The sequence below is a fragment of the Rahnella ecdela genome (assembly GCF_019049625.1).
GTDB lineage: Bacteria > Pseudomonadota > Gammaproteobacteria > Enterobacterales > Enterobacteriaceae > Rahnella > Rahnella ecdela.
This window is the reverse complement of sequence record NZ_JAFMOY010000133.1, coordinates 517,414-632,756: the sequence shown is the minus strand read 5'-3', so window position 1 is coordinate 632,756 and position 115,343 is coordinate 517,414. Positions and strand designations below refer to the sequence as shown.

Genomic DNA, 115,343 nt, shown 5'->3' with positions numbered 1-115,343 from the left:
TTCAGACATAAAAAAGCCCTGCAATGCAGGGCTTTTTCGTCTCAGGCATGACAGTTATGCAACGACTGCATCAACCTGCGGAGCCTGTTTTTTCGGCTCGCCGACAGGCAAAACAGTACGGCCATACTGTTCGTTCAGCACTTCAGCCATCGCCAGATAAATCGCACTGGTGCCACAGAAGATCCCTTCAAAACCAGCAAAATGAAGTACAGCGGCATTGCCGGTCATATTTCCATAGCACAGCAGGGCGAACAAAATCGTCAGGCTGCCGAAAACAACCTGAAGGCCGCGGTTTGCTTTCAGTGTGCCAAAGAACATGAATAACGTGAAAACACCCCACAGACCAAGGTATGCGCCCAGGAAACTTTCGCTGCTGGCGTCAGCCATGCCCATGCGTGGCAGCATCAGAATGCCAACCAGGCTCAGCCAGAAGGCTCCGAAAGAAGTGAACGCGGTCGTGCCGAACGTGTTCCCTTTTTTAAATTCCATCATCCCGGCGAGGATCTGAATCAGGCCACCATAAAAAATGCCCATACTCACAATCACTGCGGTGAGCGGGAAAAAGCCTGCGTTGTGTAAATTCAATAAGATTGTGGTCATACCAAATCCCATCAGCCCGAGCGGGCCTGGATTTGCCAAGGGTTTGCTGTGCATAGATCCTCTGTATCGGAATTATTATTAATTGATAATCGGGGGAATAAACGCTTGGAAATGGGTAAAAAAACCACATATCTCTGGAAGCGCGCGGCATCATAAGGAGGGTTGCGTCAGCAAACATTGATCTGGCGTAACAGCAATTGAAGATTTTTTTTCACTTTGCCCCTTGATGCTGAGCAGCATGGCCCCATCTTATTCCCAACCGCAGTTGTTACCGTCGGGAAATCCGTTAAATGGGGCTGTTGAAATCGAAAAGATCGGCCACATATACAGTAGCAACCTGAACGAATATGAATTTAAGTGGAGACGTTTTAGATGGGTAAAATTATTGGGATCGACCTGGGCACCACCAACTCTTGTGTAGCTATCATGGATGGCACGACTGCTCGTGTACTGGAGAATGCTGAAGGCGACCGCACCACTCCTTCCATCATCGCTTATGCGGCAGATGGCGAGACTCTGGTAGGTTCTCCGGCTAAACGTCAGGCTGTGACTAACCCGCAGAACACCTTGTTTGCGATCAAGCGCCTGATTGGCCGTCGCTTCCAGGATGAAGAAGTTCAACGCGATAAAGGCATCATGCCTTACCAGATCGTAGGCGCTGACAATGGCGACGCCTGGATCGACATTAAAGGTCAGAAAATCGCACCTCCGCAGATCTCTGCTGAAGTGTTGAAGAAAATGAAGAAAACCGCTGAAGATTATCTGGGTGAACCGGTAACTGAAGCTGTTATCACCGTACCTGCATACTTCAACGATGCTCAGCGTCAGGCAACGAAAGACGCTGGCCGTATCGCAGGTCTGGAAGTCAAACGTATCATCAACGAACCTACCGCAGCGGCACTGGCTTACGGTCTGGATCGCGAAGTCGGTAACCGCACTATCGCGGTATACGACCTCGGTGGTGGTACTTTCGATATTTCAATCATCGAAATTGATGAAGTTGATGGCGAAAAAACTTTCGAAGTTCTGGCAACCAACGGTGATACACACCTCGGTGGTGAAGACTTCGACAGCCGTCTGATCAACTACCTGGTTGAAGAGTTTAAGAAAGAACAAGGTATGGATCTGCGTAACGATCCACTGGCGATGCAACGTCTGAAAGAAGCTGCTGAAAAAGCGAAGATTGAACTGTCTTCTGCTCAGCAAACAGACGTGAATCTGCCATACATTACTGCGGATGCAACCGGTCCTAAACACATGAACATCAAAGTGACCCGTGCAAAACTGGAATCTTTGGTTGAAGACCTGGTTAACCGTTGTATCGATCCGCTGAAAGTGGCTCTGAAAGACGCAGGTCTGTCAGTGTCTGATATTCAGGACGTGATCCTGGTCGGTGGTCAGACTCGTATGCCAATGGTTCAGAAGAAAGTGGCTGAATTCTTTGGTAAAGAACCACGTAAAGACGTGAACCCGGACGAAGCTGTGGCAATCGGTGCAGCAGTTCAGGGTGGTGTGTTGGCAGGTGACGTTAAAGACGTTCTGCTGCTGGACGTTACTCCGTTGTCTCTGGGTATCGAAACCATGGGCAGCGTGATGACTCCGCTTATCACTAAAAACACCACTATCCCGACTAAACACAGCCAGGTGTTCTCTACTGCGGAAGACAACCAGTCTGCAGTAACCATCCATGTGTTGCAGGGTGAACGTAAGCGTGCAAGTGATAACAAATCTCTGGGTCAGTTCAACCTGGATGGTATTCAGGCAGCGCCGCGCGGTCAGGCACAGATCGAAGTCACCTTCGACCTTGACGCCGATGGTATTCTGCATGTGTCTGCAAAAGACAAGATTACCAACCGCGAACAGAAGATCACCATCAAGGCATCTTCTGGTCTGAGCGAAGAAGAAATCCAGAAAATGGTCAACGATGCTGAAGCCAACGCTGAATCTGACCGTAAGTTTGAAGAGCTGGTTCAGACCCGCAACCAGGCGGACCACCTGATCCACGGTACCCGTAAGCAACTGGAAGAAGCCGGCGACAAACTGCCAGCTGAAGACAAAACCGCAGTAGAAGAAGCCCTGAAAGCACTGGAAGTTTCCGCTAAAGGTGAAGACAAGGCTGACATCGAAGCAAAAATCCAGGCGCTGGTACAGGTTTCCGGCAAACTGATGGAAATGGCTCAGCAGCAAGGTCAGGCAGAAGGCGGCGATAACAGCGCGCAGAAAGACGACGACGTTGTTGACGCTGAATTCGAAGAAGTTAAAGACAAAAAATAATCGCCCTTAAGCGGGCACAGTAAGAAGTTTTACTGATAACCAGCACGGGCGTCGAGGAAACTCTACGCCCGTGCACGCATGTTGAGGGTAGGTTAAAGCATGGCGAAGCAAGATTATTACGAGATTTTAGGCGTATCCAAAACAGCGGATGAGCGTGAAATCAAAAAGGCTTATAAGCGCCTGGCAATGAAACATCACCCTGACCGCAATCAGGGCGATAAAGATTCCGAAGCAAAATTTAAAGAAATTAAAGAAGCTTATGAAATTCTGACCGATGCGCAAAAGCGTGCGGCCTACGACCAGTACGGTCATGCGGCTTTTGAACAAGGTGGCATGGGCGGCGGTGGCGGTTACGGCGGCGGCGGTGCAGATTTCAGCGACATCTTTGGTGACGTCTTTGGCGACATCTTTGGCGGCGGTCGCCGTCAGCGTGCCAGCCGGGGTTCTGATCTGCGTTACAACATGGATCTGACTCTGGAAGAGGCCGTTCGTGGTGTCACCAAAGAAATCCGCATCCCGACACTGGATGAATGTGACGTCTGCCATGGCAGCGGCGCGAAAGCGGGTAGCTCACCGACCACCTGTCCGACCTGTCATGGTGCAGGCCAGGTTCAGATGCGTCAGGGCTTCTTCACTGTCCAGCAGGCGTGTCCGACATGTCAGGGGCGCGGTAAAGTCATTAAAGATCCGTGCAACAAATGTCACGGTCATGGTCGCGTAGAACGTTCTAAAACCCTGTCAGTGAAAATTCCTGCGGGTGTGGATACCGGCGACCGTATTCGTCTGGAAGGTGAAGGCGAAGCGGGTGAGCACGGAGCTCCGTCCGGTGATCTGTACGTTCAGGTTCAGGTCAAAGCGCACAAAATCTTTGAGCGTGAAGGCAATAACCTGTACTGCGAAGTGCCGATCAATTTTGCCATGGCTGCACTGGGTGGCGAAATTGAAGTGCCAACGCTGGATGGCCGCGTGAGTTTGAAGATCCCTGCCGAAACGCAAACGGGCAAGATGTTCCGTATGCGCGGACGCGGTGTGAAATCTGTCCGTGGTGGTGCTCAGGGTGACCTGATGTGCCGCGTGGTAGTGGAAACGCCGGTCAGCCTGAGCGAAAAGCAGAAGCAATTGCTGCGTGACCTGGAAGAAAGCTTTGGTGGCGTTTCAGGCGAGAAAAACAGCCCGCGTTCTAAAAGCTTCCTGGATGGCGTGAAAAAGTTCTTTGATGATCTGACCCGCTAATCTGTCGCTGAATTCAGCGGCGGAAAGCCAGATAAAATCCCCGGCAGCGGTTCACGCTCCGGGGATTTTTTTATGGTTTTTAAGACGCTCTGTGAAAAAACAGTGAAATTCAATAACTCGTAAAAACCGAGTTATACTCCAGAAATAATCGACTTTTTACGAAGTGATTCTGTGCGTACAATTCGTGCATTCATTGTGGCAATACCTTTCGCGCCACGGTTTTTCTACAGGAGAGTCAGAATGTCGAACATCATTCGTCAGTTTTTACGCTTAGAAGCCGCAGGCGGTATCGTACTGATCCTTGCCGCTATCGTGGCGCTTATTATGGCGAATACCCCATTGCAGGGGGCGTATCAGGCTTTTTTGGATATTCCGGTTACGCTACGTTTTTCTGAATTGCTGATCGACAAACCACTTTTGCTGTGGATTAACGATGGTCTGATGGCGGTGTTTTTCCTGATGATTGGTCTGGAAGTGAAGCGTGAGTTATGCGAAGGCGCGCTGGCGAATCGCGAACAGGCTTTGTTCCCGGCGATTGCCGCACTTGGTGGCATGATTGTTCCGGCGCTGATCTATTTGCTGTTTAACGGCGGTGACGAAATTGCGCGTCAGGGATGGGCCATTCCGGCAGCCACGGATATTGCTTTTGCGCTGGGCGTGATGGCGCTGCTGGGTTCACGCGTGCCGACCGGACTGAAAGTGTTCCTGCTGGCGCTGGCCATCATTGATGATTTGGGTGCAATCATTATCATCGCGTTGTTCTACAGCCACGATGTTTCAATGGTTGCACTGGGATTATCTGCGGCGTGTATCGCGGTATTGGCCTGGCTGAACTGGCGCGGTGTAACCAAACTGACACCTTATGTACTGATTGGCGCCGTGTTCTGGGTGTGCGTACTGAAATCCGGTATTCATGCCACGCTGGCGGGCGTGATCCTCGGATTCCTTATTCCGCTGAGAACCAAAGAAAATAAAAAGTCTCCGGCGCGCCGTCTCGAGCATGGAATTCATCCGTATGTGGCCTGGTTTATTCTGCCTGTTTTCGCTTTCGCCAATGCCGGTATCTCGTTGCATGGCGTGACAGCTGCCGGCGCGTTCTCAATGTTACCGATGGGTATCATGGCGGGGCTGCTGCTGGGTAAACCGTTAGGCATCATTCTTTTTGGCGGTCTGGCGCTGAAACTGGGTCTTACCCGCATGCCATCCGGCATTACGTTTAGCCAGATTGCAGCGGTGTCAGTGCTGTGCGGAATTGGTTTCACCATGTCCATTTTTATCGGTTCACTGGCATTTGCCTCACTGGATCCGGCGCTGCTGACTTACGCAAAAATGGGCATTCTGATGGGCTCCGTGGCTTCAGCTGTTGTAGGTTTCCTGATGCTGAGCCGCGCTTTGCCGAAAAAAGCGCATCATTAATACACATGCTGCGCGGGAAACCGCGCAGCATGATGCTGACTTCTTACTGCAGGAAAGGTTGAAACCATGCCTCATATTAACTACAACCATTTGTATTATTTCTGGCACGTGTGTAAATCAGGTTCTGTCGTGGGAGCAGCAGAAGCTTTGTATCTGACGCCGCAGACTATCACCGGTCAGATTAAATCGCTGGAAGAAAGACTCGGCGGCAAGCTTTTTAAGCGCCAGGGGCGTGGTCTGGTGCCTTCTGAACTGGGGCAACTGGTTTATCGTTATGCCGATAAGATGTTCACGCTCAGCCAGGAAATGCTGGATATTGTGAATTACCGCAAAGAATCGAGCCTGCTATTTGATGTTGGCGTGGCGGATGCGTTATCCAAACGGCTGGTCAGCCGGGTGCTGGAAGCCGCGGTGCCGGACAATGCGCAAATTCACCTGCGCTGCTTTGAATCGACCCATGAAATGCTGCTCGAGCAACTGAGTCTGCACAAGCTGGATATGATTTTGTCCGATTGCCCGGTGGATTCCACGCAGCAGGAAGGACTGTTTTCCGTCAAACTGGGCGAAAGCCCGATCAGCTTCTTTTGCTGCCAGCCGATGTCAGGTATGAGTTTTCCTGCTTGTCTCGAGCAACGGCCTTTGCTGATCCCTGGGCGTCGATCCATGCTGGGGCGCAAGCTGCTTAACTGGTTTAATACGCAGGGACTGAACGTCAATATTCTCGGTGAGTTTGATGATGCGGCGCTGATGAAAGCTTTCGGAATGAACAATAATGCGATTTTCGTCGCACCGGCTATCTATTCATCGACAGAATTTCAGGATGAAAAAATCGAAGAAGTCGGGCGTCTGGACGGGATAATGGAGGAGTACTACGTGATTTTTGCGGAGCGTATGATCCAGCATCCTTCGGTACAGCGAATTTGTCACACTGATTTTACGGCGCTCTTTGAGTAGCTTTTAGCTTTGATACTTAAATTTCAGATATAAAAAAACCGGCGTGAGCCGGTTTTTTTATCAAGCATTTCAGCGTAATGCGATTATTGCATTGCGTTGATTTGCGCAGTCAGATTTGACTTATGACGCGCTGCTTTGTTTTTGTGGATCAGGCCTTTGCAAGACTGACGGTCCACGATTGGTTGCATTTCGTTAAATGCGTTTTGTGCAGCAGCTTTGTCGCCTGCTGCAATAGCCGCGTATACCTTCTTGATAAAGGTACGCATCATAGAACGACGGCTCGCGTTGTGCTTACGGCGTTTTTCTGACTGTACGGCGCGTTTCTTAGCTGATTTGATATTAGCCAAGGCCAACTCCCAAATATTTTTCTATTGATGAACAATTCAAAGGCCGAGGAATATGCCTTTTCGGTCTTCTTTTGTCAACGGATTTGTGCAAATAAGCGGCGTTTTAAAGAGTGAACTTCGATCGTCGCTTGTTACGTTGTGATGGCGCAGGATTTTAACAGCTTCCGGCATCGGAATACAGTCTTTCGCGAGAAAAATCGACAGGAGAGTATACAAACTGCCCACTACGGCCATTAACGCTTTGTTTATGCGAAAAGTCACGCATTCCCTGTATGCCACGAAAGATTTTCATCGCCACGTCGCCATTTGAACCGCAATATCTGCCGTATGCAAGAGAGAATGGTGAGATCCTGCTAATCGCTGGTTAACCTTGGAGGCTGTACAAGGTATAATCCGCCGATTTCCATCTTTATGAGTCAGCATTGGATTTGAGCCAGCTATGGAGCTAATTCGCGGAATACACAATATTCGAGCACGTCATCATGGATGTGTGCTGACTATTGGCAATTTTGATGGTGTGCACCGTGGCCACCAGGCCCTGATTGAACAGCTTAAGCTGGAAGGTCAACGTCTGGGGTTACCGGTGATGGTAATGATTTTTGAGCCGCAGCCACTGGAGCTGTTTGCCGGTGATAAAGCACCTGCACGACTGACCAGCTTGCGCGACAAAGCCAAGTATCTGGCAGAGTGCGGCGTTGATTATCTTTTATGTGTGCGTTTCGAACCCCGGTTCGCCGCCCATATGGCGCAGGCCTTTATCTCGCAACTGCTGGTTGAGAAGCTGGGCGTTAAATTCCTGACTGTCGGGGATGACTTCCGTTTTGGTGCCAGCCGTCTGGGGGATTTTGAGCTATTGCAGAAAGCCGGTGAAGAATACGGCTTTGAAGTGATCAGCACGCAAACTTTCCGCGAAGGGGAGAACCGCATCAGCAGCACGGCTATCCGTAATGCGCTGCGGGATGATGATTTAGCCCTCGCCGAAAATTTACTGGGCCATCCGTTCAGTATCTCAGGGCGAGTGGTGCACGGCGATAAACTGGGACGCACCATTGGTTTCCCGACGGCGAACGTCCCGCTCAAGCGAGTCGTTTCTCCGGTACGCGGTGTTTACGCTGTGGAAGTCCTGGGCCTCGGGCCTGAACCTTTACCTGGCGTAGCGAATATCGGAATACGTCCGACCGTCGGTGGCGTGCGCAAGCAGTTGGAAGTGCACCTTCTCGACACCACATTAGATTTATACGGGCGCCATATTGATGTGGTGCTCCGCGCTAAATTGCGCAACGAACAGCGTTTCTCCTCGCTTGATGCTTTAAAGCAACAGATTGCGAACGATGAAGTGACGGCCCGGGAGTTCTTTGGGTTAAAGACACTGCGCTAAACATGTACTGACAGGCGTGTAACAAAGCCTGGAATCCAGCCGAAAACGGAACCGAGAATCTATGAGTGACTACAAGAACACCCTGAATTTGCCGGAAACAGGGTTCCCGATGCGTGGCGATCTGGCCAAGCGTGAACCTGACATGCTGAAAAATTGGTATGACCAGGATCTGTACGGGATTATTCGTGCTGCCAAGAAAGGCAAAAAAACCTTTATTTTGCATGACGGCCCTCCGTATGCGAACGGCAGCATTCATATTGGTCACTCAGTAAACAAAATTCTTAAAGACATGATCGTTAAGTCCAAAGGACTGGCGGGCTTTGATGCGCCGTATGTTCCGGGCTGGGACTGTCATGGTCTGCCAATCGAGCTGAAAGTCGAGCAACTGATCGGCAAGCCGGGCGAGAAAGTCACTGCGGCAGAATTCCGTGAAGCTTGCCGTAAATATGCAGCAGAGCAGGTTGAAGGTCAGAAGAAAGACTTCATCCGTCTGGGCGTATTGGGCGACTGGGATCATCCGTATCTGACCATGGACTTCAAAACTGAAGCCAACATCATTCGTGCGCTGGGTAAAATCATCGGTAACGGCCACTTGCACAAAGGGGCTAAGCCGGTTCACTGGTGTACAGATTGCGGTTCATCATTGGCAGAAGCCGAAGTTGAGTATTACGACAAAGCGTCTCCTTCTATTGATGTTGCGTTCAACGCGACTGACGCTGCCGCCGTGGCTGCGAAGTTTGGCGTATCTGCTTTCAATGGCCCGATCTCTCTGGTTATCTGGACCACCACACCGTGGACCATGCCTGCTAACCGCGCCATTTCACTCAATCCTGAGTTCTCTTATCAGCTGGTTCAGGTTGAAGGTCAGTGTCTGATCCTCGCAACCGATCTGGTTGAAAGCGTCATGAAACGTGCCGGTATCGCAGAATGGACCGTGCTGGGCGAGTGTAAAGGTGCGGACCTCGAGTTGCTGCGCTTCAAACACCCCTTCCTTGGTTTTGACGTTCCGGCGATCATGGGCGACCACGTAACGCTCGATGCCGGTACCGGTGCCGTGCATACCGCACCAGGCCACGGTCCTGATGACTTTGTTATCGGCCAGAAATACGGTCTGGAAGTGGCGAACCCGGTAGGGCCGAACGGCTGCTACCTGCCAGGCACTTACCCGACGCTGGATGGCAAATTCGTCTTTAAAGCCAACGACCTGATTGTTGAGCTGCTGCGCGAGAAAGGCGCATTGCTGCACGTTGAGAAAATCACGCACAGCTACCCGTGCTGTTGGCGTCACAAAACGCCGATCATCTTCCGCGCGACGCCACAATGGTTCATCAGCATGGATCAGAAAGGCCTGCGTCAGCAGTCTCTGGAAGAGATCAAAGGCGTGCAGTGGATCCCAGACTGGGGTCAGGCGCGTATCGAAAACATGGTCGCTAACCGCCCTGACTGGTGTATCTCCCGTCAGCGTACGTGGGGCGTCCCGATGTCTCTGTTCGTCCACAAAGACACCGAACAACTGCATCCGCGCAGCCTTGAGCTGATGGAAGAAGTCGCTAAGCGTGTTGAAGTGGATGGCATTCAGGCGTGGTGGGATCTGAATCCGGAAGACATCCTGGGTGCAGAAGCTGCTGATTACGTCAAAGTGCCGGATACGCTGGACGTGTGGTTTGACTCCGGTTCAACGCATTCTTCCGTTGTGGATGTGCGCCCTGAGTTCAACGGCCATTCGCCGGATTTGTATCTGGAAGGTTCTGACCAGCATCGCGGCTGGTTCATGTCTTCCCTGATGATTTCGACGGCAATGAAAGGCAAAGCGCCTTACAAACAAGTTCTGACTCACGGTTTCACCGTGGATGGTCAGGGCCGCAAAATGTCTAAATCCATCGGTAACACCATCGCGCCGCAAGACGTGATGAACAAGCTGGGTGGAGACATCCTGCGTCTGTGGGTGGCGTCTACGGATTACACCGGTGAAATCGCGGTGTCCGACGAAATCCTCAAACGTGCTGCTGATTCTTATCGCCGCATCCGTAATACCGCGCGCTTCCTGCTGGCGAACCTTAACGGTTTCGATCCGGCGCTGCACAGCGTGGCTCCGGAAGATATGGTCGTTCTGGATCGCTGGGCTGTGGGTCGTGCGAAAGCCGCACAGGAAGAAATCATTGCCGCCTATGAAGCCTATGACTTCCACGGTGTGGTTCAGCGCCTGATGCAGTTCTGTTCGATCGAAATGGGCTCCTTCTATCTGGATATCATTAAAGATCGCCAGTACACCGCGAAAAGCGACAGCGTCGCTCGCCGCAGCTGCCAGACTGCGCTGTACTACATCAGCGAAGCACTGGTTCGCTGGATGGCGCCAATCATGTCGTTCACCGCAGATGAAATCTGGGCTGAGCTGCCGGGCAGCCGTGAGAAATTCGTCTTTACCGAAGAATGGTATGACGGTTTGTTTGGTCTTGCAGGCAACGAATCCATGAACGATGCGTTCTGGGATGAACTGCTTAAAGTCCGTGGCGAAGTGAACAAAGTGATCGAACAGGCGCGTGCTGATAAACGTCTGGGCGGTTCTCTTGAAGCGGCGGTTACGCTTTTTGCTGATGATGCACTGGCAACTGACCTGCGTTCTCTGGGCAACGAACTGCGCTTCGTGCTGCTGACTTCAGGTGCGAAAGTTGCCGCTCTGTCTGAAGCGGATGATGCAGCTGTGCCAAGCGAATTGCTCAAAGGCCTGAAAATCGGTCTGGCGAAAGCGGAAGGCGACAAATGTCCGCGCTGCTGGCATTACACTACTGACGTCGGCCAGAACGCGGAACACAGCGAGATCTGCGGCCGTTGTGTCACTAACATCACCGGCGACGGCGAAGAGCGTAAGTTTGCATAATGAGTAAATCGATTTGTTCCACCGGACTCCGCTGGCTCTGGCTGGCGGTCGTGGTCATTATCGTGGATCTGGGCAGTAAGTTTCTCATTATGGGAAACTTCCAGCTCGGTGAATCCATGCCGTTGATCCCGTATTTAAATCTGTTCTACGCCCAGAACCACGGGGCTGCGTTCAGTTTCCTGGCAGATAAAGGCGGCTGGCAGCGCTGGTTCTTCGCGTTAATCGCACTGGTTATCGTCGTGGCGCTGGTCGTGCTGATGTACCGCGGCAACGCGAAGCAAAAGCTGAACAATATTGCCTTCGCCATGATTATTGGTGGCGCATTGGGCAACTTGTTTGACCGCCTGTATCACGGTTTCGTGGTCGACTTTATTGATTTCTATGTCGGTAGCTGGCACTTCGCGACCTTCAATCTGGCCGACAGTTTTATCTGCGTCGGTGCGGCAATGGTGGTGCTGGAAGGTTTCCTGGCTAAACCGAATGAAGCCACGAAGAGCAAAGGATAAGAATTATGTCTCAACAGGTGAAACACGACAGCGCCGTGCTGGTGCATTTTACGTTGAAGCTGGAAGACGGCTCGACGGCCGAATCGACCCGCGCCAATGGGAAACCTGCGCTGTTTCGCCTTGGCGACAGCAGCTTGTCTGACGCACTGGAGAATCAGCTGTTAGGGCTGAACGTCGGGGATAAACGTGCATTCACGTTAGCCCCTGAATCCGCATTCGGTACCAAAAGCCCGGATCTGGTTCAGTTCTTCTCCCGTCGTGAGTTTCAGGAAACAGGGGTGCCGGATGTCGGCACCATCATGTTGTTCAGCGGTCGCGATGGCAGCGAAATGCCGGGTGTAGTCCGTGAAGTGACAGAAGATTCAATCACTGTAGATTTCAACCATCCGCTGGCAGGGCAACATATCGATTTCGATATTGAAGTGCTGGAAATTGACCCGGAGCTTGAGGGGAAACATGCAGATATTGCTGGCTAATCCGCGAGGATTTTGTGCGGGCGTTGACCGCGCAATCAGTATTGTAGAACGTGCGCTGGAAATTTACGGCGCACCTATCTATGTTCGTCATGAAGTGGTGCACAACCGCTATGTGGTCGACAGTCTGCGTCAGCGCGGCGCTATTTTCATCGAGCAGATAAGCGAAGTGCCGGATGGCTCAATCCTGATTTTCTCCGCCCACGGTGTTTCTCAGGCTGTGCGCGCAGAAGCGAAAGCACGCGACCTGACCATGCTGTTTGATGCGACCTGTCCGCTGGTAACCAAAGTGCATATGGAAGTGGCGCGTGCCAGTCGTAAAGGCACCGAAGCCATTTTGATTGGTCATGCCGGACATCCGGAAGTGGAAGGTACTATGGGCCAGTACAGCAACCCGAACGGGGGAATGTATCTGGTTGAAGCGCCCGAAGATGTGTATAAATTGCAGGTGAAAGATGAAAATAACCTGTGCTTTATGACGCAAACCACATTGTCGGTTGACGATACTTCAGCGGTCATTGATGCATTGCGCCAACGCTTTCCGAAAATCATCGGGCCGCGCAAAGATGACATCTGTTACGCCACAACCAACCGTCAGGAAGCCGTGCGCACGCTGGCGGATGGCGCTGACGTTGTGCTGGTGGTCGGCTCGAAGAATTCGTCGAATTCTAACCGTCTGGCGGAACTTGCTCAGCGTGTCGGTGTGCCTTCTTATCTCATCGACTCGGCGGCAGATATTCAGGAAAGCTGGCTGAAAGATGCGAAAAGCATTGGCGTAACGGCAGGCGCATCCGCACCCGATATTCTGGTGCAGGACGTGATCAGCAAGCTGAAAACGTTCGGTGGGCTTGATGTTATCAATATCGAAGGACGCGAAGAAAATATCGTGTTCGAAGTGCCGAAAGAGCTGCGCGTTGATGTAAAACAGATCGACTGATCCCTGGCTTTAAATGAAAACCGGCACAATGTGGCCGGTTTTTTTATGGCTGAAGTCAGGCGGAATTAATGTTTTTCGAGTTTAAACAAATTCTGCGGTGCGCCGACGGTGGTGGTTTCCACATGTAGCAAAGCGCCCTCCAGCGCATGCGGTGCGTCGAGATTTTTGCGGGCTGATGTGATAAACAGCTCTGTCATATCCGGACCACCAAACGTGCAGCAACTCGGCTGTGTGACCGGCACCGGTTGTGTATCCAGCTTCAGTAATTCGCCCTGATTAATCTGTTGGCGCAGCAAACATTTTGAACCCCAGCAGGCAGTGATCAGCCAGCCATTCTGTGTCAGTGCTGAGCCGTCCGGAATTTTATCGCCCGAAGAAAAACAGGATATTTTCAGCGGATTGATCCGGCGAGCGTTGGCGGAAAAGAAGCGTTTTTTCTTACTGTCGGCGAACCAGACCTTGCCTTCATACCAGACCAGCGTGTTGGTACAACCGACACCATCGAGCATCATTTCAGGTTTTTCATCGCCCGTTTCATAGCGGAACCATTCGCCATTGTCCTTCTCTTCTTTTATATCGAGCGTGCCAAACCACAGCGAACCGTCGGGTGCGACAGCGGCTTCATTAGGACGCGTACCTTCTGCTCCAGGGTAATCGCAAAGCTTCTGGCGGGATTTCTGTTCGTAATCGTAGAGATGGATCCCATCGACGGAAACCAGCAAAAACTGATTTCTCTTTTCAGTCAGCAATACGGCGCTGGTGATGGCGGGAAGTTCATGAATTTCGGTTTGCCCGGTATCAGGCCAGTAGCGCAGAACGCGCTGAGCCAGAATATCGACCCAAAGCAAAGATTGTGTGCGCTGGCACCAGACGGGAGTTTCACCCAATTCGGCTCGATAGTCGCCAATGGCAGTTACGTCGGACCGGAAAAATGCTGACATCGCAAAGCTCTCCTGCAGGTTACAAAGTGAATATAGCGACAGCTGTCTCTATGAGTCTAGTCTGGCTTTGCGTTCGCGGGATAGATGAAATGATGTAAAAAAAAAGGGCCAACCCGTCAATAAGACGTAAAGCCGGCCCTTAAACTTCAGTCGTTAAGGCTTAGAAGTCGTAACGCAGACGGATCAGGTTCATATCACCGAGGTTATCGGTAGAGGATGTGAACACGTGTTCGTAATCAACACGGAAGCCGTAGTCGAGCTGGAAAGACACACCCAGACCATTATCAATACGCTGGTAATTACGGCCAGTCACATAGGTCAGACGGTCACCCATGAAGTATGGCTGGATGGTTTTGACGGCCAGCTGATTGATTGGGAAGGCGTAGCCCAGGAAGTATTCCAGACCGTATGCATCACCTGCGAAGAACTGGTCTTCATTTTTCAGGCCAGTGGTCAGGAAGTCATGGTAGTAACCGCCACCGAAGGATGCTGTCCAGTTGCCTGGTTTCCAGCTCAGTGCGGTACCGATAATGCTCTGGTTGTAGTCTTTAGACGTGTTGTCGCCCGGATTTCTCATTTCTGCGTCGGTGTAGTTGTACGCAGTACCCCATGTCAGATCTTTGGTGATGTGGTAATCCACACCGACGGAACCGCCGCCGTTACGTTTGTAACGCAGGCCATTTTTGCCGGTAAGCAGTTCGCTGTCTTCGAACAGGTAGGATGCATAAACGTCCGCGTCACCGAAGGTGTTTTTATATTTCAGCATTTTACGGGAACGGTATGAACCATCGTAATCGCCGTTAACACCATTACCCGGTGCCTGGGCGAGCATATCGTAGTCCCAGATATCGGTTTTCGCACCGACCACATCATAGTAAACGCTGTTTTGCTGACCGAAGGTCAGCTGACCGTAGGTTTTGCTTTTCAGACCGGTGTAAAGCATACGACGGCTGGTATTATGCGCGCCATCTGCGTGGTGATTATCCCAGCCGGTCAGGGCAGGAATGTTCACGCCCAGCTCGTAGTAGTTAATCCAGCTGATGTCATCAAACAGATAATAATCAGCAGAAAAACGGAAACGTGTGCCGCCATCAAAACCGTTGGTTTTGTAGTTTTTCACGCCGTTCTGGAACTGGAATTGTGGACGAATACTGCCGCCAACCTGGAAATTCAGGCGGCTGAGCGGATCGTTAGGCTGGGGATCTTGTTTGATCAGTGTGATTTCTGCGTGTGAAGCAAAAGAAGCTAAGCCGAATAACAGGCCAGCAGTGGTCGCTTGCGCGACTTTGTTTAGTTTGAATTTCATCTTAAGTCCCTGTGCCAACATGCTGATACAAAAAATCAGCAATAATATTGGCCCTGTATTTTTATTTTTCCCCTCACTGATGACTGTCTGGTGAGGGTGAAGACGCGCCTTATGAAGCCAGGCTGCCTATTTCGACTGCGTTCAAATCAAATTTCGGCAGTTAAAATTAGGTTGCTATTTATTACCATAATCATTGGTTTTATCAATGTTATTTATCAACATATAATAAAAAATTAATGTTTTAGATCTAAGAAAAGCCGTGATTGGTGTTTTATTTGCCATTCCAGGAGCAGGAATCAACACTTGCAGATATCGCCGTCATCTTCGCTTTTATCCTGAATAACATATTGTCAGACGGTGCCATCAAGGACGGTGGTAAAATCAGGAATACGGGTAATAAGGTGACTGAGGTGTTTGAATCGTAAAGTTTATGCACGATATTGCATGATTATGCGAATGGGGCGTTTACGGGCTTTGCAGTGGATTTAGCCAGACAAGTTCCAGTTCAGCCTGCGGGTTAACACAAAATTCTACGTTTAGTAACCTGAAACCAGATGGCTTTTACTGATATTAACCGGCCTGTATCATAATTTTCTAATTATGAAGCAATTTCGCTGGCTCCCTCATGGCGGGGCCGATAACCTGATTCTGTTTTACGGCAGAACCCCTATAAGAAGAGAGTAATTATGAGTAACGCAGATATTCGCATGGCCATTGTTGGCGCTGGAGGCCGTATGGGCCGCCAGCTGATTCAGGCTGTGTCTGATACCGATGGCGTGGTGTTAGGCGCAGCGCTGGAACGTCCCGGCTCTTCCTTAGTCGGTGCCGATGCAGGCGAACTGGCCGGTGTGGGTAATGCGGGCATTAAAGTGCATGACAACCTGGATGCTGTGGTGAATGACTTCGATATCCTTATCGACTTCACCCGTCCGGAAGGCACCCTGAACCACCTTGAATTCTGCCAGAAACACCATAAAGGTATGATTATCGGGACTACAGGCTTTGATGATGCCGGTAAGGCTGCAATTAAGCAGGCTTCAGAGGTTATTCCGGTGGTTTTTGCGGCCAACTTCAGCGTGGGCGTGAATGTTGTCCTCAAGCTGTTGGAAAAAGCGGCCAAAGTCATGGGCGATTATACCGATATTGAAATCGTGGAAGCGCACCACCGTCATAAAGTTGATGCACCATCAGGTACAGCACTGGCGATGGGGGAAGCGATTGCGGGTGCATTAGGACGTGATCTTAAAGATTGCGCGGTGTATGCCCGTGAAGGTCATACCGGTGAGCGTGATCCACAAAGTATTGGTTTTGCCACTATTCGTGCTGGCGATATCGTCGGTGAACATACCGCGATGTTTGCGGATATCGGTGAGCGTGTAGAGATTACCCACAAGGCTTCCAGCCGCATGACATTCGCTAATGGTGCTGTTCGTGCCGGTAAATGGATTTCTTCGCATAAAACCGGTCTTTATGATATGCGGGATGTGCTTGGATTAGATGATTTGTAATAAATGATTTAGATGTGATGTGGTTGTTTTGGTCATAATCTTTTGATAAAAGGGCAGTTCCTTGATTGCCCTTCTCTTTTTAATTGAAAAATAGCGCATTGGAGTAGTTTTCATTAACTGATGGTTTTTTTGTGATGTTTTCTCGAAGTTTTCATGACTGGTTGTTCGTTTTTTGGACATGGCAACTCTTTCGTTCTGCAATAATCCCGCTTTCCTCGTCATTTTTCAGACATCCTCCCCCGCAAACGGTTACTATGCTCACTTAGGCGCTATTTTTATGGCAGTCATATAGCCTTTTCTCTGAGTTGTGCGAAAAGGATAGAAATATTGGTGCTTTTGGTAGACAAATGGAACTGCCATCATTAGAATGCGCGCAATTTGCCAAAAATTGGCTTTGGGAGCGATTTTTGCATTGATTTAGATCTGGTTATCTGAATTAATATGCAGATATTGTGATTTATTATTCTTGGAGGATGCTTTGATAAAGTCAGCGCTATTGGTTCTGGAAGACGGAACCCAATTCCACGGTCGGGCCATCGGGGCAGAAGGGTCGGCAGTGGGGGAAGTGGTCTTCAATACGTCGATGACCGGTTATCAAGAAATCCTCACTGATCCTTCCTATTCCCGCCAGATTGTCACTCTCACTTATCCCCATATCGGTAATGTCGGCACCAACGCCGCTGATGCAGAATCCTCCGCAGTACACGCTCAAGGCCTGGTCATTCGCGATTTACCTCTGATTGCCAGCAACTACCGTAGTGAAGAAAACCTCTCTGATTACCTCAAGCGCAACAACATCGTTGCCATCGCCGATATTGATACCCGCAAGCTGACCCGTCTGTTACGTGAAAAAGGCGCGCAGAACGGGTGCATCATCGCGGGCGATTCACCGGATGCGGAACTGGCACTGCAAAAAGCCAAAGCCTTCCCGGGGCTGAAAGGGATGGATCTGGCAAAAGAAGTCACGACCACAGAGTCCTATAGCTGGCAGCAAGGTAGCTGGACGCTCGAAGGCGAGCTACCGGAAGCCAAGAAATCTGAAGAGTTGCCATTTCACGTGGTGGCTTACGACTACGGCGCGAAACGCAATATCCTGCGCATGCTGGTAGATCGCGGCTGCCGTCTGACGGTAGTTCCGGCTCAAACGCCGGCAGAAGAAGTCCTGAAAATGAATCCGGACGGCATCTTCCTCTCCAACGGCCCGGGTGACCCGGAGCCTTGCGATTATGCTATCGCGGCCATTAAAACTTTCCTCGAAACCGATATTCCGGTGTTCGGCATTTGTCTCGGCCATCAGTTACTGGCTCTGGCCAGCGGCGCGAAGACAGTCAAAATGAAGCTCGGCCACCACGGTGGTAACCACCCGGTAAAAGATATCGATAAAGATATCGTAATGATCACCGCGCAGAACCATGGTTTTGCGGTTGATGAAACCGGTCTGCCGGCTAACCTGCGTGTGACTCACAAATCACTGTTCGACCACACGGTGCAGGGGATTCATCGCACAGATAAAGCGGCGTTCAGCTTCCAGGGCCATCCGGAAGCGAGCCCTGGCCCGCACGATGCGGCTCCGCTGTTCGACCACTTCATTGAACTGATTGAAGCTTTTCGCGCAACAAATAAAAACGACGCCACTCTTATAGGCAAATAAATCAGGAGCAAGAAAAAATGCCAAAACGTACAGACATAAAAAGCATCCTGATCCTGGGCGCGGGCCCGATTGTCATCGGCCAGGCTTGTGAATTTGACTACTCGGGGGCGCAGGCGTGTAAGGCGCTGCGTGAAGAGGGTTACCGCGTCATTCTGGTGAACTCCAACCCGGCGACCATCATGACCGACCCGGAAATGGCTGATGCAACTTATATCGAGCCAATCCATTGGGAAGTGGTACGCAAGATTATCGAAAAAGAGCGTCCGGACGCCGTGCTGCCAACGATGGGCGGCCAGACCGCACTGAACTGTGCGCTGGAACTGGAACGTCAGGGCGTGCTGGAAGAATTCGGCGTGACCATGATTGGCGCGACCGCTGATGCGATTGATAAAGCCGAAGACCGTCGCCGTTTCGACGTAGCGATGAAGAAAATCGGCCTGGACACCGCACGTTCCGGTATCGCGCACACTATGGAAGAAGCGCTGGCGGTTGCCGCTGACGTCGGTTTCCCGTGCATCATTCGTCCATCATTCACCATGGGCGGCACCGGTGGCGGTATCGCGTATAACCGTGAAGAGTTCGAAGAGATTTGCGAACGCGGTCTGGATCTTTCCCCAACCAAAGAGCTGCTGATTGATGAGTCGCTGATTGGCTGGAAAGAGTACGAGATGGAAGTAGTGCGTGATAAAAACGACAACTGCATCATCGTCTGCTCTATCGAAAACTTCGATGCGATGGGCATTCACACCGGTGACTCCATCACCGTAGCGCCTGCTCAGACGCTGACCGACAAAGAATACCAAATCATGCGTAACGCCTCGATGGCGGTACTGCGTGAAATCGGCGTAGAAACCGGTGGTTCAAACGTCCAGTTCTCGGTAAACCCGAAAAATGGCCGTCTGATTGTTATCGAAATGAACCCGCGTGTATCACGATCTTCCGCTCTGGCCTCTAAAGCGACCGGTTTCCCGATTGCTAAAGTCGCGGCGAAACTGGCGGTGGGTTACACCCTCGATGAGCTGATGAACGATATCACCGGAGGTAAAACTCCGGCGTCATTCGAACCTTCTATCGACTACGTTGTGACCAAGATCCCCCGCTTTAACTTCGAGAAATTTGCCGGTGCCAACGACCGTCTGACGACACAGATGAAATCTGTCGGTGAAGTGATGGCGATTGGCCGCACTCAGCAGGAATCTCTGCAAAAAGCATTACGCGGTCTGGAAGTTGGCGCCAGCGGCTTTGACCCTAAAGTGAGCCTGGACGACCCGGAAGCGCTGACCAAAATCCGTCGCGAACTGAAAGAAGCCGGTGCCGAGCGAATCTGGTACATCGCCGATGCTTTCCGTGCCGGCATGTCCGTTGACGGCATCTTCAACCTGACCAACGTGGACCGCTGGTTCCTGGTGCAGATTGAAGAGCTGGTCAAACTGGAAAATGAAGTGGCTGAAGGCGGCTTCAATATTCTGACCCACGACTACCTGCGCATGCTCAAGCGCAAAGGTTTTGCGGACCTGCGCCTGGCGAAACTGGTTGGCGTTTCAGAAAGCGAAGTGCGCAAACTGCGTCACAAATACAATCTGCATCCGGTCTACAAACGTGTCGATACCTGTGCGGCGGAATTCTCTACCGATACCGCGTACATGTACTCCACGTATGAAGAAGAGTGCGAATCTAACCCGACCAATGACAAGCCGAAAATCATGGTGCTGGGTGGCGGTCCAAACCGTATTGGGCAGGGTATCGAGTTCGACTATTGCTGCGTACACGCCTCACTGGCGCTGCGCGAAGACGGTTACGAAACCATCATGGTTAACTGTAACCCGGAAACCGTATCTACCGATTACGATACTTCCGACCGTCTGTACTTCGAATCCGTCACACTGGAAGACGTGCTGGAAATCGTGCGTATCGAACAGCCGAAAGGCGTGATTGTTCAGTACGGCGGCCAGACTCCGCTGAAATTAGCGCGTGAACTGGAAGCCGCTGGCGTGCCAATTATCGGCACCAGCCCGGACGCCATTGACCGTGCCGAAGACCGCGAACGTTTCCAGCAGGCGGTTCACCGTCTGGGCCTGAAACAACCGGCTAACGCCACGGTAGCGACTATTGAACAGGCTGTCGAAAAAGCGGCCGGTATCGGTTATCCGCTGGTGGTGCGCCCGTCGTATGTACTGGGCGGCCGTGCTATGGAAATCGTCTACGACGAAATCGACCTGCGCCGTTACTTCCAGAATGCCGTCAGCGTTTCCAACGATGCGCCGGTGCTGCTGGATCGCTTCCTGGATGATGCGGTGGAAGTTGACGTCGATGCCATCTGCGACGGCGAGCGCGTGCTGATTGGCGGCATTATGGAGCATATCGAACAGGCGGGCGTTCACTCTGGTGATTCTGCATGTTCACTGCCGTGCTACACGCTGAGCCAGGAAATTCAGGATGTTATGCGCCAGCAGGTTGAGAAACTGGCTTTCGAGCTGAGCGTTCGCGGTCTGATGAACGTCCAGTTCGCGGTGAAGAACAACGAAGTTTACCTGATTGAAGTTAACCCGCGTGCTGCACGTACCGTACCGTTTGTGTCCAAAGCGACCGGTGTACCGCTGGCGAAAGTCGCCGCGCGTGTGATGGCAGGTCAGACTCTGGCAGAGCAGGGCGTGACCGAAGAAGTTATCCCACCTTACTACTCCGTAAAAGAAGTGGTGCTGCCGTTTAACAAATTCCCTGGTGTTGACCCGATTTTGGGGCCGGAAATGCGTTCTACCGGTGAAGTCATGGGTGTTGGCCGCACCTTCGCTGAAGCCTTTGCCAAAGCACAGCTGGGCAGTAACTCAGGCATGAAGAAAGCCGGTCGCGCACTGTTGTCTGTCCGCGAAGGCGACAAAGGCCGCGTGGTGGATTTAGCCGCGAAACTGCTCAAACGTGGTTTCGAGCTGGATGCAACTCACGGTACGGCAGTGGTACTTGGCGAAGCCGGGATTAACCCGCGTCTGGTCAACAAGGTGCATGAAGGCCGTCCGCATATTCAGGACCGTATCAAGAACGGCGAATATGTGTATATCGTGAATACCACGGCGGGCCGTCAGGCGATTGAAGACTCCAAGCTTATCCGTCGCAGCGCACTGCAATACAAAGTGCATTACGACACCACGCTGAACGGTGGTTTCGCCACCGCGATGGCGCTGTCTTCAGACCCGACTGAGCAGGTGATTTCAGTGCAGGAAATGCACGCGGAAATCAAAGGCTAATGGCATAATTGACGGGTTATATACAGTCGGCGAAAGGCGTGGCGAAAGCTGCGCCTTTTCTTTTTATACGCCCGGCTTTTACCAGAAAGCCCAAAATTGCGTATGCTGAAGTAAAGCTAATAAGACAAGAGACCTGCATGATTTTAATAATTTACGCCCATCCTTATCCGCGCCATTCGCGGGCCAACCAGGGATTGCTCTCGGCGGTCAGCGATTTGCCCAACGTGGAAGTGCGTTCGCTGTATGACCTTTACCCTGATTTTAATATTGATATTGCCGCTGAACAGAAAGCGGTTGAACGTGCGGATCTGGTGGTATTTCAGCATCCTATCCAATGGTACAGCCTGCCGCCGTTGATGAAACTGTGGATCGACAAAGTGCTCGAACACGGTTGGGCTTACGGTCACGAAGGTAATGCGCTGAATGGCAAGCATTGCCTGTGGGCAGTGACGACCGGCGGCAACGAACATCACTTTGAACTGGGCGATCATCCTGATTTTGATGTGCTGGCGCAGCCGTTGCAGGCGACTGCTATCTATTGTGGTATGCACTGGCTGCCGTATTTTGCCGTTCATAATACCTTCATTTGTGACGAAGTGGCGCTGAAAGCGGCGGGCGAAGAATATCGTCGTCGTCTGACTGCCTGTCTGAGCCTGAAAGAAGGCTGCCCGCCGGAGGTGGATTTTGGATAACCATAACCTGATGATTGAAGGGCTGATTTATCTCGGCTCGGCGGCATTGTTCGTGCCAATTGCGGTAAGACTGGGGCTGGGATCGGTGCTCGGTTATCTGATTGCCGGCTGCATTATCGGTCCGTGGGGGCTGAAACTGGTTTCTGATGCGGAGTCTATTCTGACCTTTGCAGAAATCGGTGTGGTACTGATGCTGTTTGTCATCGGGCTGGAGCTGGATCCAAAACGGCTGTGGACGATGCGTGCCTCGGTGTTTGGCGGTGGCAGCATTCAGATGGTCGGCTGCGGCGTTGTGCTCAGCGCCTTTTGTTATTTCCTCGGCCTCGACTGGAAAATCGCTTTGCTGATCGGCCTGACGCTGGCGTTGTCCTCAACGGCGATTGCCATGCAGGCGATGAGTGAACGCAGCCTGACAGCCTCACCGATCGGGCGCAGTTCATTTGCCGTATTGCTGTTCCAGGATATCGCGGCGATCCCGCTGGTGGCGATGATCCCGTTGCTGGCGAGCACCGGTGAAGCGACCACGCTGATGAGTTTTGGCCTGTCGGCGGCAAAAGTAGCGGGTGCGCTGGTGCTGGTTATTCTGCTCGGACGCTATGTCACCCGGCCTTTGCTGCACTTTGTGGCGCGTTCCGGGATGCGTGAAGTATTCAGTGCCGTTGCGCTCTTTCTGGTATTCGGTTTCGGTATTTTGCTGGAAATGGCCGGGATGTCGATGGCGATGGGCGCGTTTCTGGCTGGCGTATTGCTGGCGAGTTCTGAATACCGTCACGCGCTGGAAAGTGATATTCAGCCGTTCAAAGGGCTGCTCCTCGGCCTGTTCTTTATCGGCGTTGGCATGTCTATCGACTTCGGTACGCTGGTCCATCAGCCGCTTTTGATCGCCACTTTACTGGTCGGATTTATGGCGCTGAAAGCTGCGTTACTGTGGCTGATTTCCCCCTGGTTGGGTGTGCCGAAAAAACAGCGTGGTCTGTTTGCTATTTTAGTCGGGCAGGGCAGTGAATTTGCCTTCGTAATTTTCAGTACGGCGCAAATGGCGGGTGTGTTACCGGTGGAATGGTCGAAGGCGCTAACGCTGGCGGTAGCACTTTCCATGGCGGTGACGCCGTTGCTGCTGGTGCTGTCCGCGAGGCTTGAACGCAATGCGCCAAAAGATGACCGTCCGCAGGACACCATCGATGAAGAAAATGCGCAGGTCATTATTGCCGGTTTCGGTCGTTTTGGTCAGATTGCCGGTCGTCTGTTACTGGCCAACAACGTTCATACCGTGGTTTTAGATCACGATCCGGATCATATCGAAACGCTGCGCAAGTTCGGTACCAAAGTGTTTTACGGCGATGCCACTCGCGTTGATTTGCTGGAATCGGCCGGCGCAGCGCAGGCCAAAGTGCTGATTAACGCCATTGATGATGTGGAAGCTAACCTTCAGCTGACGGCGCTGGCGAAAGAGCATTTCCCTAACCTGAAAGTGATCGCCCGTGCCCGTGACGTTGACCACTGGTATCAGCTGCGTCAGTTAGGTGTGGAAGCGCCGGAACGTGAACTGTTTGAGGGATCTTTACGTGTCGGTCGTGATGTGCTGGAAGCGCTGGGGCTGGATGCCTATGAAGCCCGCGAGAAAGCCGATTTGTTCCGGCGCTATAACCTGAAAATGCTGGAAGCGACTATCGAGAATTACGAAGATACCGAATTCCGCATCGCCAGTATGCAGCGTGCGAAAGATATGCTGACGGCAGCGATTGAGCAGGATCAGGTGCGTCTGGCTTCCGGTCAGCAGCAGGGCTGGCGAGGCAGTATTGACGGAAAAGCCCCGGAGAACGAGGTGATTGAAGCGAAGGGGTAAACAGACTCAAAACTGAAAACCGGTGCCTGATGCACCGGTTTTTTCTTTCTGAACTTCGCTCAACTTAGCTCAGCGCGACTTTAATACCCAGACCAATCAGCACACCACCCAGCAGCTTATCGATAATTTTCTGCGCTTTTGCCAGACCACGACGCACCGGCGGGCTTTGGATCAGTAACGCCAGTGACGGCCACCAAATTGCAGACAGGCCGACAATTATCGAGGCATACCACAGCTTTTCACCGACAGTGGAATTGATCTGTAAGACCTGCGTGAACATCGCCAGGAAGAACAGCGTCGCCTTAGGATTAAGCAGATTACACAGATAGCCCTGCACAAAAGCCGTGCGCAATTTCACCTGTTGCGGTTCCAGACCATCGAGATTCATCTTGCTGTTGCTGCGTGAGAACAGTGCCTGAATGCCCACCCAGATCAGATAAGCTGCACCGACGTATTTCAGCAAATCGAATAACCACGGCGTCGTGGTGATGACTACCGCCAGACCGGCTACGCAATAAGACATATGCGTGATCACACCGCAAATGACACCCAGTGACGTCATGAGTGCTGCAATGCGCGGATAGCGGGCTGCATTTTTGATGACCAGAAAGAAATCAGGGCCGGGAGAAAGCATGCCGAGGAAGGCGATACTGGCAACAAAAAGGGTGGTTTCAAGCATGAAGATAACCGTCGTCAATGATCAGAACAAAAGAAGGCGGCATGATACGCCAATCCCCGGTAAGTTAAATCACTCTTATTGCTTTTTTTGCAGGCGGCTATAATGATCTTTCCCGTGCTGTACCGTAAACGCCCCGGTGTGTAAGGGTTGTTGTACAACGCGGATGAACAACGCAAACCGCAGATGCAGGGCTCAGCATTTTCGACTGAATTGCCCCGAAACCTGCCTGTTTTTGACCGCCCTTTACCGTCTGAGCTGGCACTTTTAACGGGGAATATCCCGGCAGAGTTAAAGCTTCCTTATATCTTTGTAAAGCGCTGGTCTTCCTATCGACGGCTGATAGGGCTTTCCGTATAGTGGCAGCTCTTTTTTCGGGTCACGCTCCAATTCTTTTTTACACAGGGCTTCACAATGATTATTAGCCTGATCGCCGCACTGGCGACCGATCGCGTTATTGGCATGGAAAACGCTATGCCTTGGCATTTACCCGGTGATCTGGCCTGGTTCAAGCGTAATACGCTTAACAAACCTGTCATCATGGGACGCAAGACGTTTGAGTCAATCGGACGCCCTTTGCCTGGCCGGCTGAATATTGTCATCAGCTCTAAACCAGGTGAACACGAAGGCGTGACCTGGGTAACGTCCGTTGACGCTGCTCTGGCTGCGGCCGGTGATGTGGAAGAAGTAATGGTGATGGGCGGAGGCCGCGTTTACGAGCAACTTCTGCCAAAAGCTAACCGTTTATATCTCACTCACATTGATGCAGAAGTGGAAGGCGACACGCATTTCCCTGATTACGAGCCGGATGACTGGGAAAGCACGTTCAGCGAATTCCATGATGCGGATGAGCAGAACTCCCACGGTTATTGCTTCGAAATTCTCGATCGCCGCGCCTGATCCGCAGGTAGCATGACAGCGGGTAGTCAGCAGTAAAAGTAAAAGGCACCCTTCGCAGGTGCCTTTTTGCTATCTGATTGCCTGCGATTGAGTTAAATCGCTTTGGGGATCTCAGAATGTTCTTTTTCACTGTGACGGTTTGACGGCTGCGTGAAGTAAGTTTTATCTTCCCAGCGCAACATTGTCAGATCCCCTCCCCAGCAACAGCCGGTATCGAGTGCGTAAATACCTTCCGGTGCGCCTTTTCCTTCCAGCGATGCCCAGTGACCAAACGCAATGCTGTAACCTGCTTCCTGTACCGGACCCGGAATATCAAACCAGGGTTTGAGCGGTTTTGGTGCGCTTTCCGGCACATCTTTGCAGATCATATCCAGCTGGCCGTTAGGGAAACAGTAGCGCATGCGTGTAAAGGCGTTGGTGCTGAAACGCAGGCGTGCCAGGCCGGAAAGCTCCGGATGCCAGTTGTTTGGCATATCGCCATACATCGCATCCAGAAACAGCGGATAGGTATCACTGCTCAGCACGGATTCCACTTCACGTGCACACATCTGCGCCGTTTCGAGATCCCACTGCGGCGTGATCCCGGCGTGCGCCATGACCAGCTTCAGCTCTTCATCTACCTGCAACACCGGCTGGCGTCGCAGCCAGTTAATCAGCTCATCCGCGTCTTCGGCTTCAAGCAAAGGCGTAATACGATCTTTCGGTTTGTTAAAACTGATCCCCGCGTACACCGCCAGCAGATGCAAATCATGATTACCCAGCACCATGCGAACCGAATCGCCCAAACCACTGACAAAACGCAGCACTTCAAGTGAGGACGGACCGCGTGCGACCAGATCACCGGTCAACCACAGGACATCATTTTGCGGATTAAAATCCACCTGCGCCAATAGCGCCTTGAGTTCATCGATGCAGCCGTGAACATCACCAATAAGATATGTCGACATGAGGATTAATTTATCAGCGTAGGGATGGCGAGGCGGAAGACCGGAACTGGCACACGGAAGGCTTCACCGTCTTGTGCGACCATTTCATAATGGCCTTCCATCGTGCCCAGCGGCGTTTCTAAAATCGCGCCGCTGGTATAGTGAAATTCGTTGCCCGGCAGGATTAGCGGCTGTTCACCGATAACCCCTTCGCCCTGGACTTCTGTCTGGCGGCCGTTACTGTTGGTAATCAGCCAGTAACGGCGAAGCAGTTGCACATTAAAACGCCCCAGATTGCGGATGGTGATGGTGTAAGCGAAGACAAAACGTTCTTCTTCCGGTATCGACTGCGACTCAACGTAGATACTTTGCACCTGAACACAAACGCGGGGCGAATTAAGCATAACGCTACTCCTGAGGTTCCGGGGTTTTAGGTCGTGTGGACAACCAGTTAGCCAGTTTACAGAATTGCTCTACAGAAATATTTTCAGCACGCATGCTGAGATCTAAGCCCAGTTCGGTCATTTGCTCTGGTGTGAACAGGTGGCCGAGGCTGTTACGCACTGTTTTGCGACGCTGATTGAATGCGTCGGTGGTCAGGCGGCTCAGGATGCGAATATCCGGTACCGGATACGGGATCACTTCATGCGGCACTAAACGTACCACAGCGGATTCGACTTTAGGTGCCGGCGTGAAGGATTCAGGTGGCACTTCCAGAACCGGGATCACGTTGCAATAATATTGCGCCATCACCGTTAAACGACCATACGCCTTGCTGTTCGGGCCTGCAACCAGACGGTTTACCACTTCCTTCTGCAACATAAAATGCATGTCTTTGATGGCATTGGTATAGGTGAACAAATGGAACATCAGCGGCGTAGAAATGTTGTACGGCAGATTACCAAAAACGCGCAGTGGCTGACCGAGTTCTTCAGACAGTTCGCCGAAATTGATTTTCATCGCGTCAGACTGAATGACACGTAATTTGCCCTGATACTTAGGGTTATTTTCCAGACGCGTTGCCAGATCACGGTCGAGTTCGATAACCGTCATGCTGTCCAGGCGTGAAGCGACAGGCTCAGTTAATGCCGCCAGACCCGGACCGATTTCAACGACAGCCTCGCCCGGCATAGGGTGAATGGCCGATACGATGCTATCGATAACAAACTGATCGGTTAAGAAGTTTTGCCCAAAACGTTTACGGGCAAAGTGACCTTGGTGGACTCTACTATTCATTGTTGTTATTTATCGTTGCTGTTATTTGCCATGTGAATGGCGAGATTTATTGCTGTCTTGAAACTGCCCGCATCGGCGGTGCCGGTGGCGGCGAGTTCAAGGGCGGTACCGTGATCAACGGAAGTCCGGATAAAAGGCAGGCCGAGTGTGATATTCACTGCGCGACCGAATCCCTGATATTTTAGCACCGGAAGGCCCTGATCGTGATACATCGATAAAACAGCATCGGCATGTTGCAGATATTTAGGCTGGAATAACGTATCAGCGGGCAGCGGGCCGATGAGATTCATCCCTTGCTGGCGCAGTTCGTCCAGTGCTGGAATGATTATGTCGATCTCTTCGTGCCCCATGTGGCCACCTTCGCCGGCATGTGGATTCAGACCACACACATAAATTTGCGGCTCGGTAATACCAAATTTGGTTTTCAGATCATGATGCAAAATGGTGATGACTTCATGCAGGCATTCGCGGGTAATCGCACCCGGCACTGCCAGTAAAGGCAGGTGCGTGGTCGCCAGTGCCACGCGCAATTCTTCCGTCGCCAGCATCATCACAACGCGGTTGCAATGGCTGCGGTCGGCGAAGAATTCGGTATGACCGATGAAGGGGATACCAGCGTCGTTGATAATACTTTTCTGAACCGGGCCGGTGATCAGTGCTGAGAATTCACCGTTGATGGCACCGTCGCAGGCTCGCGCCAGCGTTTCTACCACGTAGGGCGCATTGGCGACATCCAGTTTACCGGCGGTTACAGGCACGGCGAGTTTAACCGGTAAAATGGTCAGTGTGCCTGCCGCCTGAGGCTCCGGAGGACGACCTTGCTGATAATCGCGCAACTGAATGCTCAGACCCAGTTTCTCTGCTCGTTCAAGCAGCAGGGCCGGATCGGCGCATACCACTAACTCAACAGGCCATGCCTGCTGAGCCAGAGCGAGTACCAGATCCGGCCCAACCCCGGCTGGCTCGCCGGGGGTGATGACCACAGACTTTGTCACGGAAGTATTATTTTCCATTACCATCCATAATTTTCACATACGCTTCAGCACGTTGTTCCTGCATCCACGTCTGAGCTTCTTCCGCAAATTTGCGGTTGAACAGCATGCGGTAAGCACGTTCTTTTTGCGCCGCATCTGTTTTATCGACCTGGCGGGTGTCGATCAATTGGATCAGGTGCCAGCCGAACGAAGAGTGAACCGGTGCGCTCATTTCGCCTTTTTTCAGGTTCATCAGTGCATCACGGAACGCCGGATCGTACATGTCTGGTGAAGCCCAGCCTAAATCGCCGCCCTGATTGGCAGAGCCCGGATCCTGAGAAAGCTGTTTCGCCTCATCAGCGAAGGTCGCTTTGCCGCTCTTAATATCCGCAGCCACTTGTTCCAGTTTTGCACGCGCCTGCGCATCGGTCATTACCACTGAAGGTTTCAGCAGGATGTGACGGGCGTGAACTTCGGTAACGGAAACGGTTTTGTTATCGCCACGGATATCGTTCACTTTCAGGATATGGAAGCCAACGCCTGAACGGATCGGGCCGATAACCTGACCTTTCTGAGCGGTACTTAACGCCTGTGCAAACAGAGAAGGCAGTTCCTGCAATTTGCCCCAGCCCATGTTGCCGCCTTTCAGCGCCTGGGAGTCAGCAGAATAGGTGATTGCCAGTTTGCCGAAATCCGCACCATTATTCAGGTCAGAAACGATTTTCTTCGCCAGCTGCTCAGCAGAATCCACCTGATCCTGAGACGGGTTTTCCGGCAATGGTAACAGGATATGGCTGAGGTTGAATTCAGCACCGCTGCCGTTTTGCGCAGCTACCTGTTTGGACAGCTGATCCACTTCCTGAGGCAGGATAGTGACGCGACGACGTACTTCGCTGTTACGCACTTCGCTGATGATCATTTCTTTGCGGATCTGGGCACGGTAGGTGTTGTAGTTCATACCGTCATACGCCAGGCGGCTGCGAAGCTGATCAACTGAAATGTTGTTCTGCTGAGCGATACTGGCGATAGCTTTATCCACATCCTGATCGTTTGGCGTGATCCCCATACGGGTCGCCATCTGTAATTGGATCTGATCCATGATCAGGCGATCGAGGATCTGGTGACGCAACGTTGCATCATCTGGCAACTGTTGTTTCGCCTGCTGGGCCTGCTGTTTGACGGAGTTAAACAGACTATCTACGTCACTTTGCAATACGACGCCGTTGTTCACGACGGCAGCAACTTTATCAACTTCCTGAGGGGCAGCAAACGCAGTGCTGGCACAAAGCGTCACGCCGAGGAGAAGTGTTCTCCAGTTCTTCATACTTTTTCCATTTGTCTAATCCGCAAGCGCGGGTTTCAATTTCACTGAGTTCGTAGTGTCTTCACTAAATCAGCCCCGTCCGAACGAAACTGGCTGCGGACGGGAACTCAAAAGTGTCGTCGGGCTTAGAAAGCTCGCTGATATGGCAGTATGCCGCTGGCCAACATTTCTTTTGTTCCGAGGGTTTGATTGTTACCGAGGCCCCTAAGTTCAATATTGAAACCAATCTTATTATCATACTTACTTTCGGACTTGGTCGTGTCGTAGTTGGTGATCTTACGTTCGTAGCCAACATTGACTGCCCAGCAGCAGGTATTGTATTGCAGGCCGATTAATTGGTCAGCGCTCTGCTGTGCTTTGGTATCGTAATAATACGCACCAACGATGGACCAGCGGTCGGCAATCGGCCAGCTGGCGATACCGCCGACCTGCGAAATACCGTCCTGATACCCCGGGTTAGTCACCTGAGGTAACGTAGCCTGAATATATTCCGGGCTGGCATAACGGTAGCTCAACTGAATCATTCTTTCCGAGTCAGCGCGATACTCAAGCACCGCATCGCCAAGGGCCAGCGCATCCAGACGGGTGTCATATTGCACACCGCCGCGAACGCCCCAGAAGTTATTGATTTTGTAATAAGTGTCACCCGCCCAAACCAGGCTACCGGTGTCATCACTTTTATCCAGCACGCTGTTCTGATCGCCCGTACGTGGTGGCTGGAAGTAATAAATCTGTCCGGCAGAAGCGTTGAAGCGTTCTTCCAGATTTTCGTCGTAAATACGGGTGGTTAAACCGCTCGCTACCTGATTCGCCGAGGCAATGCGGTCAAGGCCACTGTAGCTCTTATCACGGAACAGACCAGTGTAGTCGGACTGCAGCAACGTGGAGTCATAGGTATTGATCGAGCTTTGGTTACGGTACGGAATGTACAGGTATTGCACTCGCGGCTCGAGGGTCTGGGTGTAATCACTGTCCCAGTCCATCGTGCGGTCAAACACCATTTTGCCGTCGGTCTTAAACTCAGGCATCACGCGGTTCACGGAAGAACGCAGCTTGGTGTCCGGGTTCGCATCATAATACGCATCCGGAATATCCTGCTGATAGTGGGTTGCCATCAGCTTGATTTCGTTATCCAGACTGCCCCAGCCATTACTGAGCGGCAGGCTGAGCGTCGGTTCGAAGTGCGTACGTACTGCTTCCGGGTTATCCGGGTTCACGCTGGTGAACTTCACCGCCTGACCGTACAGGTGCAGGTCGAACGGGCCAAAATCGTTTTTATAGTAGTTAATATCCAGCTGTGGCTGGGCACGGTAAGCATTCTGGTTACCGTAATCAGTAAAGACCTGGAACTGTTTACTGGCCAGCGTCACGTCCCAGTTTTCGTTGGCGTAACCTACGCTGAATTTCTGCGTGGAATAACCATCGGTACTGGAACCGTATTTTGAATCGAAATCGGTGAAGTAGTAAGGGTCACTGACCTTGGTGTAATCGACGTTGAAACGCCACACCTGATCGTAAACACCAGAATGACGCCAGTAGTACATCCAGCGTTTGGTGGTGTTATCGCTGGTACGGCCTTCATCTTTCAGGAACTGATCGTCGATTTTCTTATCATTGCCCAGATAATCGAACTCCATCAGGCCAGCACCGGCGACGGTCAGGTAACGGAATTCGTTCTGCAGCTGCAGACCACGCGTACTCATGTAGTTTGGTGTGATCGTGGCATCGTAGTTTGGCGCAATGTTCCAGTAATAAGGAACCGTCAGGCCTAAACCATTGTTGGTGCTGTATTTGGCGTTAGGGATAAGGAAACCGGAACGGCGCTTATTCCCAATCGGTAATTGCATGTACGGGCTGTAGAACACCGGAACAGGACCGATATGGAAACGTGCATTCCAGATTTCAGCCACTTCTTCCTGGCGGTCCTGAATCACTTCTGAACCGACGACGCTCCAGCTGTTATCACCTGGCAGACAGGTCGTAAACGTGCCGTTATCCATGATGGTGTAGCGGTTGTTGTCACGCTGCTTCATCTTATCAGCCTGGCCACGACCCTGACGGCCCACCATCTGATAATCACCATCCTGAACATCAGTGTCTTTCGTGGTCAGGTTTGCAAAGCCTTTCGGGCCATTCAGCTTGATTTGGTTATCGTTATAACGCACGTTCCCGGTCGCAGTGGCGGTGCGGGTTGGCGCTGGCTGATTAGGATTCGCGATTTGATTGAGCTGAACCTGATCAGCGTCCAGCGTGCTGTTACCCTGAACAACGTTAACGTTGCCGCTAAACAACGCGCTGTCGGGATAATTACCTGTCGCCTTATCGGCATTAATGGTCACAGGCAGTGAATTAGGATCACCCTGCACCAAAGGTTTGTCATAGGTCGGAACGCCGAGCATACATTGTTCTGCGAGATCGGCCATTGCGCCGTGACTGTACAATACTGACCAGATTGTGGCGGCCAGCATTGTCGGTAAGCGTGTTTTCAGACGTCTGTTTTTCATACGTAAAATGGTGTTCCGTCATCAGAGGCATCATGCCGGCAAACGGTCAGAGACTATCTCACTCATCATGGTTGCGCTAGTGTTAAATCCCACCTGTTACGTTGCCGCCGTTAGGCACAACGATAAATGCCGGTTATGATAAAGCAATTTTTAAGCGACGGCATGGCGAATTGAGGAGTATATGCAGTATTGGGGAAAACTGCTCGGACTTATCCTTGGCTTATGGTCAGGTTTAGGCTTCTGGGGAATTGTTGCAGGGTTGCTGATCGGGCATATGTTTGATACCGCGCGTTCCGCGAAACGTCGGGGTTATTTTGCCGATCAGCAGACACGTCAAACCATCTTTTTCCGCACCACGTTTGAAGTGATGGGGAATCTGACTAAATCAAAAGGCAGAGTTACCGAAGCAGATATTCAAATCGCCAGTCTTTACATGGAACGTATGCAACTGCATGGCGAGCAACGCGAAGCCGCGCAGCGCGCCTTTCGTGACGGCAAAGAAGCCAATTATCCTTTGCGGGAAAAAATGCGCGAACTGCGCAGTGCATGTTTTGGTCGTTTTGACCTGATACGGACTTTTCTGGAAATTCAGATCCAGGCCGCGTACGCCGACGGTTCATTGCATCCTAATGAACGCGAAGTGCTGTACGTGATTGCCGAAGAACTCGGGATTTCACGGATGCAGTTCGATCAGTTCCTGCGCATGATGGAAGGCGGCCAGCAGTTTGGCGGCCATCAGCAGGGCGGGCGTTCCTATGGCGGCGGTTATCACCAGACCCAGCAAGGCCCGACGCTGGCGGATGCCTGCAAAGTGCTGGGCGTTAACGCCACTGACGACGCGACGACCATCAAGCGTGCGTACCGTAAACTGATGGGCGAGCACCATCCGGATAAACTTGTCGCCAAAGGTTTGCCGCCGGAAATGATGGAAATGGCCAAGGAGAAAGCGCAGGCAATTCAGGCTGCGTATGATCTGATTAAGCGAGAGAAAGGCTTCAAGTAAGCCGCTGCGGTCTGAAGAAACAATTTTAATAAACGAAAGGCGCTGAATTCAGCGCCTTTTTTCTTGTTCATTTATACCCTGACATCCGTCAGAAATCCGGTTCGCAGTTAAACACCAGCGGCGCATCGGTTATCGGATGGTAAAACGACAGCTCCTGCGCATGCAGTTGCAGACGTTCCGCAGCGGCGAGCGCCTGTGGATGGGCATAAAACTTATCACCCAGAATCGGATGACCCAGCGCCAGAAGATGTACGCGCAGCTGGTGTGAACGTCCGGTGATAGGGCGCAGTTTCACCCGCGTGGTGCCGTCTTCATCCCAGGACATCACTTCATACTGCGTCAGCGCTTTCTTGCCGGTCTCATGGCAGACTTTCTGTTTCGGCCGGTTGGGATAATCGCAAATCAGCGGCAAATCGATAATGCCGTAATCTTCTTCAACCCGTCCCCAGACCCGCGCGATGTACACTTTCTTGGTTTCGCGCTCGCGGAACTGACGTTTCAGTTCGCGCTCTGCGTCCTTAGTCAGCGCCACCACGATCACGCCGCTGGTCGACATATCCAGACGATGGACCGATTCGGCTTCCGGGAATTCCTGCTGAATACGTGTCATCAGGCTGTCCTGATGCTCGGCTAATTTACCTGGCACTGAAAGCAGTCCGCTCGGCTTATTCACCACCATGATGTGTTCATCCTGAAAAATCACCTGTAACCAGGGATCGGTCGGCGGATTGTAATTCTCCAGCGGCCGGGTTTTGGAAGGCTCAGGGATGTTCGGTTGATGTTCGCTCATAGCGGTTTCAGTCTGTGTCCGGTTTTAAAAGAAGAAGGGATGCAGACTGTCTGCATCCCGTCGGGCTTACTGGTGGCTGACCACCACAAGGCGAATAGCATCCAGACGCCAGCTGGCATCGTTCAGATTCGCCAGCACCTGCTTGCGGTTAGAGTCTACCGATTCCAGTTCGTCATCACGAATGTTCGGGTTCACTTCCTTCAGCGCTTTCAGGCGATCCAGTTCCTGGGTCAGTTGCTCGTCGGCTTCAACCTTCGCCGCTTCAATCAGCGCACGTGCCTGTTCAGCGATTTTCGCTTCTGCCTGTTGCAGCATGGCGTGAACATCCTGCTGAACCGCATTTACCAGCTTGCTGGAGTTATGACGGTTGATGGCGTTCAGCTGGCGGTTAAAGCTTTCGAATTCTACCTGAGCAGCCAGGTTGGTGCCTTTGCGATCCATCAACATACGCACCGGTGTCGGTGGCAGGAAACGGGTCAGCTGCAGGTGTTTCGGCGCCTGACATTCCACCACGTAAACCAGTTCAGCCAGCAGGGTACCGACCGGCAGCGCTTTGTTTTTCAGGATCGAAACCGCACAACTGCCGGTATCGCCGGAAAGGATCAAGTCCAGACCATTACGCACGATCGGGTGTTCCCAGCTGATGAACTGCGCATCTTCACGAGACAGCGCCTGTTCACGGTCGAACGTCACGGTACAGCCGTCTTCCGGCAGCCCCGGGAAATCCGGCACCAGCATATGATCTGAAGGCGTCAGCACGATCAGATTATCGCTGCGATCGTCCTGATTGATGCCGACGATGTCGAACAGGTTCAGCGCAAAATTCACCAGATTAACGTCGTTATCCTGTTCGCCAATCTCTTTCGCCAGTTGCTGCGCACGTTCGCCGCCGTTGGAATGCATCTCCAGCAGACGGTCGCGGCCATTTTCCAGCTTTTCTTTCAGCGCGTCATGTTCTGAGCGGCATTCGAGAATGAATTCGTCCAGACCGGCCTGCTCGGCAGGAGTGGCCAGGAAGGCAATCAATTGTCCGTAAGCGCTGTCATAAATGGTACGGCCGGTCGGACAGGTATGTTCGAACGCGTCCAGACCTTCATGAAACCAGCGCACGAGCACCGACTGCGCGGTCTGCTCGAGGTAAGGCACCATGATGTCGATATTATTTTGCTGACCGATACGATCCAGACGCCCGATACGCTGTTCCAGCAGATCCGGGTTAAACGGCAGATCGAACATCACCATTTTGCTGGCGAACTGGAAGTTACGGCCTTCGGAGCCGATTTCAGAACACAGCAGAACCTGCGCGCCTTCTTCCTGTGATGCAAAGTAAGCGGCAGCGCGGTCACGTTCAATGATCGACAAACCTTCGTGGAACACGGCGGCACGGATCGCTTCGCGCTCACGCAGAACCTGCTCCAGCTGTAAGGCGGTGGCGGCTTTGGCGCAGATCACCAGCACTTTCTCGTCGCGGTTGGCGGTCAGATAACCGAGCAGCCATTCGACGCGCGGATCAAAGTTCCACCAGGTGGCGTTCTCGCCTTCGAATTCCTGATAAATTTGCTCCGGATACAGCATGTCGTGCGCACGGGCTTCAGCGGTTTTCTTCGCGCCCATAATGCCCGAAACTTTAATCGCAGTCTGATACTGCGTCGGCAGCGGCAGTTTCACCGCATGCAGATGACGCTCAGGGAAACCTTTCACACCGTTACGGGTGTTACGGAACAACACGCGGCTGGTGCCGTGGCGGTCCATCAGCATGGAAACCAGCTGTTTCGCCGCCGCTTCATCACCTTTATTGGCGGCGGTCAGCAGAGCATCGGTATCGGCGTTGCCAACACTTTCACCCAGCAGAGCCAGTGCTTCAGGCGTCAGCGGCTCTTTGTTCAGTAACAGCGTGACGGCATCAGCCACTGGCTGATATTGCTGCTGTTCTTCGATAAATTCTTCGTAATCGTGGAAACGATCCGGATCCAGCAGGCGCAGCCTCGCAAAGTGGCTTTCCTGACCGAGTTGTTCCGGCGTTGCCGTCAGTAACAGGACGCTTGGGATCTGCTGGGAAAGCTGCTCGATAACCTGATATTCACGGCTCGGCGCATCTTCGCTCCACACCAGATGGTGGGCTTCATCGACCACCAGCATGTCCCATGCCGCATCAGACAGTTGCTCAAGACGGGATTTATTGCGGCGCACGAAGTCCAGAGAACAGATCACCAGCTGTTCAGTTTCAAACGGATTGGTCGCTTCATGTACGGATTCGGCGTAGCGGTCATCATCAAACAGAGAGAAGCGCAGGTTGAAACGGCGCAGCATTTCCACCAGCCACTGGTGTTGCAGGGTTTCAGGCACCACGATCAGCACACGCTCGGCACGGCCAGACAGAAGTTGCTGATGAATAATCATCCCCGCTTCGATGGTTTTACCCAGACCGACTTCATCGGCCAGTAAAACGCGCGGAGCATGACGCTGACCGACTTCGTAAGCGATGTGCAACTGGTGCGGGATCAGGCTGGCGCGCATACCGCGCAGGCCACCGAATTCCAGACGGAACTGTTCGCGCTGATATTTACGGGCACGGAAACGCAGTGCGAAGCGATCCATACGATCAATCTGACCGGCAAACAGACGGTCCTGCGGCTTACTGAATGTCAGCTTGCTGTCGAGGAGCACTTCACGCATCGCAACGCCGGTTTCTTCTGTGTCCAGACGGGTGCCGATGTAGGTTAACAGGCCTTTGTCTTCAACGACTTCTTCAACCTGCAACTGCCAGCCTTCGTGACAGCTGATGGTGTCACCGGGATTGAACATCACGCGGGTGATCGGGGAATCATTTCGGGCATACAAACGGTTTTCACCGGTGGCGGGGAAAAGCAGAGTAACCATGCGCACGTCCAGTGCAACTACGGTCCCTAATCCTAATTCGCTTTCCGTATCGCTTATCCAGCGTTGACCCAATGTAAACGGCATAATCTCTCTCTGTGTTGTTTGCTCTGTATACGACGACTGCGCAATGCGTGTTCAGCCCGCGAACTTTCTCGGGCAATAGTTTTCTTTCCCCGCCAGATGGCGCGGAATAGTTCGCTGTGTGAGGATGTTTCAGAAATGGGAAAGGGCGCTATGGTAAAGGAAGGTAAGCCTTTCGTCACCTGCGAATCAAAGAGCAATCCTTTTTTTGCTCAGAATAATCCCATCTGACCTGTAATCAGTGTAGCAAAGTCGTCGTGCAGGAAAGGCAAAATACCGTCAGCAACCGGCTCCAGCTGACGTTCGATGTAATGATCGTAATCAACAGGAGACTGGCGGTTTTCCAGCGGTTCAGGCCCGGAAGTGGTCATAACGTAACTTATCCAGCCACCGTTCTGATACTGTTTTGCGCGACCGTGCAGAACATTATACTCATCTGCCAGCCTCGCAGCGCGAACATGTGGCGGGACGTTTTTTTCGTAATCACTCAGTTTGCGACGAAGGCGTTTTCGGTACACCAGCTTGTCATCAAATTCGCCATCGAGCGTGCGCGCCACGTAATCGCGAACGTAATCCTGATACGGCTGGCGGTGGAAAATGCGCTGATACAGCTCCTGCTGAAACTCCTGCGCCAGTTTCGTCCAGTCGGTGCGCACGGTTTCCAGCCCTTTATAAACGATGTGCTCGCCATCGGCGTCGTTCACCAGACCGGCATACCGTTTTTTGCTGCCGGTTTCCGAGCCACGAATGGTCGGCATCAGAAAGCGCTGATAGTGCGTTTCAAATTCCAGCTCCAGCGCGCTTTCCAGCCCGTATTCCTGATGCAGATGCGCTTTCCACCAGGCATTCACCTTTTCCACCAGATGACGGCCAATGACATTCGCATCTTCCTGTGAATGGGCTTTATTGAGCCAGACGAACGTGGAATCGGTATCGCCGTAAATCACCTGATAGCCTTCTGCTTCAATCAGCTCGCGGGTCTGGCGCATGATGTCGTGTCCGCGAAGCGTAATAGAAGACGCCAGACGCGGATCAAAGAACCGGCAGCCGCTGGAGCCGAGCACGCCATAAAAGGCGTTCATGATGATTTTCAGCGCCTGCGAGAGCGGTTTATTTTTTTGTTTTTTAGCTTCCTCGCGGCCCATCCAGATCTGGCGGACAATTTCCGGTAAGCAATGTTTATCCCGCGAGAAGCGGGCGTTGCGGTAACCCGGCACTGAATGTTCGTCGTCCGGTTGTTGCAGTCCGGCGACCAGCCCGACCGGGTCAATCAGAAAGGTGCGGATAATCGACGGGTACAGACTTTTGTAATCGAGTACCAGTACGGAATCATACAAACCGGGGCGCGAATCCATCACAAAACCGCCGGGACTCATTTCGCCCTCTAATTCGCCCAGATTCGGCGCGACGTAACCGGCGCGGTGCATGCGGGGTAGATAAAGGTGGGTGAATGCCGCCACGGAACCGCCGCTGCGATCAACCGCCAGACCGGTCACCGAGGCGCGTTCCAGCAAAAAGGGCATCAGCTCGGTTTTGGCAAAAATCCGCGTCACCAGCTCGCAGTCTTTCAGGTTATAGCGCGCCAGCATCGGTTTATCTTCACGAAAACGCTGCTCGATTTCGGCCAGCCGCTGATAAGGATTGTCGCTGGCTTTGCCTTCGCCTAATAAACTTTGCGAGACGAATTCCAGACTGAACGAGTTGAAGTTCCAGAATGCGGATTTCAGTGCTTCAATTCCGTCAATGATCAGGCGACCGGCGGCAGCTGCGAAAAAGTGTCCCTGTTTAAACCCATGCTCACGCCATTCAAGCTCGCCGCCGCCGCGTCCGAATTTCAGCGGGATTTTGTAGCGGTCTGCGTGTTTTTGTAAAACCCGCAGGTCAAACTGCACCACGCTCCAGCCGATGATGGCGTCGGGATCGTAAGTCTCCAGCCACTCATTGAGTTTTTCCAGTAACTGCGGGCGGCTGTCGACGTAAACCAGATTGAAATCGAACTGTGCATCAGGCGCACCGTTTGGCGGTCCAAGCATATAAACGTGGCGCTGCCCGCAGCCTTCCAGCCCGATGCAGTACAACTCGCCATTTCCGCTGGTTTCGATATCCAGTGAACACAGTTTCAACGGCGGACGATAGTCTTCAGCTGGTTTCATTTTGGTGTCGAGCAGCAACTTGTCTGAAGCGGGTTTACCGCTAAACCACACCGGCGCGGTGATATAGCGCTCCATCAGAAAACGCTCCGGCGGGCGGATATCCGCTTCGAAAACATTAACGCCGTTTTCTTTCAGCAGTTTTTCTATCCGCATCAACTGCAGGTGTTGAGGGCAGTACAGCCCAAGAACAGCGCGGGAATGGAAATCCTGCAACGGCAGCGGGCGCAGGCTGACATTTTTTTCATCGGCGAGAATTCGCTCCGCCATTGCACGCTGTTCGGCGGGAATAAACGCCACCGATTCCTGCAAGGGCAGACGCACTTTTTGCGGGCCGTCGTCCGTTGCCAGCCATAAATCCACCTCCGTACCCCGTGGCGTGTCGCGCCAGTGGCGGGTCAGCACAAATCCCTGACGCGGCGCGGTGTCAGTGGTTCGGGCAGGTGAGGGTACGGAATTTGCGTTAATAAGCGCCTCGGAACAGGTGAAATAAAAGATCAAAAGCAAAGACAGAGTATGGTTATTTATACAGTCTTTGTCTACGTCTCAGGTTTCTGCCAAATACGCATACAATTACACGGTTGACTGCAATAGTTCATGCGCTGACAATTCAGCAGCTTGATGTATTTACTACAATGAGAATGCAGAAAACTCACACTTGTCTCATTTTTCTACGCAATTGGCGTAGGCGTAACTGAATTCTGGGAATTTATGGAAGCCTATCTACAACATCTGGTCGCTCAGTCGGTGGGCTTCGCATTAATTATTGTCGCTGTGGTGGCTTTCTTCGAGTCGCTGGCGCTGGTTGGTCTGATCCTGCCCGGCACCGTGATGATGGCAACGCTCGGCACGCTGATCGGCAGCGGTCAGGTGGGTTTATATGAAGCGTGGCTGGCGGCGGGTATCGGCTGTTTCCTGGGTGACTGGGCCTCATATTTCATTGGTCGCGGTTTCAAGGAACCGCTGCACCGGTGGCGTTTCCTCAGGCGTTATCAGTCATTGCTGGATAAAACCGGTTACGCGCTGGACAGACACAGTTTTGCCACCGTGATCATCGGGCGTTTTATTGGCCCGACGCGTCCCCTGGTGCCGATGGTCGCGGGGATGCTGAATCTGCCGCCTTACAAATTCGCCCCACCGAACATTATCGGCTGTATTTGTTGGCCGCCGGTGTATTTCCTGCCCGGTATTCTGGCAGGCGTGGCCATTGATATTCCGGCAGGGCACAACAGCGCAGTCTTTAAATGGCTGTTACTGCTGGCTGTGGCGCTTATCTGGCTGACGGCGTGGCTGGCGTGGCGCTGGTTCCGTGCCGGAAAAGGTTCGCCCGACGCCCTGACCAAATGGCTGCCTTTACCGCGTTTACGCGTGGTGTGTATTCTGAGTCTGCTGGCGACGTTTGCCAGTTTTGTGATGCTGAGCCAGCAGCCGATGCTGCCGGTTTATGGTCATTTGCTTTGGAAAGTCATCACCCGCTGACCGGCGGAAGTATCCCCAATACTCCGGCCTCCGGCGCACTGCCGTCGGCCAGCGCCTGCGTCGGCCCGTCGTAGAAAATCCTGCCATCTACAATCAGCAGTGTGCGCGGTGCAATCCGCGCCGCGTCGTCCAGATTATGCGATACCATCAGCAGTGTGAGATTTCTTTGCCCGCACACCTTATCCAGCAAACTCAGCATTTCACTGCGCAGCGCCGGATCGAGCGCCGAAAAGGGTTCGTCGAGCAGTAAAACCGGCTGGCTGCGTAACAGGCAGCGCGCCAGAGCGACGCGCTGACGCTGGCCGCCAGAAAGCTGCGATGGCAAACGATCCAAGCATTCACTCAGTCCGACCTGTTGCGCGATATCTTCCAGCGCGTGCTTCTGCTGAATGGAAAGTTTCAGCCCCGGATGCAGCCCCAGCCCCATGTTCTGACGCACCGTCAGATGCGAGAACAGATTGTTTTCCTGAAACAGCATCGATACCGGACGCTTTGCCGGAGGCGTTGCGCTGTGATCGGCACCATTTAGCCAGATCTGCCCGCTGACCGGTGCCAGAAAACCCGCCACCAGACTGAGCAGGGTACTTTTTCCCGCGCCGCTCGGGCCGAGAATGGCCACACGTTCACCGGCTTCAATCTGTAAATCGAAGCGCATCGGCAGATGTTCGTACAAATACGTCAGTTTATTCAGCGTCAGCATGGCGGCCCGGCAATTTCTCAATCAGGGTGAATAACAGGAAACATAACAGCAGTAATAACAGTGCCGTCACCGCACCGTCCTGGCTGCGATAGGAACCGATCTGCTGATACAGATAAAACGGCAGGGTGCGGAAGTTCTCGTTGCCAAACAGGGCAATCACACCGAAATCCCCCAATGACAGCACGCAGGCAAACGCCAGTGCCTGTGCAATCGGGCGTTTCAGCGCGCTCAGTTCTACCCAGCGTAGTCGCTGCCAGCCGCGCATATCGAGTGAAATACACAGCGGGTTGTAGCGTTCGGCGACGTCGCGCATCGGATTATCCAGCACCTTTAATGCATAAGGCACCGCCATCAGCGCATTGGTCATGATAACCAGCGGCCACGGTGATTGCGGCAAACCTGTGGTATCGCTGAGCAGCAGGAAAAAGCCGGTTGCCAGCACGATGCCGGGCATGGCGAGGATCAGCATACCGCTGAGATCCATTGCCTGCGCCCAGCCGTTTCGGTGACGTAAACGCAGCTCTCGGCTGCTCCACAGCAGCATCATTGTCAGCAGCACACACAATATCCCGCTGCCGAGTGCGATACGCACGGATGTCCATAATGCCTGCCAGAGTGCGGGTTGCTGCAAAACACTGACTGCAGCCCGGTTGATGCCGTCGGTGATCACGGCGAGCAGCGGCGGCAGGATAAGTAGCAGCGCCAGACCAATCAGCACGCCATCGGTAATGCGCCGCAGCAGAGAATCATCCGGATTTCGCCAGCGCTGGGCATGCGTTTGCCCGACCGGCAGCGCCTGACTGAGTTTCTGGCTGAGCAGCACCAGCGTCAGACAACAAAACAGCTGGATCAGCGCCAGCGTTGCCGCGCGGTTTAAATCGTAGTCGTAACTCAGCGCCTGATAGATGGCGAGTTCAATAGTGGTCGCCTGCGGCCCGCCACCCAGCGAAAGCACCGTGGCGAAACTGGCGAAGCAGAGCATAAAAATTAACGCCGCGGCGGGGAAAATCTGACGGCGGATGGCAGGCCATTCTACAAAGCGGAATTGCTGCCAGGTGTTCATTCCTAGCTGCGCAGCCAGCTGGCGCTGCTCGACGGCGATATTTTCCAGCGCCTGCAATAAGAGCCGCGCTGCCAGCGGCAGATTGAAAAACACGTGCGCCAGCAAAATGCCCTGCAATCCGTAAGGCGAGAAACGATAATCCACGCCCAGCCAGCCGCAAATCTGCGCAAGCCAGCCTTGTCTGCCGTAGACGCTGAGAATGCCGAATACCGCCACCAGAACCGGTAGCACCAGTGTCATCGCGCACAAGCGTAATAACAGCTGACGGCCGGGAAAGCGGCGACGAAACAGCGCGCGTGCAAGCCAGATAGCAGGCAGCACTGAGCAGAGCGCTGAAAGCAGCGCCTGCCAGAAGGTAAAACGGATCACATGCCAGAGATAAGGATCCTGCCACAGGGCGGCACCGCTCATCTGTGGCGCATGACGCCACAGTGAGCCCAGTGCCAGCGCCGCCACCAGCAGCATCAGCAGCGAGGCGATGGCGCCCGGCCACAGCCAGCGCGGGATCAACGGCTGACGGCGTTCTGCCATGCCTGGATCCACTGGCTACGGTGAGTGGCGACATCCTGAGCGCTGTATTGCAGGGACCTGGCCGGAACCGTCAGCTGTTTAAAGGCATCAGGCAGCGGCGTGTTAATCACCGGATACATCCAGTTGCCGGCCGGGATCACTTTCTGGAAATTTTCCGTGGTGACGAATTTCATGAATTCTTCGGCCAGTTTAGGTTGCTTGCTGTTCGCAAGCTGACCCGCAACTTCGACCTGCATGTAATGACCTTCGGTGAAATCCGCTGCGGCGTAGTTATCTTTCTTCTCTTCCACGATGTGGTACGCCGGAGACGTGGTGTAGCTCAGCACCAGATCACTCTCACCTTTGAGGAATAACCCGTAAGCCTCGCTCCAGCCTTTAGTGACAGTGACGGTTTTCTTCGCCAGTTTTTCCCACGCCTGCGGCGCTTTATCGCCATAGACTTTTTGAATCCACAGCATCAGTCCCAGACCCGGTGTGCTGGTGCGTGGATCTTCGTAAATGACTTTCCATTTCTGGTCGCTGTTGATCAGCTCATCAAGGCTTTTTGGCGGGTTCTTCAGTTTGTTTTTGTCATAGACGAACGCGAAATAGCCGTAATCGTAAGGCACAAACGTGGTGTTATCCCAGCCGCCAGGTACAGTAAGTTTGGCGTCGGTTTTCGGCGCTTTAGCGAATAAACCGGTTTGCTCAGCAGCCTGCAACAGGTTGTTATCCAGTCCCAATACGACGTCGGCTTTGCTGTTTTTGCCTTCCATCCGCAGACGGTTCAGCAAGGAAACGCCGTCTTCCAGCGCAACGTATTTCAGTTCGCAGCCGCACTGGGCTTCAAAGGCTTTTTTAATCGCCGGGCCAGGGCCCCAGTCGGCAGAGAAAGAATCGTAGGTGTAAACCGTCAGAACAGGTTTTGCAGCCAGTGCAGGTGCAGAAAGTAACAGCAGGCAGGACAATAATTTTTTCAACTTTGCGCTCCAAAAAAATGAAAGGGCAAAGGATTTTGAGTAAGCATCGCGCAGTCTCAAATCCCTCCGCCGGTATCAACCGGATCAGGTTCGACGGGTTTACTCTCAGCCTTTTTAAACTTGCTGCGCAGGTGTTGATCGTGCGTCGTGCAGTGCTCGCCATGCTCACGTACTGATGTACGCTGCGCTGGCTGTGCGCTGGACTTCACCCGCTGAACACGTGCTCGCGGCGTTTAAAGATCGAGCTCATTCTTCATTGAAAAGAATAAACTTCTGGCACCCCGTTGAGAACGGATGTCATTCTAGAGATTAACGGCGCGATGCGATAGTCCGATTAACTGTCCGGCGGCGCAAACCAGGCGGATTTGAAGTCGAACCAGCCGAGGGTATTCATGCGCACGCCGCGCATGCTGCGTTGCCCCTGCAAGACTAACCAGTGATGGAACAGCGGATGGATCTGATGATTGTTGATTTGTTTCTGTCCCCATTTCGCCATCGGGAGTTTTCCTTCACGCCATAAGGCGGCGTCCTCGCTGATATCCTCGCTGAAACAATGTCTGGCCAGAGGCAGCTCATGAAAATGGGCAAAAAGGGAAAACTCCAGCGGCAGGGTGAAGTTGGCGCTGCCCAGCCACAGGTCACTTTGCGCATCGCCGCGATGCCAGACGGCATAGTCAACTATCTGAATAATCAGCTCAATGCCCTCTGATATCAGCAGAGGACGCAGTGCGTTGCATATGGCCTGATGCTCTGAATGCTCGCCGTAGAAGGTCAGTGTTACCTGGCTGAGTCCTGCCGGTTTTGGTGGGCGCGGTTGGGGGTCGATATGATGCCAGCGGGGCAGCAGGCCATAGGCGGGAGACCAGTAGCGCTGATAAACCGGCTCCGCGGCGTTGAGCAGGGCTATCGGATTGAGCAAATCACACAGCCACTGGCAGGTTTCATTGTTTTGTCCGACCGGTGAACGCTGGTCAAATAACAGAAAATAGCAGCCTTCCTCAAGGCGGCTTTCCAGTTCACTTTTGCCGGATTCATCGACCTGTAGCTGCACGCCGGAATGCACCAGTTCTTCACTCAGCTCCGGTAACACCCAGATATTTACCTCGTCGATCAGCGCCCGAAAGCCAAAATAATCGTCAAAGGCGCGGATTCGCAGCTGGGTTTTAAGATTGCGCACCACCGAATACGGGCCTGTGCCCACGGGGTGACGGGCAAAATCAGGCAGCGATTGCCACTCACGCGGAAGGATCATGGCGTGTACATTGCCCAGCAGCCAGGGCAACCAGTGGTCGGGAGAAGTCAGATGAACGTCGATAACATTCGGTGTCGGCGATGCTACGGTCGATAAATTGCCGAACAGCGGGTGCGTTTTGAGGCGGGTGAAGGTGGCAATGATATCCGCCATCTCCAGCTCGCGTCCGTGATGAAAATGAATGGCCGGACGAAGATAAAAACGCCAGTGCAGTGGTGAAATTTCCTGCCAGTGATGGGCTAAATCGCCTTCAGCTTCCCCATTTTCCTCATTTATGCGCGTCAGGCCGCTAAAGATTTGCCGGGCAATATGAGTTTCTGAACGGCGCAACATGGTGCCGGGAAGCAGGTTAAACAAAGGGCGATAATACAGAACGCGCAGGATATGTTTGCCCTGACGAAAGCTGCGTCCCAGCTGTGAAAGCAGCATCTGGCGGACCATGGTTTTATCGCCGACCAGCTGAACCAGCTGGTCAATATGATCTTGTTCCAGCAACTCTTCGGCGCGCTGCTGCTGGAGTGCTAGCCCGGTATAAAGAAATTTCAGGGTAGAATGCTTGCCCCGTCCGGCTTGTGCATCCCACATCAGCCAGCCTTGCTCCTGCATGGTGCTGAGTAAGGAGCGCATATGCCGGCGTGAGCAGTTCAGAACTTCCGAGAGTGCCTGTAACGTCGTTTCGGTTTCTTCACCATGACAACTTTGCCACAGGCGAATGAACTGTTGTTGCAAACGGGACGAGGACATAAAAGAGGAACTCCGTGGTCAGTTTTCATCAATTTATCTTTCCTCATATTACGCTGATACTGTTTCTCAACGAAAGCCTGCTGTGAATCACCGGAGGTCAGCATGAAACGCAGTCTGAATGCCCGTTTCTACCAGCGTTACTTCGAAGCCATTAAAAGGAACGCCTCTAAAAATCATGCAGACTGGCTGTCCTGGGTTCCGGTGCAATACCGTCTGGATATTCTGTCCCGTCTCACGCAGTGGGATATGGAAACTCTGGACGAAGAACAGTATCGCCGGCAACTGTGACTTCAGGTCTGACTAAATTCGATTTTCTGAGTAATGGTGTAATTTCACCAGCCAGTGGGGCAACTCACTGGTTTTTTTACTCGCTTTTTTTGTTCATTCACCAGAACTTCCTGAAACTTCGCTACACTGTCTGTCTTGTTTTATGGGCTTTCATTTCTCAGGGACGACGTCATGCCAAAACCTCGTTTTAATCGTATCTATGTCACCTTTCTGGTGGTGTCTTTGTTGTGCGGTATCGCGGGAGCGTTGCAGGCGCCCACACTCAGTTTGTTTCTGACTAATGAAGTGAAAGTGCGGCCAATGTGGGTCGGTCTGTTTTATACCGTCAATGCAGTGGCCGGGATTGCCATCAGCTTCCTGCTGGCTAACCGTTCTGATAACAAAGGCGACCGGCGCAAATTGCTGATGTTTTGCTGTCTGATGGCGCTCGGCAACAGTTTGGTCTTTGCCTTCAGTCGCGATTATCTGGTGCTGATCACCGTCGGTGTGTTGCTGGCGGCGATAGGCAACGCGTCGATGCCGCAGCTGTTTGCGCTGGCGCGCGAGCATGCGGATCGCTCCGCCAGTGAAGTGGTGATGTTCAGCTCGATGATGCGTGCGATGCTGTCGCTGGCCTGGGTGCTCGGTCCGCCGCTCTCCTTTATGCTGGCGCTCAATTACGGCTTTACGCCGATGTACCTGAGTGCCGCCGCGGTGTTTGTCGGCAGCATGTTGATGATCTTTTTCTTCCTGCCGTCGGTGCCGCGGCTTGAACAGCCGGTGGACGAAAAAGTGGTGCCGGTTAGTGCCTGGCGCAATAAAGATGTGCGTCTGCTGTTCTTTTCCTCTCTGCTGATGTGGACCTGCAATATCATGTACGTCATTGATATGCCGCTGTACATCACCAGTGATTTAGGTTTGCCGGAAGGGCTGGCGGGGCTGCTGATGGGAACGGCCGCCGGGCTGGAAATTCCGGCGATGTTGCTGGCCGGTTATCTGGTGAAACGCACCGGTAAACGCAAACTGATGCTGTATGCCGTGGCGAGCGGTGTAGTTTTCTATGCCGGGCTGGTAGCGTTTCAGTTCAAGGCGGCGCTGATGATCCTGCAACTGTTCAATGCGATTTTCATTGGGATCGTGGCCGGTATCGGGATGTTGTATTTTCAGGATCTGATGCCGGGAAGGGCGGGTTCAGCGACCACGCTGTTCACCAACAGTATCTCCACCGGTGTGATTTGCGCAGGCCTGTTACAGGGCTTTATCGTGGAAAAGTTCGGCCATTATCCGGTGTACTGGGCAGCAACCGTGCTGGCGGTGGTGGCGTTAGGTCTGATGTATAAAGTGAAAGACGTCTGAACCACTTCTGATTCGGATAAAGAAAAACCCGCGAATTATGCGGGTTTTTTTATGCTCACAGCTGAGAAATTACTGCATAAATGCAGGCTGATTTTTCTCGTAGCTGGAAATATTCCCTTCGTGTTGCAGGGTCAGGCCGATGCTGTCCAGACCGTTGATCATGCAGTGACGGCGGAAGCTGTCGATAACGAACGGATAGCTTTTCCCGCCCGCTTTTACGGTCTGCGCTTCAAGATCCACTTCGAACTGAATGCCTTCGTTGTTTTTGACAAGTTCGAACAGCTCGTCGATCTGTGCTTCACTCAGTGTGATAGGCAGCAACTGGTTGTTGAACGAGTTACCGTAGAAGATATCGGCAAAGCTCGGCGCGATTACAGCGTGGAAGCCGTAATCGGTCAGCGCCCACGGCGCATGTTCGCGGGATGAACCGCAACCGAAGTTTTCGCGTGCCAGCAAAATGCTCGCGCCTTTGTAACGCGGTTTGTTCAGTACGAAATCAGGGTTAGGTTCCTGGCCGGCATCGTCCAGAAAACGCCAGTCGTTGAACAGGTGCTGACCGAAACCGGTACGGGTAACTTTCTGCAAAAACTGTTTTGGAATAATGGCATCGGTATCGACGTTAGCTGCATCCAGCGGAACCACCAGACCGATGTGTTGGGTAAATTTAGCCATGGTGTTTTCCTCAGTTCAGTTCACGGATGTCAGCGAAACGGCCGGTGACCGCAGCGGCAGCTGCCATCGCCGGGCTAACCAGATGGGTACGGCCGCCACGGCCCTGACGACCTTCGAAGTTACGATTGCTGGTGGACGCGCAGCGCTCGCCCGGTTCCAGACGGTCATTGTTCATCGCCAGACACATCGAGCAGCCTGGCAGACGCCATTCGAAACCGGCTTCGATGAAGATCTTATCCAGACCTTCTTCTTCCGCCTGCGCTTTTACCGGACCTGAACCCGGAACTACAATCGCCTGCACGCCAGTCGCCACTTTACGGCCTTTGGCAATGGCTGCCGCAGCGCGTAAATCTTCGATGCGGGAGTTAGTGCAGGAACCGATAAAGACTTTATCAATCGCGACGTCAGTCAGTTTAATGCCCGGTTGCAAATCCATATACGCCAGCGCTTTTTCAGCTGACGCACGTTCTACCGGATCCGTAAATGAGGCCGGATTCGGGATGGTCTGATTTACCGCCATTACCTGACCTGGATTGGTACCCCAGGTGACCTGTGGTGCGATTTCTGATGCGTCCAGCGTAACAATGCTGTCGAACTTCGCGCCATCTTCAGTTTTCAGGGTTTTCCAGTATTCGACTGCTGCGTCCCAGTTCTGATCTTTAGGCGCGAACTGACGGCCTTTCAGATAAGCAAACGTGGTTTCGTCCGGTGCAACCAGACCGGCTTTGGCACCCATTTCAATCGCCATGTTGCACAGGGTCATACGACCTTCCATGCTCAGCGCCTCGATGGCTTTACCGCAGAATTCTACAACGTGACCGGTACCGCCAGCGCTGCCGGTTTTACCGATAATCGCCAGAACAATATCTTTCGCCGTGATGCCAGCAGGCGCATCACCGGTGACTTCGATTTTCATGGTTTTGGCGCGGCCCTGTTTCAGGGTTTGCGTCGCCAGAACGTGTTCTACTTCTGAAGTCCCGATACCGAAGGCCAGTGAGCCAAACGCACCGTGTGTGGCGGTATGTGAATCACCGCAGACAATAGTCATGCCCGGCAACGTCATACCCTGCTCAGGGCCGATAACGTGAACGATGCCCTGGAAAGGATGGTTCAGGTCATACAACTGCACGCCGAATTCCGCACAGTTTTTGATTAATTCCTGCATCTGAATGCGCGCCATTTCGCCGCTCGCATTGATGTCTTTAGTTTGCGTGGACACGTTGTGATCCATTGTCGCAAAGGTTTTACCTGGCTGACGCACCGGACGGCCCATCGCGCGCAGACCGTCGAATGCCTGCGGAGATGTCACTTCATGAACCAGGTGGCGGTCGATGTATAACAAGGGCGTTTCGTTTTGCGCTTCGTAAACCACATGCGCATCAAACAATTTCTGATACAGAGTCTTAGCCATGTTATGCCCCTTCTTTCACAAAGCGGGCAATGATATCGCCCATTTCACTGGTGCCCAGTGCCTGCTGGCCGTTAGCCAAATCGCCGGTACGATGGCCAGCTTCCAGTACTTTATTGACGGCCTGCTCAATGGCATTGGCCGCGTCATCTGCACCCAGGCTGTAACGCAGCAACAGCGCGGCAGACAGGATTTGTGCAATCGGGTTAGCGATGTTTTTACCGGCGATATCCGGTGCAGAGCCACCCGCAGGTTCGAACAAACCAAATGCCTGTTCGTTCATGCTGGCAGAAGGCAGCATGCCCATCGAGCCGGTGATCATCGCGCATTCGTCGGACAGGATGTCGCCAAACAGGTTGGAACACAGCAGCACGTCAAACTGAGACGGATCTTTAATCAGCTGCATGGTCGCGTTATCGATGTACATGTGGCTCAGGCTGACATCCGGGTAATCTTTGGCGATTTCATTAACCACTTCGCGCCACATAATGGAAGTCTGCAATACGTTCGCTTTATCGATAGACGTCACTTTGCTGCGGCGTTTGCGCGCAGATTCAAAGGCGATACGGGCGATACGTTCAATCTCAAAGCGGTAATACACTTCGGTATCAAAGGCTTTCTCATGCGCACCCTGACCTTCACGGCCTTTTGGCTGCCCGAAGTAAATACCACCGGTCAGTTCGCGCACACATAAAATATCGAAACCTTTAGCGGCGATGTCGGCACGCAGCGGGCAAAACTCTTCCAGACCCTGATACAGACGGGCAGGGCGCAGGTTACTGAACAGCTTGAAATGTTTACGCAGTGGCAGTAATGCGCCACGCTCTGGCTGATCGTTTGGTGGCAAATGTTCCCATTTCGGGCCACCGACGGAGCCGAACAGAATCGCATCAGCTTGTTCGCAACCAGTGACGGTCGCTTCCGGCAACGGGCTGCCGTGTTTGTCGATGGCTGCGCCACCCACATCGTATTCGCTGGTGGTGATCTTCAGACCAAATCGCTGACGTACTGCTTCCAGAACTTTATATGCCTGGGCCATAACTTCAGGGCCAATTCCGTCTCCGGGTAAGACGGCAATATGATGGGTCTTGCTCATGTTCACACCGTTTCCTGATTATTTTGAATGTTGTTGTGTTGCTGACCTGCCTGCTGCAAACGTTGTTTTTCGATCTCAACTTGTTTGCTGCGCCAGATGTTATTCAGTACGTGCACCATCGCTTTTGCGGAAGATTCAACGATGTCCGTCGCCAGACCGACACCGTGGAAGCGGCGGCCATTAAAGGAGACCACCACGTCTACCTGACCCAGTGCGTCGCGGCCCTGGCCTTTCGCGCTCAGCTGGTATTTCACCAGTTCAATCTGATAGCCGGTGATGCGGTTGATGGCCTGATACACAGCATCAACCGGACCGTTGCCGGTGGCGGCTTCAGTAATGATTTCTTCGCCGCAGGACAGATTGACTGACGCAGTAGCGGTAATTTTGGAGCCGGACTGCACGCTGAAATTATCCAGACGATAGAATTCTGGCTCTTCCTGCTGCTTATTAATGAAGACCAGTGCTTCTAAATCGTAGTCGAAAACTTGCCCTTTTTTGTCGGCCAGCTTCAGGAACGCGGCATACAGATGATCCAGGTTGTAATCGGCTTCTTTGTAGCCCATTTCTTCCATACGATGCTTAACGGCAGCACGACCAGAGCGGGAAGTCAGGTTCAGTTGCACCTGATTCAGGCCGATAGATTCCGGGGTCATGATTTCGTAGTTTTCGCGGTTTTTCAGCACGCCGTCCTGATGAATACCTGAGGAGTGTGCGAAGGCGTTTGAGCCGACAATCGCTTTGTTGCCCGGGATCGGCATGTTGGTTATCTGACTAACAATCTGGCTGGTGCGGTAAATTTCTTTGTGATTGATGTTGGTATGAACGTTCATGTAGTCGCTGCGCGTGCGGATCGCCATGATCACTTCTTCCAGCGCAGTGTTACCGGCGCGCTCGCCGATACCGTTCAATGTGCCTTCAACCTGACGCGCACCGGCCTGAATGGCGGCGATGGAGTTACCGACCGCCATACCCAGATCGTCGTGGCAGTGAACGGAGATAATCGCTTTATCAATGTTAGGCACGCGTTCATACAGATTCGTGATGATGCCACCGAACTGAACCGGTGTGGTGTAACCGACGGTGTCAGGAATATTGATGGTGGTCGCACCGGCTTTAATCGCGGCTTCAACGACGCGGCACAGGTTATCCAGCGGCGTACGACCCGCGTCTTCGCAGGAAAATTCAACGTCATCGGTATAGTTACGTGCGCGCTTAACGGAGTGCGTTGCCATCTCCAGCACCTGATCAAACGAACGCTTCAGTTTGGACTCAATGTGCAGGGTAGAAGTGGCCAGGAATACATGGATACGGAAAGCTTCTGCGACGCGTAAGGCTTCTGCAGCGGCGTCTATATCGCCGTCAACGCAACGGGCCAGACCGCAAACACGGCTGTTTTTAATCTGGCGCGCGATAGTTTGTACAGACTCGAAATCGCCAGGAGAGGAGACCGGGAAGCCGACTTCCATCACGTCAACGCCCATTCTTTCCAGCGCCATTGCAATCTGAATCTTCTCTTTAACACTCAGGCTGGCCTGTAACGCCTGTTCACCGTCACGCAGCGTGGTATCGAAAATAATGACTTGCTCGCTCATGGGTTGTTCCTTGTCTGCTTTTATTTTCGCGCCCTGCGGAGGTAAAAAAAAACCCGCGCATCGGCGCGGGTTTATTGTCTGTGGAAGTTGAAATCAGTTCTGATTTTCGCCCACTGGCTTACCGCGCAAATTTTCTGCGTTGAGTAGTAGGCCTAGGAGACGGGTAATCATGAACATGTGTTTTCAGCTTCTCGTAATTGGGTGGTCAGAACGGACATCGTTCAAACAGTGCTTAAAGTGATACGGGAATGTGTGCGGCATGTCAACCTTCACTGTGTGGAAATTCCAGGAAATTGCAAAAATGAGAGTTCATCTCATTTAGCATTAAACACTACTTTACTAAATGTATCCGGAATGATGGTTTTTGTTCATTTAGACCGATGTAAAGAGAAAAAATTAGTCCAAAAATGGACATTACCTTTCCGAATAAGGAGGAATAAACTATTTATTACAATAGGTTGGAAATGATTTAGCGCAGCTTAACTTATTATTCATTTTTCGCATGTTGTTTCTATAAACATTTTATTGTTCTATATCATCAGTTTCAGCCAAGCGAAATGAAGATAGCATTTAACTTTCTGATTATTGGAAATGAGAGTCGATTACTTTCCGAAATTTAGAACGTATAAAAGTACTCAGTTTATCCGCCGGTTTTCTATGATTCAGAATTCATTCCGGTGCCATTTTAAATAAAACAAATAATTAAAGATAATCAGTCCTAAGCAGGTTGAGGTATCTTGAATGGGAAATGTAATGTCCGATCTGACGACAGATAATCAAACTAAGCCTGCTGAAGTGGAAACACATCTTCGCAATGTTGATTTAAATTTGTTAACGGTATTTGATGCCGTTATGCAATTACAAAATATTACACGTGCGGCAAATATGTTGGGGATGTCTCAACCGGCGGTAAGTAACGCTGTCGCCCGGTTAAAAGTCATGTTCAATGATGATTTGTTTGTCCGCTTTGGCCGTGGCATTCAGCCGACAATGCGTGCCCGCCAGTTATTTGGCCCTATCCGCCAGGCACTGCAACTGGTGATGAACGAACTTCCGGGGGCCGGTTTCGATCCGAACGTGAGTATTCGTGAGTTCAATGTGGCAATTTGCAGTCCGCTGGACAAGCGTCTGACTTCACAGGTACTGAATGCAGTCGAAACTTTATCGACCGACGTCAGTATTAAATTGCAAACAATTGTGAACGATAATATAGAACATCAGTTACGTTATCAGAATATTGAATTCATGATCAGTTATCGTAAATTCGATCGTCCCGATTTTTGCAATCAGGCTTTATTTAATGATGAACTGGTGCTGGTTGCAGCGCAAAAACACCCGCGTATCAGTCCGCATATGTCAGATGAAAAATATCTGAAAGAAAAACACGCGGTAATGATGCTCGATCGTTTTTATTCATTCAGTTCACCTTATTATGATGACCCTGAAATGCATTCGCTGATTGCTTATCAGGGGACAGATCTTTCCAGCGTAATGGAGATCGTTTCGAAAACCGATATGGTCGCGCTGGTACCCCGCTGGATTGCCCAGTCGAGTGCCGGAATATTAAATCTGTCCGTTATCCCTCTACCCTGGATGAAGAACAGCCTGACTTGTTATCTGTCATGGCATGAATCTTCCAGTAAAGATAAAGGCAATATGTGGATGAAATCGTTATTAAGCCAATGCATTTTGTCTTTATAGCGGGTCACTCTGATACGTCCCATTTTTACTGTGATTGATTGCGCAGTAAAAATGGCTGGTTATGGTTTTATTTGTGGTTTTTTATCCTGCCTGGTTTTTGCTCCTCGTTAAAGCCATGCAGGCTTTTTTCATTCCTGAATTTCCTTTCCCGGTTTTCCAAAAGAGCACTTGTGCTTCTACAATTTGATTTCACCGTGCAATGTTTGCCGGTAGACTGCGTTAAATCTTTGTAACAGAGCAATGCAGTCAGCCCCTCCTTTATCTGATTGCGCTGGACGCCGGTATAGACGCTCAATGAATCAAACCTTAAATGACTACCATCTGATCACCCGTTTTCGCCAGCAAGTCGTCAGCCGTGCTGAAAATATCGCATTCCGTGAATGGTCGCCTTTGGCTGAAAGCGCACTCACCTGGCGTGAGCTTGGGGAAAAAGTCGATGCACTGTCCGACGTTTTACTGCAGGAAAACGTGGGTGTTCAGGAGCGGATCGCCATTTGCGGGAACAACTCCATCGCCTGGGCGATGACGGATCTGGCTATTTTACAGCTACGCGCCGTCACCGTGCCCGTTTATGCGACCAATACCCCGGCGCAGTCTGCGTATGTGCTTAATGACGCGGATATTCGTATTTTGTTCGTTGTCGGACAGAGTCAGTACGATGCTGCGGTGGCATTGCGTGAACTGTGCCCGCAGCTGAAACATATATTTATGCTCGATAACGACGTGGATTTGCGCGGTGTGTCCATTGCCCGGCATGTTTCAGGCATTGTTCCTCAGGACAGTGTTCTGGCCGCAGAGCGCGAGGCGCGGGTTAATGCCTGCCAGCTCAACGACCTCTTCACGCTGATTTATACATCGGGAACAACGGGTGAGGCGAAGGGCGTGATGCTGGATTATGTCAGTATGGCGACTCAGCTTAAGCAGCACGAAAAACGCCTGAGCATTTCTGACCGCGATGTTTCGTTATGCTTCCTGCCGCTGGCTCATGTTTTTGAACGTGCCTGGAGTTTCTTTGTCATGCACAGCGGCGCACAGAATGTTTTCCTGCGTGAAACCGATCTGGTGCGCGATGCCTTGCAGGCCGTTAAACCGACGGTGATGTGCGCCGTTCCGCGTTTCTATGAAAAAGTCTTCAGCGCCATTCATGACAAAGTCGCCCGCGCCGGAACCGTCAAAAAACGGCTGTTCCACTGGGCTGTCGCGCAGGGCAAAGAGAAGTTTCTGACTGAACGCCGTAAAGCGGGTTATCCCTTCTGGCTTAATCCGGCATATTTCATCGCCGATAAACTGGTACTAAAAAAGCTGCGCAATCTGCTGGGCGGCAATTTACGTTTCCTGCCGGCAGCGGGTGCCAGTCTTGATGACAACGTGATTCTGTTTTTCGAATCGCTGGGTTTGAAAATCAAATACGGCTACGGCCTGACCGAAACCTGCGCGACCGTTACCTGCTGGGAAGAAAACGATTTCCGCTTCGGTTCGGTCGGTACGGCGTTGCCCGAGATTGAAGTACGCATTGGCGAAGAAAACGAGATCCAGGTTCGCGGGCCTACGTTGTTGCGCGGTTATTTCAATAAGCCCGAAGAAACGGCAGCCAGTTTTACGGCTGATGGCTGGTTTAAAACCGGTGATGCCGGGAAAATGGACGCAGAAGGCAATGTGTTCATCACTGAACGGCTGAAGGATCTGATGAAGACCTCGGGCGGTAAATACATCGCGCCGCAGCGCATTGAAGGGACTCTGGTTCAGGATCGTTACATTGAACAGGCGGCGGTTATCGCCGATGAACGTCACTTTGTATCCGCGCTGATTGTTCCTGATTTTGATGTGCTCAATGCTTACGCGCAGAATCACCATATCGATTATCTCAATCGCACCGGGCTGGTTAAAAACGAGCAAATCATTTCACTTTTTGCGCATCAGCTTCGTGAAATACAGCACGAACTGGCCGGTTTTGAGCAGGTGAAAAAGTTTGTGCTGCTGACCAGGCCTTTCACGATGGAAGACGGCGAGCTGACACCGACGCTTAAGTTACGGCGCAAGATTATTTTCAGCCGTTACCAGAAAGAAATCGACCAGTTGTATCGCGAGTAATTCCTTCCCGCACTGTTTTCCCATTTTCCCAGCACAATCACCGGCGAACATACGTTTGCCGGTTCATCCTCATCTTTCTGTCAGTCACGGACATAATTTAATACTGTAATTTTTCGGGCCTTCCTGATATTTCTGACTGGTTGTGACGCTCAGGCAGTGTTTTGTGTTGGGCAGAAGAATGAAGGCAGTGCGAGCCGATATAACGACATTTCCTGATCCTTTTTGGCGTTTGCCTGACTCAGATTCTGACGCTAAGGTACTGAGTTAGATTCGTGAACGCCAATAAGAACAGCAGGGTTTTTTAATCCCGATAGAAAGTCCTAAAATTCAGCGAGTTACCCGTAAATCGTTGCCTGGTAGAACAGCTAGCTGAAATAAAAAGTCATCCTATAGAAGAAGCAAAAGCCTGGAGGCAAAACCATGGAGATGTTGTCAGGAGCCGAGATGGTCGTCCGGTCGTTAATCGACCAGGGCGTTAAGCACGTATTCGGTTATCCCGGCGGAGCGGTGTTGGATATCTATGATGCCCTGCATACGGTCGGTGGGATAGATCATGTGCTGGTGAGACATGAGCAGGGTGCTGTTCATATGGCTGACGGTTATGCGCGCGCCACGGGGGACGTGGGCGTGGTGCTGGTGACTTCTGGTCCCGGCGCAACCAATGCTATCACCGGTATTGCCACGGCTTATATGGATTCCATTCCGCTGGTGGTGCTATCAGGCCAGGTTCACAGTTCACTCATTGGTTATGACGCGTTCCAGGAATGCGACATGGTGGGGATTTCCCGCCCGGTGGTGAAACACAGTTTTCTGGTAAAACGCGCGGAAGATATTCCGACGGTACTGAAAAAAGCGTTTTATCTGGCGTCTACCGGCCGTCCTGGTCCGGTGGTGGTCGACTTGCCAAAAGACGTGGTAAATCCGCAGATCAAATTGCCTTATGCCTATCCTGAACAGGTTGCGATGCGCTCCTATAACCCGACGGTGCAAGGTCATCGCGGGCAAATGAAACGCGCCGTGCAAACCTTACTGGCCGCTAAAAAACCGGTGCTTTACGTCGGCGGTGGCGCGATTAATTCTGAATGTGATGCTGAGTTGCTTCAGCTGGCAGAGAAACTGAATCTGCCGGTGACCAGTTCCCTGATGGGCCTTGGCGCATTCCCAGGCACTCATCGTCAAAGTCTGGGCATGCTGGGTATGCACGGCACTTATGAAGCCAATATGGCGATGCACAACGCGGATCTGATTTTCGGCGTGGGCGTGCGTTTCGACGACCGTACCACCAACAATCTGGCGAAATACTGCCCGAACGCGACGGTCATGCATATTGATATCGACCCGACGTCAATATCCAAAACCGTGAATGCGGATATCCCGATTGTCGGCGACGCAAAACAAACCCTGGTTCAGATGCTGGAACTGCTGGCGCAAAGCGACGAGAAGCAGGAATTCGATGCGCTGCGCGACTGGTGGCAAAATATTGAAAACTGGCGCGGGCGTGAATGCCTCAGCTATGACAAAAATACCGGCACCATCAAGCCGCAGGCGGTTATCGAAACATTGCACCGTCTGACCAAAGGCGATGCCTATGTGACATCCGATGTCGGCCAGCATCAGATGTTTGCTGCGCTGTATTACAAATTCGACAAACCGCGTCACTGGATCAACTCCGGTGGTCTGGGCACGATGGGCTTTGGTCTGCCAGCCGCGCTGGGCGTGAAACTCGGTCTGCCGGATGAAACCGTTATTTGCGTAACCGGTGACGGCAGTATTCAGATGAACATTCAGGAACTGTCGACTGCGCTGCAATACGATTTACCGGTGATCGTGGTGAACCTTAACAACGGTTATCTCGGCATGGTGAAGCAGTGGCAGGACATGATTTACTCCGGCCGCCATTCCCAGTCCTATATGCAATCGCTGCCTGACTTTGTAAAACTGGCTGAAGCTTACGGCCACGTGGGTATTGCTATCCGCACGCCGGATGAGCTGGAAAGCAAACTGGCGCTGGCGCTGGAACAGAAAAATCGTCTGGTATTTGTGGATATCAGCATAGATGAAACAGAACACGTTTACCCGATGCACATCCGTGGCGGTGCGATGGACGAAATGTGGTTAAGCAAAACGGAGAGGACCTGATCATGCGCCGGATTTTATCAGTATTACTGGAAAACGAATCGGGCGCGTTGTCCCGCGTAGTCGGCCTTTTCTCTCAGCGTGGCTACAACATTGAAAGTCTGACGGTAGCGCCGACGGACGATCCTACCCTGTCGCGCATGACCATTCAGACCGTCGGTGATGCCAAGGTGCTTGAGCAAATCGAAAAGCAGCTGCACAAGCTTGTCGATGTGCTGCGTGTGACTGAGCTGGTGCAGGGCGCTCACGTTGAGCGTGAAATCATGCTGGTGAAGGTCCAGGCATCCGGTTATGGCCGTGAAGAAGTCAAACGTTCCACCGAGATTTTCCGCGGGCAGATTGTGGATGTCACGGCAACGCTTTACACCGTTCAGCTTGCGGGGACCAGTGACAAACTTGACGCATTTTTAGCCAGCATTCGTGATGTGGCTGAAATTGTCGAAGTGGCACGCTCCGGGGTGGTCGGTGTTTCGCGCGGCGATAAAATCATGCGGTAATGCTCAAATAATCAGCAAGATGTGAGATTTATTTGAAAGTTAAAAGCCCGGCTCCTGAGCCGGGCTTTCTTTTTTGCGAGTCAGGTGAAGCGATTCGGTAAAACACCTTGCCCGGCAGGGGCTTCTGCGGTTAGATAAAGCATTATCTTTATTAAGGGGTTTGCTCAGTGAAGCTGGATGAGATCGCGAGGTTAGCGGGCGTTTCGCGTACGACGGCCAGTTATGTGATTAATGGCAAGGCGAAACAGTATCGTGTCAGCGATAAGACAGTCGAGAAAGTCATGGCTGTCGTTAAGGAACATAACTATCACCCGAATGCGGTGGCAGCAGGTTTGCGTGCTGGCCGTACCCGCTCTATTGGTCTGGTGATCCCTGATCTGGAAAACACCAGCTATACCAAAATTGCCAATTTCCTTGAGCGTCAGGCCCGTCAGCGTGGCTATCAGCTGCTGATCGCCTGCTCTGAAGATCAGCCTGATAATGAAATGCGTTGCATTGAACATCTTCTGCAACGTCAGGTTGATGCCATCATTATTTCGACTTCTCTGCCACCGGAACACCCTTTCTATCAGCGCTGGGCTAACGACGATTTCCCGATTATTGCACTCGACCGTGCCCTTGATCCTGAGCATTTCATCAGCGTGGTCGGAGCCGATCAGGATGACGCACTGATGCTGGCGCAGGAGCTGCGGACTTTCCCTGCTGAATCGGTACTCTATCTCGGCGCACTGCCTGAGCTTTCCGTGAGTTTCCTGCGCGAGCAAGGATTCCGTCAGGCCTGGGCTGAAGATCCCCGCCAACCAAAATATTTGTATGCGAATGCGTATGATCGCGAATCGGCAGCCGTCGTTTTTGCCGAATGGCTGAAAACCAATCCGATGCCGCAGGCGTTATTTACAACGTCGTTCCAACTCTTGCAGGGCGTGATGGACGTTACGCTGAGAACCGAAGGGCGTTTGCCGGTCGACCTGGCGATTGCCACATTTGGCGATAACGAGCTGCTCGATTTCCTTGAATGCCCGGTTTTAGCGGTGGCACAGCGTCACCGTGATGTGGCTGAACGCGTGCTGGAGCTGGTGCTGGCCTGCCTTGATGAGCCCAGGAAACCTAAGGCAGGGCTGACCCGTATTCGTCGCAACCTGTTCCGTCGTGGCCGTCTGAGCCGTAAATAAATCCCTGACGGGTATTCAACCTGATTACCCGTCGTTCCCCTTTCGCAGCAGTGCATTTTAAATGAACGAATAAAGGGTCTTACCGGTTCTGATAATCGAATGTGAACATTCCCATATAAGTTCAGCGGGTAATTTAGGAGCATTCTCAGCTTGCTGAATTATTAACAAATATTTTCGCCTTTCTTTTGTTGATATAAACCTGCCAATCAATTTCTAAAATACGTTAATGCTGCCTGCAAAAGTGCTGTAGAATTCCCCGCTTAATTTCCTGGAATCAGTGTTTGCCGCTGTTCTGATGGTTTTTAAGATTCCTTAAACGCATGTGTCATGCGGGTTGGCACTAAAAATGATGATGATTTAGCAGTGATAGCCTGAAAAAAAGTAAAATCGGTTTTTCTCATGGCTAACAGGTTAAGAAATGAGAGTTAGATAGCAGAAGAATATAAATAGTTAAATAATGTTCAGTTTGGCTTTTTTTTAAACGAAATTATTAACCCTCCGAAATTTCTTCAACTAATCATGACGTTATTTTCTATTCCGCCTCTAAAACACCTCACAACATTGCGCTGCACTTTCGTGTACCTGCGTAAATATTGCCAAACCGCCTCTGCTCTGGCTTGACAAGGTTTTAAAACCATCCGTAAACTCTTTTCTGTGGGAATTTGTGGGGGAAAGTGGTGAAAAGGGTCACAGAGGGGTAGAGCGGTCATGTTTCGTGGCGCGACGTTAGTTAACCTCGACAGCAAAGGGCGACTTGCCGTACCCACCCGTTATCGGGATTTGCTGAGCGAAGAATCGCAAGGTCAAATGGTTTGCACCATAGACCTCCATCACCCATGTCTCCTCCTTTACACCCTCCCTGAGTGGGAAGTTATCGAACAAAAATTGTCCCGTCTGTCGAGCATGAATCCCGTTGAGCGCCGTATTCAGCGCCTGTTACTCGGGCATGCCAGTGAATGTCAGATGGATAACGCCGGGCGCCTGCTGATTGCAACGACATTGCGTCAGCACGCCGGGCTCGCAAAAGAAGTGATGCTGGTTGGGCAGTTCAATAAGTTTGAACTGTGGGATGAACAGACCTGGTATCAACAAGTTAAGGAAGACATCGACGCTGAACAATCGTCTCAGGAACCTCTTTCTGACCGATTACAGGACTTGTCATTATAAGCATGGTTGAAAACTACAAACACACTTCCGTTTTGCTGGATGAAGCCGTTAACGGCCTCAACATTCGTCAGGACGGCATTTACATAGACGGAACTTTTGGCCGCGGTGGTCATTCACGTCTGATTCTGTCCCAGCTTGGGCCGGACGGACGCTTGCTGGCGATTGACCGTGATCCGCAAGCGATCAAAGCCGCAGAATCCTTTGATGATCCTCGTTTTTCGATTGTTCACGGACCTTTTTCGGATCTCGCAGATTATGTGCGTGCTCGTGGACTCGAAGGCAAGATCGACGGCGTATTACTGGACTTAGGCGTTTCTTCTCCGCAGCTCGACGACCCTGAGCGTGGATTCTCATTTATGCGCGACGGGCCACTGGATATGCGTATGGACCCAACCCGTGGTTATTCAGCAGCTGAATGGCTGATGAAAGCGGAAGCCGAAGACATTGCCTGGGTGCTGAAAACGTTCGGTGAAGAACGTTTCGCAAAACGCATTGCGCGCGCGATCGTCGAACGCAACCGTGAGTTGCCGATGACGCGGACCAAAGAGCTGGCCGACCTGATCGCCAATGCCTCGCCGTTTCGTGAAAAGCATAAACACCCGGCCACGCGCAGCTTCCAGGCTATCCGTATTTATATCAACAGTGAGCTGGAAGAAATCGAACGCGCGCTGGATGGTGCACTGGAAATTCTGGCTCCTGAAGGTCGCTTATCGGTGATCAGCTTCCACTCACTGGAAGACCGCATTGTGAAGCGCTTTATTCGCCAGCACAGTCGTGGTGCGCAAGTGCCAGCCGGTATTCCGATGACAGAAGCACAAATCGCTGAGCTCGGCGGTCGTTCACTGAAGTCCGTCGGGAAGATGATGCCTTCAGATGCTGAAGTCGCAGAAAACCCGCGTGCACGCAGTTCAGTTCTGCGTTTTGCTGAGAGAACGACAGCGTGATTGGCAACGAACGCCACGGTTTAGTGGGGGTCATTGCCAGCGATATACTGCGCAATGGCAAGATCCCGATGATTTTGCTGATTGCTGTTCTGATCAGTGCCATTTTCGTGGTGACTACTGCTCACCGTACGCGTTTGCTGACGGCGCAGCGCGAACAATTAGTACTGGAAAGGGATGCGCTGGATATTGAATGGCGCAACCTGATCCTTGAAGAGAATGCCCTCGGCGATCACAGCCGGGTAGAACGCATCGCAACGGAGAAATTGCAGATGCAGCACGTTGATCCATCTCAAGAAATTATTGTGGTTCAGCCTTAAAATGCGCACGGAGAATACAGGCAGCTAATGAAAGCAACACGCACCGCGAAGTTAAAGCGTCCAGAAGATCAAGCCAGCTTTATCAGCTGGCGTTTTGCGTTGTTGTGCGCCTGTATCCTGCTGGCACTGGTTGGCCTGATGTTGCGCGTGGCCTATCTGCAGGTGATTAATCCGGACAAACTGGTGCGGGAAGGTGATCTGCGTTCCCTGCGCGTGCAAACTATTCCTACCTCACGCGGCATGATCACCGATCGCTCCGGTCGCCCTCTGGCGGTCAGCGTTCCGGTCAATGCTATCTGGGCAGACCCGAAAGAAATTAACGATCGCGGCGGTATCACCGTCGATACCAAATGGAAAGCGCTGGCTGACGCGCTGAACATGCCGCTTCCCCAGCTTTCTGCCCGCATCAATGCCAATCCAAACGGTCGTTTCGTTTATCTTGCACGTCAGGTTAATCCTGCCGTTGGCGAATATGTCCATAAACTCAAATTGCCGGGGATTTCCCTGCGTCAGGAATCTCGCCGCTACTATCCGGCCGGACAGGTGACGTCGCATGTTATCGGCGTGACCAACATTGACGGGGAAGGTATTGAAGGCGTTGAGAAGAGTTTTGACCGCTGGCTGACCGGTAAACCAGGCGAACGTACCATTCGTAAAGACCGCTTTGGTCGCGTTATCGAAGATATTTCCACCGTCGACAGTCAGGCCGCGCACAACCTGGCGCTGAGCATCGACGAGCGGTTACAGGCGCTGGTTTACCGCGAACTGAATAATGCCGTGGCGTTTAACAAAGCTGAATCAGGTACCGCCGTGCTGGTTGATGTGCAGACCGGTGAAGTGCTGGCGATGGCCAACAGCCCGTCTTATAACCCAAACAACATGCCGGATACGCCGAAAGACGTGATGCGTAACCGTGCGATCACCGACATTTTTGAGCCGGGTTCCACAGTGAAACCGATGGTGGTGATGACGGCACTGAAAAACGGTGTGGTGCGCGAAAACAGCGTGCTGAACACCCTGCCGTACCGGATTAACGGTCATGAGATTAAAGATGTTGCGCGTTATGCGGAGCTTTCCGTGACGGGCATCTTGCAGAAGTCGAGTAACGTCGGTGTTTCACGACTGGCGTTATCGATGCCATCCGCTGAGCTGGTAGATACTTACTCGCGATTCGGATTGGGAAAACCGACCAATTTGGGGCTGGTTGGAGAAAGCAGTGGCATATACCCTAAAAAACAACGGTGGTCTGACATAGAGAGGGCCACCTTCTCTTTCGGCTACGGGCTAATGGTGACACCTCTCCAGCTAGCGCGAGTCTACGCAACGATCGGCAGCATGGGCATTTATCGTCCATTGTCGATCACGAAAGTTGATCCGCCGGTTTCCGGCGAACGTATTTTCCCTGAACCGCTGGTGCGTACCGTCGTACACATGATGGAAAGCGTGGCACTGCCTGGCGGCGGTGGCGTGAAAGCGGCGATCAAGGGCTACCGTATTGCGATTAAAACCGGTACCGCGAAGAAAGTCGGTCCGGACGGTAAATACGTGAACAAATACATTGCCTATACCGCCGGCGTTGCGCCAGCAAGCAATCCAAGATTTGCGCTTGTAGTGGTTATTAACGATCCACAAGCAGGGAAATATTACGGTGGGGCCGTTTCCGCACCGGTGTTTGGCGCCATCATGGGCGGCGTATTGCGCACCATGAACGTTGAACCAGATGCGCTGACTGCCGATGAAAACGCAGACATAGTGAATAATCAAAAAGAGGCTTCAGGTGGCAGATCGTAATTTGCGCGACATCTTAGCGCCCTGGGTGAGTGATGCCCCGGCGGTAGCGCTAAAAGACATGATTCTGGACAGCCGCGTTGCGGCTGCCGGCGATCTGTTTGTCGCGGTTTCAGGCCATACCAGTGACGGGCGTCGTTTTATTCCCCAGGCAATTGCCCAGGGCGTCGCTGCCGTCGTGGCCGAGGCAAAGGGTGAACAAGAGCACGGAACGGTCTGCCAGATGCATGGTGTACCGGTTATTTATCTCGAAAATCTCAACGTCCTGCTGTCAGAACTGGCGGGATGTTTTTACCAGCAGCCGGGCAAGGCGTTACGTCTGGTTGGCGTAACAGGCACCAACGGTAAAACTACCACCACGCAGCTGCTTGCGCAGTGGAGCCAGTTACTGGGCGAAACCAGTGCAGTGATGGGCACAGTGGGCAATGGTTTGCTGGATAACGTGGTTCCGGCGGAAAACACCACCGGTTCTGCCGTGCAGGTTCAGCACATACTGGCTGACCTGGTGAAACAGGGCGCTACCTTTGCCGCGATGGAAGTCTCATCCCACGGACTGGTTCAGCACCGTGTTGCCGCATTGCCGTTTGCTGCTGCTGCATTCACCAATCTGAGTCGTGATCATCTTGATTATCATGGTGATATGGAGAGTTACGAAGACGCCAAATGGCAGCTTTTCTCCTCGCATCAGGTGGGTCAGAAAATCATTAATGCTGATGATGACGTCGGGACGCGCTGGTTAGCGAAAACGCCTGATGCCATCGCCGTCAGCATGGAAGACAAAATTCCGGCAGGCTGGAAAGGCCGCTGGCTGTTGGCGCGCAGCGTCAATTATCACGATAATGGCGCCAGCGTAAATATCGATTCAAGCTGGGGCGAAGGTAAGTTCGACAGCCGTCTGATGGGCGCGTTCAACGTCAGCAATTTGCTGGTTGCGCTGGCCACGCTGCTTTCCCTCGATTATCCGCTGGCACAATTACTGGCAACCGCTTCTCAACTACAACCGGTTTGCGGACGCATGGAAGTGTTCAATGCACCGGGTAAACCGACCGCGGTAGTTGATTATGCTCATACGCCTGACGCGCTGGAAAAAGCGCTGGCGGCAGCACGTCTGCATTGCCGTGGCACGCTGTGGTGTGTGTTTGGCTGTGGCGGTGATCGCGATAAAGGCAAACGTCCGCTGATGGGCGGTATTGCTGAGCAATTTGCCGACCGCGTGATCGTCACCGATGACAATCCGCGCAGTGAAGAGCCGCGCGCTATCGTTGCCGATATCCTGGCAGGTCTGCTGGATGCGGGGCGCGCGCAGGAAATTCATGGTCGTGCAGAAGCCGTTACCAGTGCGATCATGCAGGCGAAGGAAGAAGACGTGGTACTGATTGCCGGTAAAGGGCATGAAGATTACCAGCTGGTCGGTAATCAGCGTCTGGATTATTCAGACCGTGTGACGGTCGCTCGTTTGCTGGGGGTGATCGCATGATCCGCGTTTCCCTGCAAACTCTGGCGGATGCGCTCAACGCTGAGCTCATTGGCACAGATACCCAAATCGACAGCGTGACCACGGATACCCGTCAGATCACCGAAGGCGGTTTGTTTATCGCACTGAAAGGTGAAAAATTCGATGCCCACGATTTTGCGGCTGATGCTGTAAAAGCGGGTGCAGGGGCTTTACTGGTCAGTAAGCGCTTACCGTTGGATGTTACTCAGTTAGTGGTTGCTGACACCCGCATTGCTCTCGGGCAACTGGGTGGCTGGGTGCGCCAGCAGGTTCCGGCCCGTGTGGTTGGCCTGACCGGTTCTTCCGGCAAGACTTCTGTAAAAGAGATGACCGCGGCGATTTTGCGTGAGTGCGGCAACGTGCTGTACACAGCAGGCAACTTTAATAACGATATCGGTGTCCCGCTCACCTTGCTGCGCCTGACCGCAGAACATGATTTTGCCGTTATCGAAATGGGTGCGAATCATCCTGGTGAGATAGCTTATACCACTGCGCTGGCACGGCCTGAAACGGCACTGGTGAATAACCTGTCCGCTGCTCATCTGGAGGGGTTCGGTTCTCTGGCGGGCGTAGCCCGTGCCAAGGGTGAGATTTTCGAAGGCCTGCCGGAAAAGGGCATTGCGGTGATCAATGCGGACAACAACGACTGGGCGAACTGGCAGCATAAGCTGAACGGTAAAACTGTCTGGCTTTTCTCCCCGACTTTCGGTGAAGGCATCAATTTCAGTGCGACTGACGTCAAAATCAGCCCGCTAAATACCGCGTTCACCCTGCATTCTCCTCAGGGCAGCATTGACGTTTCGCTGCCGGTTCCGGGTCGTCACAACATCGCTAACGCTCTGGCTGCGGCAGCGCTGGCAATGTCTGTCGGTGCCTCCATGGACAACGTGCGTGCCGGTCTTGCGACTCTGCAATCCGTGAAAGGGCGTTTATTCCCGATTGCTCTGAGCGAAGGCAAAACCCTGCTTGATGACAGCTACAACGCGAACGTCGGTTCTATGACAGCCGCTGCACAAGTGCTGGCAGAAATGCCGGGCTACCGCGTAATGGCGGTGGGGGATATGGCGGAACTGGGCGCGGAAAGCGAAAGCTGCCACCGTCAGGTTGGCGAAGCCATTCGTGACGCGGGTATCGACAAAGTATTCAGTATTGGCCATGACAGCCGCATCATCAGTGATGTCAGCGGATGTGGTGAGCATTTAGAGGATAAGGCAGCCCTGACGGCCCGTTTAACGAGCTTACTGTCTGAACACGCGGTAATTACCGTTTTGATTAAAGGTTCACGTAGTGCCGCAATGGAGCAGGTAGTACGCGCGTTACAGGAGAATGCAACATGTTAGTTTGGCTGGCCGAACACTTGGTCAAATATTATTCCGGCTTCAACGTCTTTTCCTATCTGACGTTTCGCGCCATTGTCAGCCTGCTGACCGCTTTGTTCCTGTCGCTGTGGATCGGGCCCCGCATGATTGCCCGTCTGCAAAAAATGTCTTTCGGTCAGGTTGTCCGTAACGACGGCCCGGAATCGCATTTCAGTAAACGCGGTACGCCAACGATGGGCGGCCTGATGATTCTGGCGTCCATCACCATTTCCGTACTGATGTGGGCGTACCCGTCCAACCCGTACGTATGGTGCGTGCTGTTTGTGCTGATTGGCTACGGCATCGTGGGCTTTATCGATGACTACCGCAAAGTGGTTCGTAAAGATACTAAGGGCCTGATTGCCCGCTGGAAATACTTCTGGCAGTCGGTTATCGCGCTGGCCGCGGCTTTCACCATGTATGCCATTGGTAAAGACACGCCAGCGACCGAACTGGTGGTGCCGTTCTTTAAAGACATCATGCCGCAGCTCGGTCTGATGTATATCCTGCTGAGCTATTTCGTGATTGTAGGCACCAGTAACGCCGTCAACCTGACAGATGGTCTGGACGGTCTGGCAATTATGCCAACGGTCTTCGTCGCAGCGGGCTTTGCGCTGGTGGCATGGGCGACCGGTAACATGAATTTCGCCAGCTATCTGCATATCCCTTATCTGCGTCACGCGGGTGAACTGGTGATCGTGTGTACGGCGATTGTCGGCGCGGGACTTGGCTTCCTGTGGTTTAACACCTATCCGGCACAAGTTTTCATGGGCGATGTCGGCTCTCTGGCTTTGGGCGGCGCGCTGGGTACTATCGCCGTGCTGCTACGTCAGGAATTCTTACTGGTGATTATGGGCGGTGTGTTCGTGGTCGAAACACTGTCAGTCATCCTGCAGGTTGGGTCCTTTAAGTTACGTGGGCAGCGCATTTTCCGTATGGCGCCTATCCATCATCACTACGAACTTAAAGGCTGGCCGGAACCGCGCGTCATTGTGCGCTTCTGGATTATTTCGCTGATGCTGGTGCTGATTGGCCTGGCGACGCTGAAGGTACGGTAATTATGGCTGACTATCAGGGTAAAAAAGTCGTCATCATCGGGCTGGGTCTGACCGGCCTGTCATGTGTTGATTTCTTTGTTGCACGTGGCGTGATGCCTCGCGTCATTGATACCCGCGTCAGCCCGCCAGGAATCGATAAACTGGCGGATAACATTGAGCGTCACCTGGGTTCGCTCAACGAAGACTGGCTGCTGGATGCAGATTTAATCGTTTCCAGCCCGGGCGTTGCGCTGGCGACGCCGGCATTGAGCGCGGCTGCTGAGTCTGGCGTGGAAATTGTCGGGGATATCGAACTGTTTTGCCGTGAAACGACGACGCCAATTGTCGCTATCACCGGTTCTAACGGTAAGAGCACCGTCACCATGCTGGTGGGTGAAATGGCGAAAGCCGCAGGCTGGCGTGTTGGTGTCGGCGGCAATATAGGCCTGCCGGTGCTGGCTATGCTGGGTAACGAATACGATTTGTTCGTGCTTGAACTTTCCAGCTTCCAGCTTGAAACCACGTACAGCCTTCAGGCGGCGGCGGCTACCATCCTGAACGTGACGGAAGATCATATGGATCGCTATCCGTTCGGTTTGCAGCAATACCGTGCGGCAAAACTGAAAGTGTATGAGAACGCTGCGCTGTGCGTCGTTAATGCAGACGATGCCCTGACCATGCCGGTGCGTGGCGCAGATAAGCGTTGTGTGAGTTTTGGTGTCGATGTGGGTGATTACCATCTGACCCGTCAGCAGGATGATATCTGGCTGCGTGTTCACGGCGAAAAAGTGCTGAATACCAGTGAGATGCCGCTGACCGGACGCCACAACTACACCAATGCACTGGCTGCTCTGGCGCTGGCGGATGCGGTGGGTATTCCTCATGCATCCAGCCTGAAAGCACTGACCACCTTTACTGGGCTGGCTCACCGCTTCCAGATAGCCTGGCATCATAACGGCGTGCGATGGATTAATGATTCCAAAGCCACCAACGTCGGCAGCACCGAAGCGGCGCTGAACGGGTTACAGGTTGAAGGGACGCTGCATCTCTTGCTGGGTGGCGACGGTAAATCTGCTGATTTCTCTCCACTGACGCGTTATCTGCAAGGCGATAATCTGCGGATTTATTGTTTTGGCCGTGATGGCGCTGAACTTGCAGAGCTGCGTCCTGAGGTTTCCTCCCTGTTTGAAACCATGGAACAGGCGATGCGCGAAATCAGCCAGCATGTGACTTCCGGCGATATGGTTCTGTTGTCTCCGGCCTGCGCGAGCCTGGATCAGTTTCGCAGTTTTGAACAACGTGGTGATGTCTTTACTGCGCTGGCGAAGGAGCTGGGCTGATGCGGTTGCGTATTCCGGGGCTGAGCCTCGTCGGAAAATTTAATGACTGGGTGATGGGCGTAAAGGAAAGCGATTCTGTCACGCTGGTGTTGTACGACCGGACTTTGTTGTGGCTGACCTTTGGTCTGGCGATCGTGGGTTTTGTGATGGTGACGTCGGCCTCCATGCCTATTGGTCAGCGTCTGGCAGAGGACCCGTTCCTGTTTGCTAAACGTGACGCCATTTATCTCGGTCTGGCTTTTGGTTTATCGCTGGTGACGCTTCGGGTACCGATGGCCGTATGGCAGAAGTACAGCAATGTTCTGCTGCTGCTTTCGGTGGTGATGTTACTGGTGGTTCTGGTAGTGGGTAGCTCCGTCAACGGGGCATCGCGCTGGATTTCACTCGGGCCGCTGCGTATTCAGCCTGCTGAGTTCTCAAAGTTGTCGCTGTTCTGCTATCTGGCCAGTTATCTGGTGCGCAAGGTAGATGAAGTACGCAGCAACTTCTGGGGCTTTTGCAAACCGATGGGCGTGATGGTGGTACTGGCCGTGTTGCTGCTGGCTCAGCCTGACCTGGGTACTGTTGTTGTACTGTTTATCACCACGCTGGCGATGTTGTTCCTGGCGGGCGCGAAAATGTGGCAGTTCCTGGCCATTATCGGTTCCGGTGCGTTTGCGGTTGTGCTGCTGGTTCTTGCCGAACCGTACCGTATGCGCCGCGTGACATCGTTCTGGAACCCGTGGGCTGATCCGTTTGGTAGCGGCTACCAGTTAACTCAGTCGCTGATGGCATTTGGCCGTGGTGAATTCTGGGGGCAGGGCTTGGGGAATTCAGTGCAGAAACTGGAATATTTACCGGAAGCGCATACCGACTTTATCTTCTCCATTTTGGGTGAGGAACTGGGGTATTTCGGTGTGGTTTTAGCCCTGTTGATGGTATTCTTCGTCGCTTTTCGCGCGATGTCTATCGGACGTCGTGCGCTTGAGATTGATCAGCGTTTTTCCGGATTTTTGGCCTGCTCGATCGGGGTGTGGTTTAGCTTCCAGGCGCTGGTCAATGTGGGCGCGGCGGCGGGGATGTTGCCGACCAAAGGTCTGACGCTGCCGCTGATCAGTTACGGTGGTTCGAGCTTAATCATTATGTCGACGGCAATCGTGTTATTGCTGCGAGTGGATTTTGAAACGCGGCTGGCAAAAGCCCAGGCGTTTGTAAGGAGTGCCCGATGAGTGGCAATACCCGGCGTTTAATGGTGATGGCTGGCGGTACCGGCGGGCATGTGTTCCCTGGTCTCGCTGTGGCGCATCATCTGATTGCGCAAGGCTGGGAAGTTCGCTGGTTGGGTACGGCAGACCGGATGGAAGCGGATCTTGTACCCAAACATGGCATCGACATTGATTTCATTAATATCTCCGGATTACGTGGGAAAGGTCTGAAAGCGCAACTCACTGCCCCGATTCGCATATATCATGCGTGGCGTCAGGCGAAGGCCATCATGAAACGCTTTCAGCCAGATGTGGTGTTGGGAATGGGCGGATACGTTTCCGGCCCGGGCGGCCTGGCTGCATGGTCACTGGGTATTCCGGTGGTACTGCACGAACAAAACGGCATTGCGGGAATGACCAATAAAGGTTTGTCGCACATTGCTACCAAAGTATTGCAGGCGTTCCCTGGTGCATTTCCGAAAGCGGATGTCGTGGGAAATCCGGTGCGCACCGATGTACTGGCGCTGGAATTGCCAGAAACACGCTTAGCCGGACGCGAAGGCCCGATCCGGGTCTTAGTGATTGGTGGCAGTCAGGGCGCGCGCGTACTTAATCAGAGCATGCCTGAAGTGGCAGCTTTGATGGGCGATAAAATTACGCTGTGGCATCAGGTCGGTAAAGGTGCGCTGGAGTCAGTGAATCAGGCTTACGAAAAAGCCGGTCAGACTCAGCATAAAGTCACCGAATTTATTGATGACATGGCAGCAGCTTATGCCTGGGCGGATGTGGTGGTATGTCGCTCCGGTGCGTTAACGGTCAGTGAAATTGCTGCCGCAGGTTTGCCGGCTATTTTTGTGCCATTCCAGCACAAAGACCGTCAGCAGTACTGGAACGCATTGCCGCTGGAAAAAGCCGGTGCTGCAAAGATTATTGAGCAGAAAGATTTTAGTGCCGCAGCCGTCGCTGATCTGATGGCCGGATGGGACAGAACCCATCTGATGGAAATGGCAAAGGCCGCGCGTGCAGCCGCTATTCCCGATGCGACAGAGCGTGTAGCCGCAGAAGTGGTTGCCGCCCGCAAAAAATGAAATTGAACGGGCCATGCAGTGTGTGGTCCCAGCCGTAAGAAACGGATTAATCAGTAACCTGAAATAGTGAATAAAAACGTGAATACACAACAATTGGCGAAACTGCGTACCTTCGTGCCCGAGATGCATCGTGTCCGGCACATTCACTTTGTTGGCATCGGTGGTGCCGGCATGGGTGGTATCGCCGAAGTGTTGGCAAATGAAGGCTATCAGATCAGTGGATCTGATCTGGCACCGAACGCGGTGACACAGCAACTGACGGCTCTGGGCGCAACGATTTATTTTAATCACCGCCCTGAGAATGTGCTGGATGCCAGCGTGGTGGTGGTATCGACGGCGATCTCTTCCGATAACCCGGAAATCGTTGCCGCACGCGAAGCGCGAATACCTGTGATCCGCCGCGCGGAAATGCTCGCTGAGCTGATGCGTTTTCGGCACGGTATCGCCGTGGCAGGTACGCACGGCAAAACGACGACCACGGCGATGGTCACCAGTATTTATGCCGAAGCCGGTCTGGATCCGACATTCGTGAACGGCGGACTGGTGAAAGCGGCGGGTACTCATGCGCGACTAGGCTCCAGCCGTTTTCTGATTGCGGAAGCGGATGAAAGCGATGCGTCGTTCCTGCATCTGCAACCGATGGTGGCTATTGTGACCAACATCGAAGCAGACCATATGGATACTTATCAGGGTGACTTTGAAATCCTGAAGCAGACGTTCATTAATTTCCTGCACAACCTGCCATTCTACGGACGAGCAGTGATGTGTATTGATGATCCGGTGATCCGCGAGTTGATCCCGCGCGTGGGCCGTCATATGACGACTTACGGTTTCAGCGAAGACGCTGATGTGATTATCGAAAATTATCGTCAGGTCGGCGCGCAGGGGCACTTCACCCTCCGCCGTCAGGACTTGCCGCTCATTAGCGTGACGCTGAATGCGCCGGGTCGTCATAACGCCCTGAATGCCGCAGCCGCCGTGGCCGTTGCGTCAGACGAAGGGATCTGTGATGACGCTATTCTTCGCGCACTGGCAGGTTTCCAGGGAACAGGACGTCGTTTCGATTTCCTGGGCGAATATGCGCTGGATAACGTGAACGGCAAAACCGGCAGCGCCATGCTGGTTGATGATTACGGTCATCATCCGACGGAAGTTGATGCAACGATCAAAGCGGCACGCGCTGGCTGGGCGAACAAGCGTCTGGTGATGATTTTCCAGCCGCACCGTTATACGCGTACCCGTGATTTGTACGACGATTTCGCGAACGTGTTGTCTCAGGTTGATGTGCTGATCATGCTGGATGTGTATCCGGCGGGCGAAGCGCCAATCCCGGGAGCAGACAGCCGCTCGCTTTGCCGCACCATTCGTGCGCGCGGGAAGTTGGATCCGATTTTGGTTTCTGATATTGAAGCCGTGCCGGAAAGTCTGGCGCAGATCCTCGAAGGTGACGATTTAGTTCTGGTGCAGGGCGCCGGTAATGTCGGCAGAGTGGCCCGTAAATTGGCTGATCAAAAGCTGCAACCAGTAAAGAAAGGTGAAGAACATCATGTCTGAGAAAGTAGCAGTATTGTTGGGTGGTACTTCCGCAGAACGCGATGTGTCATTACAGTCCGGCGCCGCGGTGCTGGCTGGCTTACGTGAATCCGGGATTGATGCACACGGCATCGATACCAAAACTTTTAATGTTGCGCTTCTTAAACAAGAAGGCTTCAGCAAAGTCTTTATCGCACTGCACGGTCGCGGTGGCGAAGACGGTACGTTGCAGGGCTTGCTGGAACAAATTGGCTTGCCTTACACCGGCAGCGGTGTGATGGCGTCTGCGCTGACGATGGATAAATTCCGTACCAAGCTGGTGTGGCAGGCATTAGGTTTGCCGGTCGCCCCGTTTGTTGCACTGCATCGTTCACAAATTGAAGAAGCAGGGCAGGGCGCTCTGGCAGCAAAAATCGCCGAATTAGGCCTGCCGGTGATCGTTAAACCGAGCCGCGAAGGTTCCAGCGTCGGTATGAGCAAAGTGACAACTGAAAAAGAATTGCTGCCAGCCCTGCAGGAAGGCTTCCGTCATGACGATAACGTACTGATCGAAAAATGGCTGAGCGGCCCGGAATACACGGTCGCTATCGTGGGTGACGAAGTGATGCCATCCATTCGCATCCAGCCAGCCGGAACATTTTATGACTATCAGGCGAAATATCTGTCTGATGAAACACAGTATTTCTGTCCGAGCGGTTTAAGCGAAGAGCAGGAACAACAGCTTTCTGCGATGGCATTGCAGGCCTATCAGGCGCTCGATTGCAGCGGTTGGGGACGCGTTGACGTGATGCAAGACAGCGACGGCAGCTTTAACCTGCTGGAAGTGAATACGTCGCCGGGCATGACCAGCCACAGTCTGGTGCCAATGGCAGCTAAACACGCCGGGTTAAGTTTCCCGCAGCTCGTTTCCCGTATTCTGGCGCTGGCGAACTGATATGTCTCAAGCCGCCCTGAATACCCGAGAGCGTGAGACGGTCGAAAACAACGGCCGTCGCAGTAACGGTGGCCAGCTGGCTGGGATCGTGTTTCTGTTGTTGGTAGTAGGAACGATTTTATGGAGTGCGTGGGCCGTTGTTGGCTGGATGCAGGATGCGAACCGATTGCCGTTGTCCCAGTTAGTGGTTACCGGGGAACGTCATTACACGACCAATGATGATATTCGTCAGGCGATCCTTTCCTTAGGGGCACCGGGAACGTTCATGACGCAGGATGTAAACGTCATTCAGCAGCAGATTGAGCGTTTACCCTGGATAAAACAGGTCAGCGTCCGTAAGCAATGGCCGAACGAATTGAAGATACACCTGGTGGAGTATGTGCCGGTCGCACACTGGAATGATCTGCATATGGTCGATGCCGATGGCAAATCTTTCAGCATACCTGCCGAGCGTGTGGTCAAACAGAAAATGCCGTTGCTTTACGGTCCGGAAGGCAGCGAACAGGATGTTTTGCAGGGCTTTCAAACAATGAGCCAGGCGCTGGCTGCCGGTAAATTTACGTTGAAAGCAGTGGCAATGAGTGCGCGTCACTCGTGGCAGTTAACTCTGGATAATGACGTCCGGCTGGAATTAGGAAGAGATGACCGGATGGGACGTTTACAACGTTTTATCGAGCTCTACCCGCGATTCCAGCAACAGGCAGAAGCCGATAAGAAACGCATCACTTATGTCGATTTACGTTATGACAGCGGTGCGTCGGTAGGTTGGGCGCCAGAGTTTATTGACCAGCAAAACAGTAATCAGCAACAGAATCAGGCACAGGCTAAACAACAATGATCAAGTCGACGGACAGAAAACTGGTAGTTGGGCTGGAGATCGGTACGGCAAAGGTCGCCGCATTGGTGGGGGAAGTTCTGCCCGATGGCATGGTCAATATTATCGGCGTGGGCAGTTGCCCATCCCGTGGCATGGACAAGGGTGGCGTGAATGATCTGGAATCGGTGGTGAAATGCGTACAGCGCGCCATCGATCAGGCTGAACTGATGGCTGATTGCCAGATTTCCTCTGTTTACCTTGCTTTATCTGGTAAACATATCAGTTGTCAGAATGAAATAGGGATGGTTCCTATTTCAGAAGAGGAAGTCACGCAGGAAGATGTAGAGAACGTGGTGCATACCGCAAAATCGGTACGCGTGCGTGATGAACATCGGGTTCTGCATGTGATCCCTCAGGAATATGCCATTGATTATCAGGAAGGGATCAAAAACCCGGTGGGACTTTCCGGCGTGCGTATGCAGGCTAAAGTTCACCTGATTACCTGCCATAACGATATGGCGAAGAACATTGTTAAAGCGGTAGAACGCTGCGGTTTAAAAGTTGACCAGCTTATTTTTGCCGGTCTGGCCGCCAGTTATGCCGTTCTGACCGAAGATGAGCGTGAATTAGGTGTGTGTGTGGTCGATATTGGTGGTGGAACCATGGATATCGCGGTTTATACCGGCGGCGCACTACGTCATACTAAGGTCATCCCTTATGCAGGGAACGTGGTCACCAGCGACATCGCTTATGCGTTTGGTACACCACCGACCGACGCCGAAGCGATCAAAGTTCGCCACGGTTGTGCATTAGGTTCCATTGTCGGCAAAGACGAAAACGTCGAAGTGCCGAGCGTAGGTGGACGTCCACCACGCAGTCTGCAACGTCAGACTCTGGCTGAAGTTATCGAGCCACGTTACACAGAATTGCTGAATTTAGTGAACGACGAAATTTTGCAATTGCAGGAGCAGTTACGTCAGCAAGGCGTAAAACATCATCTGGCCGCCGGTATTGTTCTGACAGGCGGTGCAGCACAAATTGATGGTCTGGCAGCCTGTGCGCAGCGGGTATTCCATACCCAGGTGCGTATCGGGCAACCCCTGAACATCACCGGGCTGACAGATTATGCGCAGGAACCTTACTACTCAACGGCTGTAGGGCTGCTGCACTACGGGAAGGAGTCTCACCTGAGCGGTGAGGCCGAAGTGGAAAAACGCGCCTCAGTGGGCAACTGGTTCAAACGAATCAATAGCTGGCTGAGAAAAGAGTTTTAATGGTTTAACAACGGGATCATGCTGTTAAGGTTTTTGATCCCGACGCGACAGGCACAAAACGGAGAGAAACTATGTTTGAACCTATGGAACTGACCAATGACGCGGTGATTAAAGTCATCGGCGTCGGCGGTGGCGGTGGCAACGCTGTCGAACACATGGTGCGCGAGCGCATCGAAGGTGTTGAATTCTTCGCCGTTAACACCGACGCTCAGGCGTTACGTAAAACGGCAGTAGGCCAGACTATTCAGATCGGTAGCGGTATTACCAAAGGTCTGGGTGCTGGTGCGAACCCGGAAGTGGGTCGCAATTCTGCAGAAGAAGACCGTGAAGCCCTGCGCGCTGCGCTTGAAGGTGCTGACATGGTCTTTATCGCAGCGGGCATGGGCGGCGGTACCGGTACCGGTGCAGCGCCAGTGGTTGCTGAAGTAGCAAAAGATTTAGGTATTCTGACCGTTGCTGTTGTGACTAAGCCTTTCAACTTCGAAGGCAAAAAGCGCATGGCATTCGCGGAGCAGGGTATCGCTGAACTGTCCAAACATGTGGACTCCCTGATCACTATCCCGAACGACAAGTTGTTAAAAGTTCTGGGTCGCGGTATCTCTCTGCTGGACGCCTTCGGTGCGGCCAACGACGTCCTCAAAGGCGCTGTGCAGGGTATCGCAGAACTGATCACCCGTCCGGGTCTGATGAACGTCGACTTCGCTGACGTGCGCACCGTAATGTCCGAAATGGGTTATGCCATGATGGGCTCCGGCGTGGCATGTGGTGAAGACCGTGCTGAAGAAGCGGCTGAAATGGCGATTTCCAGCCCGTTGCTGGAAGATATCGACCTGTCAGGTGCTCGCGGCGTTCTGGTCAACATCACCGCTGGCTTCGACCTGCGTCTGGATGAGTTCGAAACTGTGGGTAACACTATCCGTGCTTTCGCCTCTGACAATGCAACCGTGGTTATCGGTACATCCCTTGACCCGGAAATGAATGACGAATTGCGCGTCACCGTGGTGGCGACCGGTATCGGCATGGACAAACGTCCTGAAATCACTTTGGTGACGAATAAGCCTGCCGCACAGCCAGTAATGGATCATCGTTACCAGCAGCACGGGATGTCTCCGCTGCCGCAGGAAACGAAACCCGCTGCTAAAGTGGTCAATGATCAAAGCGCGCAATCTAATAAAGAGCCCGACTATCTGGACATCCCGGCCTTCCTGCGTAAGCAGGCAGACTAGTCCGAATTGTAGGATCTCCGCTCTTTGTGCTAAACTGTCCCGCCGACCTTAAGGTATGCTTAGGTCGGTTGGATGGATAAACATTGCGAGATAAAAACGATGATCAAACAACGTACATTAAAACGTATCGTTCAGGCGACGGGCGTCGGTTTACATACCGGCAAGAAAGTCACCCTGACTCTGCGTCCTGCACCGGCAAATACCGGGGTCATCTATCGTCGCACTGACTTGAATCCACCGGTTGATTTCCCGGCAGATGCAAAATCCGTGCGTGATACCATGCTCTGTACTTGTCTGGTTAATGAGCATGACGTACGTATTTCTACGGTAGAACATCTTAATGCGGCATTAGCTGGCCTGGGCATCGATAACATTGTTATCGAAGTCGATGCGCCTGAAGTGCCAATTATGGACGGTAGTGCTGCACCTTTTGTCTATCTGCTGATGGATGCAGGGATTGAAGAGCTGAACAGCGCCAAGAAATTCTTGCGCATCAAAGAAACCGTGCGTGTTGAAGACGGTGATAAGTGGGCTGAGTTTAAACCATTCAATGGTTTCTCTCTGGACTTCACTATTGACTTCAATCACCCGGCGATTGATTCCAGCTCACAGCGCTACAAAATGAACTTCTCCGCAGAAGCATTCGTTCGCCAAATTAGCCGCGCACGTACTTTTGGTTTCATGCGTGATATCGAGTACCTGCAGTCACGTGGTTTGTGCCTGGGTGGCAGCTTTGATTGCGCTATCGTTGTGGATGATTACCGAGTGCTTAACGAAGATGGCCTGCGTTTTGAAGATGAATTCGTTCGTCACAAAATGCTGGATGCTATCGGCGATCTGTTCATGTGTGGGCATAACATCATTGGTGCGTTTACCGCATTCAAGTCTGGCCACGCACTGAACAACAAGTTATTGCAAGCGGTACTGGCTAAGCAGGAAGCCTGGGAATTAGTGACGTTCCAGGATGAAGCTGAATTGCCACTGGCTTTTAAAGCGCCTTCCACAGTATTGGCGTAATCGATACTCGTATTACTTATTACGACTGGTTGTTTTAGCACCCTCTCCGGCTAACTCAGCCAGTCGTTCTAATGCCTTCCTCAGTTTTTCCGGGCTACGGCTCGCCAGTCCTCGTAATTCCTCAGCACTTTGCGCACTCAAATGTCTGACCGGCATAGATTCAGCAGCGATCGCTTTATTTTTAATCGCAATCTGCGAAGCATTTTCCATTTTCGCCATGAGCGAAGGATTAATCCTGATGTCGATTGATGACAATGATGGTAGAATTTGCGCTCGAAGTGCAGAGAGTAATGCGGGTTGTTCGTAGCGTAATCGCATCATCCAGCTGGCATTAGCAATCTCGAGCACTAAAACACCCTGTCGATAATTACCGACACGACACCATGGTTGCATGGGCGCCGGTAACAGACCTTTCACTGCGCGGTTGAGTTTTAATAACGCCGCGGCACGCTGTTGAACAATACGCAGCGGGCTTTGCTCAGTGGAAGAGGCGTCATCGAACAGGATATCTAATAATTGTGGGCGACTATCGCGCATGACGGGCTCCGGCGGATTGTAAACTTGTGATTGGCATTCTAAATCGTTGGCGACAATTTGGCAGAAGGTATTTTTGGCCGCATCTCCTTTTGGGGATGGTCGCGGCAAGCCTTGGCGTGTCAACGAACCTGTCGCAAACGGAACTGCCTGCGGTTCCCAATACATCCTCAAGTCTAAACCGTCTTAACATCGGTAGTACAGGGCTGAGTAATCTTGCATTGCTCCAGGCGAACCGTCGCCCGTCCTTCGGTGTGGATTACTGGCAGCAACACGCATTGCGCACGGTTATCCGCCATCTTTCTTTTGCTCTGGCTCCGCAGGTAGTTTACACCGTTGCCGCGCCGGAAGTAGTGGCTGAAGAAGCCGGTCCGTTACACGTTCAGCAACTGGCTCTGCTGGTTACCCTGAATGCTTTACTGACCCATGAATCCAAACCACCGGTTATCATCCGTCAGACGCAACAACCCTTTCTTACCTTCTCTTTACCACACCAGACTGGCCTGTGGTTAGCACAGGTGCAAGGCATTCGTGCTGGCCCAACCTTCCTGATTTAACAGACTGTAACTTTAAACTCTATCTATAAATCAATAAATTAGTGGCCAGTTCACATGGCCTCCAAGAGATATTAAGCATAATGTTAATCAAATTATTGACCAAAGTTTTTGGTAGCCGTAACGATCGTACACTGCGTCGCATGCGTAAAGTTGTTGACCTGATCAACCGCATGGAACCTGAAGTTCAAAAGTTGACGGATGAGCAACTGCAAGCGAAAACCAACGAGTTCCGTGAGCGTCTGGCAAAAGGTGAAGTACTGGAAAACCTGATCCCGGAAGCTTTTGCTGTGGTTCGTGAATCCAGTAAGCGCGTATTCGGCATGCGTCACTTCGACGTGCAGTTACTCGGCGGTATGGTACTGAACGAGCGTTGCATCGCTGAAATGCGTACCGGTGAAGGTAAAACGCTGACCGCGACATTGCCAGCTTACCTCAACGCACTGAGCGGAAAGGGCGTTCACGTCGTGACCGTCAACGACTACTTAGCCCAGCGTGACGCCGAAAATAACCGTCCGTTGTTTGAATTCCTGGGTCTGAGCATCGGCATTAACTTGCCTGGCATGCCTTCTCCGGCTAAGCGCGCTGCTTATGCTGCTGACATCACCTATGGTACAAACAACGAATACGGCTTTGACTACCTGCGCGACAACATGGCATTCAGCCCTGAAGAACGTGTTCAGCGTAAACTGCACTACGCGCTGGTGGATGAGGTTGACTCCATCCTGATCGATGAAGCACGTACTCCGCTGATCATCTCCGGGCCGGCCGAAGACAGCTCCGAAATGTACACCCGCGTCGACAAACTGATCCCTAAACTGATCCGTCAGGAAAAAGAAGATTCCGATACCTTCCAGGGTGAAGGTCACTTCTCTGTGGATGAGAAAGCCCGTCAGGTCCACCTGACCGAACGTGGTCTGGTGTTGATCGAAGAGATGCTGGTAGAAGCAGGCATCATGGAAGAAGGTGAATCTCTGTATTCCCCGACTAACATTATGCTGATGCACCACGTGACTGCGGCATTGCGCGCGCACGTGCTGTTCACCCGTGATGTCGATTACATCGTCAAAGACGGTGAAGTTATTATTGTCGATGAACATACCGGTCGTACCATGCAGGGGCGTCGCTGGTCTGACGGTCTGCATCAGGCTGTTGAAGCCAAAGAAGGCGTTGAAATTCAAAATGAAAACCAGACGCTGGCTTCTATCACCTTCCAGAACTACTTCCGTTTGTACGAAAAACTGGCCGGTATGACCGGTACTGCGGACACCGAAGCGTTCGAATTCAGCTCTATCTACAAACTCGATACCATTGTTGTGCCAACTAACCGCCCTATGGTGCGTAAAGATATGGCCGACCTGGTGTACATGACTGAGATGGAAAAAATTGGCGCGATTATCGAAGACATCCGTCAGTGTACCGCTAATGGCCAGCCGGTTCTGGTCGGTACGATTTCGATTGAAAAATCAGAAGTGGTATCTAACGAACTCACTAAAGCGGGCATCGCGCACAGTGTTCTGAACGCCAAATTCCACGCCAAAGAAGCAGACATTGTTGCTCAGGCGGGGCAGCCAAGCGCGGTAACTATTGCCACCAACATGGCGGGTCGTGGTACCGATATCGTGCTGGGCGGTAGCTGGCAGGTTGAAGTTGAAAATCTGGGCGAAGAAGTCACCGACGAGAAAATTGCTGAAATTAAAGCTGCATGGCAGATCCGCCACGACGCGGTTCTGGCTTCAGGTGGTTTGCACATCATTGGTACTGAGCGTCACGAATCACGCCGTATCGATAACCAGCTGCGTGGCCGTGCGGGTCGTCAGGGTGATGCCGGTTCATCCCGCTTCTACCTGTCTATGGAAGATGCTCTGATGCGTATCTTCGCCTCTGACCGCGTTTCAAGCATGATGCGTAAACTGGGTATGAAACCAGGCGAAGCGATTGAGCACCCTTGGGTGACCAAGGCGATTGCCAACGCACAGCGTAAAGTTGAAAGCCGTAACTTCGATATTCGTAAGCAATTGCTGGAATATGATGATGTGGCGAGCGATCAGCGTCGTGCGATTTACAGCCAGCGTAACGAACTGCTGGATGTGTCTGATGTGAGTGAAACCATCGCCAGCATCCGCGAAGATGTGTTCAAAGCGACTATCGACAGCTACATTCCGCCACAGTCACTTGAAGAAATGTGGGATGTAAAAGGTCTGGAAGAGCGCCTGAAGAACGATTTCGAGCTGGAAATGCCGATTTCAGAGTGGCTGGATAAAGAGCCAGAACTGCATGAAGAAACCCTGCGCGAACGTATCATGGAGCTCGCGAAAGAATCTTACGCCCGTAAAGAGGAAGTCGTTGGCGCTGAAATGATGCGTAACTTCGAGAAAGGTGTGATGTTACAGACCCTCGACTCCCTATGGAAAGAGCATCTGGCGGCGATGGATTACCTGCGTCAGGGCATTCACTTACGTGGCTATGCGCAAAAGGATCCTAAGCAGGAATACAAACGTGAATCTTTCGCGATGTTTGCTGCAATGCTGGAATCCCTGAAATACGAAGTCGTCAGCGTGCTGAGCAAAGTTCAGGTACGTATGCCTGAAGAAGTTGAAGCAATGGAAATTCAGCGTCGTGAAGAAGCTGAGCGTCTGGCGCGTCAGCAGCAGCTTAGCCATCAGGATCAGCAGGAAATCGAAGTGGCCGAAGCCGCACGTTTGGCTTCATCCGGTGAACGCAAAGTGGGACGTAATGATCTCTGCCCATGTGGTTCCGGTAAGAAATACAAACAATGCCATGGCCGCCTGCAAAAGTAAGATCTCAGGCTAAGTCATCGTGTTAATCTTAAAGGCGGCTAATCACCGCCTTTATTTTTGTCTAAAAGTTCGTACAGGACAGTCTTTGCAGTCAGCGAATAGGTGGATACTGTGACGCTTAAACAACTGAATATCTCAGTCGGCATTATTCGTAATGCTCAGAAAGAAATCTTTATTACTCAGCGCGATGCGTCATCGCACATGGCTGGCTTCTGGGAGTTTCCCGGCGGGAAAATCGAAGCAGGCGAAACGCCGGATCAGGCAGTGATCCGCGAGTTGCAGGAAGAAGTTGGCATTGATGCGAAATCCCCGGTTTTGCTGAAAACGCTCGAGCATCGCTTTCCCGACCGTATCATTACGTTGTATTTCTTCCTGGTGGAAGACTGGCAGGGTGAACCCTATGGTAAAGAAGGACAGCCTAAGCGCTGGGTAGCGCAGTCTGAATTGAAAGAGGAAGAATTTCCTCCGGCTAACGAAGTTATCGTGACTGCCCTTAAAAATAGTCAGTACTGATCGTTTCTGCTATTTGAGCACTCATAGAAAAAGGGGCCGAAGCCCCTTTTTACTTACCCGTTTTCCGGATTAAATTTCTTCTTCACTCCAGTCATCCAGATCATTCACATCGCCTTTGCTCGGGATGCGTTTCTCTTCATCGGCCCACTCACCGAGATCAATCAGCTGGCAGCGCTTGGAACAAAAAGGGCGGAAAGGGCTTTGCTCGGCCCACACCACAGTTTTGCCACATGTCGGGCAATTTACTTCAATAATTTCAGGATCCATTTGCAACTCCTAGCAGCAGGCAAGTTCGAAATTCAGTCGCGCGGGAACCACGCCATATTCGCTGTCCAGGGGTAAAAAGCGAATGGCATAACGGGTTTTATGCCCGGATACTTGCGGATAAAGTTGGTTTTCCATCGAGAGGCGCAATCGTAACAGATCTGCGCCTTCGGCGTTGTCCTGGAAAAAACCATTCAGGCTGATCTGATTACGAAACGCGCCTGACTGGCGGATCAGATCGAGAACCTTTGTGAGTGAGTTATTTAGCGGAGCCAGCGTTTCGAGCCAGTTTTGTACTTCGCTGTCACGCTGAGACTGCACCAGATGCAGCCAAATATGCAGTGTCGGGAGATCAAAACTACAGCAGCCACCAGGAATACTCAGACGCTGACGGACCAGGGCAATCAGGCGATCTTCCTTCAGTGCCTGTCCGATACGCGGTGCTTTCATCAGCACGGACGCACACTGTTTGAGATCAGTACGCAGTCCGTCAATTCTTGACAGATCCACACCCGGAACGTCTTTCCACTGAGATAATTTTTGCTGCTGGCGTTCCAGTTCTTTCAGTAAATCAGTACGGACTTCTCCGCGTTCCAGAACGTCGAGTAAATCGGATGAGGTACGGAAAAATAACAGGGCAGAAGCAATCGATGTGATCTGCGAATTAGAGTGCATCTGTTGCAACAAAAACTCGATACGCAGCCAGGTGCGCATCTTCTCATTCAGGGGATGTTCAAAAAGAACGGTTGCAGCTACATCAGTCATGCTTGGCAATATCCTGTCTGTTTACTGATGCCGCAAATTCCAGATAGCGGCGATGTAATAAGGCAACACGCGGTTCGATAGATTTCGGGTCACCGCTGTTATCAATGATGTCATCCGCACAGGCCAGCCGCTTTTCACGAGTGACCTGCGCAGCAATAATATTTTCAGCCTGCTGACGACTAATTCCGTCACGAAGCATGGTGCGTGAAAGCTGAATCTGAGGCTCAACATCCACTACCAGTACGCGATTTGCCCGCGTCTGTAATCCATTTTCGATAAGCAGTGGCACCACCCAGAGCACATAGGGTTTATCAACCTGTGCAAAAAGCTGCTGTGTTCTGGCATGAATAATCGGGTGCAGCAACTGGTTAACCCATTCTTTATCAGGCGGATAACTGAATATTCTTTCCCGCAAAGCAGGGCGGTTCAGTGAACCATCCGCAAGAATAATTTCGTTACCAAATCGCTGATGGAGCTGGTCCAGCGCAGGTTCCCCCGGTGCAACCACCTGACGGGCAATAATATCAGCATCGACAATGCTCACACCGTGGCGGGCAAAACTTTCGGCAACGGTACTTTTGCCACTACCGATACCTCCGGTCAATGCAACGATATAGCTCATGCTGATGCCCAGATAAAATTAGTTAGGTAAATGATAAAGGGATTGTGATTAAGTGCAAGCCGTCGTCGTCCCGCTTTTCATGCGAAAATTATTCAGCAGCACAATCAAAAGTCTGTGATGTGAGTTGCAAAAGCCATCTTGCCGTTGTCATTTTCCTGTGTATGATAAAACCACTGGAAAGGGTGTCTAAAAATTTGCTGCACACCCTAGCGACCCGTCGCCAAACCAGGACAAACCCGTCATGCGCATTGAAGAAGATTTGAAGTTAGGTTTTAAAGACGTACTCATCCGCCCTAAACGTTCTACTCTCAAAAGCCGTTCCGAAGTTGAACTGGAACGCACATTCACATTCAAACACTCTGCTATCAGCTGGTCTGGCACCCCGATTATTGCCGCGAACATGGACACTGTCGGAACATTCCGTATGGCAACCGTTCTGGCATCTTTCGGTCTTCTGACCGCGGTGCATAAGCATTACACCGTAGAACAGTGGCAGGCATTCATCACCTCATCGGATGAATCCGTCCTGCGCAATGTGATGGTTTCTACCGGAACGTCTGAAGCGGATTTCGTTAAAACTCTGCAAATCCTTGCTCTTTCGCCGCTGCTGAAATTTGTTTGTCTGGATGTCGCGAACGGGTACTCCGAACATTTTGTCGGTTTCCTGCAACGCGTACGTGAAGCCTGCCCGGATAAAGTCATCTGCGCCGGTAATGTGGTCACCGGTGAAATGGTTGAAGAACTTATCCTCTCAGGTGCTGATATCGTTAAAGTCGGTATCGGGCCAGGCTCGGTCTGTACAACCCGTGTGAAAACCGGTGTGGGTTATCCTCAACTTTCCGCGGTAATTGAATGTGCAGATGCCGCTCACGGTCTGGGCGGTCAAATTGTCAGTGACGGCGGTTGCGCGGTTCCTGGCGATGTGGCGAAAGCCTTCGGAGGCGGCGCTGATTTCGTCATGCTCGGCGGTATGCTGGCTGCACATGACGAATGTGAAGGCACAGTCGTTGAAGAAAACGGTGAGAAGTTCATGCTTTTCTATGGCATGAGCTCAGAGTCTGCCATGAAACGTCACGTTGGTGGTGTTGCAGAATACCGTGCGGCAGAAGGTAAAACCGTAAAATTACCTCTGCGTGGCCCGGTTGAAAACACCGTGCGCGATGTCCTCGGCGGTCTGCGTTCCGCCTGTACTTATGTCGGTGCCGAGCGTCTTAAAGAACTGACCAAACGTACGACCTTTATCCGCGTAGCGGAGCAGGAAAACCGCCTGTTCGGCAGCAAATAAGTTAGTTATGTCTGATGCGGCGAGACTCGTTTTCGCCGCTTTCTGCTTTTTATCATTTTGCTTTATCCATTTTCCTACCCCATCACCGACCCTAGCTGGAATATCGGCAGATACATCGCAATCACCAGTCCGCCCACAATGATCCCCATTACTGCCATCAGCACGGGTTCAATGGTTTGCGACAAAGTGTCCGCCAGTGAATTCGCTTTATGGTTATGCAGGTGCGCGAGTTTTTGCAGTAACTCATCCAGAGAACCTGATTCTTCACCGATTTTAATTAGCTGATGGCATAAGGTCGGAAACAGCGGTGACTGAACAAACGCTTTGTGTAAGGGGATCCCTTGCATGATTTGTTCACGTATCTGGTTCAGTGCGACCTGAAAATGCAAATTAGATACAGAAGCAGAGGACGCCGCCAGCCCTGCAATTAACGTCATTCCTGCCTGTTGTGTCATGGCCAGTGTTTGAAAAATCTGGCCGAGGCAGCTGTCTGTAACCAGACGTGAAGTCAGAGGCAACCAGAGCAGAAGCTTTTGCTCACGGAGTTTCCAGCGCGTATGCGGATGCATTTTTTGCAGATACCCAAAACAACCAAGCAAAAGCGCTCCTGCTATCCACGGGCCTGTCGTGATCAACGTTTCCGAGGTGTTGATCAGCATCTGAGTAAACCACGGCAACTTAGCGTCAAAAGATGCATAAATTTTCGCAAACTCAGGCAGAACCAGCGTCAGCATCAGCAGGGTCACAATCGTGGCAATCGCGCTGACGATCAGCGGGTAACGCAGCGCTTTTTTCACCTTGTTTCTCAATTCAGCCTGTTGTTCTTGCTGAATTGCCAGTTGCAGGCAGCATTTGTCCAGCTGACCCGTCAGCTCGCCTATCGAAATAATTTGCCGGTAAATATCAGGAAACGTATCAGGATATTGTCCCAGCATCTCTGAAAGAGGTTTCCCCTCGCAGACGCCTTTGGCGATGTTCAGCAGTACGCAATTCCACGCTGCTTTCGTATGCTCATTGCCCAGCAACGTCAGGCTGTTCATCAGGGGTAAACCGGCCTGCAGAAGCGTCGCCAGTTGTCTGACAAAGGCGACGCGCTCCTGATTTTTCCAAAATTGCCTTCTCAGGCGTTGCTTCATCCTGATACTCACCGGCTGCAGGCCTGCGGCAAAGAGCTGCTGGTAAATGTTGTCTTTATTTATTTCAATGCAGTTTCCCTGCTGAATACTTCCCAGCGTATCGACTGCCAGCCATTGATAAAGTCGCCACTTTTTAGAAACAGCCCCGTTTTCGCTCATAAGCCGGTGTCTTCCCCGGTAACTCTGTAGAGTTCTTCAAGCGAAGTAATGCCTTGCTCGACAAGCAGCATTCCCGCTTCCTGCAAGGTTTTCTGCCCCTGCTCGCGGGCAATTTTACTCAGTTCAGTGACGCCTGCCCCCGCGACCAGAGCCTGCTGCAACCGGGGCGTAATATTGAGTGTCTCGTAAATCCCTGTGCGTCCGTAGTAACCGGAAAAACATTGATGGCAACCTGCGGCTAACCAAAGTGGCATTGTGCTGCTGTGCCCATCCGGGCCTTTTTCGACCAGTGATATATGTGCTTTGCGGCAATGTGGGCAGAGTTTTCGAACCAGTCGCTGTGCGATGACCAGACGTAAACTGGCTGCTATATGAAAACCCTCGATCCCCATTTGTCTCAGACGGGTCAGCGTCTCGCAGGTGGAATTGGTGTGGAGGGTGGAAAGTACCATATGCCCGGTCTGCGCCGCTTTTACAGCAATCTCGGCCGTTTCTTTATCCCGGATTTCACCGACCATAATCACATCAGGATCCTGACGTAATAATGCCCGCAGAACACCGGCAAAACTCAGATCCGTTTTGCTGTTGATCTGCGTCTGATTAATGCCGCTGACCGGAATTTCGATCGGATCCTCAACGCTGCAGATATTTCGGGTAATGGCATTCAGATGCCGCAGGCCGGTGTAGAGCGTTACTGTTTTGCCGCTGCCTGTCGGACCAGTGACCAGAATTAACCCCTGCGGATGTTTCAGCGCTGCTTTGAAATAGTCGAGATCCCTTGGCGTGAATCCCAGCTGTGACATTGACAGGTCCTGCTGTGTCATATGGAGTATCCGCAGCACGATTTTTTCACCGTGCAGCGTCGGCAGGGAGGAAACCCGCATCGAGTATCGCTGATTTTGCAGCATCACTGAAAGCTGACCGTCCTGCGGCAATCTGCGTTCTGCTATGTTGAGCTGCCCCATGATTTTCAGGCGTGCGCATACGCTGGCGGCCATCGAAAACTCAGGGCCGGGGATTTCCTGTAAAACGCCATCAATCCTCACGCGCACCCGGAAGCTGTGCTCAAAAGGTTCGAAGTGAATATCCGAGGCGCGACGGGTAATAGCGTGCCTTAGGATCTGGTTAAGCACATTGATAACCGGTGCATCACTTTGAGCGTTCAGTTCATTCTCGTCACGAGGAACTGACGTGTTTGGATCTTCCTGCGCGACATATTGTTGTGCGCCGGAAGAACCTTTTTCCATCACCTGTTCCAGCCGCGCTTGAGGCCAGCGTTCAAGCTGGACTTTCAAACCAGTGGCGAAACGCAGCACGTTGCTCAGCGATTCTGTGTCCGCCTCGCTTTCATGACAGGCAACGCGAAGGGTCTGCGGGTCACGATGTAAAATGACGGCTTTATATCGCTGGCACAGAGCTTCAAGCGAAGCTTCACTTTGCTGCCTTTCGCTGTGTACCTGCGAATCAGGATCCAGTGGCATATCGGTCATTGAGTTGCTCCCTGACTGTCAAAACGGAACACGCTTTCGCAGGCATCAGCCATCGAAGTGTTGGTGGTGTTCGTGCAACTGCGATTCCAGACGATCCCTCCTGCCAGATTATCGACCACCGGCGTCATGACGACACTGAGCCCTTCCAGCGCCTGTTGTCCGGTGAGTGAGATGATTCCTGCGCTGACGCGTACCTGGCTGACGTAACGGCTGCTGGTTGCGGCGGGGATCCCCTGAGTGCCTGCGTTGCAACCCGTCAGGGTTCCGGCATCAATCACACACAATTCGACGCCGGTTTTATACGGCACCATCGTTTGCAGCATGTCGGTCATGGCAGCTTTCTGGATATAGCTCTGGTAAGCGGGTATGCCGATGGCGCTGAGGATCGCAATTATCGCGATCACTACCATCAGTTCAATGAGGGTAAATCCTTGTTGCCGGTGCATGGCCTTCTCCGTTAAGTAAAACTGCGTGGGTAATGCTCTGGCAGCAAACTAAACGCAGATATCACTGGACTCCAGCCCCATTGTTGGCTTCTCCGCGATGTCTTCCAGGATAAATATGTATGTTATTCAGGACGGCAAAATTTTTGCGCGATGTCCCGCAACAATGAAGATGAAATGAAAAAGGGGATGGCAGTCAGGCCGTGAGAATGCGAGGGTAGGGCGGCAAGATGAAATAGACCGGAAGAAGTCGTGTTGCCCCTGAAAAGGAAGCCAGGGGCAACAGCGTAGCGATCAGCTAAAGCGCATGGAGAGATCCATCGCTCTGACATGTTTGGTCAGCGCACCGACGGAAATGTAATCCACGCCGGTTTCTGCGAACTCACGCAGCGTTGTTTCCGTAACATTACCGGAGACTTCAAGCAGCGCCCGCCCCGCGGTCAGCGCAACGCCTTCGCGCATCATCGGCACGGTAAAGTTATCGAGCATGATGATGTCAGCTTTGGCATCCAGCGCCTGCTGAAGTTCATCAATAGATTCTACTTCGACTTCCACAGGAACGTCGGCATGGATCCACAATGCGCGCTCGACTGCCGCTTTAATTGAGCCACAGGCAATGATGTGGTTTTCTTTGATAAGAAACGCATCGGCCAGACCCAGCCGGTGATTGCTCCCGCCACCGCACAGCACGGCATATTTCAGCGCAGTACGCAGACCCGGCAAGGTTTTGCGAGTGTCCAGCAGCTTGGTTTTTGTGCCATGCAGGATCTTCACATAGTGATTCACTTCGGTTGCCACGCCGGAGAGAGTTTGCACAAAATTCAGCGCGGTTCGTTCACCGGTCAGCAACATACGCGCGGAGCCGGAAAGTTCGCATAATGTCTGGTTTTCAGAAACGGCGTCACCGTCTTTAACATGCCATCTGACGGTGATTTTATCCCCGGCCAGTTGCTTAAAGACTTCATCCAGCCAGCGTTGCCCGCAAAAAATGCCAGGTTCCCGGGTGATGATTGTGGCGGTCGCGTTTTTATCCTGCGGTAACAATTGCGCCGTTAAATCATTGTTAGCATTAGCTTCGCCGCCGAGGTCTTCGCCCAAGGCTTGAGTCACAAGAGTTGGAATATCATTCTGGATACGTTCGAGTAACTGTGCGCGGCGACTTTCAGGGCTGTAGCTGCGGGTAGACATACAAATACTCCGAAATGGCGGATAAGAAGGACAAAAAAACATGCTACCCTGTTGCTGTGATAAGTACCACACAAGCACATCATTGAGGTCTTTGATGCACTTAGAACAAGGCTGGATAGCCGAGGCCCGGCGGGTCGTTTCTCCTCATTTTGATCTCCGTCCTGACAATGAAATTCCCTCGTTGCTGGTTGTCCACAACATCAGTTTGCCGCCTGGAAAGTTCGGCGGTTCCTATATTGATCAACTCTTTACCGGCACCCTGAACCCGCAGGATGATCCTTATTTTGAAGGCATCCACCAGCTACGTGTTGCGGCACATTGCCTGATCCGGCGCGATGGCGAAATTGTTCAATACGTTCCTTTTGATAAACGTGCCTGGCATGCGGGTGTTTCGAGCTGGCAGGGGCGTGAACGCTGCAATGATTTTTCCATCGGCATTGAGCTGGAAGGCACGGATTTTGAGCCTTTTACTGACGCGCAATATCATAGTCTGGTAGCTGTTACTGAGTTGTTAATTAAGCACTATCCCATTAATCTTGATGCCATTACCGGACACAGTGATATTGCTCCGGGGCGTAAGACCGATCCCGGCCCTGAATTTGACTGGGCATTTTATCGCAAGCTGATAGCGCTGCCGGTAGGGCAGAATAGTTCTTCTGACCAGTGAGTTAACGCGGCCTCTGGTGTCTTTTAAGCCTGTGATGTGTTGAGAGAGAGTGACAATCGATGACGTTATTTACTTTGCTGCTGGTGCTGGCTTGGGAACGGCTGTTCAAACTGGGTGAACACTGGCAGCTGGACCATCGGTTCGAGGTGATATTCCGCCGCGGGCGGCAGACTTCCTTAGTGAAAACGCTGGCCATCATGGTCATCTGGATGGCGATGATCTGGGGCGTTCTGCGTGCGCTACAGGGAATATTCTTTGGCGTACCGACGCTTATCTTATGGGTGATTTTGTGTCTGCTGTGCATTGGCGCGGGGATTAAGCGTAAGCATTATCGCGCTTATCTTAAGTCCGCCCGTCAGGGGGATGCTGACGCTTGCAAGGAAATGGCCGAAGAACTGGCGCTGATCCACGGTCTGCCAACGGATTGCACGGAAGAAGCCCGTTTGCGTGAACTGCAAAATGCGCTCTTATGGATTAACTACCGTTACTATCTCGGGCCGTTGTTCTGGTTTGTGGTGTGCGGTCCTTTCGGGCCGGTTGCCTTAGGCGGATACGCGGCCTTGCGCGGTTATCAGACCTGGCTGGCGCGTCATATGCCACCTTTAAAACGTGCGCAATCCGGCGTTGATGCTCTGCTGCATATTCTGGATTGGATCCCGGTTCGTCTGGCGGGTGTGGCTTATGCACTGCTGGGCCACGGTGAGAAAGCTCTTCCGGCGTGGTTCGCTTCGCTTGGTGATATTCACTCGTCACAGTATCAGGTGTTAACCCGTCTGGCGCAGTTCTCGTTGGCACGTGATCCGCATACCGATCCGGTACAAACGCCACGCGCTGCGGTGAGTCTGGCACGCAAAGTGACGATGATTATTCTGGTCGTTGTTGCGCTTCTGACGATTTACGGCACGCTGATTTAACGAGATTCTGCTGCACCTCTGGTCAATACAAAGCACGAATAAAAAAGCCCGGCACATTTTCATGTCCGGGCTTTATGCTTTTATCCGCGCTGCTTTTGTAAGGTGAGTGGCCGGTTATCGGCGGCGGGTTCGCCGAAATCTGGCATCCCGTTTTTATCCCAGCGGAAGGCTTTGATACGCGTATGCCGGTTCGGGTCATACAGCGGATCACCTTCAATTTCCGTGTAATTTCGGGCGTGATACACCAGTACATCTTCGCCCTGTTCGTTGCGGGTAAAGCTGTTGTGGCCGGGGCCGAACTGTTTGTTTTGTGTCTGAGTGGTAAACACCGGATGCTGAGATTTGTGCCAGCTTGCCGGCTCCATCAGGTTGCTGCTGAGATCTGCCCAAAGCAAACCGATACAGTAATTTTCGTCGGTGGCGCTGGCAGAATAAGTGATGAAAATCTTATCGCCATGCGTGATCACCGCCGGGCCTTCGTTGACCCAAAAACCGATGATTTCCCAGTCCAGTTCAGGTTTGGTAAGCAAGACTGGCGTCGATTTCAGCGTCCAGGGGTTTTCCATTTCAGCCAGATACAGATTGGAATTTCCGCGAATTGCCGGGTCTTTCTGTGCCCACAGATAATAACTTTTGCCCTGATGCTCAAAGTGCGTAGCATCGAGGGAGAAGCTGTCGATCGGCGTCTGGATCCGGCCTTTTTCCTGCCATTTCCCGGTAAGCGGATCTGCTTCTTCGCAAACCAGTGCATACATCCGGTGCTGGAATAATCCGTCTACAATCTCCTGCGACGGCGCAGCGGCGTAATAGATAACCCATTTTCCGTCGATGAAATGCAGCTCCGGCGCCCATATAAGCGCGCTCATCGGGCCGGTGTCAGGTTTATGCCAGACCCCGGTCGCAGGTGCATCGGCAAGGCCAGTCAGTGTTGGTGAGCGGCGGATCTCCAGCCGGTCGTATTCAGGAACCGATGCGATAAAATAGTAGTTTCCGTCGCTGTGCAGCCAGATATGCGGGTCTGCGCGTTGCTCAATCAGCGGGTTAGGATAATTACTCATGTTTCAGCTCCTTGCTGTTCAGTGAGACGCTGGCGATATTCGCGTCCTGTGCATTTTTTGCGTCGTGATATTCATTCAGTTCTCGGTAATTACGGCGACGAATTTCCAGATCAGCCTGAATGGTGCGCATGGTTTCGCGATCCACTTTCAGTAAGCGCACCACACCAGCAGTAATCAGATATCCCACGCCAGGGATGATGGTAAACAGCAGCACAATGCCATTGATTGCGTGTTCACTTTGCTGCGTCGCTCCGGCGTTATAACCGTAAGCGGAGAGCAGGAAGCCGACCATTGCACCGGCCACAGCCAGCCCGCATTTGAGGAAAAACAGATTGCCGGAGAAGCTGATACCGGTCACGCGTTTGCCGGTTTTCCATTCGCCGTAATCATCCACATCGGCCATCAGCGACCAGTGCAGCGGGGAAGGGAGCTGGTGCATGATGTTCAGAATGAAGTACGCCACCAGGATCAGCGTCGTCGCATGCGGATCGAGGAAATAGAAGCCGCAGGAGAAAATAGTCAGGATGATGTTTGCCCAGAAGAACACTTTCAGTTTGCAGTACTTATCGGTCAGCGGTTTTGCCAGCGCGCTGCCAATCATCATGCCTACTACGCCCAGGCTGATGAACATACTGGCGAACGATGTGGATTTTTCCATGACCCAGGTGACGTAATACATGGTGGCTGCCATACGGATGAAGCCCGGACACACGTTGCAGAATGTCAGCAGCAGAATGCGCACCCACTGGTCGTTTTTCCAGACATCTTTCAGGTCAGATTTAAGGGCATGTTTAGACGGTACCGCAGGCTGGATGCGTTCTTTCACTGAGCTGAAGCAGAACAGGAACATAAACAGTGCGATGATCGCCATCACGCCCATCGACATCTGGTAGCCCTTGGCTTTATCTGCGCCGCCGAAAAAGTCCGCCATTGGCAGAAGAGTCGATGACAAGATAAGTGTCGCGATACCGACCATAAAGAAGCGGTAAGACTGACAGGCTACACGCTCATGCGGATCAGCCGTAATCACCCCGCCCAGTGAACAGTAAGGAATGTTAATGGCTGTATAGGTCAGGGACATCAGGAAGTAAGTCACAAAAGCATAGATAACCTTGCTGTTGTAGCTCCATTCCGGCGTGGTGAACATCAGCACGCTGAACAGAACATACGGCACCGAAACCCATAACAAATACGGACGGAACCGTCCCCAGCGGGTAGTGGTGCGGTCAGCAATCGCACCCATAATCGGGTCAGTGACGGCGTCAATGACGCGCACTGATAGCAGTAGCACGCCGACCAGTGCCGGTGCTAAACCGAATACGTCTGTATAAAAATAATTAAGAAACAGCATGATGGCGCCGCCAATCATATTACAGCCCGCATCCCCCATGCCGTACGCTACTTTCTCTTTGAACGACAGCGCGCCTTCCTTCATGGATGTTCTCTCCGGATAGATGTCAAAAGGACAGTTGTTAAAAAACTGTTTGATAGCCCAGAGTATTGGCTCAGGAAGGGAATAAGAGTCAGGAGGTAAGAGTCGTGAAGATGGACGATTTGGTCATCTGAGAAAAAGTGTGACCTGTATAACAAGACGCCCCGGTAAGTGACTTAGCCGGGGCGTCTGAGGATTTTAAATAATTACTTTTGCTTAAGCGTTAACGGATTTTCCGCTTCGCTGATTCTTGATCCAGTAACCGATGCCCAGAACGACAAGCCAGACTGGGATCAGCCACACGGAGATCGCCATGCCCGGAGTCATAGCCATGATTACCAGAATCGCCGCCATAAACAGCAGACAGATGTAGTTACCTACCGGATACAGCAGCGCTTTGAACTTAGGTTCCACGCCTTCACGACGTTTTGCCTGACGGAATTTCATGTGCGCAAGGCTTATCATCGCCCAGTTGATCACCAGCGCAGAAACCACCAGCGCCATCAGCAGACCAAACGCTTCTCCCGGCATCAGGTAGTTAATCAGAACACACAGTGCGGTGGTGGCAGCAGAAACGAGGATGGAAGCCACCGGCACGCCGCGTTTGTCGACCTTCATCAGAGATTTTGGTGCGTTACCTTGCTGTGCCAGACCGAACAACATGCGACTGTTACAATAAACACAGCTGTTGTAGACAGACAGTGCAGCAGTCAGGATCACTACGTTCAGGGCATTCGCAACCAGCGCATCACCCAGTTCATGGAAGATCAGGACGAACGGACTGGTGTCCGGCCCGACGCGGGTCCACGGCATCAGGGAAAGTAGTACCGCCAGTGAGCCCACATAGAAAATCAGGATGCGATAGATAACCTGGTTGGTCGCTTTAGGAATGCTAATTTCAGGATTATCGGCTTCAGCCGCTGTGATCCCTACCAGCTCAAGGCCACCGAAGGAGAACATGATGATAGCCATCATCATTACCAGTCCGGTCATTCCGTGCGGCAGAAATCCACCCTGTTCCCACAGGTTACGTACAGTCGCCTGCGGACCTGCAGTGTCGCTGAAGAGCAACCAGCCACCGAACAGAATCATCGCTACAACGGCAACCACTTTGATGATCGCAAACCAGAATTCCATCTCACCGAAAACTTTAACGTTGGTGAGGTTGATGGCGTTGATCAGCACGAAAAATACAGCCGCAGAAGCCCATGTTGGGATCTCCGGATACCAGAATTGAATATATTTACCTACTGCGGTCAGTTCTGCCATCGCCACCAGCACGTACAGAACCCAATAGTTCCAGCCGGAAGCAAAGCCCGCGAATCCACCCCAGTATTTGTAAGCAAAGTGGCTGAATGAGCCTGCAACCGGCTCCTCAACAACCATTTCACCTAACTGGCGCATAATTAAAAAGGCGATAAAACCTGCAATTGCGTAACCCAGAATAATCCCCGGCCCCGCAGACTGAATGACGGAAGCGCTGCCCAGAAACAGCCCTGTACCGACGGCCCCACCTAGTGCAATCAGCTGAATATGGCGGTTTTTTAGACCACGCTTCAGCTCATCGCCTTGTTGTTGATCAACCATTTACCTGTCCTCTGTCATTGGGGCAAAACCCATAACATTCTGCGTGTTATAAAGAATGTAAGGCGATAATTACACTTTTTGTATTTAATTATTTACGGCTGGATTGTGCCTAAAAATCAGCATCATCTACCGTTCGGCCAAGAATAGTGGTATGCGCAATGGTTTGCACGGGGTTTATGCATCATCTGCATAACAAATAGCCAAATTGACTGGAAAATTGTTCAGGATCTAAAAAATGTGATCTGAGGCTGGGTAAAAAAGATAAATGATAAGAATTTGTTAAATTGTGCGGGGTCGACGCATTTACTGGGTAGCCATATGGACACAAGGTGAATACTTTGTTACTTTACGGCCACGTTTTTTAAATTGGTATTACCAATTGACTCCGGCAACTTACAGAGTCGCTACTCGCAGAGAACAGCACATATATGGCTTACAGCAAAATCCGACAGCCTAAGTTATCCGATGTGATCGAGCAGCAACTTGAGTTCCTGATCCTCGAAGGCACCTTGAGACCCGGGGAAAAGCTTCCGCCAGAGCGCGAACTGGCCAAACAGTTTGATGTATCGCGACCTTCTCTGCGAGAGGCAATCCAAAGCCTGGAAGGGAAGGGGCTACTCCTGCGCCGTCAGGGTGGTGGTACTTTCGTACAAAGTAATCTCTGGCAAAGCGTGAGTGACCCGCTTGCCGAATTACTGGCCGACCATCCTGAATCACAATTCGATCTCCTTGAAACACGCCATGCCCTTGAAGGGATCGCTGCCTATTACGCGGCGCTTCGTGGTACAGAGGAAGATTTGCAGCGCATTCGCGATTGTCATGTGGTCATTCAGACCGCACAAGACAGCGGGGACCTGGACGCAGAAGCCGATGCGGTCATGCAGTATCAGGTTGCTGTAACAGAAGCAGCGCATAATGTCGTGCTGCTGCATCTGGTTCGCTGTATGGGACCGATGCTTGAGAAGAACGTTCGACAGAACTTTGAATTGCTATACTCACGCCGCGAAATGTTGGCGACGGTTAGCAACCACCGCGCCAGTATTTTCGAGGCGATTGTTGCACGGGAACCAGAAATAGCGCGTGCCGCATCTCACCGTCACCTGGCGTTCATTGAAGAAGTTTTGCTGGATCTCAGCAGGGAACACACCCGGCGGGATCGGTCTTTACGACGGCTCCAGCAACGAAAAGATGAAAGTTAACCCAAGAGGTTAATTTTTAGAGCCTTCATTTGAAGGTTCACGGCAACTACATGACGGGCCTGTCTTCGTGTGCTTTCTCATCACGATGATCGTTTTAGAAAGAGCGCAGGAAGACAGGCTCCAGATAAACCAACGTATTAGATACAGATAAGGAAAAGCACCATGTCAGAACGTGTAAATAATGACGTGGATCCGATCGAAACTCGCGACTGGCTACAAGCGATCGAATCGGTCATCCGTGAAGAAGGTGTTGAGCGTGCACAGTTCCTGATCGATCAGGTTCTTAGCGAAGCGCGTAAGGGCGGCGTGAGCGTCGCTGCTGGTGCGGCCAGCCGTAACTACGTCAATACCATCGCTGTTGAAGACGAACCTGAGTACCCGGGTAACCTGGAGCTGGAACGTAATATTCGTACCGCTATCCGCTGGAACGCCATCATGACCGTTCTGCGTGCGTCCAAGAAAGACCTGGAACTCGGTGGCCACATGGCTTCCTTCCAGTCTTCTGCGACCGTGTACGAAGTGTGCTTCAACCACTTCTTCCGCGCACGCAACGAAAAAGACGGCGGCGATCTGGTGTACTTCCAGGGCCACATCTCTCCGGGCGTTTACGCACGTGCTTTCCTTGAAGGCCGCCTGACTGAAGACCAGATGAACAATTTCCGTCAGGAAGTTCACGGTAAAGGTCTGTCTTCTTATCCGCACCCTAAACTGATGCCAGAATTCTGGCAGTTCCCGACCGTTTCCATGGGTCTGGGCCCTATCGGTGCTATCTATCAGGCTAAGTTCCTGAAATATCTGGAACACCGTGGTCTGAAAGACACCTCCGCACAGCGCGTTTACGCGTTCCTGGGCGACGGTGAAATGGACGAACCAGAATCCAAAGGTGCGATCACTATCGCCACCCGTGAGAAACTGGACAACCTCTGCTTCATCATCAACTGTAACTTACAGCGTCTTGATGGCCCGGTAACCGGTAACGGCAAAATCATCAACGAACTGGACGGCATCTTTGCAGGCGCTGGCTGGAACGTGATTAAAGTGATTTGGGGCAACCGTTGGGATGAGCTGCTGCGTAAAGATACCAGCGGTAAACTGATCCAGCTGATGAACGAAACCGTTGATGGCGACTACCAGACCTTCAAGTCTCGTGACGGCAAATACGTTCGTGAACACTTCTTCGGTAAATACCCTGAAACCGCCGCTCTGGTCAAAGATATGACCGACGACGAAATCTGGGCGCTTAACCGTGGCGGCCATGATCCGAAGAAAGTCTTCGCTGCACTGAACAAAGCGCAGAACACCAAAGGCCAGCCGACCGTTATCCTTGCGCATACCATTAAAGGTTATGGCATGGGCGACGCAGCCGAAGGCAAAAACATTGCTCACCAGGTGAAGAAAATGAACATGGATGGCGTGCGCTATATCCGTGATCGTTTCAGCGTGCCGGTTACCGATGAAAATCTGGAAAAACTGCCATACATCACTCTGGAAAAAGACTCTGCAGAATACAAATACCTGCATGAGCGTCGTGCTGCGCTGAAAGGCTACCTGCCGTCTCGTCTGCCAAACTTCACTCAGAAGCTGGAAATGCCGAAACTGGAAGACTTCTCACAACTGCTTGAAGAGCAGAAGAAAGAGATCTCTACCACTATCGCTTTCGTCCGTGCCCTGAACGTGATGCTGAAAAACGACTCCATTAAAGACCGTCTGGTCCCGATCATCGCCGATGAAGCGCGTACATTCGGTATGGAAGGTCTGTTCCGTCAGATTGGTATTTACAGCCCGAACGGCCAGCAGTATACCCCGCAGGACCGTGAGCAGGTTGCTTACTATAAAGAAGACGAGAAAGGTCAGATCCTGCAGGAAGGTATCAACGAACTGGGCGCCGCTTCTTCATGGCTCGCCGCAGCGACTTCTTACAGCACCAATGATCTGCCAATGATCCCGTTCTACATCTACTACTCCATGTTCGGTTTCCAGCGTATCGGCGACCTGTGCTGGGCAGCGGGTGACCAACAGGCGCGTGGCTTCCTGATCGGCGGTACTTCAGGTCGTACAACCCTGAACGGCGAAGGTTTGCAGCACGAAGATGGTCACAGCCACATTCAGTCTCTGACTATCCCGAACTGTATTTCTTACGATCCGTCTTACGCTTACGAAGTTGCTGTCATCATGCATGACGGTCTGGTTCGTATGTACGGCGACGCGCAGGAAAACGTCTACTACTACATCACCACGCTGAACGAAAACTACCATATGCCAGCCATGCCAGAAGGCGCGGAAGAAGGCATCCGTAAGGGTATCTACAAGCTAGACACTCTGGAAGGTAGCAAAGGTAAAGTACAGTTGCTGGGCTCCGGTTCTATCCTGCGTCACGTTCGTGAAGCGGCTGAAATCCTGTCCAAAGACTACGGCGTAGGTTCTGACGTATACAGCGTGACTTCCTTCACTGAACTGGCCCGTGACGGTCAGGACTGTGAGCGCTGGAACATGCTGCACCCAACCGAAACGCCACGTGTCCCGTACATCGCCCAGGTGATGAGCGACGCGCCAGCGGTTGCGTCTACCGATTATATGAAACTGTTTGCTGAACAGGTTCGTACTTACGTTCCGGCCAGCGATTATCGTGTACTGGGTACTGACGGCTTCGGTCGTTCAGACAGCCGCGAAAACCTGCGTCACCACTTCGAAGTGGATGCTTCCTACGTTGTGGTTGCTGCGCTGGGTGAATTGGCTAAACGCGGTGAAATCGAAACGTCTGTAGTGGCAGAAGCCATTAAGAAATTCGATATCAACCCTGAAAAAGTTAACCCGCGTCTGGCATAAGAGGTAAAGACAGATGGCTATTGAAATTAACGTACCGGACATCGGTGCAGATGCAGTGGAAGTCACCGAAATTATGGTGAAGGTGGGCGATAAGGTTGAAGTTGAACAATCGCTGATCACCGTTGAAGGCGACAAAGCTTCTATGGAAGTGCCTTCTCCACAGGCTGGCGTGGTCAAAGAAATTAAAGTTGCGGTCGGCGATACCGTCGAAACCGGCAAACTGATTATGATCTTTGAAGCTGCTGACGGTGCTGCTGATGCAGCACCTGCTAAACAGGAAGCCAAAGCAGAAGCTAATGTTCAAGAGAACGCTGCTGCTGCGCCTGCTTCCAGCGAAAGCAAAGAAGTGAACGTGCCTGATATCGGTGGCGACGAAGTTGAAGTCACTGAAATCATGGTAAAAGTAGGCGACACCGTGACAGCTGAACAATCGCTGATCACCGTAGAAGGCGATAAAGCCTCTATGGAAGTCCCTGCACCGTTCGCGGGCAAAGTGAAAGAAATCAAAATCGCTGCGGGCGACAAAGTCAGCACTGGTTCTCTGATCATGGTCTTCGAAGTTGCAGGTTCTGGTGCAGCAGCACCGGCCGCAGCAGCAGAAACTAAATCAGACGCGGCTCCGGCAGCTCCGGCTCAGTCCGGCAGTAAAGAAGTGAACGTACCAGATATCGGTGGCGACGAAGTTGAAGTCACTGAAATCATGGTTAAAGTTGGCGACAAAATCAGTGCAGAACAGTCACTGATCACCGTTGAAGGCGATAAAGCTTCAATGGAAGTCCCGGCACCGTTCGCGGGTACCGTGAAAGAAATCAAAATCGCTGCGGGCGACAAAGTCAGCACCGGCTCTCTGATCATGGTCTTCGAAGTAGAAGGCGCTGCGCCTGCTGCTCCGGCGGCTAAGAAAGAAGAAGCGGCTGCTCCTGCGAAACAGGAACAGAAAGCGGCTGCCCCTGCTGCTTCAGCCGCGAGCAAAGGCGAATTCGCTGAGAACGACGCTTACGTTCACGCCACGCCGGTTATCCGTCGTCTGGCCCGTGAGTTCGGCATAAACCTGGCGAAAGTCAAAGGGACTGGCCGTAAAGGTCGTATCCTGCGCGAAGACGTTCAAACTTACGTGAAAGACGCAGTCAAACGTGCTGAAGCCGCTCCGGCAGCAGCAACGGGTGGCGGTCTGCCGGGCATGCTGCCTTGGCCGAAAGTTGACTTCAGCAAGTTCGGTGAGATTGAAGAAGTCGAACTGGGCCGTATTCAGAAAATCTCTGGTGCGAACCTGAGCCGTAACTGGGTGATGATCCCGCACGTTACGCACTTCGACAAAACCGATATCACTGAGCTGGAAGCGTTCCGTAAACAGCAGAACGATGAAGCCGCTAAACGCAAACTGGACGTGAAATTCACACCAGTGGTCTTCATCATGAAAGCCGTTGCCGCTGCGCTTGAGCAGATGCCACGTTTCAACAGTTCACTGTCTGAAGATGGTCAGAAACTGACACTGAAAAAATACATCAACATCGGTGTGGCGGTTGATACGCCAAACGGTCTGGTTGTTCCGGTCTTCAAAGACGTGAACAAGAAAGGCATCGCCGAGTTGTCCCGTGAGCTGATGGCTATCTCCAAGAAAGCCCGTGACGGTAAGCTGACTGCTGGCGAAATGCAGGGCGGTTGCTTCACTATCTCCAGTCTCGGTGGTATCGGGACGACCCACTTCGCGCCAATCGTTAACGCGCCGGAAGTGGCTATCCTCGGTGTTTCCAAGTCTGCTATCGAGCCAGTCTGGAACGGTAAAGAGTTCACACCGCGTCTGATGATGCCAATGTCGCTCTCCTTCGACCACCGTGTTATTGACGGTGCCGATGGTGCGCGTTTCATCACCATCATCAACAACGTGTTGTCTGACATTCGCCGTCTGGTGATGTAAGCGAAAAGCCGGCCAATCGGCCGGCTTTTTTCAGATAATCTCTTCGTGCTGTTTGGGATTTTCGGGCGCTAAGCACAAATCGTATGCCGTTTGTTGTTTCAAATTTGTTAACAATTTTGTAAACTGCGGGCGGATAGAACGACCCGGTGGATGATGGGCGTTGCGACATAAAAATGACGTCAGACCCGCCGGACATAAATTAAGAGGTCATGATGAGTACTGAAATTAAAACTCAGGTCGTGGTACTTGGGGCTGGCCCTGCGGGCTATTCTGCTGCTTTCCGTTGCGCTGATTTAGGTCTTGAAACCGTTCTGGTTGAGCGTTATTCCACTCTCGGTGGCGTGTGCCTGAACGTAGGTTGTATCCCTTCTAAAGCTCTGCTGCACGTCGCGAAAGTGATCTCTGAAGCAAAAGCACTGGCAGAACACGGTATTGTTTTCGGTGAGCCGAAAACTGACATCGACAAAGTTCGTGTCTGGAAAGAAAAAGTCATCAACCAGCTGACCGGTGGTCTGGCAGGTATGGCGAAAGGCCGTAAAGTCAAAGTCGTGAACGGCTTGGGCAAATTTACTGGCGCAAATACTCTGGTTGTTGAAGGCGAAAACGGTCCTACGACCATCACTTTCGACAATGCCATCATTGCAGCGGGCTCCCGTCCAATCAAACTGCCATTCATTCCACATGATGACCCGCGTGTATGGGATTCTACCGATGCGCTGGAACTGAAAACTGTTCCTGAACGTCTGCTCGTGATGGGTGGCGGTATCATTGGTCTGGAAATGGGCACCGTTTACCACGCGCTGGGTTCTCAGATTGACGTGGTAGAAATGTTCGATCAGGTTATTCCTGCGGCTGACAAAGACGTGGTGAAAGTCTTCACCAAGAAAATCAGCAAGCAATTCAACCTGATGCTGGAAACCAAAGTGACAGCGGTAGAAGCTAAAGAAGACGGCATCTACGTCACAATGGAAGGCAAAAAAGCCCCTGCGGAACCACAGCGTTATGACGCCGTGCTGGTCGCTATCGGCCGTGTTCCTAACGGTAAGCTGCTGGAAGCGGGCGCTGCGGGCATTGAAGTTGACGACCGTGGTTTCATCCACGTCGACAAACAAATGCGCACCAACGTGCCACACATCTTTGCTATCGGCGACATCGTCGGTCAGCCAATGCTGGCGCACAAAGGTGTTCACGAAGGCCACGTGGCTGCCGAAGTTATCTCCGGCAAGAAACATTACTTCGACCCGAAAGTCATTCCATCCATTGCTTACACTGAGCCAGAAGTTGCCTGGGTTGGCCTGACTGAGAAAGAAGCGAAAGAAAAAGGCATCAGCTACGAAACCGCCACCTTCCCGTGGGCAGCTTCTGGCCGTGCTATTGCTTCCGACTGTGCAGACGGTATGACCAAACTGATCTTCGACAAAGAATCTCACCGTGTTATCGGTGGTGCGATTGTCGGTACCAACGGCGGCGAGCTGCTGGGTGAAATCGGTCTGGCTATCGAGATGGGTTGTGATGCAGAAGATATCGCGCTGACCATCCATGCTCACCCGACTCTGCATGAGTCCGTGGGTCTGGCAGCAGAAATCTACGAAGGCAGCATTACTGACCTGCCAAATCCGAAAGCGAAAAAGAAATAATTTTCTGAACTCACTTTCCGATGATAAGACGGCCCCGCGGGGCCGTTTTTTATGTCTGGAACTCAATGCAGAACATCGGGATCCAATGCGAAAAATCAGTATTCGTCTGGCAGGCGCTTGTTGATAGCAATCAGTTTTCCGTTCTGAATATCGATATAACCGCCTACGCGCAAATCCGCCAGAATCTTCATGACGCCACTGCGCGCTAAATTCGAACGTTCCAGAATGAAATTTGCCATGCTGTTTTTGCGGCGAACTTCTTCCGGTAAGCGCTCCATTTCCTGTAACAGCCCGCAAATAATGTCATACGCGGTACGGTTGATCATCAGGTCTGAATGGTAGCTGCGGTAATCGGTAAAGCTGGTGGTGTAAGCGATAAGCTCTCTTACCAGTCCGTTATCGGCAATCAGGTCGATAGCCGTTTCGCGCGATAATGCACTGACCTTACTGTCCTTTTTCACTTTAAAAATAAAGGATGAACTGCTGTATTCAGAGGTCATTAACCCCAGGACCGCAGGCGCAGTAGCGATACCGTACAACAAGTTGTCTGAGGAACGATAAACTTTGATTTCGCCTTCTAACAGCAAAATGATTTGCTGATGACCGTCTTCCGCATTCATGGTGATAGGGGTATTTGCGTCGTCTGACACCACCGCGGAAGAGTGCGGCAGAAAGGCGTCAACCAGGCGTGTGATGGCTTCTAACGGTTTTTGACCCGGTGGCGATTTTTTACCTTTGTTTGAAAGATTACTGTTTGTCTTCATGTTTGATAAGTTTCTCGTCAGAGCGCCGTTCATTGCTTCATGCTATCAAGTTTGGCATAAGGTTGTAGAGGAATCTTAAACATTTAAACGTTATCTTCACGCCAGTATCTGCCCGCTCCGCAAGGCGTTAGCCGATGCCTTTACGGCATATCGGAAAGGAAAATTTTGTCCTTAACGATTCAGCAAGAATTTAATGTTGCTTTTTTGTAAACAGATTAACACCCCCTGAAAATCCTGCTATGCTGCTTCGGCGCTAAAGGACACTGTGCTCCGGTTCAGGATGTGTCGTAAACCGACAAAGAAACAATCATACCCGCAGTGTCCCCGACTCATCAGACAACCCGATATTCCGCTGTCCCTGCAGGATTACTACCGGTCTGATGAGGGAAGCCAGGCATAATAAATGACAATGAGAGCGAGGAGAAAGTCGTGCTAGAAGAATACCGTAAGCACGTAGCCGAGCGTGCTGCAGAGGGCATCGTCCCTAAGCCACTTGATGCTTCACAGATGGCAGCGTTGGTTGAGTCCCTGAAAAATCCGCCGAAAGGCGAAGAAGATACTCTGTTAGACCTGCTGATTAATCGTGTTCCACCGGGCGTCGACGAAGCCGCCTATGTTAAAGCCGGGTTCCTGGCTGCAGTCGCCAAAGGCGAAACTACCTCCCCGTTGGTCACTCCTGAAAAAGCCGTTGAACTGCTGGGCACCATGCAGGGCGGTTACAACATTCATCCGCTGATTGACGCACTCGATAGCACAACGCTGGCACCTATTGCCGCCAAAGCGCTGTCTCACACGCTGCTGATGTTTGATAACTTCTACGATGTGGAAGAAAAAGCACACGCCGGCAACGAATACGCGAAAAAAATTCTACAGTCATGGGCTGATGCCGAATGGTATCTGTCGCGTCCTCAGCTGGCTGAAAAAATCACCGTCACTGTCTTTAAAGTGACGGGCGAAACCAATACCGATGATTTGTCACCGGCTCCGGATGCCTGGTCCCGTCCAGATATCCCGTTGCACGCACTGGCAATGCTGAAAAACGAACGCGAAGGTATCCATCCGGATCAACCTGGAAACGTCGGTCCGATTAAGCAAATCGAAGAACTGAACAAAAAAGGTTTCCCGCTGGCTTACGTAGGTGACGTAGTCGGTACCGGATCCTCACGTAAATCAGCCACCAACTCCGTGCTGTGGTTCATGGGCGATGATATTCCTCATGTGCCGAACAAACGCGGCGGCGGTGTGGTTCTCGGCGGTAAAATCGCGCCAATCTTCTTCAACACCATGGAAGATGCCGGTGCCCTGCCGATCGAAGTGGACGTTTCTGACCTGAATATGGGCGATGTTATCGACATCTATCCGTACCAGGGCGAAGTGCGTAACCACGAAACCAATGAAGTCATCGCCACTTTCGAACTGAAAACCGACGTACTGCTCGACGAAGTGCGTGCCGGTGGCCGTATTCCGCTGATCATTGGTCGTGGTTTAACCACCAAAGCCCGTGAGTCACTGAAACTGCCTCAGAGCGAAGTGTTCCGTATTGCTAAGCCAGTTGCCGCAAGCAACAAAGGTTTCTCGCTGGCACAGAAAATGGTGGGCCGCGCCTGTGGCGTTGCCGGTATTCGTCCAAACGAATATTGCGAACCAAAAATGACCTCTGTCGGTTCTCAGGACACCACCGGTCCGATGACCCGTGATGAACTGAAAGACCTGGCGTGTCTGGGCTTCTCAGCAGATCTGGTAATGCAGTCATTCTGTCATACCGCCGCTTATCCTAAGCCGGTTGACGTGACCACGCACCACACGCTGCCTGATTTCATCATGAACCGTGGCGGTGTTTCACTGCGCCCAGGTGACGGTATCATCCACTCATGGCTGAACCGTATGCTGCTGCCGGACACTGTCGGCACCGGCGGTGACTCGCATACCCGTTTCCCGATCGGGATCTCCTTCCCTGCGGGTTCCGGTCTGGTGGCGTTTGCTGCGGCGACCGGCGTGATGCCCCTTGATATGCCGGAATCCGTTCTGGTGCGTTTCAAAGGCAAAATGCAGCCGGGCATCACCCTGCGCGACCTGGTTCACGCGATCCCTTACTACGCGATCAAAGAAGGTCATTTGACCGTTGAGAAGAAGGGTAAGAAAAACCTCTTCTCTGGCCGTATTCTGGAAATCGAAGGTCTGCCGGAATTGAAAGTAGAACAGGCATTTGAACTGGCGGATGCGTCCGCAGAACGTTCAGCGGCAGGTTGTACGATCAAACTGGATCAGGCGCCGATCAAAGAATACCTGAGCTCTAACATCGTGCTGCTGAAGTGGATGATCTCTGAAGGTTACGGCGATCGTCGTACCATCGAGCGTCGCATCAAGGGCATGGAAGAGTGGCTGGCGAACCCGAACCTGCTGGAAGCCGATGCCGATGCGGAATATGCGGCGGTAATCGAAATCGATCTGGCTGACATCAAAGAGCCGATCCTTTGTGCGCCAAACGATCCGGATGATGCGCGTCTGCTGTCTTCCGTTCAGAACAGCAAAATCGACGAAGTGTTTATCGGTTCCTGCATGACCAACATTGGTCACTTCCGTGCGGCCGGTAAACTTCTGGACAGCCATAAAGGCGCGTTGCCAACCCGTCTGTGGGTTGCGCCACCGACCAAAATGGATGCGGCTCAGCTGACCGAAGAAGGCTATTACAGCGTCTTTGGTAAGAGCGGTGCGCGTGTAGAAATTCCGGGCTGTTCACTGTGCATGGGTAACCAGGCGCGTGTGGCCGACGGTTCTACCGTGGTTTCCACCTCTACCCGTAACTTCCCGAACCGTCTGGGCAACGGTGCCAATGTGTATCTGGCATCGGCTGAACTCGCGGCGGTAGCGTCCCTGTTGGGACGTCTGCCAACGCCGGAAGAATATCTGGGTTACATGGCTGAAGTGGATAAAACAGCGGCGGATACCTACCGTTATCTGAACTTCGACAAGCTGAGTGAATATACGGATAAAGCTGACGGCGTGATCTTCCAAACCGCAGTCTAAATCGTTATATTTGCGCCAGTGTTGAAAAGGGAGCTTCGGCTCCCTTTTTTATTGTGATTTTTTCAGAGGACTGCACCATGGATTACGATTTTCTGCGCGATATTACCGGTGAGGTCAAAGTGCGTTTTTCAATGGGCCACGAAGTGCTCGGTCACTGGCTTAATGAAGAAGTGAAGGGCGACCTGAGCGTGCTGGATAAAGTCGAAGCCGCGCTGAGTGAGCTGAAAGGCAGCGAGCGTCAGACGCAAATGGTCGGCCATGAATACACGCTGCTGTTAGCCGACGATGAAGTGATGATCCGCGCCAATCAGCTGGATTTCGACGGCGATGAGATCGAAGAAGGCATGAGTTATTACGACGAAGAGAGCCTGGCGTTCTGTGGCGTCGAGGACTTTCTGCAAGTCCTCGCCAAATACCGCGCTTTCGTCACGACCTATCGCTAAGGTTACGACCAATCGAATAAGTTTATTTTCCCCGCGAGGCGGTCCAGCACAGCAGCGAACCGCCGACCACCATCAGCACGCCCGGCCAGAAACTCGCGCCCGGCAAAGTGTGCAGCCACAATCCGGCAATCAGAATCGAAGAAAGAGGTGTGAAATACGACAACGCAGCGACCAGTGTCGCATTACCTTTTTTCATCGCGATATCCCAGCACTGATACGAAATGGCGGTCACCGCACCCATGGCCAGTAATTCAAGAATTGCCGGTAACGTCAGGCTGATACGATTCGATGAATAGTGAAAATACAGCACCCAAAGCACGGCACCGGTAGCGAGTAAAAAGAGTGGCAACACGCCTTTGCCCTTGCATAATACGCGCACCAGATTGGAATACAGCGCCCAGGAAACGGCAGCGCCAAACGCAAGACTGTAGGCCACCGGATTGCCGCGCACGTTGCGCATCAGCTGATGAATATCCAGTCCGTGACCGCCGCTGATCGCCCACAGAACACCGGCAAACGCCAGAATAACGCCCGGCCAGATCCACCAGCGCACGCGTAATTTCAGTAAAGGCACTGCAAACAGCAGCGTCAGGCTCGGCCATAAATAATTGATAAGCCCCAGTTCCAGCGTCTGCTGGCGCGTATGTGCCAGTCCAATCGCCAGCGAAAACGCCACCATATAAAAGATAAACAGCAGACCGCAGACGATGAGATATGCCGCCGATTCTCCGCGCAGTGTCGGCTTACTGCCCGCCATCCAGACCATAATTCCGCTGACCGTATAAATAGACGCGGCCGCACCAAAAGGCCCCAGAGATTCGGACAAACTGCGGGTGAGCGCCACGCTCATACTCCACAATAAAATGGCGAGAACGCCAAACAGCGTTGCGAAACGATCCATATGAAAGGTAAGCCTCTGGAAAGGGAGGCTTTTAAGATAAGCGATTGTCCCGGTTATTTACACCGGAACAATCCGCTTAAAGGACTCTTATTGGCTGAGATCATCAGAAGTAGAAACCGACTTCCAGACCCATAGTTGAAGTGGTTGTCGCAGGCTGATAATAGCCGACGGTGCTTCCGTTCAGGTCACCCTTTTTCTCGTCCGACTTACCGTATTTCTGGTGCACATAACTGGCCTTCACAAAGACATCTTTGTTGATATTCCAGGTCAGGCTGGTGAACGGCGAGAGCTTAGATTTCGGCTCAAGCCAGACCGCGCCCTGATTACTGTGCGTCCAGGTTTTAATCGGATACAGCGCACCGCCTTCCAGACTCAGACGGGAATCTGCGGTCATCTGCCAGTTAGCGCCCAGGGACGCTTTGGCGTAAGGCTGCAACGTCACTTCCACGGCGGTGTACTGACGTGTTCTGTCCTGTGAGGCAATATATACATCGTCAGAGCGAATGTTTCGCAACCACGCCTGGCCGCCGAGTGCGCCTTTCATATCGAAAGAAACACTGTCGGATGCCCGGTAACGGTAACCGCGCGTCATATCCGCACTGTAGCCGGTGTAATAGGTTTTGCCTTTCAGCGATCCGTTCGGCACGCTGGCCTGATCGTCAAGCGTGCTGCCTTTATAACTGACGATCCCGAACATCACGCTCATGTCCCAGGCTTTTAATAAGCCGCTATGGGTATCGAGGTAATTATTGGATCCGAAATTAACGCGCAGGCGCGGGCCATGTTCAGCAACATATTTACCGTCCATATTATCGACGGATTCGTCCCACTTATAATATTCAGCACCGTAACTCACATAGTGCCGCATCCCTTCAGTATTGCTGCCTAACAAACTTTCCCCGGCCCGGGAAACCCCGGAAACCAATAAAGAACTCGCGACCAGCAGGCTGGGTACGGTCTTTAATTTACTCATTGTCATTTTATATTTCTGCTTGCAGGTGGATGGAGCTGTTTGCTTAGTAAGCAATAACGCGATGCTAATGGTCGGGCGGGGATATATAAAGGGATTTATCTGTTTTTAAGAAAAAAGCGATCTTTTGATCTGCCGTAAGCTAAATTATTGGTTATAAATGAATTATATTTGATTTACAGGTTCTGTATTATTTTTGAAATTTGGCTTAATTATTAGATCGATTGGCGATAAATTTGGCTTAAATAAGAATTTAATAAGTCTTTAAATATTAATTTGTCTTAAGGAGTGTAGCCGGTTTTTATACCGGCGAGGATATTTTACTTAAGTAATGCTTATTGAGTTGCAAAGGGGGGATATTCGTTATCGGAATTTGTCTATACAAAAAAGGCCGGACATTTAAACCTGTCCGGTCTTTTCTTATTTCTTAAACGCAGATCAGACTGACGGCAGATTGCGGCCGTAATAGATTTCCTGCATTTCCTTATAAAGCAAATCGGTGATTTCTTTACGCTCCTGCGCGCTCAGTTCATCCGGTTTTGCATTAAACAGGTAATGCTTCAGGTCGAATTCTTTCAGTAACATCTTGGTATGGAAGATATTTTCCTGATACACGTTAACGTCCATCATGTCGTACAGCGCTTTCATATCCTGCGACATGAAGTTCTGAATCGAGTTAATGGAATGGTCGATGTAATGTTTCACACCGTTTACGTCGCGGGTAAAACCGCGGACGCGGTAATCGATGGTGACGATGTCGGATTCGAGCTGGTGGATCAGATAGTTCAGCGCTTTCAGCGGTGAAATCACGCCACAGGTCGACACTTCAATGTCAGCGCGGAAGGTGCACAGACCACCTTCAGGATGACTTTCCGGATAGGTGTGAACGCAGATATGACTTTTATCCAGATGCGCGACTACGGAATTTGGCAACGGGCCCGGATGCTCAGTGGTATCGACATCGCTCGGATCCATCGGCTCTTCGCTCACCAGGATCGTGACGCTCGCACCCTGTGGTTCGTAATCCTGTCGCGCTACGTTGAGGATATTGGCACCGATAATGGAACAGGTTTCAGTGAGGATTTCCGTCAAACGGTTGGCGTTATATTCTTTGTCAATGTAGGCAATGTAGCCATCACGATCGTCTGCGGTTTTGGCGTAGCAGATATCGTAGATACAAAAACTCAGGCTTTTGGTCAGGTTATTGAAGCCATGCAGTTTCAGCTTTTGCAATTTAGTCCACCCCCTTATGGATGCAGTATCAGCGCGCGGCTGACAGGGCATTCAGTAAATATTGCGGCAGGGCAAAGCTGCCGTGATGAATCGCCGGATTGTAATAACGACAGGTGATATCTGCGGCGTCAAAGCGCGCCTGCAAGGTTGTGCCGTCAATCTGGCGATATTCCGGGCTGTTGGTCGCCCAGGCAAAGGTCATGATGCCGCCGTAATAGGTCGGGATCGCGGCCTGATAGAAACTGACATCACTGAAATAGTGGCTCAGTTTGGTGTGACTGTTGACCGCTTCATCCTGCTGGAGGAAGCACACGCCATTTTGTGCCACGAAAATGCCGCCCGGTTTGAGACAACGGGCACAGCCTTCGTAGAATGTGGAGGTAAACAGACTTTCTCCGGGACCGATCGGATCGGTACAGTCGGAGATGATCACATCAAACATTTCAGCGGTCTGATTAACGAAATTTACGCCATCGTCGATCACTAGCTTGAAACGCGGATCGTCATAGGCACCAGCATTATGGTTGGGCAGATACTGGCGGCAAAACTCCACCACGCCGGCATCAATTTCCACCATCGTCACCGATTCCACGCCTTTGTGGCGACACACTTCGCGCAGCATTGCGCCGTCGCCACCGCCGATGATCAGCACCTTTTTGGCATTTCCGTGGGCGAATAATGGCACGTGGGTCAACATTTCGTGATAAATGAATTCATCACGCTCGGTGGTTTGCACCACGCCGTCGAGCGCCATTACGCGACCCAGCGCGGCGTTTTCGAAAATCACAAGATCCTGATGCTCGGTTTTGTCACGGTATAACTCTTTATCGACGCTGAAGTACTGGCCAAAATGGGCGTGCAGCGTCTCATACCATATTTCTTTGGATGACGAGCTCTGGGACATGTTGTTGTTTCTCCTGATCAATCGCAGCCATAAAAATGGGCGCACATGATAGCTAACTCTGCCGGTCCATGCACGGTTGAATTTCAGACAAATCAATTTAGGTTAAGTGTAGCTGAGGCAGGCGTGACGCGGATAGCAGAGGGGAGGGGAAGCGGCTCCGGCAACAAAATGACGGAGCACAGAGCCTGTAGACTGGCTGAGATATTTAGTTGGTGTAGGCCAGCAGACTCAGAGAATCACGCGCCAGAGATTTGCATTTGGTCGGTTTAGGCACCGCGATACCGCTCAGGTCGCGGTAGCTGTCTTCGCCCATCGACTGCATATTAAAGCTGTTGTAATTGCTCAGATCCCACCGGTTTTGCTGAGCGAAGAACACAATCGCGCGTTTGATTTGGGTATTTGGCAGCTGTTCGTAGCCACAATTGTTTTTCAGATAAACGAAGACTGCGGTCAGATCCGCCAGATCTTCCGCTTCTGATTCACTCAGCGCCTGACTGGCGGAGGAAAAGCCAAGCAGCGACAGTAATAGCAAACACAATGTTGTTTTTTTCATCGGCGTGTTCTTGTTCTTTTAGATAGAAAGTCAGAAAGACTTGGCTCACAAACAGTTAAAAGGACGTTACCATATTTGCACTGAGCGGCACCAAATTTCTTTTCCCGCTGAGCCACTTGACCTTCCCCTAAGGGGAAGGGTTAGGCTGTCGTACTATTATGGCACGCTTACGCCATCCGTCTGGCAATTGCCCTCATAAGGACTGAAAAATGAACCGTCGTGATTTCGTAAAGTGGACGACCCTGATGGGCGCCGCCAGTACGCTGCCCGGCTGGAGCCGCTTCGCGCTCGCCGCTGACCGCCCGGCATTGCCTATTCCTGCGCTGCTTGAACCGGATATCCGCAACGGCATTATGCTGACGTTACAGCGCGGCCAGAGCCAGTTTTTGCCCGGGGTTAACACCGAAACCTGGGGCGTTAACGGCAATCTTCTCGGCCCGGCGCTGCGCATCCGTCGCGGCAAACCGGTCGATGTGACCGTCAATAACCGTCTGGAAGTTGCCAGTACTGTTCACTGGCACGGGCTGGAAATTCCCGGTGAAGTTGACGGCGGCCCACAGGCCCTGATCACCCCGGGTGAAAAACGTAAAGTCAGTTTCACGCTGGATCAGCCAGCGTCTACCTGCTGGTTCCATCCGCATCCGCATCAGACCAGCGGTTATCAGGTGGCGATGGGGCTGGCCGGAATGGTGCTGATTGAAGATGAAGCCAGCGACCTGTTGCAGATCCCAAAACGTTGGGGCGTGGATGATATTCCGGTCATTTTGCAGGATAAACGCCTGAACGATGCCGGACAGATTGATTATCAGATGGACGTCATGACCGCTGCCGTCGGCTGGTTCGGACAGCATATGCTGACCAACGGCGCGGTCTATCCGCAGCACGGCATTTCCCGCGGCTGGGTGCGTTTTCGTCTGCTCAATGGCTGTAATGCGCGCTCGCTGCACATCGCCACCAGTGACCAGCGGCCGATGTATGTCATTGCCAGCGACGGCGGTTTCCTGCCTGAACCGGTGAAAGTGAGAGATTTATCTTTGCTGATGGGCGAGCGTTTTGAAGTGCTGATTGATTGCAGCGACGGCAAAGCGTTTGACCTGGTGACATTGCCGGTAAAACAAATGGGCATGACGTTGGCACCGTTCGATAAACCGTTGCCGGTGCTGCGCATTCAGCCCACGTTGACCCAAAGCGGCAGTTCGCTGCCGGATACGCTGGTGCCGATTCCGGCGCTGGTGTCAGTCGATAATTTGCCGACCCGTTGGCTACAACTGATGATGGATCCGCAGTTGGATCAGCAGGGCATGGCCGCGCTGATGAAACGCTACGGTCACAATGCGATGGCCGGAATGAGTATGGATCACGGCGGTGGTGATATGGCGGCGATGCCGGGCATGTCCGGTTCAGAACATGACGGTCATGGCAGTATGGCGGGCATGGACATGAGCAAATCTTCCGGCGGCTATAACTTCATGCCGGGCAATAAAATTAACGGTAAAGCCTATGACATGAATGTGCCTGCGTTCGATGTGAAACAAGGCCAGTACGAAAAATGGACCATTTCAGGTGAAGGCGACATGATGCTGCACCCGTTCCATATCCATGGCACACAGTTCCGTATTCTTTCTGAAAACGGTCAGCCGGTTCCACCACATCGTCAGGGCTGGAAGGACATCGTGCGTGTTGAAGGTGCCCGCAGCGAAGTGCTGGTGCGCTTTAATCACCCGGCGGATAAGCAACATGCTTACATGGCGCACTGTCATTTGCTTGAACACGAAGACACCGGCATGATGCTCGGGTTTACGGTTTCGGCGTGATAATCCTGCCTGTAAAAGCCCCGGTGCGTGACCCGTCGCCGGGTTCTTTGATATAATCCTTTCCACTATATGGTCGCCATTTTGTTTAAAAGTGGCGATAAATATTCTTAAATCAGGTGGTTAGTCTTTATATGAAACATCGTGTTGACGTCATGATTTCCGAACAGGAAGTCAAAACCCGAATTGCCGAGTTGGGCCGTGAAATCACCGAACACTACCGCGACAGCGGCAGCGAAATGGTGCTTGTTGGGCTGCTGCGCGGTTCCTTCATGTTTATGGCTGACCTGTGCCGCGCCGTGGATGTGCCGCACGAAGTAGACTTTATGACCGCCTCCAGCTATGGCAACGGCATGTCCACCACCCGTGACGTCAAGATCCTCAAAGACCTCGACGAAGACATTCGTGGCAAAGACGTTCTCATCGTTGAAGACATCATCGACTCCGGCAACACGCTGAGTAAAGTCCGTGAACTCCTGCAACTGCGCGGCCCGAAATCTCTGGCCATCTGCACCCTGCTGGATAAACCAGAACGCCGCGAAGTAGACGTAAAAGTCGAATACGTCGGCTTCCCGATCCCCGACGAATTCGTTGTCGGCTATGGCATCGACTACGCCCAGCGATATCGCCATCTGCCGTATGTCGGCAAGGTCGTAATGCTGGACGAATAATGTCTGGCTACCCGATTTAGCCATTTCCGGCGCGGGAAGTGCTCGTATTCCTCATGGACTTTGTGTCCACTGCGGATGCTCCGCGCTTGCCGCGTCAGAACTGGCGTCATCGGCTACGCCCCCGGCGTTCTTCCTGAAAAAGGCACTAAAAAAGGCACATTTTTGTGCCTTTTGTTTTTTTAAATTCTGTAAAGTAGTGCGGCTTGTTACTGC

94 protein-coding genes (1 of these 94 running past the window's edge) are annotated in these 115,343 nt (G+C 52.2%); 54 read left to right on the top strand and 40 right to left on the bottom strand.

Translation table 11 applies throughout. The features are described from left to right. Window positions 1-54: 54 nt before the first annotated feature. On the bottom strand, window positions 55-654 hold the full coding sequence (gene satP / locus J1784_RS26165) for an acetate uptake transporter (RefSeq protein WP_217151598.1): 600 nt from the start codon (window positions 652-654) through the stop codon (window positions 55-57). A gap of 318 nt (window positions 655-972) precedes the next feature. On the opposite strand from satP, the gene dnaK reads away from it, so the two are divergent. The 4 genes from dnaK (at window position 973) to nhaR (ending at window position 6,477) form a co-directional block, all read left to right on the top strand. Further along, entirely contained in the window at window positions 973-2,874 is a 1,902-nt protein-coding gene (gene dnaK, locus J1784_RS26160) for a molecular chaperone DnaK (RefSeq protein ID WP_120132524.1), read from the top strand. 99 nt (window positions 2,875-2,973) lie between these two features. Next, a complete protein-coding gene (gene dnaJ, locus J1784_RS26155) occupies window positions 2,974-4,107 on the top strand; it encodes a molecular chaperone DnaJ (protein ID WP_217151597.1) in 1,134 nt (377 codons plus the stop codon). 240 nt (window positions 4,108-4,347) lie between these two features. Then, window positions 4,348-5,523 (top strand): Na+/H+ antiporter NhaA, encoded by a 1,176-nt coding sequence (nhaA, locus tag J1784_RS26150; protein ID WP_217151596.1) that lies wholly within the window; start codon window positions 4,348-4,350, stop codon window positions 5,521-5,523. A gap of 66 nt (window positions 5,524-5,589) precedes the next feature. Continuing rightward, entirely contained in the window at window positions 5,590-6,477 is an 888-nt protein-coding gene (nhaR, locus tag J1784_RS26145) for a transcriptional activator NhaR (protein WP_217151595.1), read from the top strand. Between the two features lie 83 nt (window positions 6,478-6,560). Here the strand turns inward: nhaR and rpsT are convergent, their stop codons facing one another. After that, a complete protein-coding gene (gene rpsT, locus J1784_RS26140) occupies window positions 6,561-6,824 on the bottom strand; it encodes a 30S ribosomal protein S20 (protein ID WP_013577064.1) in 264 nt (87 codons plus the stop codon). Window positions 6,825-7,263: 439 nt separating this feature from the next. Between rpsT and ribF the strand changes: the two genes are divergently transcribed. The 5 genes from ribF to ispH all read left to right on the top strand — a co-directional run bounded on the left by ribF (window position 7,264) and on the right by ispH (window position 12,996). Further along, on the top strand, window positions 7,264-8,202 hold the full coding sequence (gene ribF / locus J1784_RS26135) for a bifunctional riboflavin kinase/FAD synthetase (RefSeq protein ID WP_013577063.1): 939 nt from the start codon (window positions 7,264-7,266) through the stop codon (window positions 8,200-8,202). Window positions 8,203-8,263: 61 nt separating this feature from the next. Beyond that, the gene (gene ileS, locus J1784_RS26130; RefSeq protein WP_217151594.1) at window positions 8,264-11,080 is read left to right on the top strand and encodes an isoleucine--tRNA ligase; all 2,817 of its coding nucleotides are present in this window, start codon (window positions 8,264-8,266) and stop codon (window positions 11,078-11,080) included. Then, window positions 11,080-11,586 (top strand): signal peptidase II, encoded by a 507-nt coding sequence (gene lspA, locus J1784_RS26125; RefSeq protein WP_217151593.1) that lies wholly within the window; start codon window positions 11,080-11,082, stop codon window positions 11,584-11,586. Before ileS ends, lspA begins: the two co-directional genes overlap by 1 nt. A gap of 5 nt (window positions 11,587-11,591) precedes the next feature. Then, a complete protein-coding gene (fkpB, locus tag J1784_RS26120) occupies window positions 11,592-12,062 on the top strand; it encodes an FKBP-type peptidyl-prolyl cis-trans isomerase (RefSeq protein WP_217151592.1) in 471 nt (156 codons plus the stop codon). Then, window positions 12,043-12,996 carry a 4-hydroxy-3-methylbut-2-enyl diphosphate reductase gene (ispH, locus tag J1784_RS26115; protein ID WP_120132515.1) on the top strand — a complete coding sequence of 318 codons (954 nt, stop codon included), beginning with the start codon at window positions 12,043-12,045 and terminating at the stop codon, window positions 12,994-12,996. Before fkpB ends, ispH begins: the two co-directional genes overlap by 20 nt. 65 nt (window positions 12,997-13,061) lie before the next feature. Here the strand turns inward: ispH and J1784_RS26110 are convergent, their stop codons facing one another. Both J1784_RS26110 and J1784_RS26105 read right to left on the bottom strand, forming a co-directional pair. Further along, the gene (locus tag J1784_RS26110; protein WP_217151591.1) at window positions 13,062-13,937 is read right to left on the bottom strand and encodes an SMP-30/gluconolactonase/LRE family protein; all 876 of its coding nucleotides are present in this window, start codon (window positions 13,935-13,937) and stop codon (window positions 13,062-13,064) included. A gap of 160 nt (window positions 13,938-14,097) precedes the next feature. After that, window positions 14,098-15,243 (bottom strand): porin, encoded by a 1,146-nt coding sequence (locus tag J1784_RS26105; protein WP_217151590.1) that lies wholly within the window; start codon window positions 15,241-15,243, stop codon window positions 14,098-14,100. Window positions 15,244-15,929: 686 nt separating this feature from the next. Here J1784_RS26105 and dapB point away from each other — a divergent pair. From dapB to kefC, 5 genes are all read left to right on the top strand, one after another. Then, window positions 15,930-16,751, top strand: coding sequence for a 4-hydroxy-tetrahydrodipicolinate reductase (gene dapB, locus J1784_RS26100; RefSeq protein ID WP_217151589.1), 822 nt, complete (start codon window positions 15,930-15,932; stop codon window positions 16,749-16,751). A 478-nt stretch (window positions 16,752-17,229) separates the two neighbouring features. After that, window positions 17,230-18,402 (top strand): glutamine-hydrolyzing carbamoyl-phosphate synthase small subunit, encoded by a 1,173-nt coding sequence (carA, locus tag J1784_RS26095; RefSeq protein WP_217151588.1) that lies wholly within the window; start codon window positions 17,230-17,232, stop codon window positions 18,400-18,402. Window positions 18,403-18,419: 17 nt separating this feature from the next. After that, window positions 18,420-21,644: a carbamoyl-phosphate synthase large subunit gene (gene carB / locus J1784_RS26090; RefSeq protein ID WP_217151587.1), complete on the top strand. Its 3,225-nt coding sequence runs from the start codon at window positions 18,420-18,422 to the stop codon at window positions 21,642-21,644. A 137-nt stretch (window positions 21,645-21,781) separates the two neighbouring features. After that, on the top strand, window positions 21,782-22,336 hold the full coding sequence (gene kefF / locus J1784_RS26085) for a glutathione-regulated potassium-efflux system oxidoreductase KefF (RefSeq protein ID WP_217151586.1): 555 nt from the start codon (window positions 21,782-21,784) through the stop codon (window positions 22,334-22,336). After that, window positions 22,329-24,182, top strand: a complete 1,854-nt coding sequence (kefC, locus tag J1784_RS26080) for a glutathione-regulated potassium-efflux system protein KefC (protein WP_217151585.1) — start codon at window positions 22,329-22,331, stop codon at window positions 24,180-24,182. Before kefF ends, kefC begins: the two co-directional genes overlap by 8 nt. Window positions 24,183-24,246: 64 nt before the next feature. Here the strand turns inward: kefC and J1784_RS26075 are convergent, their stop codons facing one another. Beyond that, window positions 24,247-24,861 (bottom strand): LysE family translocator, encoded by a 615-nt coding sequence (locus tag J1784_RS26075; protein ID WP_217151584.1) that lies wholly within the window; start codon window positions 24,859-24,861, stop codon window positions 24,247-24,249. A gap of 411 nt (window positions 24,862-25,272) precedes the next feature. Between J1784_RS26075 and folA the strand changes: the two genes are divergently transcribed. Beyond that, a complete protein-coding gene (gene folA, locus J1784_RS26070) occupies window positions 25,273-25,758 on the top strand; it encodes a type 3 dihydrofolate reductase (protein ID WP_013577047.1) in 486 nt (161 codons plus the stop codon). A gap of 92 nt (window positions 25,759-25,850) precedes the next feature. Here folA and apaH read toward each other — a convergent pair whose 3' ends face one another. The 6 genes from apaH to lptD form a co-directional block, all read right to left on the bottom strand. After that, window positions 25,851-26,705, bottom strand: a complete 855-nt coding sequence (gene apaH, locus J1784_RS26065) for a bis(5'-nucleosyl)-tetraphosphatase (symmetrical) ApaH (protein WP_217151583.1) — start codon at window positions 26,703-26,705, stop codon at window positions 25,851-25,853. A gap of 5 nt (window positions 26,706-26,710) precedes the next feature. Next, complete coding sequence (apaG, locus tag J1784_RS26060; RefSeq protein WP_112286979.1) at window positions 26,711-27,088, bottom strand: Co2+/Mg2+ efflux protein ApaG; 378 nt, start codon at window positions 27,086-27,088, stop codon at window positions 26,711-26,713. Window positions 27,089-27,092: 4 nt separating this feature from the next. After that, complete coding sequence (gene rsmA, locus J1784_RS26055) at window positions 27,093-27,920, bottom strand: 16S rRNA (adenine(1518)-N(6)/adenine(1519)-N(6))-dimethyltransferase RsmA (protein WP_217151582.1); 828 nt, start codon at window positions 27,918-27,920, stop codon at window positions 27,093-27,095. Between the two features lie 5 nt (window positions 27,921-27,925). Next, entirely contained in the window at window positions 27,926-28,933 is a 1,008-nt protein-coding gene (gene pdxA / locus J1784_RS26050; protein ID WP_217151581.1) for a 4-hydroxythreonine-4-phosphate dehydrogenase PdxA, read from the bottom strand. Next, window positions 28,923-30,218, bottom strand: a complete 1,296-nt coding sequence (surA, locus tag J1784_RS26045) for a peptidylprolyl isomerase SurA (protein ID WP_217151580.1) — start codon at window positions 30,216-30,218, stop codon at window positions 28,923-28,925. The genes pdxA and surA overlap by 11 nt, the downstream gene beginning before the upstream one ends. Window positions 30,219-30,343: 125 nt before the next feature. After that, complete coding sequence (gene lptD / locus J1784_RS26040; RefSeq protein ID WP_217151579.1) at window positions 30,344-32,722, bottom strand: LPS assembly protein LptD; 2,379 nt, start codon at window positions 32,720-32,722, stop codon at window positions 30,344-30,346. A 181-nt stretch (window positions 32,723-32,903) separates the two neighbouring features. Here lptD and djlA point away from each other — a divergent pair, with 181 nt between their 5' ends. Continuing rightward, on the top strand, window positions 32,904-33,725 hold the full coding sequence (gene djlA, locus J1784_RS26035; RefSeq protein WP_217151578.1) for a co-chaperone DjlA: 822 nt from the start codon (window positions 32,904-32,906) through the stop codon (window positions 33,723-33,725). An 88-nt stretch (window positions 33,726-33,813) separates the two neighbouring features. Here djlA and rluA read toward each other — a convergent pair whose 3' ends face one another. From rluA to J1784_RS26020, 3 genes are all read right to left on the bottom strand, one after another. After that, complete coding sequence (gene rluA, locus J1784_RS26030) at window positions 33,814-34,515, bottom strand: bifunctional tRNA pseudouridine(32) synthase/23S rRNA pseudouridine(746) synthase RluA (protein WP_217151577.1); 702 nt, start codon at window positions 34,513-34,515, stop codon at window positions 33,814-33,816. 66 nt (window positions 34,516-34,581) lie between these two features. Next, a complete protein-coding gene (rapA, locus tag J1784_RS26025) occupies window positions 34,582-37,479 on the bottom strand; it encodes an RNA polymerase-associated protein RapA (RefSeq protein ID WP_217151576.1) in 2,898 nt (965 codons plus the stop codon). Between the two features lie 209 nt (window positions 37,480-37,688). Next, window positions 37,689-40,094, bottom strand: coding sequence for a DNA polymerase II (locus J1784_RS26020; RefSeq protein ID WP_217151646.1), 2,406 nt, complete (start codon window positions 40,092-40,094; stop codon window positions 37,689-37,691). A gap of 243 nt (window positions 40,095-40,337) precedes the next feature. Here J1784_RS26020 and J1784_RS26015 point away from each other — a divergent pair, with 243 nt between their 5' ends. Further along, window positions 40,338-41,105 carry a DedA family protein gene (locus J1784_RS26015; RefSeq protein WP_217151575.1) on the top strand — a complete coding sequence of 256 codons (768 nt, stop codon included), beginning with the start codon at window positions 40,338-40,340 and terminating at the stop codon, window positions 41,103-41,105. Here the strand turns inward: J1784_RS26015 and thiQ are convergent. The 4 genes from thiQ to sgrR form a co-directional block, all read right to left on the bottom strand. Further along, window positions 41,095-41,805 (bottom strand): thiamine ABC transporter ATP-binding protein ThiQ, encoded by a 711-nt coding sequence (gene thiQ / locus J1784_RS26010; RefSeq protein ID WP_217151574.1) that lies wholly within the window; start codon window positions 41,803-41,805, stop codon window positions 41,095-41,097. The two genes, J1784_RS26015 and thiQ, sit on opposite strands and share 11 nt — an antisense overlap. Continuing rightward, window positions 41,789-43,399 (bottom strand): thiamine/thiamine pyrophosphate ABC transporter permease ThiP, encoded by a 1,611-nt coding sequence (gene thiP / locus J1784_RS26005; protein ID WP_217151573.1) that lies wholly within the window; start codon window positions 43,397-43,399, stop codon window positions 41,789-41,791. Before thiP ends, thiQ begins: the two co-directional genes overlap by 17 nt. Next, complete coding sequence (gene thiB / locus J1784_RS26000) at window positions 43,375-44,358, bottom strand: thiamine ABC transporter substrate binding subunit (protein ID WP_217151572.1); 984 nt, start codon at window positions 44,356-44,358, stop codon at window positions 43,375-43,377. The genes thiP and thiB overlap by 25 nt, the downstream gene beginning before the upstream one ends. Window positions 44,359-44,692: 334 nt before the next feature. Then, the gene (gene sgrR, locus J1784_RS25995) at window positions 44,693-46,354 is read right to left on the bottom strand and encodes an HTH-type transcriptional regulator SgrR (RefSeq protein WP_217151571.1); all 1,662 of its coding nucleotides are present in this window, start codon (window positions 46,352-46,354) and stop codon (window positions 44,693-44,695) included. 102 nt (window positions 46,355-46,456) lie between these two features. Here sgrR and sgrT point away from each other — a divergent pair, with 102 nt between their 5' ends. Together sgrT and J1784_RS25985 are read left to right on the top strand one after the other, a co-directional pair. Further along, on the top strand, window positions 46,457-46,642 hold the full coding sequence (gene sgrT, locus J1784_RS25990) for a glucose uptake inhibitor SgrT (protein ID WP_217151570.1): 186 nt from the start codon (window positions 46,457-46,459) through the stop codon (window positions 46,640-46,642). Window positions 46,643-46,813: 171 nt separating this feature from the next. Then, on the top strand, window positions 46,814-47,977 hold the full coding sequence (locus tag J1784_RS25985; protein WP_217151569.1) for an MFS transporter: 1,164 nt from the start codon (window positions 46,814-46,816) through the stop codon (window positions 47,975-47,977). A 69-nt stretch (window positions 47,978-48,046) separates the two neighbouring features. On the opposite strand, the gene leuD is transcribed toward J1784_RS25985, so the two are convergent. Genes leuD through leuA form a run of 4 tightly spaced genes read right to left on the bottom strand, consistent with a single transcriptional unit; the run spans window position 48,047 to window position 52,745 of the window. Continuing rightward, window positions 48,047-48,649 carry a 3-isopropylmalate dehydratase small subunit gene (gene leuD / locus J1784_RS25980; RefSeq protein ID WP_217151568.1) on the bottom strand — a complete coding sequence of 201 codons (603 nt, stop codon included), beginning with the start codon at window positions 48,647-48,649 and terminating at the stop codon, window positions 48,047-48,049. Between the two features lie 10 nt (window positions 48,650-48,659). Next, entirely contained in the window at window positions 48,660-50,060 is a 1,401-nt protein-coding gene (gene leuC, locus J1784_RS25975) for a 3-isopropylmalate dehydratase large subunit (protein ID WP_217151567.1), read from the bottom strand. Between the two features lies 1 nt (window position 50,061). After that, a complete protein-coding gene (leuB, locus tag J1784_RS25970) occupies window positions 50,062-51,153 on the bottom strand; it encodes a 3-isopropylmalate dehydrogenase (RefSeq protein WP_217151566.1) in 1,092 nt (363 codons plus the stop codon). Between the two features lie 2 nt (window positions 51,154-51,155). Further along, window positions 51,156-52,745 carry a 2-isopropylmalate synthase gene (gene leuA, locus J1784_RS25965; RefSeq protein ID WP_120508048.1) on the bottom strand — a complete coding sequence of 530 codons (1,590 nt, stop codon included), beginning with the start codon at window positions 52,743-52,745 and terminating at the stop codon, window positions 51,156-51,158. A 753-nt stretch (window positions 52,746-53,498) separates the two neighbouring features. Between leuA and leuO the strand changes: the two genes are divergently transcribed. The 21 genes from leuO (at window position 53,499) to lpxC (ending at window position 78,861) form a co-directional block, all read left to right on the top strand. After that, window positions 53,499-54,446, top strand: a complete 948-nt coding sequence (gene leuO, locus J1784_RS25955) for a transcriptional regulator LeuO (protein ID WP_217151645.1) — start codon at window positions 53,499-53,501, stop codon at window positions 54,444-54,446. Window positions 54,447-54,740: 294 nt separating this feature from the next. Then, window positions 54,741-56,537 (top strand): AMP-dependent synthetase/ligase, encoded by a 1,797-nt coding sequence (locus J1784_RS25950; protein ID WP_217151565.1) that lies wholly within the window; start codon window positions 54,741-54,743, stop codon window positions 56,535-56,537. 420 nt (window positions 56,538-56,957) lie between these two features. Beyond that, complete coding sequence (gene ilvI, locus J1784_RS25945; RefSeq protein WP_120508051.1) at window positions 56,958-58,676, top strand: acetolactate synthase 3 large subunit; 1,719 nt, start codon at window positions 56,958-56,960, stop codon at window positions 58,674-58,676. Window positions 58,677-58,678: 2 nt separating this feature from the next. After that, window positions 58,679-59,170, top strand: coding sequence for an acetolactate synthase small subunit (ilvN, locus tag J1784_RS25940; RefSeq protein ID WP_013577020.1), 492 nt, complete (start codon window positions 58,679-58,681; stop codon window positions 59,168-59,170). A gap of 167 nt (window positions 59,171-59,337) precedes the next feature. Beyond that, on the top strand, window positions 59,338-60,342 hold the full coding sequence (gene cra, locus J1784_RS25935) for a catabolite repressor/activator (protein ID WP_217151564.1): 1,005 nt from the start codon (window positions 59,338-59,340) through the stop codon (window positions 60,340-60,342). 708 nt (window positions 60,343-61,050) lie between these two features. Next, window positions 61,051-61,509, top strand: a complete 459-nt coding sequence (mraZ, locus tag J1784_RS25930) for a division/cell wall cluster transcriptional repressor MraZ (protein ID WP_120132474.1) — start codon at window positions 61,051-61,053, stop codon at window positions 61,507-61,509. 2 nt (window positions 61,510-61,511) lie between these two features. Continuing rightward, entirely contained in the window at window positions 61,512-62,453 is a 942-nt protein-coding gene (gene rsmH, locus J1784_RS25925; protein ID WP_217151563.1) for a 16S rRNA (cytosine(1402)-N(4))-methyltransferase RsmH, read from the top strand. Beyond that, window positions 62,450-62,770: a cell division protein FtsL gene (ftsL, locus tag J1784_RS25920; RefSeq protein WP_217151562.1), complete on the top strand. Its 321-nt coding sequence runs from the start codon at window positions 62,450-62,452 to the stop codon at window positions 62,768-62,770. The genes rsmH and ftsL overlap by 4 nt, the downstream gene beginning before the upstream one ends. 27 nt (window positions 62,771-62,797) lie before the next feature. Next, window positions 62,798-64,561, top strand: a complete 1,764-nt coding sequence (locus J1784_RS25915; RefSeq protein ID WP_120132471.1) for a peptidoglycan glycosyltransferase FtsI — start codon at window positions 62,798-62,800, stop codon at window positions 64,559-64,561. Then, window positions 64,548-66,035, top strand: coding sequence for a UDP-N-acetylmuramoyl-L-alanyl-D-glutamate--2,6-diaminopimelate ligase (gene murE, locus J1784_RS25910; protein WP_217151561.1), 1,488 nt, complete (start codon window positions 64,548-64,550; stop codon window positions 66,033-66,035). The genes J1784_RS25915 and murE overlap by 14 nt, the downstream gene beginning before the upstream one ends. Then, window positions 66,032-67,393, top strand: coding sequence for a UDP-N-acetylmuramoyl-tripeptide--D-alanyl-D-alanine ligase (murF, locus tag J1784_RS25905; protein WP_217151560.1), 1,362 nt, complete (start codon window positions 66,032-66,034; stop codon window positions 67,391-67,393). Before murE ends, murF begins: the two co-directional genes overlap by 4 nt. Further along, entirely contained in the window at window positions 67,387-68,469 is a 1,083-nt protein-coding gene (gene mraY / locus J1784_RS25900) for a phospho-N-acetylmuramoyl-pentapeptide-transferase (protein ID WP_112286949.1), read from the top strand. The genes murF and mraY overlap by 7 nt, the downstream gene beginning before the upstream one ends. Window positions 68,470-68,471: 2 nt before the next feature. Further along, complete coding sequence (gene murD / locus J1784_RS25895) at window positions 68,472-69,788, top strand: UDP-N-acetylmuramoyl-L-alanine--D-glutamate ligase (protein ID WP_217151559.1); 1,317 nt, start codon at window positions 68,472-68,474, stop codon at window positions 69,786-69,788. 5 nt (window positions 69,789-69,793) lie between these two features. Next, a complete protein-coding gene (ftsW, locus tag J1784_RS25890) occupies window positions 69,794-70,996 on the top strand; it encodes a cell division protein FtsW (protein ID WP_420804002.1) in 1,203 nt (400 codons plus the stop codon). After that, window positions 70,993-72,060, top strand: a complete 1,068-nt coding sequence (gene murG / locus J1784_RS25885; RefSeq protein WP_217151557.1) for an undecaprenyldiphospho-muramoylpentapeptide beta-N-acetylglucosaminyltransferase — start codon at window positions 70,993-70,995, stop codon at window positions 72,058-72,060. The genes ftsW and murG overlap by 4 nt, the downstream gene beginning before the upstream one ends. Window positions 72,061-72,138: 78 nt before the next feature. Beyond that, window positions 72,139-73,614, top strand: a complete 1,476-nt coding sequence (gene murC / locus J1784_RS25880) for a UDP-N-acetylmuramate--L-alanine ligase (protein WP_217151556.1) — start codon at window positions 72,139-72,141, stop codon at window positions 73,612-73,614. Continuing rightward, window positions 73,607-74,527, top strand: coding sequence for a D-alanine--D-alanine ligase (locus J1784_RS25875; protein WP_217151555.1), 921 nt, complete (start codon window positions 73,607-73,609; stop codon window positions 74,525-74,527). Before murC ends, J1784_RS25875 begins: the two co-directional genes overlap by 8 nt. A 1-nt stretch (window position 74,528) precedes the next feature. Further along, window positions 74,529-75,365: a cell division protein FtsQ gene (ftsQ, locus tag J1784_RS25870; protein ID WP_120508063.1), complete on the top strand. Its 837-nt coding sequence runs from the start codon at window positions 74,529-74,531 to the stop codon at window positions 75,363-75,365. After that, entirely contained in the window at window positions 75,362-76,618 is a 1,257-nt protein-coding gene (gene ftsA / locus J1784_RS25865) for a cell division protein FtsA (RefSeq protein ID WP_009634688.1), read from the top strand. The genes ftsQ and ftsA overlap by 4 nt, the downstream gene beginning before the upstream one ends. 71 nt (window positions 76,619-76,689) lie before the next feature. Beyond that, window positions 76,690-77,844 carry a cell division protein FtsZ gene (ftsZ, locus tag J1784_RS25860; RefSeq protein WP_112286943.1) on the top strand — a complete coding sequence of 385 codons (1,155 nt, stop codon included), beginning with the start codon at window positions 76,690-76,692 and terminating at the stop codon, window positions 77,842-77,844. A 99-nt stretch (window positions 77,845-77,943) separates the two neighbouring features. Continuing rightward, window positions 77,944-78,861, top strand: coding sequence for a UDP-3-O-acyl-N-acetylglucosamine deacetylase (gene lpxC / locus J1784_RS25855; protein WP_120161921.1), 918 nt, complete (start codon window positions 77,944-77,946; stop codon window positions 78,859-78,861). A 12-nt stretch (window positions 78,862-78,873) separates the two neighbouring features. Here lpxC and J1784_RS25850 read toward each other — a convergent pair whose 3' ends face one another. Further along, window positions 78,874-79,398: a DUF721 domain-containing protein gene (locus J1784_RS25850; RefSeq protein ID WP_217151554.1), complete on the bottom strand. Its 525-nt coding sequence runs from the start codon at window positions 79,396-79,398 to the stop codon at window positions 78,874-78,876. A 26-nt stretch (window positions 79,399-79,424) separates the two neighbouring features. Here J1784_RS25850 and secM point away from each other — a divergent pair, with 26 nt between their 5' ends. The 3 genes from secM to mutT all read left to right on the top strand — a co-directional run bounded on the left by secM (window position 79,425) and on the right by mutT (window position 83,263). Further along, window positions 79,425-79,952 (top strand): secA translation cis-regulator SecM, encoded by a 528-nt coding sequence (secM, locus tag J1784_RS25845; protein WP_217151553.1) that lies wholly within the window; start codon window positions 79,425-79,427, stop codon window positions 79,950-79,952. Window positions 79,953-80,032: 80 nt separating this feature from the next. After that, window positions 80,033-82,750: a preprotein translocase subunit SecA gene (secA, locus tag J1784_RS25840; RefSeq protein ID WP_217151552.1), complete on the top strand. Its 2,718-nt coding sequence runs from the start codon at window positions 80,033-80,035 to the stop codon at window positions 82,748-82,750. A gap of 111 nt (window positions 82,751-82,861) precedes the next feature. Beyond that, window positions 82,862-83,263, top strand: a complete 402-nt coding sequence (mutT, locus tag J1784_RS25835) for an 8-oxo-dGTP diphosphatase MutT (RefSeq protein WP_217151551.1) — start codon at window positions 82,862-82,864, stop codon at window positions 83,261-83,263. 69 nt (window positions 83,264-83,332) lie between these two features. On the opposite strand, the gene yacG is transcribed toward mutT, so the two are convergent. Genes yacG through coaE form a run of 3 tightly spaced genes read right to left on the bottom strand, consistent with a single transcriptional unit; the run spans window position 83,333 to window position 84,914 of the window. Continuing rightward, on the bottom strand, window positions 83,333-83,530 hold the full coding sequence (gene yacG / locus J1784_RS25830; RefSeq protein ID WP_217151550.1) for a DNA gyrase inhibitor YacG: 198 nt from the start codon (window positions 83,528-83,530) through the stop codon (window positions 83,333-83,335). Between the two features lie 9 nt (window positions 83,531-83,539). Further along, a complete protein-coding gene (zapD, locus tag J1784_RS25825; protein WP_217151549.1) occupies window positions 83,540-84,292 on the bottom strand; it encodes a cell division protein ZapD in 753 nt (250 codons plus the stop codon). Further along, complete coding sequence (coaE, locus tag J1784_RS25820; RefSeq protein ID WP_217151548.1) at window positions 84,285-84,914, bottom strand: dephospho-CoA kinase; 630 nt, start codon at window positions 84,912-84,914, stop codon at window positions 84,285-84,287. Before coaE ends, zapD begins: the two co-directional genes overlap by 8 nt. Window positions 84,915-85,155: 241 nt before the next feature. Between coaE and J1784_RS25815 the strand changes: the two genes are divergently transcribed. Next, on the top strand, window positions 85,156-86,199 hold the full coding sequence (locus J1784_RS25815; protein WP_217151547.1) for a GMP reductase: 1,044 nt from the start codon (window positions 85,156-85,158) through the stop codon (window positions 86,197-86,199). Between the two features lie 74 nt (window positions 86,200-86,273). On the opposite strand, the gene hofC is transcribed toward J1784_RS25815, so the two are convergent. The 4 genes from hofC to nadC all read right to left on the bottom strand — a co-directional run bounded on the left by hofC (window position 86,274) and on the right by nadC (window position 90,615). Further along, window positions 86,274-87,494, bottom strand: a complete 1,221-nt coding sequence (gene hofC / locus J1784_RS25810) for a protein transport protein HofC (protein ID WP_217151546.1) — start codon at window positions 87,492-87,494, stop codon at window positions 86,274-86,276. Beyond that, on the bottom strand, window positions 87,491-88,984 hold the full coding sequence (gene gspE, locus J1784_RS25805) for a type II secretion system protein GspE (protein ID WP_217151545.1): 1,494 nt from the start codon (window positions 88,982-88,984) through the stop codon (window positions 87,491-87,493). Before gspE ends, hofC begins: the two co-directional genes overlap by 4 nt. After that, on the bottom strand, window positions 88,981-89,430 hold the full coding sequence (ppdD, locus tag J1784_RS25800; RefSeq protein ID WP_217151544.1) for a prepilin peptidase-dependent pilin: 450 nt from the start codon (window positions 89,428-89,430) through the stop codon (window positions 88,981-88,983). Before ppdD ends, gspE begins: the two co-directional genes overlap by 4 nt. Window positions 89,431-89,721: 291 nt before the next feature. Further along, complete coding sequence (nadC, locus tag J1784_RS25795) at window positions 89,722-90,615, bottom strand: carboxylating nicotinate-nucleotide diphosphorylase (RefSeq protein ID WP_217151543.1); 894 nt, start codon at window positions 90,613-90,615, stop codon at window positions 89,722-89,724. 94 nt (window positions 90,616-90,709) lie between these two features. On the opposite strand from nadC, the gene ampD reads away from it, so the two are divergent. Continuing rightward, window positions 90,710-91,282 (top strand): 1,6-anhydro-N-acetylmuramyl-L-alanine amidase AmpD, encoded by a 573-nt coding sequence (ampD, locus tag J1784_RS25790; RefSeq protein WP_217151542.1) that lies wholly within the window; start codon window positions 90,710-90,712, stop codon window positions 91,280-91,282. 59 nt (window positions 91,283-91,341) lie between these two features. Then, window positions 91,342-92,196, top strand: a complete 855-nt coding sequence (gene ampE / locus J1784_RS25785) for a beta-lactamase regulator AmpE (protein WP_217151541.1) — start codon at window positions 91,342-91,344, stop codon at window positions 92,194-92,196. Window positions 92,197-92,276: 80 nt separating this feature from the next. Here the strand turns inward: ampE and J1784_RS25780 are convergent, their stop codons facing one another. From J1784_RS25780 to aroP, 3 genes are all read right to left on the bottom strand, one after another. Then, a complete protein-coding gene (locus tag J1784_RS25780; RefSeq protein WP_217151540.1) occupies window positions 92,277-93,254 on the bottom strand; it encodes a glycoside hydrolase family 43 protein in 978 nt (325 codons plus the stop codon). Beyond that, the gene (locus J1784_RS25775; protein ID WP_217151539.1) at window positions 93,247-94,689 is read right to left on the bottom strand and encodes a glycoside-pentoside-hexuronide (GPH):cation symporter; all 1,443 of its coding nucleotides are present in this window, start codon (window positions 94,687-94,689) and stop codon (window positions 93,247-93,249) included. Before J1784_RS25775 ends, J1784_RS25780 begins: the two co-directional genes overlap by 8 nt. Before the next feature lie 213 nt (window positions 94,690-94,902). Further along, window positions 94,903-96,273: an aromatic amino acid transporter AroP gene (aroP, locus tag J1784_RS25770; protein WP_217151538.1), complete on the bottom strand. Its 1,371-nt coding sequence runs from the start codon at window positions 96,271-96,273 to the stop codon at window positions 94,903-94,905. A gap of 428 nt (window positions 96,274-96,701) precedes the next feature. On the opposite strand from aroP, the gene pdhR reads away from it, so the two are divergent. The 4 genes from pdhR to lpdA all read left to right on the top strand — a co-directional run bounded on the left by pdhR (window position 96,702) and on the right by lpdA (window position 103,853). Further along, window positions 96,702-97,472 carry a pyruvate dehydrogenase complex transcriptional repressor PdhR gene (pdhR, locus tag J1784_RS25765; RefSeq protein ID WP_013576986.1) on the top strand — a complete coding sequence of 257 codons (771 nt, stop codon included), beginning with the start codon at window positions 96,702-96,704 and terminating at the stop codon, window positions 97,470-97,472. Window positions 97,473-97,634: 162 nt separating this feature from the next. Further along, window positions 97,635-100,298: a pyruvate dehydrogenase (acetyl-transferring), homodimeric type gene (gene aceE, locus J1784_RS25760; protein ID WP_217151537.1), complete on the top strand. Its 2,664-nt coding sequence runs from the start codon at window positions 97,635-97,637 to the stop codon at window positions 100,296-100,298. A gap of 13 nt (window positions 100,299-100,311) precedes the next feature. Then, entirely contained in the window at window positions 100,312-102,216 is a 1,905-nt protein-coding gene (gene aceF, locus J1784_RS25755; protein ID WP_217151536.1) for a pyruvate dehydrogenase complex dihydrolipoyllysine-residue acetyltransferase, read from the top strand. A 212-nt stretch (window positions 102,217-102,428) separates the two neighbouring features. Further along, the gene (gene lpdA / locus J1784_RS25750; protein ID WP_165353190.1) at window positions 102,429-103,853 is read left to right on the top strand and encodes a dihydrolipoyl dehydrogenase; all 1,425 of its coding nucleotides are present in this window, start codon (window positions 102,429-102,431) and stop codon (window positions 103,851-103,853) included. Between the two features lie 95 nt (window positions 103,854-103,948). Here the strand turns inward: lpdA and J1784_RS25745 are convergent, their stop codons facing one another. Further along, entirely contained in the window at window positions 103,949-104,617 is a 669-nt protein-coding gene (locus tag J1784_RS25745; RefSeq protein ID WP_217151535.1) for a helix-turn-helix domain-containing protein, read from the bottom strand. Between the two features lie 429 nt (window positions 104,618-105,046). Here J1784_RS25745 and acnB point away from each other — a divergent pair, with 429 nt between their 5' ends. Together acnB and yacL are read left to right on the top strand one after the other, a co-directional pair. Then, a complete protein-coding gene (gene acnB, locus J1784_RS25740) occupies window positions 105,047-107,644 on the top strand; it encodes a bifunctional aconitate hydratase 2/2-methylisocitrate dehydratase (RefSeq protein WP_217151534.1) in 2,598 nt (865 codons plus the stop codon). A 77-nt stretch (window positions 107,645-107,721) separates the two neighbouring features. Then, window positions 107,722-108,087: a protein YacL gene (gene yacL, locus J1784_RS25735; RefSeq protein WP_217151533.1), complete on the top strand. Its 366-nt coding sequence runs from the start codon at window positions 107,722-107,724 to the stop codon at window positions 108,085-108,087. A 22-nt stretch (window positions 108,088-108,109) separates the two neighbouring features. Here the strand turns inward: yacL and yddG are convergent, their stop codons facing one another. The 5 genes from yddG to J1784_RS25710 all read right to left on the bottom strand — a co-directional run bounded on the left by yddG (window position 108,110) and on the right by J1784_RS25710 (window position 112,648). Continuing rightward, the gene (yddG, locus tag J1784_RS25730) at window positions 108,110-108,988 is read right to left on the bottom strand and encodes an aromatic amino acid DMT transporter YddG (RefSeq protein WP_217151532.1); all 879 of its coding nucleotides are present in this window, start codon (window positions 108,986-108,988) and stop codon (window positions 108,110-108,112) included. A 103-nt stretch (window positions 108,989-109,091) separates the two neighbouring features. After that, entirely contained in the window at window positions 109,092-109,961 is an 870-nt protein-coding gene (locus tag J1784_RS25725; protein ID WP_238485705.1) for a hypothetical protein, read from the bottom strand. Window positions 109,962-110,396: 435 nt separating this feature from the next. After that, complete coding sequence (gene speD / locus J1784_RS25720; RefSeq protein ID WP_217151530.1) at window positions 110,397-111,191, bottom strand: adenosylmethionine decarboxylase; 795 nt, start codon at window positions 111,189-111,191, stop codon at window positions 110,397-110,399. Window positions 111,192-111,219: 28 nt separating this feature from the next. Continuing rightward, a complete protein-coding gene (gene speE, locus J1784_RS25715) occupies window positions 111,220-112,095 on the bottom strand; it encodes a polyamine aminopropyltransferase (protein WP_217151529.1) in 876 nt (291 codons plus the stop codon). A gap of 205 nt (window positions 112,096-112,300) precedes the next feature. After that, a complete protein-coding gene (locus J1784_RS25710) occupies window positions 112,301-112,648 on the bottom strand; it encodes a YacC family pilotin-like protein (RefSeq protein ID WP_095924682.1) in 348 nt (115 codons plus the stop codon). 209 nt (window positions 112,649-112,857) lie between these two features. Between J1784_RS25710 and cueO the strand changes: the two genes are divergently transcribed. Then, window positions 112,858-114,462 carry a multicopper oxidase CueO gene (gene cueO, locus J1784_RS25705; RefSeq protein WP_217151528.1) on the top strand — a complete coding sequence of 535 codons (1,605 nt, stop codon included), beginning with the start codon at window positions 112,858-112,860 and terminating at the stop codon, window positions 114,460-114,462. Window positions 114,463-114,593: 131 nt separating this feature from the next. Continuing rightward, the gene (gene hpt / locus J1784_RS25700; protein ID WP_217151527.1) at window positions 114,594-115,130 is read left to right on the top strand and encodes a hypoxanthine phosphoribosyltransferase; all 537 of its coding nucleotides are present in this window, start codon (window positions 114,594-114,596) and stop codon (window positions 115,128-115,130) included. Between the two features lie 206 nt (window positions 115,131-115,336). Here the strand turns inward: hpt and can are convergent, their stop codons facing one another. Next, window positions 115,337-115,343: the end of a carbonate dehydratase gene (gene can / locus J1784_RS25695; protein ID WP_056774718.1), read on the bottom strand. 650 nt of this gene lie beyond the right edge of the window; 7 of the gene's 657 nt are visible here — the last part of the coding sequence; the start codon falls outside the window, past its right edge — the gene reads right to left on this strand; its stop codon occupies window positions 115,337-115,339.

What these genes read in the sequence shown, in the direction of transcription:
- satP (WP_217151598.1), bottom strand. Translation starts at nt 654, where the DNA reads ATGCACAGCAAACCCTTGGCAAATCCAGGCCCGCTCGGGCTGATGGGA.
- dnaK (WP_120132524.1), top strand. Translation starts at nt 973, where the DNA reads ATGGGTAAAATTATTGGGATCGACCTGGGCACCACCAACTCTTGTGTA.
- dnaJ (WP_217151597.1), top strand. Translation starts at nt 2,974, where the DNA reads ATGGCGAAGCAAGATTATTACGAGATTTTAGGCGTATCCAAAACAGCG.
- nhaA (WP_217151596.1), top strand. Translation starts at nt 4,348, where the DNA reads ATGTCGAACATCATTCGTCAGTTTTTACGCTTAGAAGCCGCAGGCGGT.
- nhaR (WP_217151595.1), top strand. Translation starts at nt 5,590, where the DNA reads ATGCCTCATATTAACTACAACCATTTGTATTATTTCTGGCACGTGTGT.
- ribF (WP_013577063.1), top strand. Translation starts at nt 7,264, where the DNA reads ATGGAGCTAATTCGCGGAATACACAATATTCGAGCACGTCATCATGGA.
- ileS (WP_217151594.1), top strand. Translation starts at nt 8,264, where the DNA reads ATGAGTGACTACAAGAACACCCTGAATTTGCCGGAAACAGGGTTCCCG.
- lspA (WP_217151593.1), top strand. Translation starts at nt 11,080, where the DNA reads ATGAGTAAATCGATTTGTTCCACCGGACTCCGCTGGCTCTGGCTGGCG.
- fkpB (WP_217151592.1), top strand. Translation starts at nt 11,592, where the DNA reads ATGTCTCAACAGGTGAAACACGACAGCGCCGTGCTGGTGCATTTTACG.
- ispH (WP_120132515.1), top strand. Translation starts at nt 12,043, where the DNA reads ATGCAGATATTGCTGGCTAATCCGCGAGGATTTTGTGCGGGCGTTGAC.
- J1784_RS26110 (WP_217151591.1), bottom strand. Translation starts at nt 13,937, where the DNA reads ATGTCAGCATTTTTCCGGTCCGACGTAACTGCCATTGGCGACTATCGA.
- J1784_RS26105 (WP_217151590.1), bottom strand. Translation starts at nt 15,243, where the DNA reads ATGAAATTCAAACTAAACAAAGTCGCGCAAGCGACCACTGCTGGCCTG.
- dapB (WP_217151589.1), top strand. Translation starts at nt 15,930, where the DNA reads ATGAGTAACGCAGATATTCGCATGGCCATTGTTGGCGCTGGAGGCCGT.
- carB (WP_217151587.1), top strand. Translation starts at nt 18,420, where the DNA reads ATGCCAAAACGTACAGACATAAAAAGCATCCTGATCCTGGGCGCGGGC.
- kefF (WP_217151586.1), top strand. Translation starts at nt 21,782, where the DNA reads ATGATTTTAATAATTTACGCCCATCCTTATCCGCGCCATTCGCGGGCC.
- J1784_RS26075 (WP_217151584.1), bottom strand. Translation starts at nt 24,861, where the DNA reads ATGCTTGAAACCACCCTTTTTGTTGCCAGTATCGCCTTCCTCGGCATG.
- folA (WP_013577047.1), top strand. Translation starts at nt 25,273, where the DNA reads ATGATTATTAGCCTGATCGCCGCACTGGCGACCGATCGCGTTATTGGC.
- apaH (WP_217151583.1), bottom strand. Translation starts at nt 26,705, where the DNA reads ATGTCGACATATCTTATTGGTGATGTTCACGGCTGCATCGATGAACTC.
- apaG (WP_112286979.1), bottom strand. Translation starts at nt 27,088, where the DNA reads ATGCTTAATTCGCCCCGCGTTTGTGTTCAGGTGCAAAGTATCTACGTT.
- rsmA (WP_217151582.1), bottom strand. Translation starts at nt 27,920, where the DNA reads ATGAATAGTAGAGTCCACCAAGGTCACTTTGCCCGTAAACGTTTTGGG.
- pdxA (WP_217151581.1), bottom strand. Translation starts at nt 28,933, where the DNA reads ATGGAAAATAATACTTCCGTGACAAAGTCTGTGGTCATCACCCCCGGC.
- surA (WP_217151580.1), bottom strand. Translation starts at nt 30,218, where the DNA reads ATGAAGAACTGGAGAACACTTCTCCTCGGCGTGACGCTTTGTGCCAGC.
- lptD (WP_217151579.1), bottom strand. Translation starts at nt 32,722, where the DNA reads ATGAAAAACAGACGTCTGAAAACACGCTTACCGACAATGCTGGCCGCC.
- djlA (WP_217151578.1), top strand. Translation starts at nt 32,904, where the DNA reads ATGCAGTATTGGGGAAAACTGCTCGGACTTATCCTTGGCTTATGGTCA.
- rluA (WP_217151577.1), bottom strand. Translation starts at nt 34,515, where the DNA reads ATGAGCGAACATCAACCGAACATCCCTGAGCCTTCCAAAACCCGGCCG.
- rapA (WP_217151576.1), bottom strand. Translation starts at nt 37,479, where the DNA reads ATGCCGTTTACATTGGGTCAACGCTGGATAAGCGATACGGAAAGCGAA.
- J1784_RS26015 (WP_217151575.1), top strand. Translation starts at nt 40,338, where the DNA reads ATGGAAGCCTATCTACAACATCTGGTCGCTCAGTCGGTGGGCTTCGCA.
- thiQ (WP_217151574.1), bottom strand. Translation starts at nt 41,805, where the DNA reads ATGCTGACGCTGAATAAACTGACGTATTTGTACGAACATCTGCCGATG.
- thiP (WP_217151573.1), bottom strand. Translation starts at nt 43,399, where the DNA reads ATGGCAGAACGCCGTCAGCCGTTGATCCCGCGCTGGCTGTGGCCGGGC.
- sgrR (WP_217151571.1), bottom strand. Translation starts at nt 46,354, where the DNA reads ATGTCCTCGTCCCGTTTGCAACAACAGTTCATTCGCCTGTGGCAAAGT.
- sgrT (WP_217151570.1), top strand. Translation starts at nt 46,457, where the DNA reads ATGAAACGCAGTCTGAATGCCCGTTTCTACCAGCGTTACTTCGAAGCC.
- J1784_RS25985 (WP_217151569.1), top strand. Translation starts at nt 46,814, where the DNA reads ATGCCAAAACCTCGTTTTAATCGTATCTATGTCACCTTTCTGGTGGTG.
- leuD (WP_217151568.1), bottom strand. Translation starts at nt 48,649, where the DNA reads ATGGCTAAATTTACCCAACACATCGGTCTGGTGGTTCCGCTGGATGCA.
- leuC (WP_217151567.1), bottom strand. Translation starts at nt 50,060, where the DNA reads ATGGCTAAGACTCTGTATCAGAAATTGTTTGATGCGCATGTGGTTTAC.
- leuB (WP_217151566.1), bottom strand. Translation starts at nt 51,153, where the DNA reads ATGAGCAAGACCCATCATATTGCCGTCTTACCCGGAGACGGAATTGGC.
- leuA (WP_120508048.1), bottom strand. Translation starts at nt 52,745, where the DNA reads ATGAGCGAGCAAGTCATTATTTTCGATACCACGCTGCGTGACGGTGAA.
- leuO (WP_217151645.1), top strand. Translation starts at nt 53,499, where the DNA reads ATGTCCGATCTGACGACAGATAATCAAACTAAGCCTGCTGAAGTGGAA.
- J1784_RS25950 (WP_217151565.1), top strand. Translation starts at nt 54,741, where the DNA reads ATGAATCAAACCTTAAATGACTACCATCTGATCACCCGTTTTCGCCAG.
- ilvI (WP_120508051.1), top strand. Translation starts at nt 56,958, where the DNA reads ATGGAGATGTTGTCAGGAGCCGAGATGGTCGTCCGGTCGTTAATCGAC.
- ilvN (WP_013577020.1), top strand. Translation starts at nt 58,679, where the DNA reads ATGCGCCGGATTTTATCAGTATTACTGGAAAACGAATCGGGCGCGTTG.
- mraZ (WP_120132474.1), top strand. Translation starts at nt 61,051, where the DNA reads ATGTTTCGTGGCGCGACGTTAGTTAACCTCGACAGCAAAGGGCGACTT.
- rsmH (WP_217151563.1), top strand. Translation starts at nt 61,512, where the DNA reads ATGGTTGAAAACTACAAACACACTTCCGTTTTGCTGGATGAAGCCGTT.
- J1784_RS25915 (WP_120132471.1), top strand. Translation starts at nt 62,798, where the DNA reads ATGAAAGCAACACGCACCGCGAAGTTAAAGCGTCCAGAAGATCAAGCC.
- murF (WP_217151560.1), top strand. Translation starts at nt 66,032, where the DNA reads ATGATCCGCGTTTCCCTGCAAACTCTGGCGGATGCGCTCAACGCTGAG.
- mraY (WP_112286949.1), top strand. Translation starts at nt 67,387, where the DNA reads ATGTTAGTTTGGCTGGCCGAACACTTGGTCAAATATTATTCCGGCTTC.
- murD (WP_217151559.1), top strand. Translation starts at nt 68,472, where the DNA reads ATGGCTGACTATCAGGGTAAAAAAGTCGTCATCATCGGGCTGGGTCTG.
- murG (WP_217151557.1), top strand. Translation starts at nt 70,993, where the DNA reads ATGAGTGGCAATACCCGGCGTTTAATGGTGATGGCTGGCGGTACCGGC.
- J1784_RS25875 (WP_217151555.1), top strand. Translation starts at nt 73,607, where the DNA reads ATGTCTGAGAAAGTAGCAGTATTGTTGGGTGGTACTTCCGCAGAACGC.
- ftsQ (WP_120508063.1), top strand. Translation starts at nt 74,529, where the DNA reads ATGTCTCAAGCCGCCCTGAATACCCGAGAGCGTGAGACGGTCGAAAAC.
- ftsA (WP_009634688.1), top strand. Translation starts at nt 75,362, where the DNA reads ATGATCAAGTCGACGGACAGAAAACTGGTAGTTGGGCTGGAGATCGGT.
- ftsZ (WP_112286943.1), top strand. Translation starts at nt 76,690, where the DNA reads ATGTTTGAACCTATGGAACTGACCAATGACGCGGTGATTAAAGTCATC.
- lpxC (WP_120161921.1), top strand. Translation starts at nt 77,944, where the DNA reads ATGATCAAACAACGTACATTAAAACGTATCGTTCAGGCGACGGGCGTC.
- J1784_RS25850 (WP_217151554.1), bottom strand. Translation starts at nt 79,398, where the DNA reads ATGCGCGATAGTCGCCCACAATTATTAGATATCCTGTTCGATGACGCC.
- secA (WP_217151552.1), top strand. Translation starts at nt 80,033, where the DNA reads ATGTTAATCAAATTATTGACCAAAGTTTTTGGTAGCCGTAACGATCGT.
- yacG (WP_217151550.1), bottom strand. Translation starts at nt 83,530, where the DNA reads ATGGATCCTGAAATTATTGAAGTAAATTGCCCGACATGTGGCAAAACT.
- zapD (WP_217151549.1), bottom strand. Translation starts at nt 84,292, where the DNA reads ATGACTGATGTAGCTGCAACCGTTCTTTTTGAACATCCCCTGAATGAG.
- coaE (WP_217151548.1), bottom strand. Translation starts at nt 84,914, where the DNA reads ATGAGCTATATCGTTGCATTGACCGGAGGTATCGGTAGTGGCAAAAGT.
- J1784_RS25815 (WP_217151547.1), top strand. Translation starts at nt 85,156, where the DNA reads ATGCGCATTGAAGAAGATTTGAAGTTAGGTTTTAAAGACGTACTCATC.
- hofC (WP_217151546.1), bottom strand. Translation starts at nt 87,494, where the DNA reads ATGAGCGAAAACGGGGCTGTTTCTAAAAAGTGGCGACTTTATCAATGG.
- gspE (WP_217151545.1), bottom strand. Translation starts at nt 88,984, where the DNA reads ATGACCGATATGCCACTGGATCCTGATTCGCAGGTACACAGCGAAAGG.
- ppdD (WP_217151544.1), bottom strand. Translation starts at nt 89,430, where the DNA reads ATGCACCGGCAACAAGGATTTACCCTCATTGAACTGATGGTAGTGATC.
- nadC (WP_217151543.1), bottom strand. Translation starts at nt 90,615, where the DNA reads ATGTCTACCCGCAGCTACAGCCCTGAAAGTCGCCGCGCACAGTTACTC.
- ampD (WP_217151542.1), top strand. Translation starts at nt 90,710, where the DNA reads ATGCACTTAGAACAAGGCTGGATAGCCGAGGCCCGGCGGGTCGTTTCT.
- ampE (WP_217151541.1), top strand. Translation starts at nt 91,342, where the DNA reads ATGACGTTATTTACTTTGCTGCTGGTGCTGGCTTGGGAACGGCTGTTC.
- J1784_RS25780 (WP_217151540.1), bottom strand. Translation starts at nt 93,254, where the DNA reads ATGAGTAATTATCCTAACCCGCTGATTGAGCAACGCGCAGACCCGCAT.
- J1784_RS25775 (WP_217151539.1), bottom strand. Translation starts at nt 94,689, where the DNA reads ATGAAGGAAGGCGCGCTGTCGTTCAAAGAGAAAGTAGCGTACGGCATG.
- aroP (WP_217151538.1), bottom strand. Translation starts at nt 96,273, where the DNA reads ATGGTTGATCAACAACAAGGCGATGAGCTGAAGCGTGGTCTAAAAAAC.
- pdhR (WP_013576986.1), top strand. Translation starts at nt 96,702, where the DNA reads ATGGCTTACAGCAAAATCCGACAGCCTAAGTTATCCGATGTGATCGAG.
- aceE (WP_217151537.1), top strand. Translation starts at nt 97,635, where the DNA reads ATGTCAGAACGTGTAAATAATGACGTGGATCCGATCGAAACTCGCGAC.
- aceF (WP_217151536.1), top strand. Translation starts at nt 100,312, where the DNA reads ATGGCTATTGAAATTAACGTACCGGACATCGGTGCAGATGCAGTGGAA.
- lpdA (WP_165353190.1), top strand. Translation starts at nt 102,429, where the DNA reads ATGAGTACTGAAATTAAAACTCAGGTCGTGGTACTTGGGGCTGGCCCT.
- J1784_RS25745 (WP_217151535.1), bottom strand. Translation starts at nt 104,617, where the DNA reads ATGAAGACAAACAGTAATCTTTCAAACAAAGGTAAAAAATCGCCACCG.
- yacL (WP_217151533.1), top strand. Translation starts at nt 107,722, where the DNA reads ATGGATTACGATTTTCTGCGCGATATTACCGGTGAGGTCAAAGTGCGT.
- yddG (WP_217151532.1), bottom strand. Translation starts at nt 108,988, where the DNA reads ATGGATCGTTTCGCAACGCTGTTTGGCGTTCTCGCCATTTTATTGTGG.
- J1784_RS25725 (WP_238485705.1), bottom strand. Translation starts at nt 109,961, where the DNA reads ATGAGTAAATTAAAGACCGTACCCAGCCTGCTGGTCGCGAGTTCTTTA.
- speE (WP_217151529.1), bottom strand. Translation starts at nt 112,095, where the DNA reads ATGTCCCAGAGCTCGTCATCCAAAGAAATATGGTATGAGACGCTGCAC.
- J1784_RS25710 (WP_095924682.1), bottom strand. Translation starts at nt 112,648, where the DNA reads ATGAAAAAAACAACATTGTGTTTGCTATTACTGTCGCTGCTTGGCTTT.
- cueO (WP_217151528.1), top strand. Translation starts at nt 112,858, where the DNA reads ATGAACCGTCGTGATTTCGTAAAGTGGACGACCCTGATGGGCGCCGCC.
- hpt (WP_217151527.1), top strand. Translation starts at nt 114,594, where the DNA reads ATGAAACATCGTGTTGACGTCATGATTTCCGAACAGGAAGTCAAAACC.